This is a genomic window from Mameliella sp. LZ-28, from assembly GCF_012274245.1.
GTDB classification, from domain to species: Bacteria; Pseudomonadota; Alphaproteobacteria; order Rhodobacterales; family Rhodobacteraceae; genus Antarctobacter; species Antarctobacter albus.
The window spans coordinates 114088-226682 of sequence record NZ_JAANYX010000032.1; the positions used below are offsets into that span (position 1 = coordinate 114088).

Below are 112595 nucleotides of genomic sequence, written 5' to 3' on the forward strand. Positions count from 1 at the left end.
TTTCCCCGGCCAGCGCGTGCAGTTCCTTGGCCTGCTCCAGCGTCATGGCCAGGGGTTTTTCGGAATAGACATGGCGTCCCGCCTGAAGGCAGGCGCGCGAGGTGTCGAAATGGGCATGGGGATTGGTGAGGTTCAGGACCAGCGCCCCGGGCGCCCTGTCCAGAAGGTCCGCCAGGCTGGCGCGGGCTGGCAATCCCCAGAAATCACAGAAGGCGCGCAGGCGGTCGGCATCCTGGTCCCAGACCCCGGCGACGGTTATGCTCGGCATCGCGGCCAGCGAGCGCATGTAGAGATCGGCGACAAAGCCACAGCCCAGCAGAACGACCTGCCCGGCCTGCGCGCCCTGACCGGCGCCCGACTCTGCCCTGCTCGACTTCACTGTGCCACCCTTGGCCCGCCTGCGTTGGTGCGAAGATAAAACACCTAAACATGGCCATATTTCGACGTGCACCGGGAAATTGCGGCAGTGCGGCACCAGTGATGTCGAAAAAAGGGAATGTATTGTGGAAAGGTCACTGCGCCTGTCACGGGAACAGGCTATTGCTGCGGGCGGGGGAACAGGGTGCCGTTATGGAATTCCGATTTGGCGATGACACGGTTGTCGTGAACGTGCCGACATGGGCCGTGCTCGAGGCGCGGGTGCGTGAGCGGTTTGCCCGCCGCGCCGGTTTTGCGCTGGCCACGATCAACCTCGATCACATCGTCAAGTTGCGCGGTTCGGACAGTTTCCGCACCATCTACGCGGCACAGGATTTCGTCGTGGCCGACGGGTATCCGATCGTCTGGCTGTCGCGGCTGGCGGGGCGGCCCGTGTCGCTGATCCCCGGCTCCGAGGCGATTCTGCCGCTGGCCCAGATCGCGGCGGCGCAAGGGGTGACCGTGGCGCTGTTCGGGTCGTCCGAACCCGTGTTGGCGGCGGCGGCGGAATACCTCGAACGCGAGGTGCGCGACCTCGAGGTCGTATGCCGGATCGCGCCGCCGATGGGATTCGACCCGGCGGGCCCGGAGGCCGAGGAGATGTTGCACCGGATCGCTGAGTCCGGCGCGCGGCTGTGTTTCATCGCGCTGGGAGCGCCCAAACAGGAAAGCTTTGCCGCCACCGGGCGCCGGGTGGCGCCGGAGGTGGGCTTTGCCTCGATCGGGGCAGGGCTGGATTTCTTTGCCGGCACCCAGCAGCGGGCGCCGAAATGGGTGCGCCGGATCGCGATGGAATGGCTGTGGCGGATGATGCTCAGCCCCGGGCGGCTGGCCGGACGCTATGCGAAATGTGCCCTGGTGCTGCCGGGTCTGGCGGTGCGCGCCATGCTGCTGCGGTTCCGCGACCGCAAGGCATGACCGGGGGCGGTGGGTGCAAGCACCCACCCTACGGTGTCAGAGCCTGCGGGGCCGTGGGCGTCGCATCATCAGCGTGTCTTTCAATTTCGTCTTGAGTCCGCGCGGCGGCAGCAGTTCCATGTCTCGCTCAAACACGGCGCCGTTCAAGGCTTCATCCCGCATCAGTGCCAATTTCACCCCCCATTGCGCGGCTGTCTCCGGCGGTAGCCCATCGGGGATGCCCATGCCGGTGGCCAGCGCCCCGGGCAGCCAGTCGGTGAGGACGATACCGGGAAAGCGGTCGAACAGATCGGCGATCAGGGCGCGGGTCAGCACCCTTTGCGCGCCCTTCGACACGGAATAGGCCGCCGAGGCGGGCAGGGGCGCGATGTCGGCATAGCTGGCAACGTTCAGGATGCGCCCTGTCCCGCGCGGCGCCATGTCCTGCAAGGCGGCCCAGGAACAGGCGTAGACCCCGCCAAGATTGATCGCCAAGCTTTGCCAGAACAGCTCTGGTGTTTCGTCGAAAACATCGCGCTTGGGGTAGACGGCGGCGTTGTTGATCAGCAGGGCCAGCGCCCCGTGGCGGGCTGTGACCTCGGCAAAGCCCTGCCGAACCGCCGAAAAATCCGACACGTCCATCGGCAGCGCTGTGAACCGGCCTGCGCAGGTGGCGCCGGTTTCCTCCAGCGCCGCGGCCCGGCGCCCGGTGCCGACCACGGTAAAGCCCGTGTCGCAAAGCTGGCGGGCCAGGGCCCGGCCCAGACCGGACCCCGCGCCGGTGACAATGGCAAACCCGTCTGCCGGCGTGATCCGGGTCATCGCTGATCCTCCAGGATGTGGCTGGCCACGCGCAACGCGTTGGCGGCGATGGTCAGGCTGGGGTTCACCCCCATCGAGGTGGGCATGAAACCGGCATCCGCAACCCAGAGGTTTTGCAGGTCATGCGCACGGCCATCGGCGCGGGTGACGGAGCTTGCCGGGTCATGCCCGAAGCGCAGGGTGCCGCAGGGATGGCCCCAGTTCAGTTCCGGCGTCATCGACAGGAACAGGTGCCGGTGCCCGCGCAAGCCCCTGCGCAGCGCCTTGCGAAAGGCGCGGCGGCGGCTGCGCAACTCATCCGACAGGGTATAGGTCACAGCCAGTTTGTCGGGGTTCGCCGGATCGAAAAGCACCCGGTTATGGGCGTAGGGAAAATCCTCCATTAACCCGACAAAGAGATGCGCATGGCCCAGCATGGTCTTGGCGACGGCGGCCAGGGGACGCGACAGGGCGCGCAGGCGCGGCTGGCCGCGCAGGTCGAACATCCGGTTGAGGAAATGCACCATCTCGCCATAGGAGGCGCGGATGCCCATCGCCTGGACCGCGCCCAGCCGCATGTCCTCGCGGTGATAGAGGTCGCGGAACGAAATCGCCTTGGTCGCGCCGCTGTCCGGCACCCCGCGTTTCGGCCAGAGCGCAAAGCGTTCGTCGACATGCAGCATCAGGTTACACCCGACAAGACCCGAGGAATTGGCAAGGCCCCTTGGCGCGGCCTCAGAGGCCGAAGCCAGCAGCAGCCGGGGCGAATGCAGGGCGCCGGCGGCAAGGATATAGCGCCTGGCGCTGAGCGTCCGCGTCTCGCCGTCGATGTGGATCTCGGCGCCGGTGATCCTCGTGCCATCACTCATCAGGCGCGTGACCGCGACGCCGGACAACATGTGCGCATTCCCTGTCGCCAGTGCCGGTTCCACCCCGGCAGAGCGTCCGTCCATCTTGCACAGCTTCGGGCACTTTTTGCCCAGGCAGTTCTCACAGCCGTCGACCCGGGCGATGCCGGTATGGGTGCGGTAGGGGTGCAGTCCCGCGGCGCGCAGGCTGTCTGTCAAGGCGGCCTCTGCCGCGTGCAGGGGCGGCGGGGCGTCCAGCGGCATCGGCGTCTCGGGCGACAGCGGGTCGGGCGTACCGTGCACCCGGAATTGCCGCGCGGCGCGGTCATACCAGGGGGCCATTTCGTCAAAACCCACCGGCCAGCCGCCGGTGGGATGGGGCTGTCCCGGAAGGTCGTCCAGATCGTGCCGTTCAGGCCGTTCCAGCGTGGCTGCGTAAAAGACCGAGCTGCCGCCGGGACCGCTGCCCAGAGGGGCAAAGAACTGCGTTTCCACCCCGTCCAGCGAGACATGCAGCGGATCGGGCCAGAGACCGCGCGCGGCGCGGGCCTCGGGGACAAAGACCTCTGTCAGGCCGTTGCGCTCGCTGCGCAGGCCCTCCGCGCCCTTCTCGACGAACAGCACCTTTTGCCCGGCCTCTGCCAGGGCACGGCCCAGCGTGCCGCCGCCCATGCCCGCGCCGATGACGATGGCATCCCAGTCGGTCTCGAACAGAGAGGTCATCCGTCCGAGGCCCCTTGCATCGAGACCTCGGGGATCAGCGGCCGAAAGACCGGCTGCAGGACCGTGCGGATCCGGATCGCGGCGGAATTGGTCAGATGGTTGTTGTCGAAATACTGGCCCTGCCCGCCTTGCACGGCGGAACAGGTGCCATCCGTGCAGAACTGCGGCCAGGTGTCGAGGAAGGTAATCACCCCCTGCTCTGCCAGCGGCAGCCAAGGGGCATCGGACAGGGTGGCCCGCAGGACGATGGCCGCCGCCGGAACGCTGGCCTCTGTCCGCGCGGGCGCGGCCAGGGGCAGACCCGCATGGGCGGCCTCACGCGCCGCGAGACGGCTGTTGTAAAGCGGGATTTCCGGCGGCTGGCGCAGGACATGGACGCGGGACACATGGCGGCGCAGCTCTGCCACCGTGTCGCGCGCGGCCTCTGCCAGCAGCTGCGGCTGTGTCACCTTGGTAGATACGGGCCGGTCCGTGGGGTGCAGCGCGATCCTGTCATGCGCGTTCAGGCCGACGCCCTGTCCGGTGGCATAATAGGCCCACCGTCCGATGAGCAGGATGGAGTCAAGGCTGTCGAGGGCGGGCAGGGCCTGGCGGATCTGGGTGTTGGCCTGGGTGCAAGCCATGTCCTGCGCGGCGGTGGCGGCGCTTTCGACCTTGCGCAGCCCGAACAGGGGCGCGCAGCCGGCGCGCCAAACGAGGATACCGGGCACCTCTGCCTCATGCGCGGCGACGTCCAGCCCCTCTTTCATGGCGCGTACATGGCTGTCCCCCCAGACCAGCAGGCGTGGCGCGCCCTCTGGCCCGATCGGACAGACCTCCAGCCCGTCGAGCGGGCCGTCATCGGGTGTGGTGCAGCGGCTCCAGTCCTGGAGGAAGTCGCCCGAGGCGGCGATATGCACCCGTGCCTCTGGCCCGAACCGGGCAGGCAACCCGTCGCCTTTGAACAGCACGGCCCCCAGCGCCAGCGCGGCGGTGGAGGCCAGCGCAACGCCCCCGAAGACAGTGCGCCCGGACAGCGCGCGGGCATGGCGCACGGGCTGTTCGACAAAGCGCCAGGACAGCCAGGCGAGGCCGAAGGACAGCGCCATCCACGCCAGCGATTCCGGCAGGCCCATATCCCCCCGCAGCGACGTGGCCAGCGTGTAGACCGGCCAGTGCCAGAGGTAGAGCGAATAGGAAATCAGCCCGATCATCCGCATCCAGGGATGGGTCAGCAGTCGATTGACCGCACAGGCCCCGGTGCCTGACGACAAAAGCAGCACGGTTCCCAGCACCGGCGGAATTGCCAGCACGCCGGGAAACAGCGGCCCCGCCGGAATGAAGCAGATCGAGGCCAGCACCATGGCCAGCCCGACCGAGGACAGCGCCGGGTGCCCACGCCAAGTCGCGCGGGTTTCATGCCCCCAGATCGCCAGCAGGACGCCGGACAGCAGCTCCCAGGCGCGGAACGGGAAGAGGTAGAAGGTGGCCGTGTGCGACACCGGCGTGACCAGCACGCAGGCGGCCAGCGACACAGCCCAGCTGGCCACCAGCACGCCGATCACCCCCCAGCGCCAGCGCGCCAGAAGGAGGATGGTCAGCGGCAGGAAGATGTAGAACTGTTCCTCGACCGCGAGCGACCACGTATGCAGGAGCGGCTTGTCCTCTGACGCGGTGTCGAAATAGCCCGCCTGCCTGAAGAACAGGACATTCGACAGGTAGACCGTGGAGGCGATCACCGCCTTGCCGTATTCGCGGAACTCGAACGGCAGCAGCAGGATCCAGCCCAGCGCGGTGGTGACCAGCAGCATGGCGAAAAAGGCGGGGGCAAGGCGGCGGAAACGGCGGATGTAGAAATTCGGCAGGCTGATGCGGCCCGTGGAATCGTATTCGCGCCAGAGGATGCCGCCGATCAGAAAGCCCGAGATGACAAAGAAGATGTCGACGCCAACGAAGCCGCCCGAGAGCGGCAGGCCGAAGTGATACAGCACCACGGCCAGCACGGCGAGAGCGCGCAGCCCGTCAATGTCCCCCCGGTAGGGGAGAGGCATATGCGCAGGCGCGCTCATGGCTGCGGGTGTCCTCGGCCAAGGGGCGGGAGCGTCATTTTCGTCCTTCCGGATTCTCCGGGTTATGCGCACTCTGCGGTCAGAGTGTTGCCATACCCCTTAGGATACCGCATTTCAGGGCAGGAATATGGCGGATAGCGGGTGTTGGATACCGGAATGGCGGAAAATCTGATCTCGGCCCAGGTGCCGGACTGGTCGCGTGAGCGGATCGAGCGGTTCTGGGAACCGGGCAAGAAGATGATCCGCGCGGTCCGCCGTTACCAGGCCTGGCGCGGACGCGGCCCGCTGGGACGGGTGGTGGCGCGATACTGGGTGCTCAACCACTGGTTCTGGTCGCTGATGTGCCAGAGCGAACTGCACCTGACGACCGAGATCGGCGGCGGGCTGCGCCTGACCCATCCGACGGGGATCATCGTGCACCCGGAGGCGCGGATCGGCGTGAACTGCATGATCTTTCACCAGGTGACGCTGGCGGGGCCGGTGGTTCTGGGGGGTCACGTCGACGTGGGTGCGGGGGCCAAGCTGATCGGGCCTCTGACCGTGGGCGATCACGCGGTGATCGGTGCCAACGCGGTGGTAACACGGGATGTGCCCGCCGGGGCAACCGTGGCGGGGGTTCCGGCAAAGGTGATCTCCGGGCCGGATTGAGCGGACGAGGTCAGGGGGGCGAACGGCGAAAGCGCAGGGTGTCGGCGCTGGTCGTCTCGGGATCGGGCCGAAAGCCGGATTTTTCCAACACGCGGGCGGAGGCTGGGTTGGAACGGTCGACGCCGGCGAGAAGCGTGATCCGGGCGGTTCCGTCGAGATGTGCCGCGAGGCCCTGTACCAGTTCGGTTGCATAGCCTTTGCCCCAGGCCTCTTCGGCGAAGAGATAGCCGAGGTGCGCGCAGTCCTCGTCGCCTTCGGGATCGGAAAACAGCATGAGCAGGCCGATCAGGATCCCGTCGGTCTCGACCAACCAGACGTCCGACACGGCACGGCGCGCGGCGATCCAGTTGGCGATCCGCTTTTCTGTCTCGTCCAGTTGAACCGAAGGCGGCAAAGGCCGCAGGACGGGCCGTGTGAGGATCTGGGCGAGGCGTTTTTCAAGCGCCGGGCGGCTGGCCGGATCGTTGAGCGCCGCCTCCCAGGGCGTGACACGCAACCGCTCGGTGGCGAATCCGGTCAATAGCCCAGCCCGTCGAGCGGGCGCCCGTCGAGCAGGGCGCAGTAGACGTCGATGGTCTTTTTGCCCTTCTTCGCCCAGGGGAAATAGCCGTCGGCGTAGGATTTCGCGCGGGCTGCGGTGACGGCCATGTTGCCCGGCACCTCGGCGCAGGCTTCCATTTCCAGGCGGAATCCCTCGACCATGCGGTCGAAGCTGCCCATTTCGACTCGGGCGCCCCGGCCATGATCGGCCAGGTCGCCGGGGGCGCCGTAATTCGCCACGATCACCTGGCAGCCGCAGGCCATCGCCTCGATCACCACACCTGCACCCAGCTCTCGGATCGAGGGAAAGACGAAGGCGTCGGACTGGCGCATCATCTCGGCCACCTCTCCCTGGCTCTTGCGGCCATGCATCGTGATGCAGTCCTGCAGCCCGTGCTCGGCAATCAGCGCCTCCATCCTCGCGCGTTCCGGCCCGTCGCCGACCACATGCAAGTGATGGCGGCGCAGCGCTTCGGAGGCGGCAAAGGCGCGGATCGGCAGTTCGGGCAGCTTGTAGGGAACAAGGCGGCCCGCATAGAGAAAGTCCAGCCTCCCGTCGCCACGGCTGCCCGCAGGCGCGGCGCCATTGGCGTGAAAGATGGCAGGGTCAAAGCCGATCTCGGGGAAAGAGACGATGCGCGCATCCTCGACCCGGGGCAGGTCGGCACGGGTATGGGAAAAGGCGCAGAGCACGGCGGCGGCATCGTCGTAGGTGCTGCGCGCGTAGGGCAGGTACTTGTAGAAATTCCGCAGCTTGCGCAGGCCCTCCTTTTCGCGCGTCTGTTCGGCGGCGAAGGCGCGCGGCCAGTCGAGGTTGCCGTTCAGGGGCCCGATCACGAAAGGCTGTCGCACCTTGTGCGCCAGCCAGCTGGGCAGGGTGGGCGACATCGGCGTGATGCGGTGCACGATGTCGAAACGTCCGGCCTTCAGGTCATCGCGGAAGTGTTTCCAGACGCCCCGTTCGAAGGCGAGGTAAGGCAGGTAGTTGAAGATCATCGAGGTCGACCAGCCAACCTCTTCGCCGCCGCGGATCAGCCTGGCCAGCCGGTACATGGGCGAGGCGATCCACTCGTTGTCGATATAGACCACGGGCACGGGCGGCCCGTCCTTCTCGATGTTCTCGCGGTTGCGGACATGGGTGGCCACGGTTACATCCGCCAGCTTTCCGATTTCCAGCGCGTACTTGTAGCCGACGATGGGCAGAGAGGGCCATTCCGGGTTGCATTCGTCGGCGACCAGCAGGACGCGGGGTCTTTGGGGCATCTTGGACCTTTCTACATCGCCGTGCGGCGCCGCAGGGGGGCGGCGCTGGCGGCCTGGTGCCGCCTTGGGGTGGCTTCACGCAGGCGCTCGGCGTAGCCGGTTAGCGCGCCGGCGATCAGCCAGGTCAGCGGCGTGAGCGTTGCATTGGGGATCATGTCGGCCACGTTGATCGCCAGCATCAGCGAGAGCGGCCCGACAAAGGGGGATACGGCATCCGCACGCTGCCTGGACATCGCGCGCCAGATCAGCACCAGTGGCCAGAGCAACAGGCCGAATTGCGCCAGGAACCCGACCCAGCCATAGGTGCCGATCGAGACGATCCAGAACCCGTCGGTCACGGTCAGGATGGCGCCGCTGAATGGATCCAGGATGTGATTGCGCCCCCAGCTGCCCCAGCCGAAGACCGGCTTTATATAGGCGCGTTCCAGCAGCGTGTCCTCGTTCTGGAAACGGAAGCGCAGCGATCCGGCCCGGTCCGGGTCGATCTTTTCCGCCTGGGCCAGCATCTGTTCCTGCGGCACCAGGTCGGCGCCCTTCAGGATCGGGTAGGCCAGGGCGACCGCGCCGATCAGCAGCGCGATGCGCAGTTGCGTCCGGGGCGCCAGCAGGACCACAAGCGGCACCAGCAGAACCATGAAGATCAGTGCCCCCAGCGACTTGGCCATGACCAGGACCAGGGTCAGGTAGCCCGCAACGGCCAGCGCCTTGATCTTTCCCGCGCCCTCGTGCCAGCGCCACAGCGCCCAGGCCGAGACGACAGAGGTCATCAGGAAGAAGGCGACCCAGATGCCGTGGTAGAGGAACACGATGGGGCGATAGCCGCCAAAGCGGATGGTCTGGGCAAAGAAATGTTGGAAATAGCCATAGACCCAGTTGTTGAGCTGGGGCGAGACGCGCATTTCCAGCAGCATCAGCGGCGTGTAGATCAGACCGCCCACGACCAGCGCGCGCAAGAGTTCCCGCATCGCCCCGCCAGAGGCCAGGTGCTGGCGGCCCAGAAGGAAGGGCAGCACCATCAGGAATTGTTCCAGCACCAGTGCCGCCGCATCCTTGAGCCCCAGCGCGGGCAGGCCGATGATGCCGAAATAGACCGGCTCTCCGTTGTTGAGCACCGTCATCACGGGCGAGAAGACGAAGGTCAGCAAAAGCACCTTGCCAAGACCCGACCGCGGCAACAGGGGGCCGCCCGTGTCCTTGCGCCACAGGGTCAGGGCAAAAGCCATCAGCGCCGGGATATTGTGCTTGTCCAGGGGCGGCATCATCGGAAAGTCGAAGACCGCGGGCGGTTCCGGCAGGAAAAGGTAACACAGCATCAGCGACCAGATGATCGCACGATCGAGGCGCAGCCGTGACATCATCACGGCCACGAAGATCGGGCTTGCCGCCAGTGCAAGGAAGGCGATCTGGTTGGGCATGGTCGCTTTGCGTTTGGGCGCGGGATGCGCTGGGTCTCATTGTGACCTAGCGGTGGGCTGGGGCAAAGTCGCGGCTGCAATGCAGCAAAACAGTGAAATCCGACACAATTCGGGCCCTGTACCCAAATTGGCGCGGAACGGTCGTAAAAACGCCAGTTTCTTCTATCATTGTCTTGTCAACGCCCGCGCCAGGAAGGAGCTCATGGCCCGCGACACCCTCCGCATCGCCTACCTGTGCGATATGTCCCCATTGGACCGGAACCTGTATTCCGGCGGAAATGCGCGTATTTTCGATGCGTTGCGGACCCATGCGGGCGAGGTCACGGTGTTGCCGCAGACCTGGGCGGGGGCAGAACCCCTGCGCCGCCTGATCCATGCCATGCCGGAACGGGTGAACCTGCGCGCGCGCTGGCGCGCACATTATGCCTTGCGCCATGTGATCGCGCGCCCGATCGAGGCGGAGCTGCGTCGGGGGGGCTATGACGTGCTCTTCGGGGCCTATGCACTGCACGCGCTGGCGGGGGTGCGGGTGCCTTCGGACATGGTCGCGGCCTTCACCTCGGACGCGACGCAGACGGTCTACCGCGAATCCGAGGTCGGGCAGGCGCATGAACGGGTCTTCAAGCTGGGCCGCTTCCTGGATGACTGGGTCGAACGGCAGGAACGCGCGGCGCTGGCGCGGGCCGACCTTCTGCTGTGGCCGTCGGAATGGCTGCAGAAGGCAGTGGAAACCCGCTATGGCATCGCGCCGGACCGCAGCCGCCTGGTGCCCTGGGGCGGCAATATAGCCGACCCGCCGCCGCCCGCCCCGCGCAGCCTGCGCCGGGGAGAGCCCGTGCGCCTGCTGGTGATCGGGCGTGACTGGTGGGCCAAGGGTGGGCCGGTGGCCTTTGACACGATGATGGCGCTGCGGGATGCGGGTGTGGACGCGCAACTGACCGTGATTGGCTGCGTCCCGCCAGAGAACAATTTCAACCATTTCGTTACCGTGCACCCGCAGCTGAACAAGGCGGTGCCCGAGGAACAGGCGATCTTTGACCGCGCGCTGGCAGAGGCGCATTTCATGGTCATGCCGTCCTTTGAATCCTACGGGTTTGCCTTTTGCGAGGCCGCAGCCCACGGCCTGCCAGCCCTCTGCCTTCGGGTCGGGGGCGTGCCGGTTCGCGACGGGATCACCGGCCATGCCTTGCCGCCGGGGGCAGAGGCCGCGGATTTCGCCCGCAACATCCTGTCCTATCTGGATGCGCCCGACAGCTATGCCCGGCTCAGCCGCGCGGCGCGGGCCGAGTACGAGGCGCGGCTCAACTGGGATGCCTGGGGGCGTCGGACCGCGACGCTGTTGCACGAGGCGGTGGCACGCAAACGCGATGCCCGCGCGGCCCGGAGCGCTTGACACTATGGGCCGCCGCTGGTGCTGCGGTGCGGCATGTGCTACCTCACACCCCGAGTCTTTCCCAAAGCCCGATGCGGCCGGAGCACATCATGTCCCCCCTCACAGATCACGGCTTGGCCGTGCAATCCCGCCTCAGCCAGGCCTATGGGCTAAGTCCCGACGCCGTCCTGTCGATGATGGATGCGGTCAGCCGTGGCGGCGGGATGCAGGCGCAGTTCAACGTGCCGGAGCTGGGCGGCATGGGCCAATGGCAGTCCGGCGGCATGACGATGGTCGGTGACATGTTCAACACCGGGTTGCAGAACACGGTGAACAATCTCTGCGGCGAGATCGCCAATGCCTATTACCAGGGCGCCTTCTTCCAGCCCGCGCCGCAGCCGCAGGGCAGCTGGCAGGGCCAGCAGCAGGGCGGCGCCTCGATGACATTCTCGGGCGGCAGTTTCGGCTCCTGGTGGCCGTCGGATCTGGGCCAGCCCTCGTCGCAGGGCTCGCAGAACAACCTCAGCTACGCGATCTTTCCGCAGTCGCGGCGGCTGGCGGTGAACCTGAACGGGCAGGTGACGGTCTATGACACGGGCGATCATCTGATCGGCGGCGTCGGGCAGCAGCAGTCGGGCGATGCCAGCTGGACCTTCACCAGCCAGTACGGGACGGTCTACCTGAACCAGCTTCCGGTGGTTTCGGGGGCGGGATCGGCGCCCGCGCCGTCCTTTGTCCAGCCAGAGCCCTCGCCCATGCAGCCAGAGCCTGTCTACCAGCCAGAGCCTGTTTCCCAGCCCGATCCGGCCCCCGCGCCGGTTCAGCAGGGCGGCGATTCCGATCAGATCTTTGCCGCGCTGGAAAAGCTGGGCAGCCTGCGCGACATGGGCATCCTCAGCGAGGACGAATTTGCCGCGAAGAAAGCGGAGTTGCTGTCGCGGTTGTAAGGAAAGGTGCCGCGAAGTCCGTTTCGAGCCCAAAAATACCGAAGCTATTTGGCCAACTGATGCGCAAAGCTACTGACCTTCCATTTCGAAGGGTCTTTCGATGGGTGATATCTACCACGCGGCTCAAAGCCACCAAGACCAAGGCCAAGGAAAACAACAGCAACATCTGTGATCCTGTGTTTGTCCGGGCCAAACAGGCAGTACATTGAGCCCTTCGCGTTGCCATAGTCCCCAGAAAAGGTGACCTCAGGATAGATGGCTATCGTCCCGCTACTGGTATCCAAAACGTGACTGGAGCGGATGGCCAGGGTGCGTAAGCCTCTAAAATTTGGCGTGATATTCTGTTCGACTGCTTGGATGCAGGCCGTGTCTTTGCGTAAGGAGTGATCATCCGAATGCATGTATTCCTTGTCAATCTTCAAGCCATTGGCGGACGCGATTGAGCCAATCAACATCATTGCTATTTGATAGACGAATTGCCTCATTTCATTTATCCTCCAGCAATGTAAGTACTTGGTATTATTTTATAGTTTTTCGAAATCAGTGCAAGCACATAGCATTTGTCGCAAGTTCCTGTCAGGCGCTTCGTCCTGCAAGTCGGTTGTTGCCGGCACATGTATCACGGACCTCGTATCACCCCACACAGCCAACGCTGTTCTGGCCTTAACCCGCCCATCTAACTGGCCCTATCCGGCGCTCCATCCCGCCAGTAGATTGCCCCTCAACCGCCGGCGCCTTCTGCCGGCGCCTTTGCCTTGGGAGCGCGGCCTATGAAAATGACCACCGAAGAAGCCTTCGTGAAGGTGCTTCAGCGTCACGGGATCGAACATGCCTTCGGGATCATCGGCTCGGCCTTCATGCCGATCTCGGACCTGTTCCCCAGGGCGGGCATCATGTTCTGGGACTGCGCGCACGAAGGCTCGGGCGGGTTCATGGCCGACGGCTATACCCGCGCCTCGGGCAAGATGAGCATGATGATCGCCCAGAACGGGCCGGGCATCACCAATTTCGTCACCGCCGTGAAAACCGCCTACTGGAACCATACGCCGCTGTTGCTGGTCACGCCGCAGGCCGCGAACAAGACCATCGGGCAGGGCGGGTTCCAGGAAGTCGAACAGATGAAACTGTTCGAGGACATGGTCGCCTACCAGGAAGAGGTCCGGGACCCGTCCCGCATCGCCGAGGTGCTGACCCGCGTCATCGCCAAGGCCAAGCTGGCCAGCGCGCCTGCGCAGATCAACGTGCCGCGTGACTACTGGACGCAGGTCGTCGACATCGAGATCCCCGAGCCGATCCTTTTCGAGCGGTCCTCGGGGGGCGAAAACTCGGTCGCCGCCGCCGCCGCGTTGCTGTCGGAGGCAAAGAACCCGGTGATCCTGAACGGCGCCGGCGTGGTCCTGTCCGAGGGCGGGATCGCCGCCAGCATGGCGCTGGCCGAGCGGCTGGAGGCGCCGGTCTGCGTCGGCTACCAGCACAATGACGCTTTCCCGGGTGGGCACCCGCTGTTTGCCGGGCCACTGGGCTACAATGGCTCCAAGGCAGGGATGGAACTGATCAAGGAGGCGGACGTGGTGCTGGCGCTGGGCACCCGGCTGAACCCGTTCTCGACCCTGCCGGGCTATGGAATGGACTATTGGCCCAAAGACGCCAAGGTGATCCAGGTCGACATCAACCCCGACCGCATCGGCCTGACCAAGAAGGTCAGCGTGGGCATCATCGGCGACGCGGCCAAGGTGGCGCGCGGCATCCTCGACAAGCTGTCCGACACGGCAGGCGACGAGGGGCGCGAGGCGCGCCGGACCAGGATCGCCGAGACGAAATCGCGCTGGGCGCAACAACTGACCGAGATGACCCACGAGGACGACGATCCGGGCACCAGTTGGAACCAGCGCGCCCGCGACGACAAACCCGACTGGATGAGCCCCCGCATGGCCTGGCGCGCGATCCAGAGCGCGCTCCCGCGCGAGGCGATCATCTCGTCCGACATCGGCAACAACTGCGCTATCGGCAACGCTTACCCGTCCTTCGACGAGGGACGGAAGTACCTGGCGCCGGGCCTGTTCGGCCCCTGCGGCTATGGCCTGCCCTCGATCATCGGCGCCAAGATCGGCTGCCCGGACGTGCCTGTGGTGGGTTTTGCGGGCGATGGCGCCTTTGGCATCTCGGTCACCGAGTTGACGGCCATAGGGCGTGGCGAGTGGCCCGCGATCACGCAGGTCGTGTTCCGCAACTATCAGTGGGGCGCGGAAAAGCGGAACTCGACCCTGTGGTACGACGACAATTTCGTCGGCACCGAACTGGACGAGGGCGTCAGCTATGCCGGCATCGCCTCGGCCTGCGGTCTGAAGGGCGTCATCGCCCGCACGATGGACGAGCTGACCGCCGCGCTGAACCAGGCGATCACCGACCAGATGGAAAACGGTGTGACCACGCTGATCGAGGCGATGATCAACCAGGAACTGGGCGAGCCCTTCCGCCGCGACGCGATGAAGAAACCGGTGGTGGTGGCGGGGATCGACCCCGCCGACATGCGCCCGCAGACCCCGGCCAAAGCGGCGGAATGATGGGGGACCCGGCGGGCGGGGACGTCCTTGTCCTGAACGTCGGGTCCTCCTCGATCAAATGCGTGGTCTTCGACGCCGCATTGCACGAGGTGCTGCGCGGCGGTGTGGACGGGATCGGCCAGCAGGCGGTGCTGCGCATGGGGGTCCTGCGCCAGCCGGTGACGGCGCCGGATCACGGCGCCGCTTTGTCGGTGGTGCTGGACGCGCTGGAGGCGCAGGGCGTTGCGCTTACCTCTTTGCGGGTGACCGGGCACCGCGTCGTGCATGGCGGGCCGAACCTGGCCGACCCCCTGCTTGTGACTCCCGAGGTGCGCGCAGAGATTGACCGTTGCGCACCGCTGGCGCCCCTGCACAACCCGCATAACCTTGCGGCGATAGAGGCCCTGGCCGCGCAGGCGCCCGACCTGCCGCAGGTGGCCTGTTTCGACACCGGCTTTCACGCCAGCTGCCCCGAGGTCGCGCAGCGCTATGCGCTGCCGCCCGACTGTGCCGAGGCCGGTATCCGGCGCTACGGGTTCCACGGTCTCAGCTACGCGGGGATCGTCACGCGGCTGGAGGCGCTGGCCGGGGTCCTGCCGGAACATGTGCTGGCCTTTCACCTGGGCAACGGTGCCTCGGCCTGTGCGATCCTGCGCGGGCGCAGTGTGGCAACGACGATGGGCTATTCCCCCACCGACGGGCTGACGATGGGCACGCGGTCCGGCAGCATCGACCCGAACGCGGTCCTGCGGCTGGCCGGGGAACGCGGGGTGGAGGGCGCGCGCGACCTGCTGAACAACCGGGCCGGGTTGGCCGGCCTGTCGGGTGGGATCGCGGACATGCGCGCGCTGGAGGAAAGCGATGCCCCTGACGCCGCCTTTGCCATCGCGCATTTCACCTACTGGGCGCGGCGCCACGGGGGCAGCCTGATCGCGGCGATGCAGGGGCTGGACGCCGTCGTCTTTACCGGCGGCATCGGCGAGAATTCCGCACGGATCCGGGCCGAGATCCTCGACGGTCTGGGCTGGGCGGGGGTTTGCTATGAGGCGGACAAGAACGCGCGCAACGCCCCGCGCCTGCATGGCGATGGGTCCGCCGTCACCGCCTGGGTGCTGCCCGCCGAAGAGGAGCGGGTCATCGCCCGGGCCGCGCTGGACCTGGTGCAGGCATGAGGGGTCAGTCCAGCGCCAGCGTCACCGCCGTTGCCGCCACGATGTCCTCTGCCGTGGCGCCGCGCGACAGGTCGCAGACCGGTTTGCGAAAGCCCTGCAGGATCGGCCCCAGCGCCTGCGCGCCCGCCAGTTCCTGCACCAGCTTGTACCCGATGTTGCCAGAGTCGAGATCGGGAAAGACCAGCACGTTGGCATCCCCTGTCCCCATGCCCTTCTTCGTTGCGATCCGGGGGTTCAGCGCCGCATCCGCCTGCACCGGCCCCGCGAAACCCGTCATCTCTGCCGCCGCACGCACCTTGTCCACGCTGTCACCCGCGCCGCTGGCGCCGGTGGAAAAGGACAAGAGCGCCACCCGCGCCTCTCCCAGCAGCGCCTGTGCGGTGCGTTCGGACGCCCGTGCGATGGCGGCCAGCCCTTCGGCATCCGGCGACAGGTTCACCGCGCAATCGGCAAAGATCAGGGTACGCCCGTCCGGCATCAGCATGGCAAAGAAGGAAGACGGCAGGCTGACGCCCTCGGCCAGGCCGATGGCGATCGAGGCCGCCTCGATCACCCGTCGCGTCGGCGCATCGGCGCCAGCCACCATCGCCTCGGCCTCTCCGGCGGCGACCATCGCGGCGGCGCGGTACAGTGGGCGGTCCAGCATCCGGCGCGCCAGGCTTTCCTTCATGCCGCGCGCCTCGACCAGTGTGGCGATCATGGCGTCACTCGTCGGGATCAGGCCGATGGGGGTCGCCAGCCCCTCGGCGCGCAGCCTGTCACAGGCCGCTGCCACGCGCGGTTCCTCGAGCTCGGGAAAGACGACACGCGCCCGCCGCGCCCGCGCCCGGTCAAAGGCCCGTTCCAGGAATGTCATGCCGGTTGTCCTCCGCCCGTTTGCCTTGGTGAGTTTGGCGTGCGGCAAGGGCAAAGATCAACGCGTCTCGGAGGGAATGCAGGCCTTGTCAGGCGGCGGATTTCGGGAAAATCATCCGCTTAGGCGAGAAAATATAGAACCCGGTTGCGCATGCTTGCAGAGCGGCAGAATTGATATACGAATGATGCATCAACTTGCGCGCCCGTCAGACGGCGTCAGAGGGAGGGGACATGGCACAGCCTCGGGTTGAGACATCGCCGAGGGTCTCGGACGAAGTCCGCAAGACCACCTGCTACATGTGCGCCTGCCGCTGCGGCATCAACGTGCACATGAAGGACGGCAAGGTTGCCTATATCGAAGGCAACCGCGATCACCCGGTCAACAAGGGTGTGCTCTGTGCCAAGGGTAGCGCCGGGATCATGCAGCACAACGCGCCTTCCCGCCTGCGCGCGCCGCTGAAGCGCGTCGGCCCGCGTGGCTCGGGCCGGTTCGAGGAAATCAGCTGGGACGAGGCGCTGGACACCGCGGTCGGCTGGTTGAAACCCCTGCGCGAAACCGCGCCCGAAAAGCTGGCCTTCTTCACCGGGCGCGACCAGAGCCAGAGCTTTACCGGCTGGTGGGCGCAGGCCTATGGCACGCCCAATTTCGCCGCGCATGGCGGTTTCTGTTCCGTCAACATGGCGACGGCGGGCATCTACACGATGGGCGGCGCCTTTTGGGAGTTCGGCGCACCCGACTGGGAACACGCAAGGCTGTTCCTGCTGTTCGGCGTGGCCGAGGACCACGACAGCAACCCGATCAAGATGGGGATTGGCCGGCTCAAGGAACGCGGCGCCAAGGTCATCGGGGTGAACCCGATCCGCTCGGGCTACAACGCCGTCGCCGACGACTGGATCGGGATCACGCCCGGCACCGACGGGCTCTTGATCCTCTCACTGGTGCATTGCTTGCTCAAGGCCGGGCGGATCGACCTCGACTACCTGGCGCGGTTCACCAATGCGCCGGTCCTGCTGGAGTGCGATCCGAAGTCGCCCGATCACGGCCTGTTCCTGCGCGACGCGGACGGCAAGCCGCAAGTGATCGACCGCGCCACCGGAAAACAGGTGGCCTGGGACACGCCCGGCATCATGCCGGACCTGACCGGCCATGTCCGGCGCGCGGGGGTCACCCATACCTCGGTCATGCACCACATCGCGGAACACTACCTCGATCCGCAATATGCGCCCGAAGCGGTGGCCGAGCGCTGCGGCCTGACCCCCGAGCGTATCCGCGCGCTGGCCGCCGAACTGGCCCGCGCGGCCTTCGACGATCCGGTGGTGATCGACCGGCCCTGGACGGATTTCCGGGGCGCCAGGCATGACCGCATGGTGGGCCGCCCGGTGGCGATCCACGCCATGCGCGGCATCTCGGCCCATGCCAACGGCTTCCAGACCTGCCGCGCCCTGCACGTCCTGCAAATCCTTCTGGGCGCAGTGGAAACCCCCGGCGGGATGCGGTTCAAACCGCCCTACCCGAAACCGGCAGAGGCCCACCCGCGCCCGCACGCACGGGCCAGGCCCGGCCAGCCGCTGAACGGCCCCCACCTCGGCTACCCGCAGGGGCCGGAGGACCTGGCGCTGTCGGAGGACGGTTTGCCGCTCAGGATCGACAAGGCCTTTACCTGGGAAAACCCGCTGTCGGCGCATGGGCTGATGCACATGGTCATCTCCAACGCCCACGCAGGCGATCCCTACCGGATCGACACGCTGTTCCTCTACATGGCGAACATGGCGTGGAACTCCTCGATGAACACCGCCGGTGTCATGGAGATGCTGACCGACACGGATGAAAACGGCGACTACAAGATCCCGCACATCATCTACTCGGATGCATATTCATCCGAGATGGTCGCCTATGCCGACCTGATCCTGCCCGACACGACTTACCTGGAAAGGCATGACTGCATCTCGCTGCTCGACCGCCCGATCTCGGAACCGGAGGCCGCGGCGGATGCGATCCGCTGGCCGGTGGTGGAGCCGGACCGGGACGTGCGCGGCTTTCAATCGGTGCTCCTGGACCTCGGCGCGCGGCTGGGCTTGCCGGGCATGATCGACGAGGACGGCGCCCCGACATACGCCGACTACGCGGATTACATCCAGAACCACGAGCGGCGCCCGGGCGTCGGCCCGCTGGCGGGCTGGCGCATGTCCGACACCGGGCTGACCCACGGGCGCGGCAGCCCCAACGCCGCGCAGATCGACAGCTACATTGCCAACGGCGGCTTCTGTACGCTGCACATCCCCGAAGAGGCGCAGTATTTCAAACCCTGGAACCGCGCCTACCAGGACTGGGCGGTCACGACCGGACTCTGCGATACAGCCGCGCCCTACCTCTTCCAGCTCTACGTCGAACCCCTGCGCCGCTTCCAGCGCGCTGCCGAAGGCCACGGCGACCAGCAGCCGCCGGACCACCTGCGCGACCAGATCAAGGGCAAACTCACCCCCCTGCCGCTCTGGTACGCGCCCGACGCGGGCAGTCCCGACACATACCCGGTCCATGCCCTGACCCAGCGCCCGATGGCCATGTACCACAGCTGGGGCAGCCAGAACGCGTGGCTGCGGCAGGTGCACGGGCACAATCCGATGTACCTGCCCTCCCGGCTGATGCAGGAACACAGGCTGCAGGATGGCGACTGGGCGCGGATCACCTCGCCGCACGGGGAAATCACCGTTCCGGTGATGGAAATGGCCGCGCTCAACCCGAACACGATCTGGACCTGGAACGCCATCGGCAAGCGCAAGGGGGCCTGGGCGCTGAAACCCGGCGCCCCCGAGGCGACCAAAGGCTTTCTCCTCAACCACCTGATCCACGAGCTGCTGCCCCCCAAGGGCGACGGACTGCGCTGGTCCAACTCCGATCCGGTCACGGGCCAGGCCGCATGGTTCGACCTGCGCGTGCGGCTCGAAAAGGCCGAGGCTCCCCACGAAGAAAGCCGGCCCGCCTTCGACGCGGTCACCTCTCCTGTCGGCCAAGGGCCGGACCAACTGACCTGGCAGAGCAAGACCTGATGCTTCTTTGGTTTCAAAAATACCTCGGGGGAGTCGCGCGCAGCGCGACTGGGGGCAGAGCCCCCACGCAACAAACCTGTGCCGCGTCAGCGGCGCCGCTGGATCACGGGGGACACGGATGACTTGCCTCCCCGAAAAGACCACCCGCAACCTCGGGCTTGTCATCGACCTCGACACCTGCGTCGGCTGTCATGCCTGCGTGATCTCCTGCAAGGGTTGGAACACCGAGAACTACGGCGCGCCGCTCTCGGACCAGGACCCCTACGGCGCCGATCCCTCTGGCACCTTCCTCAACCGCGTGCACAGCTACGAGGTCCAGCCCGACAATGCCCCGGCGCAACTGGTGCATTTCCCCAAGTCCTGCCTGCACTGCCAGGACGCCCCCTGCGTCACGGTCTGCCCCACCGGCGCCAGTTACAAGCGCAGCGAGGACGGCATCGTGCTGGTCAACGAATCCGACTGTATCGGCTGCGGCCTCTGCGCCTGGGCCTGCCCCTATGGCGCCCGCGAACTGGACCTTGCCGCGGGCGTGATGAAGAAATGCACGCTCTGCATCGACCGCATCTACAATGAAAACCTCCCCGAGGAGGACCGCACCCCCGCCTGCGTGCGCACCTGCCCGGCGGGCGCGCGGCATTTCGGCGATCTCTCCGACCCGGAAAGCGACGTCTCGCGCCTGGTGGCCGAGCGCGGTGGAATGGACCTGATGCCGGAACAGGGCACCAGGCCCGTCAACAAGTACCTGCCGCCGCGCCCGCGCGACAGCTGGCAAGGTGAGGTCGACGTGTTGGCCCCCTTCCTCGAACCGGTGGCCGAGGAACCGCGCGGCCTTCTCGCCTGGATCGACAAGACGCTGGAGAAACTCTGAATGCACCCGGCGCCCTCGATCATCGCCTTCACGACCTTTTCCGGCCTCGGCCTCGGCCTGCTGTTCTGGCTGGGGGTCGATCCGGAGGCGCCGACCGGCTGGATCGGATTCGCCTTCTTCCTAATCGGCTACCTGCTGGCGGGGGGCGGGCTGATGGCCTCCACGCTGCACCTTGGTCGCCCGGAACGGGCGCTCAAGGCCTTCACGCAATGGCGGTCAAGCTGGCTCTCGCGTGAGGCATGGACGGCCTGCGCGGCGCTGATCGTCATGGGCCTATATGCGGCGCTGCTGGTATTCTTCGGGGTGCAAGTGCATGTGCTGGGCTGGCTGGGGGCGCTTCTGTGCCTTGGCACCGTCTTCACCACCTCGATGATCTATACCCAGCTCAGGACCGTGCCGCGCTGGCATCACTGGTCGACGCCGGTTCTGTTCCAGCTTTACGCCCTGGGCGGCGGCGCCCTGCTGTCAGGGCGGGTGATCACCGGCCTTGTGCTAGTCGGGCTGGCGGCTCTGGCGCAGGCGGGCTGGTGGCTTGCCGGGGACCAGAGGCTCGCCGCCTCGGGCACCACCATCGAAAGCGCGACCGGGTTGGGCCATATCGGCCGCGTCCGGGCCTTCGAGCCGCCGCACACCGGCAGCAACTACCTGCTGCGCGAGATGGTCTTTGTTGTCGGTCGCAAACACGCGCAAAAACTGCGCCTGATTGCGCTGGGGTTGATGGCGGTCCTGCCCGCGCTCCTGCTTCTGCTGCCCTTCGGGCATTGGCTGGCGGCTGTCGCGGTTCTAGCCCATGTGGCGGGGGTGCTGGTCTCGCGCTGGCTGTTCTTTGCCGAGGCGGAACACGTTGTCGGCCTCTACTACGGCAAACGCTGAGGCAGGCCTATTTTGACCGTCCGAAGAGGCCCTTTACCCGGTCGCCGCCTTCATCGAGCTTGTCACCCGCCGCGTCCAGAACCGGGTCCACCCGGTTGCGCCAGAACCGAAGCCAGCGCACGCGCAACGCCCAGTAGAGCGCGGCCAGCGTCACCAGGATGATGATGTTCAGCCAGGGAATGATGCGCACGTCGGGGCCTTCGACCTCGCGGATCGAGACGGCGTTGGGAAAGATCGAGATGAACTCGTTGCGCCAGCCGTAATGCCGGATCGCCACCCATGTCGGGTTCTCGGCGGTCGACCGCAGGTCCGCCGCCTCGGCCTGCAGGTTCGAGGTGTCGAACTTGAAATAGGGCGGCCAGCCCCAGCCGGTGTCCTCGTTGCGGTAGACCATGATGTCGTTGTTGGCCCGCCGCGTCTGGATGAAAAACACGTCGCGCGGCCCGCCCGGCGCGCTGCCGGTATTGGCCTGCGACCAGAACCAGGGGTTGTCGCTGGGGTTCTCGCGCTTTTCGTAGGTGTCGGTGATCCGCGCCACGTCATGCTGGGGCAGCGTGTAGTGCAGGAAACCCGCCACCAGCAGCCAGAACAGAACGATCAGGGTCCATTTCACATATTTCATGCGCGCGGCGCCTTTCAGTGGAAATTCGTCAGATACACGATCAGGGTCACGAGGCAAAGGGGCACGGCATAGACCAGGAGCACAAGGGTCCGATGGCGCCGGCGGTCGAATTCCTCCAGCGCGTCGCGCACGTAGTCCTCTTGCGATCGGGTCTCGCCCGGGTCGGCGGCCCAGTCGGTTTCCAGCAACTCGCGGCGCCGGGCGCGCAGATAGAACCACAGCGACCCGTAGACCACCGTGAGCACGACCGCCGCCATGATCAGGAACCGCGCCAGTGCGAACATACCCAACCTCCTGATGTTGAGGTGATACGGGTGGCGTTAAAAATCAACGGTGAATGCGGGCAAACGCGATGTCAGAGCAGGAAAAGACCCGGGCTGTCACCAGACCGCCGTTTTCCAGCGGCGCGGTGCGGTGCTGACGACAAGCAACAGGACGGGCCCCCAGATCAACACCGCGCTGGCGCCCAGCCGCAGGAAATACCCCAGCGACGCGCTGGGAGCCTGCCCCAGCAGGTCCCAGACCCGCGCGTCCTCGATGGTGTAGAGCAATGCAAATCCCGCCGAGGTCAGCAGCCAGACCAGCAAGGCCGAGATCACGGTTGTCGCGGCCAGGGCGCCCAGGCTCTCGGGTAGGATCGCCTCGACCCCGCGGGTGACCAGCACGGTGACAAGCATGAGGCCCAGAACGGGCAGGAGAAGTTGAAGGATCATGTGGACAAGGATGGGGGCGGAGCGCCGCGCATTCAACGGGCAGGTTATTCCCGACCTTGCCGGAATGCGCGTCGGGCGTCAGGGTGTGTCCAGGAATTGACAGGGAGTATTTCCGTGACCCGCACTTTTGCCGTTTTGATGCTGACCGCCTTTGCCCTGCCCGCGCAGGCCGACGATGTTTCGGACCTGATGGAATCGGCGCTCAAGGCCTACGAGGATGGCGACATTCAATATGCCCTCGACGAACTGGACATGGCGCGTGCCAAGCTGTTGGAAATGAAGACCGCCAGCCTGGGCAGTTTCCTGCCCGATGCGCCGGATGGCTGGACCCGCGAGGTCAATACCGAGATGAACCAGGGTCTGGCCATGATGGGCGGCGGCGTCGGCGCCGAGGCGACCTATACCGATCCCGGTGGCGAGCGGATCAAGATCACGCTGATGGCCGACAACCCGATGGTCATGAGCATGTCGGGCATGATTGCCAATGCCGCGATGATGGGCATGAAGACAGAGCGGATCCAGCGCCAGAAATTCGCCATCCAGGACCGGCAGATGATGGCGCTGATCGCCAATCGAATCCTTGTCCAGACTGACGGCGACCCGGACAAGACCCGCCCGCTGCTGGACATGATGGATTTCAACGAGATGGCGCAGTTCGGTTTGTGATCCGGCCTTTGATCCGGCCTGCGGTAAGGCGGGGCGACGCCCCGCCTCTCCCCTGATCTGTCGCGGGTTTCCGGCCCGGTGAGGTCCCGGGGCAAGCCCGGGACGGGGGCGCATGGCGGGCGGTTCAGCCCACCACGTTGAAGCCGGGTCCGTAGGGGTAGCCTGTGATGTTCTCGGCGCCGCCCTCGGTGACGACCAGGATGTCATGCTCGCGGTATCCGCCGGCGCCGGGCTGACCCTCGGGGATCGTCAGCATCGGTTCCATCGAGATCACCATGCCCGGTTCCAGCACCGTGTCGATGTCCTCGCGCAGTTCCAGACCCGCCTCGCGCCCATAGTAGTGCGACAGCACGCCGAAGGAGTGGCCGTAGCCGAAGGTCCGGTATTGCAGCAGGTCGCGCTCGGCGAAGAAGGCGTTGATCTTGCGGGTCACCTCGGCGCAGGAGACACCCGGCTTGAGCAGGCTCATGCCGTATTCATGCGCGCCGACATTGGCCTCCCAGACCTCGAGGCTGGCGGTGTCGACCTCGCCCACGAAAAGCGTGCGTTCCAGCGCGGTGTAATAGCCAGAGATCATCGGGAAAGTGTTGAGCGAGAGGATGTCGCCGCGTTCCAGCACCCGACCCGTGACCGGGTTGTGCGCCCCGTCGGTGTTGATCCCGGACTGGAACCAGACCCATGTATCGCGGTACTCGGCCTCGGGGAACCGTCTGGCGATCTCCAGCTCCATCGCGTCGCGGCCAGCCATTGCCACGTCGATCTCTCTTGTGCCCGGCCTGATCGCGTCCCGGATGGCGTAGCCGCCGACATCGGCCACCTGGGCACCGTGGCGGATCAGGGCGATCTCGGCCGGTGATTTGTGCATGCGCTGGCGCATGGTGGCGGGGGCGATGTCGCTGGTGCTGGCGGGGGCAAGGAAGCTGTCCATCAGCGCCTTTTGCGCCAGGGTCATGTGATCGCCTTCATAACCCAGCGCCTTGCCGGTGCCGGTGACCGAGGCGATGGCGCGCCAGTAGTTGTTCCTCTCCCAGTCGGTATAGGTGATGTTGTCGCCGTGGCAGCGCCGCCAAGGCTGGGCGGCGTCGATCCCGGCGCTGATCGTCACGCTTTCGGTTTGCGTCACGACAAGGCCGTAGGGGCGCCCGAAGCTGCAGTAGAGAAAGCTCGAGTAGTAGGCGATGTTGTGCATCGAGGTGAAGATGGCGGCATCGAGCCCGGCCTCGGCCAGTGCGGCGCGCAGACCGGCAAGCCGGGCCTCGTATTCCTCGGGCGCGAACGGCAGGCACTTCTGCCCCTGGTGAAAACGATAGTGTTGGGGACGTTCCATGAAACCCTCCTGAGGCGCGGCGGGGCCTTCCTCTACCGCGCTGGCAAAGCAAGGTCCCGGCGTTCAGGACGGTTGAGGGGCTGAAAAGTGGCGACGCCATCGCCTGCCCGTCGACAGGATGCTGCGTTGCGGCAGGATGTGCAAGTGTCTCGGCGACAAAAGCCATGTCGTTTCCGGATGAGAGGCCTCCGGCGATCTGGTTGCCGTGGGATGCGAGGGGCCAGCCCCTCGCGCTCCCCGGAGGTATTTGTGGCCCAAAGAAACACAGGCGGCCTGCCTCAAGGGCGTCAGACCTCTCCCCAGATCTCCTCGGCACAGCGCACCACCAGCTCCAGCTTGCGGCGCTGGTCGTCGGGGTTGATCGCGTTACCATGTTCGGTCGAGGCAAATCCGCATTGCGGCGCGATCCCCAGCTGGTCGATGTCGGCGTATTTCGAGGCTTCCTCGATCTTGGATTTCACCCAGTCCACCGTTTCCAGCTCGGCGGACTTGGTGGTGATGAACCCGGGCATGACGCGCTGCTTGCCCTTGGGCAGCAGGCGCAGCGGTTCCAGCCCGCCGGCGCGGTCGGTGTCGTATTCCATGAAGAAGATGTCGACGCCGGTGGAAAAGATCGCCTCGGCGGCGAGGTCATAGGCGCCCGTGGCGGCGTGGGTCGACTGGAAGTTGCCCCGGCACATGTGCATCCCGATCACCATGTCCGTGGGCCGGTCGGCGATCGCGTTGCGCATCATTTCGGCGTATTTCCCGATCAGCCAGTCCGGGTCCAGACCGGCCTGTTCCTTTTCGGCCCGGTGTTTCGGATCGCAGAGATAGGCGAAAAAGATGTCGTCCATCTGCAGGTAACGGCAACCGGCGGCGTGAAAGGCCGCGACCGCCTTCTGGTAGGTGCGGGTGATGTCGGCAAAGAGCACCTCGAGATCCTCGTAGGGTTTGTGCCGCACGCGCGCCGGGTCCAGCCGGAAATGCAGGCAGGACGGCCCGGGGATCGAGATCTTGGGGCAGACCGTGCTGTGCTCCGCGACAAAGCGGAAATGATCCAGCATCGGGTGATCCTCGGGGAAATCCAGCGGGCCGGTCACGGCCGGAAAGACACCGGGTGTCTTGACCCCTTGAAAGCTGAAGCCTTCGCCCTCGTCTTCCTCGATCTCGTAGTTGGTCAGCATTCCCATGAAATCATAGTGCCAGAAGGCGCGCCTCGCCTCGCCGTCGGTCACCGCCTTCAGGCCCACGTCTTCCTGCATGGTGATCAGAGCGGGAATCTCGGCGTCCTCGATGGCCTTCAGTTCGGCGCCGGTGATGCCCTTGGCGCGCGCCTCGGCCACCGCCTGCGGGCGCAGGAGGCTGCCGACGTGATCGGCGCGGAAGGGGGGTGTGGGTCTGTCGGTCATGCTCTGTCCTCCCGGAGTGTCCGGGCAAAGAGTGCCCGGAATCCGTCCCCTTGGGAACAGCGAAGGCGGGGGTCAGGTTCCGGCGGGTTTCAGCCAGAGCTTGTATTCCAGAACCGCGCCGGCATCGCGGGCCGCGCGCAGCTTGGCCCGCATCAGCGCATAGGCGCGCTGCGGGTCGCGGTGATCCTGCCAGTTCTCGCCGTCGGCATCGGCGCCGATGATTTCCCAGCCGACCTCGCGCACCGGTTCGCGGAACCGGGTCGCCACGGCCTCCATCATCTGCACGCCTTCGCCGAATTTCAGCGCGTAGCGGGCCAGCGCATCGGCGCGGGCGGCGTCCAGCCAGGGCGTGCCCTTGCCCGATTGCGCGGCCCGGCGCCATGTCTTCAGCTCTGCCTCCGAGGGGCCACCGGACGGAGAGAGGAAATCGGGGGCAAAGACCCTTGGATCACGCGGTCCGATCATTCGGGAAACAACTCGTAGAGGGTGGTGTGCAACAGCTGTGGGCGGGCGCCGAACCGGACCACCACGGTGTCCCGGGCCGGCAGGAGATAGACCACCTGGCCGCCGTGTCCGGCCATGTAGGAAAAGGGACCTTGCAGGGCCTCGTCGGGACGGTCCAGCACGTCGTGGCGCAGGTGTCCGCCATAGGCCCCGGCATGGCGCACAGCGGGGGCGAGGTCCGGCAGGATCCAGTCGCGCCACAAGGTGTCGGGCAGGAACGGGTGCGCCCCTGTGCCGTTCTGCAACAGGTAGTGTGCAACCTTCGCCCAGTCGCGCGGGGTAGCATAAAGACAGCAATAGGCAGAGACGCGCCCGCTGTTCGGGTTTTCGCGCCATTCTGCCGGGGCTGCGCCTGAGGGTTGCCAGATCTGGGTGCTGAGCACCTGCGGCAGCGGGGCATCATGGACCTTTTCGACCACCAATCCCAGCAGCGCGGTATTGGCGCTCTGGTAATGAAAGCTCCCGCGCAGGTCCGGGTCCGGGCTCAGTCGGAGCAAAAGCGTCTCGATTCCGAAGGCATGCAGCCGCGCAACTGGTCCGAAGGGCGAGAAATCGGCGTCGTCCAGCGGCGCCTCCTTGTCCAACTTGGGTGGCTCATACCCCAGCGACAAGCCAGAGGTCATGTCCAGAACCTCTCGCAGGGTGACGGCGGGCGCCTCCGGCCCGATCAACTCGGCCAGCGGGGTATCCAGGCTGTCGATCCGGCCTTCGGCATGGGCACGCAGCACCAGGGCGCCGACCAGCGACTTGACCAGGGAGTAGGAGTTCAGGCGGGTCTCGGGCCCGATGCCGGGGCCATAGACCTCGTGCACAAGCTGCCCGTCCCGCATCAGCAGCAAGGCCCGGCCTTCGCTGTCGGCGAAAAGCTGCGCCGCCGGTGCCGGCAGGGGTGCACCCTTGGGCAGGGGGGCGCCGGGGCCGTCCACCAGGGCAAAGGTGCCCTCGCCGGTCCAGACCGGCGGGGGAAATCCCTCTTGCCAGAGCGCGGGCACCTGCGGGGCAAAGAGCATCAGCCCCCCGCCCGCCAGCGCCAGTACCGTGACCGCGGCAAGCGCGATATGGACCGCGGGTCTCACACGCTCATGCAGATGTATTTCAGCTCAAGGTAATCCTCGATCCCGTGGTGGCTGCCCTCGCGGCCCAAGCCGGATTGCTTGACCCCGCCAAAGGGCGCGACCTCGGTCGAGATGATGCCCGTGTTGACGCCGACGATGCCGTATTCCAGCGCCTCGGCCACCTTGTAAACGCGGCTGAGATCCTTGGCGTAGAAATAGGAGGCGAGGCCAAAGATCGTATCATTGGCCATCCCGATCACCTCGTCCTCGTCCCTGAACCGGAACAGCGGTGCCATCGGACCGAATGTTTCCTCCTGCGCGACCTTCATGTCCTGGGTGACGCCGGTCAGGATCGCCGGGGTGATGAAAGTGCCGTCCTGTACCTCGCCGCCCTGCAACAGGGTGCCGCCGTTGCTGGTGACATCGGCGATATGTTCGCGCACCTTGTCGACGGCGGCCTGGTTGATCAGCGGGCCAAGGTCGGTGCCCTCCTCTAGACCGTCGCCGACCTTCAGTTTGGCAACCGCTGCCGCCAGCTTCTCGGCAAAGGCGTCATAGACCCCGTCCTGAACGTAGATCCGGTTGGCGCAGACGCAGGTCTGGCCGTTGTTGCGGAACTTGCAGAGGATCGCGCCCTCGACCGCCGCGTCCAGGTCGGCATCGTCGAAGACGATGAAGGGCGCGTTGCCGCCAAGCTCCATCGAGCATTTCAGAACCTGGTCGGCGGCCTGTTTCATCAGGATGCGCCCCACCTCGGTCGACCCGGTAAAGGTCAGTTTGCGGACCCGAGGGTTCGCGCAGAACTCCTTGCCCACCTCGGACGACCGCGAAGAGGTGACGATGTTGAACACGCCCGCCGGGATGCCCGCACGATCCGCCAGCACCGCCAGCGCAGTGGCCGACAGCGGCGTTTCGGCGGCGGGCCGCCCGACAAAGGCACAGCCGGCGGCCAGGGCGGGCGCGGCCTTGCGGGTGATCATCGCGTTGGGGAAATTCCACGGCGTGATCGAAGCGGCGACGCCGATGGGCTGTTTCAGGACGGTGATGCGCTTGTCGCGCTGGTGGCCCGGGATGGTCTCGCCGTAGATGCGCTTGGCCTCTTCGCCAAAAAACTCGATGAACCCGGCGCCATAGGCGATCTCTCCCTTGGCCTCGGCCAGGGGCTTGCCCTGTTCGGCGGTCATGATCAGGCCAAGGTCGTGCTGGTTTTCCATGAGCAGGTCGAACCACTTGCGCAGTACGGCGGCGCGTTCCTTGCCGGTCCATTTCGCCCAGTCCTTCTGCGCGGCATGAGCGGCCTCGATAGCCTCGCGTACCTGCGCACGGCTCAGGTCGGCGACCTCGGCGATCACGTCGCCGCGCGCCGGGTTGGTGACGTCGAAAGTGGCATCTCCTTCGATCCAGCTGCCGTTCACATAGGCGCGGGCCTCCAGAAGGCCGGGATCGGACAGAAGGCTCTTCAGATTGGTGGCATCGTCGCGCATTCTCAGTATCCTCCGTTCAGGTCTGGCACAGGCTGACCACCCTGTGCGCGGGAAGTATAGGCCCAAAATGGAGAAAGACATGGACCTCGACGACGCATATGCCAACGCCGCTCACATCCCGGGGGCAGAGGCTTATCCGCCGCGCTGGGCTGCCGAGGCCGAGACCTATCGCAAGCGGCTGGCGGTTGCGGGCAAGGCGCGGCTGGGGCTGATGTACGGGCATGGGCCGCGCCAGGCGCTGGACCTCTTCCTGCCGGATCGGCCGCCTGAAGGCCTGGTGGTCTTTGTCCACGGCGGCTACTGGCTGCGCTTCGACCGCTCCAGCTGGTCGCATCTCGCCGAAGGCGCGCGGACGCGCGGCTGGGCGGTCGCCATGCCCTCCTACGATCTCTGTCCCAGGGTGCGGATTTCCGACATCACCCGCCAGGTGGCACAGGCGATTGCCGTGGCCGCCGCCGAAGTTCCGGGGCCGATCCGGCTGACGGGGCATTCCGCGGGCGGGCACCTGGTGGCGCGCATGGGGGCGGTGCTGGCGCCCGAGCTGCTGGCGCGGGTGGCGCATGTCATGCCGATCTCGCCGCTTTCGGACCTGCGTCCGCTGATGCGGACCTCGATGAACGCGGATCTCAAGATCGACGACGCCGAAGCCCGCGCCGAAAGTCCGATCTACGCCCCGCCGCCGCCCATGCCGGTAACCGTCTGGGTGGGGGGAGACGAACGGCCCGCCTTTCTCGACCAGGCACGGAAACTGTCGCAGGTCTGGGACTGCGGCCTGGTGATCGACGAGGGCAGGCATCATTTCGACGTGATCGACGCGCTGGCTGATCCCGAGAGCGGAATGGTGGTCCGGCTGCTCGACCTGTAGCGCCAGTTGACATGCGGGTTTTGGGGTATTTGGACCAAGAAGAAGCGCTTAGGACTCGCCTGTGTTTCTTCTTGGTCCAAATACCTCCGGGGGTGAGCCTGAAAGGCGAGGGGGCAGCGCCCCCTTGTCTGGATCCCCGCAGGGTGCGACGCCAAAAAAATTTGGGTAAGGTATCCAAGGATTGCGCCGCGTCCTGCGTCTCACTCATGTGATGCGCATGGATGTCAGCGACGAATCCCTTGCCCGAGCGGCGGCAGATGGTGACCGGCAGGCCTTTGCGCTGCTGGTCGAACGGGTCTACGACCGGGTCTATGGCTACGCGGTGAAACTCACCGGCAGCCGGACCGAGGCCGAGGACCTGGCGCAGGATCTCTGCGCGGCCCTGCCCACCAAGCTGCAGAGCTTTCGGGGCGAGGCGAAGCTGACGACCTGGCTTTATCGCATCACGGTGAACGCCGCCCGGGACAGGTTCCGACGCGCTGCCACACGCGCCCGGGCCGCCGATGGCTGGGGCGACTGGGAACTGGCGCGCCAGGCCGAGATGGCCGAGACGGCAGAGCGCGTGGATTGGCTGATGCAGGCCATGTCGGGCCTTGCGGTCGATCTGCGCGAAACCCTTGCGCTGGTCCTGGACGGGGTGACCCACAAGGAAGCAGCGCAGATCCTCGAGGTTTCCGAGGGCACCGTCAGCTGGCGGATCTCGGAGGCCAAGAAGAAACTGAAGGCGATGCAGGAGGCCGAGGCATGAGCGACGATCTGGACGATCTGAAACGCGCATTCGACGCGGCCCTGCCCAGGGCCGACCCCGACACGCGTGCCGAGGCCATCGCGCTGGCGATGAAAAACTTCGACCGCGCCCAAGAAAGCGATGCGCTGGCGCGTCAGACCTCTGAACCCACCCGAGAGGGGGGCGTTTTCAGAGGAGCCAGACAGATGCTTGCCAATATTTCGAACCGTGGATTTCTGACCGCCACCACCGCCATTGCCGCCGTCGCGATGGTGGCCCTGATCCCCGTCCTGCGCGACAGCCAGCCTCCTGAACCGGATATCTTCATTCCGGGCGAAGGTGCGCGGACCGTGCTCGAGAGCGCCCCCGTGGCCGATCCGGCCCCTGTGGTCGAGGAGGTTCCGGAAGCCGCGGATGTCTTGTCCCGAGATGCGCCGGTCGTCTCGACCAGCCGAAAGTTTGATCCCTCGGTGCGTCAGTCCGGTCCGGTCAACCAAGGCCGCCCGATGGCAGACCCGTCGCCGCAACCTCCGGCGCCACCCGCAGGCGCCGCGCGAAACCGGACCATCGCCCCTGCCTCGCCCGGGGCGGGGGGTGGGATCAGCCTGGAAACCGGGGTGCTCAACCTCAAGCACAGCGCGCCCGCGCCGCTGCCGGACCCGGTGATCGTACAGCCCGAGCCGAACACCGAGGCCTTCCCCGAGGCCGATGACAACCCGATCAAGGTCACGGCGGAATCGCCGGTCTCGACCTTCTCGATCGACGTCGATACGGCCTCTTGGGCCTTCATTCGAAACGCGCTGAACCGGGGTCAGCTGCCGCCGAAGGACGCGGTGCGGATCGAGGAGATGGTCAACTATTTCTCCTACGATTACCCGGCCCCCGAAGGGGATGCGCCCTTTGCGACCCATGTGGGTGTCAGCGACAGTCCCTGGGTCGAAGGTACACAGATAGTCCACATCGGCTTGCAAGGCATCCTGCCCGAGGCGCGGCCGCCGATGAACCTGGTGTTCCTGGTGGACACCTCCGGTTCGATGAACAGTGCCGACAAGCTGCCGCTGCTCAAGCAGAGCTTTCGCCTGATGCTGGGCCAGTTGGGCGAGAATGACACCATCGCCATCGTCACCTACGCGGGCAGTGCCGGCCTTGCGCTGGAACCCACCAAGGCGACAGAGCGCGAGACGATCCTGGCCGCGCTGGACACGCTGCACGCGGGCGGCAGCACCGCCGGGCAGGCGGGGCTGCAACAGGCCTATGCCACCGCCGCGCAGATGGCACGTGATGGCGATGAGGATGCGATCAGCCGGGTGATCCTGGCCACGGATGGCGATTTCAACGTCGGCATCAGCGACCCCGATGAGCTCAAGGACTTCATCGCCGACAAGCGCGACGAGGGCACCTACCTGTCGGTGCTGGGCTTTGGCCGCGGCAACCTGGACGATGCGACGATGCAGGCGCTGGCGCAGACTGGCAACGGCATCGCCTCCTATATCGATACGTTGGCCGAGGCGCAGAAAGTGCTGGTGGACCAGCTGACCGGCGCGCTGGTGCCGATCGCCGATGACGTCAAGATCCAGGTCGAATGGAACCCGGCGCTGGTCGCCGAGTATCGCCTGATCGGCTACGAGACCCGTGCACTGAAGCGCGAAGATTTCAACAACGACAAGGTGGACGCGGGCGAGATCGGCGCCGGCCACCAGGTGACGGCGCTTTATGCGATCACTCCGGTCGGGTCGCCGGCACGCATGACCGATCCGCTGCGCTACACGGCGGGGGATGCGGCGCCTGTCGCGGATGATACGGGCGAATTGGGCTTCTTGCGTCTGCGCTACAAGGCGCCCGGCGAGGACACCAGCAAGCTGATCGAGACGCCGATCATGGCCGATGCCGCGCCCCTGGCAGAGGCGGACTGGGCGCTTGCCATCGCCGGGTTCGGCCAGATCCTCCGCGGATCCGACCTGATCGGTGACTGGAGCATGGGCGACGCCATCGCGCTGGCGCAGGGCGCGCGTGGCGAGGATGCCTTTGGCTACCGGCAAGGGGCGATCACGCTGATGCGCCTGGCGCAAAGCTTGCAACAGTGAAACCCGTCCCGGCCCTGCGCCGGGACCTCCGTGCCCCCGTGCCTGTCGCGGGGGTATCCCTGCTCCGGTGACATATGATCTTTCCGTCACCAAACCGTCACGCACCTGTTACCTCTTGGCGCCTATGCCCCCGGTACCAATCAACAGGGGGACTCCATGCATTTCCGCGCCCTTTGCCTGACGAGCGTTCTGGCCCTTGCCGCCAGCGCCGCCACGGCAGACATGAATTTCAACCGCATCGCCTCGTTCGGCACCTACCTGAACATGGCCGACGGCGAAGACCTTGCCCGCACGTCTTCGGCAGAGATCATCGCCGCCACCGCAGATGGCATGACGCTGGTCTACACCGACAGCCCGCTGGGCGTGATCGGCCGCGTCGATATCACCGATCCCGCCAACCCGGCTCCGCTGGGCAACGTGGCGCTGGACGGTGAGCCGACCGCCGTCGGCGTCGTGGGCAGCACGGCCTTCGTCGGCGTGAACACCTCGGCCAGCTTCACCGATCCCTCGGGTCACCTGGCGATCATCGACGTCCTGTCCGGGGACATTACCGCCACCTGCGACCTCGGCGGCCAGCCGGATTCCGTGGCCGTGTCCAAGGATGGCACCCGCATCTCCATCGCGATCGAGAACGAGCGGGACGAGGACCTGGGCGATGGCCGCGTCGGCCAGCTGCCTGCCGGTTTCCTGGTGATTGGCGAGATCAAGGGCGGTGCACTCTCCTGTGATGACCTGGTCAGGGTCGAGATGACGGGCCTTGCCGACATTGCCCCCGAAGACCCCGAGCCCGAGTTTGTCGACATCAATGACCTCGGCGAGACCATCGTCACGCTGCAGGAAAACAACTATCTCGTGATCGTGGGCGCCGATGGGTCCATCATCAACTATTTCTCCGCCGGTGCCGTCGATCTGGACAGGATCGACACGCTGGACGAGCGCGGCTCGCTCGACTTCGACAAGTCGCAGAAGGGCCGCAAGCGTGAGCCCGACGCCGTCAAGTGGATCGACAGCGATCATTTCGCCATCGCCAACGAAGGCGACATGGACGGCGGATCGCGTGGCTGGACCATCTTCTCGAAAACCGGCGACGTGGTCTATGAGTCCGGCGTGTCCTTTGAACACGCGCTGATCCAGATCGGCCACTACCCGGACAAGCGGTCCGACGCCAAGGGTGTCGAGCCCGAGTCGATCGAAACCGCCGTTTTCGACGGCACGCCGATGGTCTTTGTCGGTTCCGAGCGCGGCTCTGCCGTGGGTGTCTACGACGTCACCGACCTCGCCAACCCGGTTCTGAAACAGATCCTGCCTTCGGGCATCGGCCCGGAGGGCTATGTTGCCATCCCGTCCCGCAACCTGCTGATCTCGGCCAACGAGGAAGACCTGGTCGAAGACGGCGGCGTGCGTGCGCATGTCATGATCTTCCAGTACCAGGACGCCGACGCGATGTACCCGACGCTGACTTCCGAAGGCGCAGAGCAGCTGATCGGCTGGGGCGCGATCTCGGGCATGGTGGCGGATGCGGACGGCATCGTCTGGGCCGTGAACGACAGTTTCTACGGCTTCCAGCCCTCGATCTTCAAGATCGACACCACGCAGACCCCGGCGCGCATCGTTGACGTGATCCGCGTGCATCGCGCCAATGGCGACGCCGCGCAAAAGCTGGACCTTGAAGGTATCACGCTGGATGGCAATGGCGGTTTCTGGGTTGCCTCCGAAGGCCGGACCGAACGCGGCATCCCGCACGCGATCTACCACGTCACCGCCGACGGCCTGATCAAGACCAACTCGGCCGAGATCATGATCCCCGCCGCGCTGACCGCCGTCGAAAAGCGCTTTGGCTTCGAGGGCATCACCCGCGTCGGCGACACGCTCTGGATGGCGGTTCAGCGTGAATGGAAGGACGACCCCAAGAACCACGTCAAACTGGTCTCCTACAACATCGAGACCCAGGAATGGGGCGCCGTGCTCTACCCCAAGGCCGAGCCGGCCAAGGGCTGGGTCGGCCTGTCCGAGATCGTGGCGCATGGCGACTTCATGTATGTCATCGAACGTGACAACCAGATCGGTGCCAATGCCGTCACGAAAAAGGTCTACCGCATCCCGATGGCCGACATGCAACCCGCCGCGCTGGGCGGCGACTTGCCCGTCGTGACCAAGGAAGAAGTCCGCGACCTGATCCCCGATCTCGCCAGCTACGGCGGCTATATCGTGGACAAGGTCGAGGGGCTGGCGATTTTCCCGGACGGCACGGTCTGGGTCTCGACGGACAACGACGGCGTGGACGACAGCTCGGGCGAAACCTTCTTCTGGATGTTCAAGCTCTGAGGGCACCGGCTTTCCGGAACACGAACGCCCTGCGGGAGACCGCGGGGCGTTTTCACATGCGTAGGGCGGGGTTTCCCTGCCGGTCTTCCAGTTCGAAACTCCGTGCAGAATTTTGGCGCATATGGGTTCAGAGAAGCCTTGGCTTTTGCCACCTCTCCCGCAAACCCAAGGGCAATGACGCAAGATAATGCATCTGAGCGCCGGAAACCGGCATCTTCGGGAGGGAAGCACATGTTCCATAGGGGTCCAACCCGGTCGCAGCGGGTAACATCTTGAACGCGCTCGAAGCCACGCTCTATCGTGGCCGGATCGGCCGCCGCCGTTTCATGCAACTGGCCCTTGCCACCGGGGCCTCGCTGAGCGCGGTGTGCGCGATGGCGCAAGAGGGCGGCGATGCCGCGATCACCCAGCTTTACAACGCGCAGAACCTGCGAGACAGCTATGCCTACATCGTCGTCGGTTCCGGTTCCGGCGGCGCCACCGTCGCGGGCCGGCGGGTGAATATCCCGCAAAGCTATCTCTACCCGGTGCTGAAACAGGGCAATGTCACGCTGCTGACCGGGACCGAGGCGACGACATTGATCATGGAGGGCACGACCTGCAAGGGTGTGAACTTCGTCCAGGACGTACAGATGAAATCGGCCCGCGCGCCCCGCGTGATCCTTGCTGCGGGTGCGATCAACACGCCCAAGATGCTGGTGCTTTCGGGCATCGGCCCCAAGGCAGAACTCGACCGGATCGGCGTGCCGGTCACGGTCGACCTGCCCGGCGTCGGCCAAAACTTCCAGGATCACGTCCTGCTGGCGGGCTGCATTTGGGAATACAACGAGCCGCTGCCGCCCCGGAACTCTCTGGCCGGGGCCACCTTCTTCTGGAAGAGCGACAGCGCGCTCGACAGCCCGGACATGCAGCCCTTCCAGATCGTGGTGCCCTACGCCACCGAGGTCACAGGCCCGTCCTATGCCCCCCGCCGGGGCATGGACCCTGTCGCCCGGCCTTGTCCGCCCCAAAAGCCGGGGCCGCGTCTACCTCACGTCGAACGACCCGATGGCCCAGGCCAGGGAGGACGCGCAGTTCCTGTCGCATCCCGACGATCTCACGGCGGTGGTCCGCTGCATCGAGTTCTGCCGCGAGATCGGCAATTCCGGTGCGATGAGGGAGTTTGTCAAACGCGAGGTCATGCCCGGCGCGCTTTCACCCGCCGAGATGCAGGATTTCGCGAAAAATGCCGCCGGCACCTATTTCCACGAAAGCTGCACCTGCAAGATGGGCGCCGACGAGATGTCCTTGGTCGACGCCAACCTGTCTGTCTACGGGGTCGAGGGGCTGAGCATCGCCGATGCCTCGATCATGCCACACGTTACCACCGGCAACACCATGGCGCCCACGGTCATCATCGGCGAACGCGCCGCCGACATCCTGCTGGCCTGAGCGCCGGGGCAACCCACCCCGCCCCTGTTTCTTCTTGGCAAAAATACCCCTGGGGGGAGGACCCAAGGGACGGGGGGCAACGCCCCCTCACTCCGGATGGGACAGCAACTCCGGCAGGGCCTCTGCCAGTAGGTCCCAGACGATGCGCACGCGCGGGCTGGTCCGCAACTCGCGGTGCGCGACCAGCCAGATCGGAAAGCGAAAGGTCACGTCAGGCAGGACGCGACGCATCTCGGGCGCGGCGTCGCCCAACCCGCAGGGGACGGTGCCCAGCCCCACGCCCATGCGGGCCATTTCCCAATGCACCGTGTGCGAAGAGGTCAGGACCGGGAACTGTGCCGGTGTCACCGGGATGCCGCGTTTCTGCAGCGCTTCCATGAACTGGGTGTTGTCGGCAAAGCCGATGAACTCCGCGCGGGCGAGGTCGGCGGGATCGGTGATCGGGCCCAGCCGCTCCAGGTAGTCGATGGAACCGTAGAACGTGCCCTCGTCCTCGCCCACCCGCTTGGCGATCAGGTCCGGCTCCTCGGGGCGGGCGTTGCGGATGGCGATATCGGCCTCGCGGCGGCGCAGGTCGCGGATCTCGTTCGAGGCGACAACCTCCAGCGTGATCCCCGGCGCCACGTCGCGCAACCGCCGCGCGATGCGCGGCATCAGCCAACTGGAGTAGACCTCTGACGCGGTGACGGCCACATGACCCGAAGCCGCCTGCGCCTGGCCAGAGGCGGCCAGCGACACGCCGACCGCCGCCTCGCCCATCGCGCGGACGTGGCCCATCAGCTGCGTGCCTGCCTGGGTCAGCACAAGGCCGCGCCCGACCCGTTCGAACAGCACCAGCCCCAGCTCTTCCTCCAGCGCCGTCACCTGCCGGCCCAGCGTCGGCTGGGTCATCCCCAGCGCCCGTGCGGCAGCAGAAAGCGAGCCCTCCTCGGCGGTGACGAGAAAGGCCCGTGCGCGGTTCCAGTCGAAGGTGACAGAGCGCCAATCCATGCAAGAATGCATGGCGATGGCGGCCCGCTTGTCAATAGCGCAGTGATCCCGCAGAAAAACGCCCCGGACGAATTGTCCGGGGCGCGCACTACTCACACGAGGGTCTTGGGATCAGTTGACGGCTTCTGCGTCAACGACGTCCTTCTCTACCATTTGGGCGTCCGGCCGGGCGATTGCAATGCGCCGCGGTTTCAGGGCCTCGGGAATCTCGCGTTTCAGGTCGATGTGCAGCATGCCGTTTTCATGCGTCGCACCCTGGACCCGGACGTGATCAGCCAGGTGGAACCGGCGTTCAAAGGCACGGGTCGCGATGCCGCGATGCAGGTAGGACTTGCCTTCATCGTTGTCGGCCTTGCGGGCCGAGACCACCAGCGCCTGTTCCTTCACCTCGACCGACAGGTCCTCGTCGGCGAAACCGGCCACGGCAATCGAGATGCGGTAAGCGTCATCGGCGGTCTTTTCGATGTTGTAGGGGGGATAGCCCGGCTGCGCGGTGTCGCTGGCCAGAACGCGGTCCATCAGGTCGGCAATCTGGTCGAACCCGACAGTGGCACGGTAGAGCGGGGCAAAATCGAAATGTCGCATGGAATCCTCCGTTTGAGCGATACCTGTCTGTGGTGCGCCTTCCCTCATGGGACAGGCGTCGAAAGCACCGGAACCCTGTCATAGGCGTCCCGGTGACATTGAAATTGGGGAGCGTTCGGAGCGGTTTCAAGACCCTCAGGGCCGGACGAACCGCGCCCCAGTTTCTCGCCGGTCTCCGGCTGCCAGACGGTCCAGCCCCGCGCCGGGGTCGCGGTTGGCGGCCAGCGCGCTCTTCAGCGCGTCCAGCGGCGCGCCCAGCCCGCTGGCCAGGGCCACGGGTTTGCCGTTGGCCTGCGCCTTGGACGAGACCACGGAAACGATCTGCGCCATCCCGTCCTGCAACCGGAAGACCGGAGAACCGGAGGCCCCGAAATCCACCACGCAGGAGAGCACCAGCATCCCGTCCTGCCGCGCCAGAACCTCGCAGGTTTCCTGCAAGGACGGCGCCTCGGACCGGTCGCGGGCATAGGAAACGACGCCCACCTCTTCGCCCTTGGACGGGCCGGGGCCGACGGCAAAGGGCGTGATCGTGGTGTTGCGGATCGGGTGCTGCAACTCGATCAGCGCAAGGTCGTGGCGAACACGGTCCGTGCTGGCCTGTGCGCCATAGACGAAATCCGGATGCGGCACCGCCTTGCGCACCAGCCGGTAGGCCGCCGCGCGCCCGTTGCGCCATCCGGCCAGGAACTGCATATCCTCGACCGAGACGCGGTTGCCGGTATCGGGATCATAAAGGCAATGCGCCGCCGTCAGCACCAGCCGGGGCGCAATCAACGCACCTGTGCAAAAGGCGCTGCCGGCGATCTCGATCCGTCCGACCGCCTCCCATCCGCGGCCGTCCTCGGCCGTTTCCATGCTGAAAAGACCCTGGGCCCCCGCAGAGGTGCCCAGCAGCCAGAGAGAGAAAACCAAAAAGAGCCGCACTGAACCGTCCTATACTTTTGGACATAAATTTGCACGGCATCTGGGCAAAATTGAGGCAAAGACGCCGCAATTACAGACTGTTCTTGTCAGGTCAACGATCGCGGTTTCGGCCCCCCGGTCGCCCAGTCCAGCAGTTCGACAGTATGCACCACGGGCACCTCGGTGCCGCTGCCGATCTGCATCATGCAGCCGATGTTCCCGGCGGCGATGACCTCCGGCTTCTTGGCCTCCAGCGTGCGCACCTTGCGGTCTTTCAGCTTGGCCGAGATTTCGGGCTGCATCAGGTTGTAGGTGCCCGCGCTGCCACAGCACAGGTGGCTGTCGGCCGGTTCCACCACCTCGAAACCCGCGCGTTTCAGCAGGTCCTTGGGCGCTGTCTTGACCTTTTGCCCATGCTGCAGGGAACAGGCGGCGTGATAGGCCACCCGCAGGCCCTTTGTCTCACCCTCGGGGATTTCCAGCCGGGTCAGCAGTTCGCTGATGTCCAGGGCGATCCCCGCCACCCGCGCCGCGTCATCGGCCAGCGCATCCTGCGCGAACATGTGGCCGTAGTCCTTGACCGTTGTGCCGCAGCCAGAGGTGTTGATGACGATGGCGTCCAGCCCCTCTCCGTCCATCTCGTCCGTCCAGGCGCGGATGTTCTTCGCCGCCGTCGCGTGGCTTTCGCCGGTCTTTCCCATGTGATGCGTCAACGCCCCGCAACAGCCGGCACCTTTCGCCACTACCACCTCGCAGCCCAGCCGGGTCAGTAGGCGGATTGTGGCATCGTTGATGTCCGTGTTCAGCGCCTTCTGGGCGCAGCCGGTCATCAGCGCCACGCGCATCCGCCTTTCCGCCTTGGGCGCGAAACTCTGCGGATCATCGTTGCGGCTGACTGGCGGGATCCTGTCGGGCGCCATGTCCAGCATGGCGCGCAGCCGCGCGTCAGGCACCATCCCGCGCAGGGGCTTGCCGATCTTCGCCGCCAGCAGCGCCAGCCGGAACCGGCCCGGGTAGGGCAGGATGCGCGCCAGCAGCCAGCGCAGCGCCTTGTCGTGCCAGGGCCGGTCATAGTGCTTCTCGATATAATCGCGCGCGTGGTCGACCAGGTGCATGTAATGCACACCCGACGGGCAGGTCGTCATGCAGGCCAGACAGGACAGGCAGCGGTCGATGTGCTTGACGGTCTTCTCGTCCGGGACGCGCTCGTTTTCCAGCATGTCCTTGATCAGGTAGATGCGGCCACGCGGGCTGTCCAACTCGTCGCCCAGCACCTGGTAGGTGGGACAAGTCGCGGTGCAGAACCCGCAATGCACGCAGCTGCGCAGGATCTGGTTGGCGCGCGCGGTGCCCGCGTCCTTCAGTTGCTCTTCGGTGAAATTCGTCTGCATGTCAGTCCATCATCTGGGCCAGGGCAAGGCCAAACCAGGGGAGCGCGCAGGCCAGCAGCGCGCCGCGTTTCGTCCATCGGCTGTTCGCCGCACCGGGCAGCCGTCGCCTCAGGGCCTGCGCCACCATGACCACCGCCAGCACCCAGCCGGTCCAGAGCGCGGCCAGCGAGGCCAGGGCCGACCTTTCCTGCAGGTACAGCGCCAGTGCCGAGGCTATGAAGACCGCCAGCGCCAGCCCGATCAGCGCGCCCAGGGTGTTGGGCAGTTGAAACAGCACCGCGCCCAGCAAGGGCGCCGCGACAAATCCCATGACAAAGAGGATCAGGGCCGGATTGGCCATCAGGCCATGATCCCCGGGTTCAGCATGCCGCGCGGATCGAACCGGGCACGGATGCCCGCGCTCAGCGCCGCCACGGCGGTCGGTTCCGGCTGGAACACCGGCAGCTCCAGCCGCGTCTGTTCCGAGGCGCGGATCAGCGTCGCATGCCCTTGAAGTCCCTTGGGCCGCAGGTCGGTGCCGGGTGCGCTTTCCACCCAGATCAACCCGCCACCCCAGTCGTACAGCACGCGTTCGACCGGATGCGACGCCCGCAAGCGGGCCACCAGCCCCGGCGCCTCGCTGGGCCGGACGGAGAACTTCCAGACATCGCCGCCGGTGCCCTGCATGATCTCCACGTCCCGCACCCAGCGCCAGAGCGCGGCAACCCGCTCCGGGTCCGTCTCGACCCGGACGGAAAACTCCGTGAGCATCTCCTGCAACCGCCCGGTGCGATAGGCGACCGACCCGGCAAATCCCTCCAACCGCAACAGGGTCAAAGGCTGCTCGCCCGGCCCGCCCGGCGCATGGGCCGCGCCCGTCACCTCGTAAGGCGAGGTCAGTGCCCGGCTCATCACCTCCTGCGCGCCCGCCTCGTCCAGCCCGTCGATCATAAGGCAGGCGGCGGTTTCCGGCACCGGCAGCACCTTGAGGCTGACCTCGGTCAGCACTCCAAGGGTGCCCCAGCTGCCGCACATCAATTTGACCAGGTCATAGCCGGTGACATTCTTCATCACCCGGCCGCCGTTCTTGACCACCTGCCCGGCGCCATCGACGAACCGCACACCCAGCAGGAAATCCCGCGCAGCACCCGTCTGCACCCGGCGTGGACCGCTGACATTGGCCGCCACCACGCCGCCAATCGTCGGCTCGCCGGACGTCCCCAGCAGCCCGCGATGATCCATCGGCTCAAAGGCCAGGCGCTGTCCCTCCGCCGCCAGCGCGCCTTCGATCTCGGCCAGCGGCGTGCCTGCGCGCGCCACCAGCGTCAGCGCGCCCGGCTCGTAAAGCGAGACACCCGACAGGCCACCCGTCTCCAGAACCGCCGCCGCGCTGGTCACGCCCACGGCCCGCGTTCCGCCGCCGCGAATGTGAAAGGGGTCGCTGGCGCTTCCGATCACCTCGGCCAGGTCTGCTTCGCTCTCTGGTCTCATGCGCCACGCTCCTGGCTTCTTCTTGGTAAAAATACTCCGGGGTGTGGGGCTGGCCCCACTCCCTCACTCCGCCGCCAGCGCGACGTTCCGCCGACCTTCCGACGCGGCCAGCGGAAACACCTTGGCCGGGTTCAACAGCCAGGCTGGGTCAAAGACGTCCTTGACCGCCATCTGCGCTTCCAAGTCGATCGGATCGTACTGGTCCACCATCAGGTCGCGCTTCTCGATGCCCACGCCATGTTCGCCGGTCAGGCAGCCGCCGACCTCGACACACAGTTTCAGGATCTCCGCCCCGAAGGCCTCGCAGGTCTCCAGCTGCCCCGGCTCATTGGCGTTGAACAGGATCAGCGGGTGCATGTTGCCGTCGCCGGCGTGAAACACGTTGGCGACGTCCAGGCCGAATTCCCTGGACATCTCGCCGATGCGGCGAAGGACGTAGGGCAGTTCATTGACCGGAATCGTGCCGTCGAGGCACATGTAGTCGTTGATGTTGCCCATCGCGCCAAAGGCGGATTTCCGGCCCAGCCAGATCCGGGCCGCCTCGTCGGCGCTCTGCGCCTCGCGCAATTCCACCGGGTTGTGGCGCCGGGCGATCTGCAGGATCAGGCCAAGCTGCTCGTCGATCTCTGCCGCGCTGCCCTCGACCTCGACGATCAGCAGCGCCTCGCAGTCGGGATAACCCGCCTTGGCGAAATCCTCGGTTGCACGGATGCAGGGGCGGTCCATGAACTCGATCGCCACGGGCAGGACGCCCGCCTTGATGATGTCACTGACGCATTCGCCCGCCACTTCGTTCGAGTCGAATCCCATCAGCACCGGCCGCGCGCCCTCGGGCTTGCGCAGGATGCGCAGCGTCGCCTCGGTCACGACGCCAAGCTGCCCCTCGCTGCCGCAGATCAGCCCCAGCAGGTCCAGCCCGCCCGCATCCAGATGCGCCCCGCCGATCTCGACCACCGTGCCGTCCATCTGCACCAGGGTCACGCCCAGCAGGTTGTTCGTCGTCACGCCGTATTTCAGGCAATGCGCCCCGCCCGAGTTCATGGCGATATTCCCGGCTATCGCGCAGGCCAACTGCGACGAGGGGTCGGGGGCGTAAAAGAAATCCTCTTCCTCCACCGCGCCGGTCACGCTCAGGTTGGTGCGCCCGGTCTGCACGCGGATGATGCGGTCGGCGTAGTCCGTCTCCAGCACCTCGTTCATGCGCGCCACGCCCAGGATCACCGAATCCGCCGTCGGCAACGCGCCCCCCGCCAGCGAGGTGCCCGACCCCCGCGGCACCACGGGCACGGCTTCCTCGTGGCAGATCTTCAGCACGGCGGCGACCTCTTCGGTCGAGGAAGGGAGCACAGCGGCCAGCGGCGGACAGCGGTAGGCGGTCAGCGCGTCGCATTCATAGGCGCGCGTCTCCATCTCGTCCTCGATCACCGCGTCGGCGGGCAATACGCTGCGCAACCGCTCGACGATCCGCGCCTTCTTGGCCAGGATGGCGGGGTTCGGCTCTGGCATCTGCATTTCGGGTCTCCTCGGGCACAGCGGCATCGGGGCAATTGGTAAGAAGATATAACCAAAAACCCCTGCGCGCCACCGGGAATCGCGTTGCGGCGGCGCGGCATCTTGCCATTTTTCCGGCTACAGGGTCAGGTGCGTGCATGAGTTGGGTCAAGATCATTCATCTACTTTGCGTCATGGGCTGGATGACCTCCATCTTTGCCGTGCCGCGCGCGATCATCTACTGGAAGCGTGAGCACGCGCGGCTGGGCGAAAACGGACCGCTGGGCGACCTGACGTTCCGGCTCTATCGGTTTTCCTTTGGCCTGGGCGTGATCGCCATCATCACCGGCGTCTGGTACGGGACCTGGCTGGGCTGGCCCGCCTGGCTGCACCTCAAGGCCACGCTGGTCGTGCTGCTGGCGGCGCATTACCTCTGGACCGGGCGGCTGGTGCGTCGGGCACAGCGGGGCATCTTCACCGAAAGCGACATGTACCTGCGCATCTTCAACGAGGTCAGCGTGATCGGCACCATCGCGATCCTCTGGGTCGTCGTGGCGCAGCCCTTCTGATGACCTGGGAGACGTTGCGCGCCGGGTTCACCCTCTGGGATGCTGGCGCGCTGGCGCTGCTGGTCCTCGCCTGGGCCGGCGCGACCTGGTTCATCGAGCATCCGCCACGGGGGCGGCCCTCCACCTCTGTCCTGATGGCAGGCTATCGCCGGGCCTGGATGGAGGTCTTTGTCACCCGCGATCCGCGCATCTTCGATTCGCAGATCGTCGGCAGCCTGCGTCAGGGCACGGCGTTTTTCGCCTCGGCAAGCATGATCGCCATCGGTGGCGGGTTCGCCCTGATCGGCAATGCCGACCGGCTGCGCGGGGTGGCGCAGGACCTGGCGCCCTCGGTCGATCCGGTGGTGGTGCTGGAAATCAAGCTGATGCTGATGATGTTCTTTGCCGCCAATGCCTTTCTGAAATTCGTCTGGTCACACCGGCTGTTCGGCTATGCCTCGATCCTCATGGCGGCGGTCCCGAACGAGGCCGATCATCCGGCGGCCTATCCACGCGCCCGCAAGGCGGGGGAAATCAATGTCACCGGCGCGCGCAGCTACAATCGCGGGCTGCGCTCGGTCTATTTCGGGATTGCCTCGGCGGCCTGGCTGATCGGGGCGGCTGCCCTGATCCTGGCCACGCTGATCACGCTTGCGGTCATCCTGCGGCGCGAGTTTGCCTCCGGCTCGCGCGAGGTCCTGCTGGCAGACAGCGACAAGATGGAATGACCAGGCCCCGGCCCCGATCCGAGACCGCCCTCCGCGCTTCGTGATCCACAGCGTGGTGCAGGGCTGCTAGGCTGAACGCATGAGACACCTCGCTGCTTTCCTTTTCTTCGCCGCCCCCGCGCTTGCCGACCCGCCGCAGATTGACCGCGTCGAAGCAGGGCGCAGCGGCGACAGTTGGCAGTTTTCCGTCACGCTCTCCCACCCGGACACCGGCTGGGATCATTATGCCGACGGCTGGCGCGTGGAACTGCCGGACGGCACGGCCCTGGGGACCCGGGAGTTGTTGCATCCGCATGTGAACGAACAGCCCTTTACGCGCTCGCAGTCCGGCATCGTTCTCCCCGAAGGCACGGCCCGGGTCATGATCCGGGTCATGATCCGGGCGAAATGTTCGGTCGACGGCTGGTCTGCCGAAGCCGTGCCCTTTTCGCTGCCGTAGGGCGGGGGTCACCCCGCCGCCCTGCCAGCGGTCTCAGCTCCGCCCTTCGCGCATCCAGGCGCCGACGATCAGCCCGGCAGCCAGAAGCAGAACCAGCCACTCCGGCGCCAGCGGGGTCTGGCGGACATCCAGCGTCTCGTAGGCCTCGCGCGGGGTCAGCCCGATCCAGCCGCGTCCTGCGGCAGGCCGCCCGGCACGCACCTCGCGGATCGAGGGCAGCCCCTCTTCCAGCCGCATGACGCCGCCGCGCATCTCGTCGATGATCGGCGCCAGCGCCGCGCCGGATGCAATGGTCTGGACAAACTCGCGTGGCGCCGAGGGGCCAAGCCCCACCACCGCCGACAGCGCGTTTTCCTCCAGCCGGTAAAGACCGATCTGGGGCCCGTCGTAGATCGCCTCGTAACGGCCCGGGCTGACCTCTTCCAGCGGCACCTGCACCTCGTCGCCATCGGGCGTTGTCACGGTCACGTCGCCCACGAACTCGTTAAGGGTGCGGCGCACGATGCGCATGCTTTGCCCGGCAGGTTCGGCCCAGAGCGCCTCTTCCTCCAGTTCGGGTTCCTTCATCATCCAGTGCGCCAGCCGCCGCAGCAGGTCCAGCTGCGGCCCGCCGCCCTCGTAGCCCCGGCTCCACAGCCAGGCCTGGTCCGAGGCCAGCAGCGCCACGCGCCCCTCGCCCACGCGGTCCAGCACCAGCAGGGGGCGGTCGTCCACGCCGGACATGACCACGTCGCCCTTGATCGGCTGCACCTCGATCTGGCGCAGCCAGCGGCCCCAGTCATCCGCGCCGGACAGGCCCGATGTCACCGGGTGACGCTGGCCAAGGTCGGTCACGGCGGGCTTGTAGCCCTGGTCGACCACCCGCGCGGTCGGTTCCGCCGGCAGGATGTCCGCCAGCGGCGAGCGGTAGATCGAATCCGCCGAGGCGAAATCCGGCCCCGCGGCGACCAGCACGGCGCCGCCCTTTTCGACGTAGTTGCGCACGTTGTCGAGGTAGATGGCGGGCAGGATGCCGCGCCTCTTGTAGCGGTCGAAGATGATCAGGTCGAAATCGTCGATCTTGTCGAGGAACAGCTCTCGTGTCGGGAAGGCGATCAGCGAAAGTTCGTTGACCGGCACACCGTCCTGTTTTTCCGGCGGCCGAAGGATGGTGAAATGCACCAGGTCGACGGAGGAGTCCGATTTCAGCAGGTTGCGCCAGGTGCGCCCGCCCGCGTGCGGTTCGCCCGAAACCAGCAGCACGCGCAGCCGGTCGCGCACTCCGTTGATCTGGATCAGCGCCTTGTTGTTGCGGTCGGTCAGCTCTCCATCCGCCTCGGGCACTGTGAACTCGATCACGTTCAACCCGCCGTGGGGCAGGGTGATTGGCAGGGTCAGGTCCTCGCCGATGGGCACGGTAAAGCGGTCCGCCTCGTCGCCGTCGACCGAGATCAGGATATCGGTGCGGGTGTCGCCGGGCGCGGCGCCGTTGTCCTCGATCCGCAAGGTCAGTTCGACCTCCTCGCCCAGGATAGCAAAGGACGGTGCGTTGCGCACGACCAGGCGCCGGTCCCAGTCGTTTTCCTTGCCGGTCATCAGCAGGTGCATGGGCGCAGGCAGGTCAGGCGCGCGTTCAAGGTCATGCAGGCGGCCATCCGATAGCAGCAGGATACCGGCGATGCGCCCGCGCGGTTCCTCGGCCAGCGCATTGGACAGGGCCGTCATCAACAGTGTGCCGGTGTCGCCTTCGCCATCCGGGACGGGAATGCGGCGCACCTCGGTGTTGGGGCGCGCGTCAAGCTGGGCCTCCAGCCGCGCGGCGGCCTCGGTGGTGATGTCGGTACGCTCTGCCAGCTGCTGGGAGGCGGTCTCGTCCACCAGCATCAGCACGATGTCCGAGAGTGGCGCGCGGTCCTCGACCTGGTAGGAGGGTTGCGCCAGTGCGCCCACGAGGATCACACCGGCAAGGAAACGCAGCGCCCAGCCCGACAGACCGCGCCACAGCGCCAGGCCCGTGCCCAGCAGCGCCAGCGCCGCCAGTATGGCAATCGCCGCCCAGGGGAGCAGCGGGTCGAATACAATCTGTCCGTTCATCTCTGCTCTCGCTTATTGGCCCAGGCGGTCCAGCAGGGCGGGGACATGGACCTGGTCGGATTTGTAGTTGCCGGTCAGGACGTGCATCACGAGGTTCACGCCGAACCGATATGCGATCTCGCGCTGGCGTTCCCCGGTAAAGCCGCTGCCGATGGGCACCAGCGGATTGCCGTTGCCATCCATCGCCCAGGCGGCGGCCCAGTCGTTGCCGCCGATGACCACCGGGGTCACGTTGTCGTTGAGGTCGCGAAAGGGCATGCCCTCGATCAGTTCCGCGTCCGGCGGCGCGGCCTCGACCCAGACCTCGCGGCCGGCGTAACGCCCGGGGAAGTCCTGCAGCAGGTAGAATGTTCGGGTCAGGACATGGTCCTCGGGCACCGGCTCCAGTGGCGGGATATCCAGCGGCGCGGCCAGTTGCTGCAGCTTGCGGCCCTGCGGAGTTGCGGCGCCGAAGCCGGCGATATCCGCGTCGCGGGTGTCAAAGACGATCATGCCGCCGGTGCGCAGGTAGGTGTTCAGCTTGGCATAGGCCTCACGCGAGGGGGTCGGCTGATCGGCGGTGATCGGCCAGTAGAGCATCGGGTAAAAGGCCAGTTCGTCCGACTCCAGGTCGACGCCCACCGGCGGGTTCGGTTCGACCGAGGTGCGAAAGTACAGCGTGTCGGACAATCCGCGCAGCCCGGCCTCTGACAGGTCGTCGATGCGGCTGTCGCCGGTCAGGACATAGGCCAGAACGACTTCCGTTGCGGCGGCGATGGCCGCGCGATCTTCTGCCGTCTGGGCCTGCCCGTGCTGCGGCGTCAGCACCAGCGCGCCCAGTACGATCCCGGCGGACACCGCGCCCCGCAGCCGCCCCGAAAGCGCCAGAGAGGCGATCACATCCGCCAGCAGCAGCGCGATGGCGGCGGCCAGCAGCCAGCCCGCCAGCGGTTTCTCCTGCGGCTGAACGATGCCCTCGACCGGGATGCGTTCGGGCCAGATCATCGGGGTCAGCTCCATGTCGATGGTGACGACGTTGCGCGCCAGGCTGCGATCCTCGCCCTGGTAGACGCCGGGGCGCAGGTCCGGCCCCAGGGGCGCGGCGACCAGGTCCGGGCCATCGACGCCGGGCAGGGTGCTTGCCTCGCGCGGGCGGCCAAAGGCATCCAGCACGCGGATCGGCTGCCAGACGGTGCCTTCCATGTCCTCGATCTCGGGCTGGGCAGCGGCAGAGGACACGGCCAGCCGTTCCAGCATCTGCACGAAGAGACCGGACAAGGGCAGCGAGGACCATTCGGCATTGGCGGTGACATGGAACAGCACCACCTGGCCCTGTCCCACGGATTTGCGCGTCACCAGCGGCGTGCCATCGGACAGCTGCGCGACCACGCGCGCCGCCAGCGTCGGATCTGGCTGCGCCATGACCTGGCTGTTCACGGTCACATCGTCGGGGATCTCGAGGCCGAAAAACGGGCTTTCCTCGGTGAAGGGCGCCAGCGCCTTGGGTTCGCCCCAGCTCATCGCGCCGCCCACGGTACGGCCCCCGGCGCGCAGGCGCACGGGCATCAGGGGATCTTCAAGGTCGCGGCTGATGTCCGAGGCCGCAAGCTTTGGCCCGGCAAAGCGCAGCAGCATCCCGCCCTTCTCCAGCCACTCCAGCACGGCCTCTTCCTCGGCGGGCGACAGGGTGGCCACGTCGGCCAGGATGATGACGTCCGGGTTGGCGGGCAGGATGTCCAGCAGGGCGCCGTCCAGCAGGTCGGCGGTCGGCTCCAGCGCCTTTTCCAGGTAGTGCAGCGGCGACAGCAGCTCCAGCCCCTCGCGGTCGGTCGCGCCCGCGATCAGGGCGACCTCGCGGCGGCGCAGGCTGTCGTCCGGCAAGGTGACGGCCCCGGCGCTGCGGGCGCCCTCGATCTCGAACCGTTCGATGCGGGCGCGCAACTCGGCGGGGAGGGCGATCTCGGTGATCGTTTCCATCATCCCGGCCTCGAAGGTCAGCGTGTTGCGCGTCAGCACCGCCGGATTGCCCGCCGGGTCCTTGCCATGCCCGGCCAGCGTCACCTCGGCCTCGGGGCCTTCGCGCAGGCGGCGCGCGGTGATCAGCAGGTTGCCCTCGGAGATTTGCGCGGGTTCCAGCGCATACAGCGTGCGGGGCGCCTCGAAGACGGTCACGCGGCCACGCGCTTCCAGCGAGGCCAGCAGATCCTCGCGGCCTTCGCGGGCCAGGGCATCGGACATCCAGTAGGTGTCGAAGCCGTCCTCGGGCAGCAGCTCGATGGCGCGGGCGATGTTGTCACCGCTGGGCTGCCAGGGTTCGGGCAGGATGCCGGACAGCCGCGTGCGCAGCACGTCGGCGCTGAGGAATTGGACCTGTTCGGGATCGGTCAGGCGCATCACCGCCACGGGCCGCGCATCGCGCCCCGCCTCGGCCAGCAAGCCGTCCAGCGCGATCATCCGCCCGCGCCAGTCGGCGGCAGAGGCCCAGCTGGCATCCATCACCACCAGCAAGGGCCCGTCGCCCGCTGCCTCGGTGTCATTGTCGGGGTTCAGCACCGGCCCGGACAGTCCCACGATCACCGCCGCCACCGCCAGCATCCGCAGCAGCAACAGCCACCAGGGGGTGCGGTCTGTTACCTGTTCCTCGTCCTTGAGGCCCAGGAGCAGGACAACACCCGGGAACATCCGCCGGATCGGCGCAGGCGGCACCGCCCGCAGGATGATCCAGAGGATGGGCAGTGCAAGCAGCCCCAGCAAGAGCCAGGGCGTCGTGAAACCGATCAGGCCGAAAAGCGTCATCCGTGGCTCCCGTCCAGCGCGCGATAGACCCAGAGAAGGGCCGATTGCGCGGTCTGGTCCGTGTGATGGGTAAAGTGCTGCCAGCCGGTCAGCCGACAGATCGCGTCCAGCCGCGCCTTGCGCTCGGCCAGCCGCTGCAGATAGGTCTCGCGCAGGTCGCCGGCCTTGAGCGTTTCATGCCGCATGGTCTGGTTCATGCTTTCAAAGATCGTGCGGCCGTCAAAGGGAAAGGCCTCTTCCGTCGGGTCCAGCACCTGCAACAGGACACCGCGCACGCCGCGGTCCGCGGCCTTGGTCAGCGCCGCCTCGACCGGTTCGACGTCGCCCAGGAAATCCGACACGAACAGCGCCTTGGCATTCGGCAACATGCCGCGTGCCTCTGGTTCGGCGTAGTCGTCCTCGCCGTCCTCGGAAAACATCTCGGCCAGACGCAGGGTCTGCATGTCGCCCCGACGCGGCGGCAGGCGCCAGCCGGTCAGGCCGACGCGTTCACCGCCCCGGATCAGCAGGATAGAGGCGGCCAGTGCCACCAGTCGTGCGCGATCTGCCTTGGTCGGCAGGTTCTTGTGGCTGGAAAAGCGCATCGAGGCGCCGGGATCGACCCAGACCTGCACGCTTTGCGCGATCTGCCATTCGCGCTCGCGCACGAATTGCTCGTCCCCGCGCGCCGACCGGCGCCAGTCGATGGACCGATAGCTGTCCCCGGGTTGAAGCGTGCGATATTGCCAGAAATCATCGCCAAGCCCGGCGCGCCGCCGGCCGTGGTCGCCCAGCAAGACGGTGCCGGCAAGATGTTCGGCGCGCGCCAGCAGGGCCGGGAAACGCCCGGCCTCTTCCTGGGCGCGGGTGCGCAGATGGGCAACGGTGGCTGTCACGCCGCGGCCTCGGTCCGGCGCAACCCTGCGGCGACTTCGTCGATCAACGCGCCAAGGTCCTCACCGCGCGCACGCGCCGAGAAGGTTAGCGCCATGCGGTGCACCAGAACCGGCTTGGCCATGTCCAGCACATCCTCGGGCGAAGGCGCCAGGCGGCCCTGCAGCAGGGCACGGGCGCGCACCGTCAGCATCAGCGCCTGCGCGGCACGCGGGCCGGGGCCCCAGGCGACGATGTCCCTGACCCGCTCGGGCGAGGAGGGATCAGAGGGGCGGAAGGCGCGCACGAGGTCCAGGATCATTTCGACCACCGCATCGCCCACGGGCATCCGGCGCAGAAGTGTCTGTGCGGCGATCAGCTCCTCGCCGGTGAAGACCTGGTGCGACTGTGCCTCTTCGGTGCCGGTTGTCGCCAGCAGGATGTCCTTTTCCGTTCCGCGATCCGGGTAGGCCACGTCGATCTGGACAAGGAACCGGTCAAGCTGCGCCTCGGGCAGTGGATAGGTGCCTTCCTGTTCGATTGGGTTCTGCGTGGCGAGAACGTGGAACGGTGCCTCGAGCGAGCGCGTCTGCCCGGCGACCGTCACCTGCTTTTCCTGCATCGCCTGCAACAGCGCCGACTGCGTCCGGGGTGAGGCGCGGTTGATCTCGTCGGCCATCAGCAGCTGGCAGAAGATCGGGCCTTCGATGAACTTGAAGGTCCGCTCGCCGTTGGCGCCGGTCTCCAGCACTTCGGAGCCGAGGATGTCGGCGGGCATCAGGTCGGGCGTGAACTGCACGCGGTTGCCATTGAGCCCCATGACCGTCGACAGGGTTTCCACCAGCCGGGTCTTGCCAAGGCCCGGCAGGCCGATCAGCAGCGCATGCCCCCCGCACAGGAGCGACGACAGGGTCAGGTCGACGACCCGTTCCTGCCCGATGAAGCGCGCCGTGATCGACCGCTTGGCCTCGGCCAGCTTGTCTTCGAGCGCCTCGATCTCGGCGACCAGATCCTCGGCCGCGCCTGCGTGATCGGACATGTCATCTCTCCATTGCATACTATCTCTTTGGGTAAGTATGTATCGACTGGGAAGGGAATGGCAAAAACTATGAGCGGACAAAATCTCGTGACCCCGTCTGCCGACGGCCTTGCCGCCTCGGCCAGAGAGGCCCGAAAAGGCAAGGGCCTGCCGCCCGTGCACAAGTGGAATCCGCCCTTTTGCGGCGATCTCGACATGCGTATCGCGCGGGACGGGACCTGGTTCTACCTTGGCACGCCCATCGGCAGATTCGAGCTGGTGCGCCTGTTTTCCTCGATCCTGCGCAAGGATGGGGATGATTATTTTCTGGTCACTCCGGTCGAAAAGGTCGGGATCACCGTCGATGACGCGCCTTTCGTGGCCGTCGATTTCGAGGCGGAGGGTGAGGGCGAGTCGCAGGTCCTGACCTTCGAAACCCATGTGGGCGATCATGCCGCCGCCGGTCCGGATCACCCGATCCGGGTGGAACGCGATCCCGAGACGGGCGAGCCATCGCCCTACGTCCTGGTCCGGGCCAACCTCGAGGCGCTGATCGACCGCAAGAGCTTTTACCGGCTGGTGGACCTGGGCGCGCATCACGACGGCTGGTTCGGGGTCTGGTCCTCTGGTCAATTCTTTCCGATCATTCCATCCGAGGACCTGGGCTGAGACCGGCGTCTTTCGGCGGGACAGCGGGCGAGGGCCATGCTAGAGGCAGCCGCGAACCCAGGATATTCCCCGGAAACGGAACACAGACGCCATGACCGACACCAAACGCATCGTCCTTTCCAGCGACCACGCCGCCATCGACCTGCGGCAGGCCATCGCCCGGCACATCGAGGCGAAGGGCTGGGAGGCGGTGGACATCGGCCCGACAACGCCCGAAAGCACCCACTATCCCGAACATGGTGCCGCCGCGGCGCGCAAGGTGGCCTCGGGCGACTGCGCCCTGGGCATCATCCTGTGCGGGACCGGGCAGGGCATCATGATGGCCGCGAACAAGGTGCCGGGCATCCGTTGCGGCGTCTGCGCCGATCCGTTTTCCGCCCGCATGATCCGTGCCCACAACGACGCGCAGATCCTGTCGCTGGGCGCCCGCGTCGTGGGTGAAGGGCTGGCGCTTGAGATCGTCGACGCCTTCCTCGAAACGGAATTCGAGGGCGGCCGCCACGGCACCCGCGTCGACATGATCAAGGCGTTGGAAACCTGAACCGCTCTGCCGGGCCGGGCGCTCAGTCGCCCAGCTTGGCGTGCACCTCGTCCAGGTCGATTTCGCCAATGGGCATCTTGTTGCCCGGGTTGTCGAAATCGTATTTGAACAGGTCGAAGTCCCGGCCATAGATCTCCTTGACCAGGTGCATCGACAGATCGTCGAAGTAGTCCTCGACCGGATGCGCGCGTTTCGGGCCGTGGCCTTCGGATTCGTTGAATCGGGGGATCGCGGTCAGGTCGACCGTGTGGGGCGTCCGGATATGGTCCAGCACGTCCTGCATCCCCTCGTTGAACTTTTCCGTCCAGATGATGCGGTCATAGCGCCCGCCGTTCACGATGAAGGTGCCGACATGGCCTGACATGGCCGACCAGTGAATGTCCGGTTCCATCGGGCGGCGCCAGCGGATCGTGTCGCGCGCGAACAGCAGGAAACGGCGGAAACTGCGCACCTGGTCGAAGTCGAACCCGTTTTCCGGGTCGCCCACCTCGACCCCGTATTTCTGCATCAACAGCGGGACCATGTTGCCGCGATAGCGCTTGCCGTTGCGCTGGATGCCGCAGATCTTGTCGAAAAAGCTGGACAGGACGCGGGTATAGGGGTTCCGCACGCAGGTGAAAGCGTAGGAATTGCGCGTCTTCACGTTGGCACTGATGATCGGCTGGCTGTGGTCCTGCGCCCATTTGTGCAGACCCTGCTTGGCGTCGTGGATGTCACCGTCGAAGAATGTGCCGTGGTCCGAAAAGTAGAGGATCTGCCCGATCGTCGAGCAGGCGCACTTGGGCACGACGCGGTACAGGACGCTTTCGCTCTCGGTCATCCAGGTGCCGGGAAACCCCATCAGTCTTGTCCCTTTGTCGCCTGCGGTGGCGGTCGGCTGCGGAAAATCCGCGCAAAGCAGGTTTATTCAACAGAAATTCACCTCTATCAACATAAACAATCGGGCGAAATTGGGGCGATTGGTTCTCTGGATGGCGAAAATTGCCTTCATCCTTTTGTGTCACAAGGATCCTGACGCCATCATCAAGCAGGCGCAGAGCCTGACCGCCGTGGGCGATTACATTTCCATCCATTTCGATGCCCGCGCCGGGGCGCAGGACTTTGCCCGCATCAAGACCGCGCTCAAGGACAACCCCAACGTGACCTTCGCCCGGCGGATCAAATGCGGCTGGGGGGAATGGAGCCTGGTGCGCGCCACGCTGAACGCGGTCGAAGCGGCGGTGGACGCCTTTCCGCGCGCGACGCATTTCTACATGGTCTCGGGCGATTGCTTGGCGATCAAGTCCGCCGAATACGCACATGCCTTTCTGGACCGCCGCGAATGCGACTACATCGAGAGCTTCGACTACTTCCAGTCGGACTGGATCAAGACCGGCTGGAAGGAAGAGCGCCTGATCTACCGCCACTGGTTCAACGAACGCACTCAGAAACGCCGGTTCTACGCGATGTTCGAGGCGCAGAAGCGATTGGGCCTGACGCGAAAGATCCCGGACGACATCGAGGTCATGATCGGCAGCCAGTGGTGGTGCCTGCGCCGCCGCACGATCGAATGGATCCTTGATTTCGTGAAGACGCGCCGCGACGTGGTGCGCTTTTTCGCCAGCACCTGGATCCCGGATGAAACCTTCTTTCAGACCCTCGTGCGCCATCTCGTGCCAGAGCAGGAGATCGAGAGCCGCACCCTGACCTTCCTGCTGTTCACCGACTACGGGATGCCGGTGAATTTCTACAACGATCACTATGACCTCCTGCTGAGCCAGGACTACCTGTTCGCGCGCAAGATCAGCCCCGAGGCGACAGAGCTGCGCCGCCGACTGGGCGTGCTCTATGCCGCCGAAACGGCGCGGTTCCAGGTCTCGAACGAGGGGCGGTCGCTGTACCGCTTCCTGACCGAACGGGGCCGGACGGGACGTCGGTTCGCGCCCCGTTTCTGGGAAACCGAAAGCAGCCTGGGGCGCGAACGCGAACTGCTGATCGTGATCTGCAAGAAATGGCACGTCGCCAAGCGGCTGACCGACCGTATCCGGCAGATGACGAATATTCCCTGCATCGAGTACCTGTTCAACGAAGACAGCTGCCCCTTGCCGGACCTCGGCGGCATCCAGTCCACCATGTCCAAGCGCCACCGCCACCGCCGGGCCCTGATGCGGATGCTGTACGACTACTACGAGACCGACCGGCTGGTGATCTGCATGGACCCGGCCAACCTGGACCTGCTGGAGGATTTCGGTCGCGATCGGGCGCAGACCCGCATGCTGGAGATCGAGTGCCACTTCTCGGACGATTACCTGGCTGGCCATGCCATGCGCTCGGGGCTGGCCGGGGAACGCACCCCGCCCGAGACGCTGGCGCGGCTGTTGCCCACCGTGCGCAACGACCTGCTGCACGAAAGCGACCGCATCCGTGACGCCAAGTTCGACAATCACCTGCGCCTGCGCGAGATCGACCCGCGAGAGGCCCATGCCCAGGCCCTGGCCGGCTTCCTTTCGGTGCCTGCAAGTGTCGCGCAGGAGATCGTGGCGCTGGATCAACTTTTCGCGGATTGAGCCGCCCGCGTGCCAAGAAAGCGGTGGCGTTCCCAGCCGCAGCGGCTATGCCAAGGGCAAGGTCCGCGCCCCGGAAACCGGGGCCGGACATCCACCAGACACAGCCCCAGCAGCAACAGGACTCGCGGCATGGCCTATACCTACGATCCGAAAAACATCTTCGCCAAGATCCTGACCGGCGAGATCCCCAACAAGACGGTGCTGGAGACAGAGCACACGCTGGCCTTTCGCGACATCTACCCGCAGGCGCCGGTGCATGTGCTGGTGATCCCCAAGGGCGCCTACGTCTGCTACGACCATTTCGCGCAAGAGGCATCGGACGCCGAGATCCTGGACTTCAACCGGGTGATCGGCGAGGTCTGCCGGATGGAGGGACTGGAGGCCGGAGGCTACCGGGTGATTTCCAACGCGGGCCGGGACGGCGTGCAGGAAGTGCCGCATCTGCACGTTCACATCCTGGCCGGCCGCCCGCTGGGCCGGATGCTGGCCAAGGACTGATCCAGAGGCGCGCCCTGCGGGCGCACAGGGTGTCTCGCCCTGCGGCCTTTGGCCTGCGGGCTCGGGGTGTGTGGGGAGTGAACGCCCCTGCCCGGCGGAGCCTCGCCTGACCCGGCGGGGCGGGGGTATTTTTGCCAAGAAGAAGCCCGGGTGTGGGCGGGTTCAGGCCGCGGTGCTGCTGGTCAGGGCGAGGAAGACATCCTCGAGGTCCGGTTCCTCGGTCCTCAGCTCGCGGATGCGAATGCCGGCGGATTGCACCGCGGCCAGCACCTCTTCGGCGCGGGTCTGGGTCGAACGGTAGGTGAGGGCGAGGCTGCCATCGGGGCGGGTCTCTGCCTCGATCCCCTCGGCCTGCGGCAGTTGCTTTGGCGTTTCTTCGGGCTGGATCACCATCGTGCGCGCGTCAAGCCGCCCCAGCAGGTTCGAGGTGCTGTCCTGTGCCACCAGCTGGCCGTGGTTGATGATGGCGATTTCATCGCACATCTCCTCGGCTTCTTCGAGGTAGTGGGTTGTCAGGATGATGGTCATGCCGCGCTCGCGGTTGAGCTTGCGGACGTTGTTCCAGAGCATCTGCCGCAGCTCGATGTCGACGCCGGCCGTGGGTTCGTCCAGCACCAGCACCTGCGGCGAATGCACCAGTGCCTTGGCCAACAGCAGGCGACGGCGCATGCCACCGCTGAGCGTGCGTGCATAGGCCTCTGCCTTGTCGCTCAGGCCGACCATTTCCAGGATCTCGTCGGTGCGGCGCTGCGATTTCGGCACGCCGTAAAGCCCCGCCTGCACCTCCAGCGCGCCGCGCGGGGTAAAGAACGGGTCGAGGTTGAGTTCCTGCGGCATGACGCCGATGGCGGCACGGCTCTGGCGCGGGTTGCGGTCCTGGTCCCAGCCCCAGATCTGCACCTGGCCCGCGGTCTTGATGACCAGCCCGGCGAGGATGTTGATCAGCGTCGATTTGCCCGCGCCGTTCGGCCCTAGCAGGCCAAAGACCGAGCCTGCAGGCACCGCAAGATCGACGCTCTTCAGCGCCTGTTTGCCGCCCGCATAGGTCTTGGTCAGGCCCTCGATGCGGATTGCGGCGTCATTCTGCCCCTTGTCCAACGGCTTGCTCCCCTTCTCCGCTTTGGTCATAAGGCAAATAGGCCAGAGCATCGCGAAAGGGAACCAGATGACGACCCAAGCGCCCGAGACCAAGATTGTCGAGAGCTATCGCATCGCCTGTGACGGCGGCGAAGGGGCCCTGGGCCATCCCCGGGTCTGGTTGCAGATCCCGGTCGAGACCGGCTTTGTCGAATGCCCCTATTGCGACGCGAAATACGTCCACAAGGATTTCGAGGGCAAGGCCTGAGCCATTCTGTGATCCGCGTCACAGGATCTGTGCGCGGGTGGTGATTGGGGCGTCGCGTTGCGCGCCCTATGTTGTGGCAAACCCATGAGGAGTTTGCCATGACTTTCCGACCTGTCACCTCTCAATCCGCCGCGCAGCCCACGCTGGAGGGCGCCGGCGTGCACCTCCACCGCGTCTTCGGCTTTGGCGATACCACCGAGAGCGATCCCTTCCTGTTGCTGGACGATTTCCGCAACGAGGACCCGGCGCATTACCTGAAAGGCTTTCCCTGGCACCCGCACCGGGGGATCGAAACCATCACCTATGTCCTCGAGGGCGAGGTGACGCATGGCGATTCGCTGGGCAACGAGGGCGTGCTTGGCGCCGGGTCGGTGCAGTGGATGACCGCCGGGTCGGGCATCCTGCACCAGGAGATGCCGCGCGGGAATGCCAAGGGGCAGATGCATGGCTTTCAGCTCTGGGCGAACCTGCCGTCCTCGCTGAAGATGACGGCGCCGCGTTACCAGGACATCCAGGGCGCCGACATCCCCGAGATCATCGACGATGACGGCACCCGGGTGAAGGTCGTCACCGGCGCCTTCTGGGGCAAGCGTGGGCCGGTTGACGGGATCGCCGCCGATCCGCTGTACCTCGATGTCTCGGTGCCGCCGAACGTGACAAAGGTTTTGCCCATCGACACTCGGGCCAATGCCTTTGCCTATGTCTTTGCCGGGGCCGGGCGTTTTGCCGATGCCGCCGATCCCGTCGGCGTGCGCGTCGAGAAAGAGTTTGGCGGGCAGGAGGTGAACATCCGCGACATGTCGGGCAACCGCACGCTGGTGCGCTTTGGCAACGGCGATGAGGTCAAGGTCAGCGCGGGGCCCGAGGGGGTGCGTTTCCTGCTGGTCGCGGGCAAACCGATCCAGGAACCGGTGGCCTGGCATGGGCCCATCGTGATGAACACGCAAGGCGAGTTGCGCAAGGCCATGCAGGACCTGCACAACGGAACCTTCATCAAGCCCGCGCATTGATCGAACCCCGGGTGAGGGCCAGGCAGCCCTCACCCGGGGTCACGAGTTGCTTACCCTTTCGTGCCAGGGTGTTTGCATTCAACCTTCGTACGGATACCCTGACCCCATGACGGCAAACCGGGACATTCCCATCGCCCTGCCCGACCGGGAAGAGCGGGCTTACAGCCGGGCGGAACTCGCCAGCGACATGGCCGTGCACCTGGCGGCGCTGGTCATGGCCCTGGCGGCGGTGCCGGTGCTGATCACCCTGACGGTGGTCTGGCGGGGCGACGCGGCGGGAATTGTCGGCGTGTCGATCTATGGCGGGACGCTGATCGTCATGTTGACCGCCTCCCTGCTGTACAATCACGTCGGGCGCCCGCACATGACGGAGCTGTTCCGGCGTCTGGACATGTCGGCCATCCACCTGAAAATCGCGGGCACCTACACGCCTTTCGCGCTGCTTTCGGGGACCGGGTCCGGCCTCCTCGCCGCGATCTGGAGCGCGGCGGCCGGGGCGGCGGCGGTGATCCTGTTCAAGCGGCGCCTGCCCGCCGGGCTGGCGGTTATCATGTGCCTCGGCACCGGCTGGGCCGTGGTGATCGGCGGCTGGGACATGCTGGCGGCGCTTCCGCTGTCGGTCTGCGTGCTGATGGTGGTGGGCGGTGTGCTGTATTCCGTCGGGACGCCCTTCCTGATGGCCTCGCGCCTGCGGTTCCACAACACGATATGGCATGGCATGGTGGTCGCCGCCTCCATCGTCTTTTTCGTGGCGGTCTTCCTGGCTGCCGCCGTGCCGCATCCTGTGGTGGCGGCGCGCTGACGCTGAAATCCGCTGCTGGCACCCCGCCGCGGTTCATGGCACATCATGCGTGACATGACCTGAGCGGGAGACGAGACATGGCCAGCACTTTCGGCAAGGGATGCCACCTGCATCTGATCGACGGTTCGGCCTATATCTTTCGGGCCTTCCACGCCCTGCCGCCCCTGACCCGCAAGAGTGACGGGTTGCCCATCGGCGCGGTCAGCGGGTTCTGCAACATGCTGCACCGCTACGTCGAGGGGAACACCGGTCCCGATGCGCCGACCCACGTGGCCGTCATCTTTGACAAGGGCAGCCACACCTTCCGCAACGACCTTTACGACCAGTACAAGGCCAACCGCGAGGCCATGCCAGAGGATCTGCGCCCGCAGATCCCGCTGACCCGGCAGGCGACCGAGGCCTTCAACATCGCCTGCAAGGAGATCGAGGGTTTCGAGGCCGACGACATCATGGCGACGCTGGCCTGCCGCGCGCGCGAGGCGGGCGGGCGGGTCACGATCCTGTCGTCGGACAAGGACCTGATGCAACTGGTCGGCGACGGAGTCGAAATGCTGGACCCGATGAAGAACAAGCTCATCGACCGCGAAGGCGTGATGGAAAAATTCGGTGTTCCGCCCGAACGGGTCGTGGACGTGCAGGCGCTGGCCGGGGATTCCGTCGATAATGTGCCGGGCGCGCCGGGCATCGGGATCAAGACGGCGGCCCTGCTGATCAACGAATACGGCAGCCTTGAAGAACTGCTGGACCGGGCCGAGGAGATCAAGCAACCCAAGCGGCGCCAAACCCTGATCGAAAAGCGCGAGCAGATCGAGCTGTCAAAGAAGCTGGTACAGCTGGACGAGGGCATGGAGCTGCCCTTCACGCTGGATGATCTCGAGGTACGCGACCCGGACCCCGAAGTGCTGCTGGGCTTTCTCACCCAGATGGAATTCCGCACCCTGACCAAGCGTATCGCCGACGGCCTTGGTGTCGAGGCGCCGGTGATCCCCGACACCACCCCCGAGGGCGCCAACCCCAGGGACGAGGACCCGGACTGGCCCGCCATCGACCCCGAGCGCTATGAGACCGTGGCCGACATGGAGGCGCTGCAAAAATGGATCGATCGCGCGAATGAGCGCGGCACGGTTGCCTTTGACACGGAAACCACCGGCCTGAACGAGATGACCTGCGACCTTGTCGGCATCTCGCTTTGCGTCGATCCCGGCCACGCCTGCTACATCCCGCTGACCCATCGCGGCGAAAGCGGTGAAGGGCTGTTCGAGTCGAAGGAGCTGACAGAGGGGCAGATCCCGCTGGAACAGGCGCTGGAGGCGCTCAAGCCGATGCTGGAGGACCCGGCGGTGATGAAGATCGGCCAGAACATGAAATACGACGCCAAGGTCATGGCGCGCTATGGCGTGCAGATCGCGCCCATCGACGACACGATGCTGATGTCCTACGCGATGAACGCGGGCCTGCACACGCATGGCATGGACGCGCTGGCCGAGCGCTACCTGTCGCACACCCCGATCCCGATCAAGGAGATCATCGGCAGCGGCAAGAGCCAGATCACATTCGACCAGGTGCCGATCGACAAGGCCACGCGCTATGCCGCCGAGGACGCGGACATCACCCTGCGCCTCGCCCGGACCTTCAAGCCGCAGTTGCACCGCGCCAAGGTCACCCGCGTCTACGAGGGGCTGGAACGGCCGATGGTGCCGGTGCTGGCGCAGATGGAAATGACCGGCATCAAGGTCGACCGCGAGGTGCTGCGCAACATGTCCAGCGCCTTTGCCCAGAAGATGGCGCAGCTGGAAGAAGAGATTCACGAACTGGCGGGCGAGAAGTTCAACGTCGGCTCACCCGCGCAACTGGGCGAGATCCTCTTCGACAAGATGGGGCTGGAGGGCGGCAAGCGCGGCAAGACCGGTAAGTATTCCACCGGGGCTGACATCCTCGAAGACCTGGCAACGGAACATGAACTTCCCCGCCGGGTGCTGGACTGGCGGCAGGTCAGCAAGCTGAAATCGACCTATACCGACGCGTTGCAGGAACACATCAACGCCGATACGGGCCGGGTGCACACCTCTTATTCCATTGCGGGCGCCAACACCGGGCGGCTGGCGTCCAACGATCCGAACCTGCAGAACATCCCCGTGAGGTCAGAGGAAGGGCGGCGTATCCGCACCGCCTTCATCGCGCCCGAGGGGCAGGTGCTGGTCAGCCTCGACTATTCCCAGATCGAGCTGCGCATTCTGGCCCACATGGCCGGGATCGAGGCGCTGAAACAGGCCTTCCGCGAGGGCAAGGACATTCACGCCATGACCGCGTCCGAGATGTTCAACGTGCCACTGGACGAGATGACACCGGACATTCGCCGGCAGGCCAAGGCGATCAACTTTGGCGTGATCTACGGCATTTCGGGCTTTGGCCTGGCGCGGAACCTGCGGATTCCGAGATCCGAGGCGCAGGGGTTTATCGACCGCTACTTTGAACGGTTCCCCGGCATCAAGACCTACATGGACGACACGGTGGAATTCGCCAGGGAACACAAGCGGGTCGAGACGCTGTTCGGACGCCAGATCCACACGCCCGAGATCGGCGCCAAGGGGCCGCGCGCGGGCTTTGCCAAGCGCGCCGCGATCAACGCGCCGATCCAGGGCACAGCCGCCGACATCATCCGGCGCGCGATGGTGCGGATGCCGGATGCTATCGCGGGCCTGCCCGCGCGGATGCTGTTGCAGGTACACGACGAACTGCTGTTTGAGGTCGAGAAGGGCGCGGTAGACGAGTTGATCGGCGTGGCCAAGGGCGTCATGGAAGGCGCCTGCGACCCGGTTGTGAAACTGGACGTGCCGCTGGTGGTGGATGCCGGACAGGGGGCAAACTGGGCCGAGGCGCACTGAGGCCCGCGCGTTACTTCTGCGCGATCCAGCGCCCCTCCACGCTGCGCACGATCCCCTGCGCATCCACTGTCAGGGCGGAGGTGGCGCCGCTCTCTGGTGCGACGGTTTCGTACCTGTCCTTCGCCGTCCGCCGCAGGACAAGACGCAGAGGGGTCAGGCGCAGCTGGTCCAGGTCGAGACTGGCAAGATCGACCGTGGCTTCCTCCCCGATGCCAAGCACGAGACGCCGGATTGGCAGGGTCAGCGCGGCGGGGGTAAAGCCAAGATGGATATCCTTGGCGCCCGCGACCTCCGGGGCAGGTGTCCCGTTCAGCAGCCAGTCACCCTCTGCATTGCGCTGGATGAAGATGCGGGACCGGGCACCGATCCGGACACGGCGCGTCGTCCCGTCGCCGCGCGCCCGAATACGGTACCGCAACGCGGTCCAGTCCGCATCTGTTGACGACCCGTCGATCAGAAAGCCGCCTTCGGCCTCTGCGAAACGGCATGCGTCATTTCCCGGTCCGTCCTGACGGACCCACAAGACGGCGAAAGCGCCTGCGATCATGGCTGTGCCTCCTCTTTCGGCGACAGTCTAGCACGTTACCGATGCCGTGGCGCCAATCAGTCCAGCGAGCCCTCGGGGGCCTGGATCAGCCCCCTGCCGCAGTCGATGTAAGAGGCCTCGGGACACAGCGGTTCATAAGTGGCAGAGCGGATCAGGCGGGTGGCCAGCATCGGCGCCGTCACCCTCTCTTTCTCGGCGCGCATCTTCTCGACCCAGAGCGCCGCGATCCCCACCGCATGCGCCAGCGCCATCGAGGTGCCGTTGAGCGGACGCAGCCCTTCGCCCGGACCCGCCGAGATGATGCCCACGCCCGGCGCAACCACCGCCGCGCCGGCGTTGGTAAAGGGCGCGGGGCAGAACCCCTCTTCGCCCGGTCCGCAGGCACCCACCGCCAGCACACCCGCCGCCGCCGCCGGGGCGACGGGGCCGGTTTCGAACTCGGGCGCGATGGTCCGCAGAGAGTCGTTGCCGACGGCGCCCAGCATCAGCGGCACCTGTCCGCCGCCGATCATCATCAGCAGCATTTCGCAGATGCGCAGGTTGCCGCGATAGGCATGGACCGCCGCCGCGGTTGCCAGCGGCGCGGGATAGCCCTCTTCGACCAGGGTTTCGATCTGGGCCGAGGTATCGAAGGCCAGGGCAAAGCCGACGATCTGAGCTTTTTCCTGCAAGGTCCAGAGCAGCGCGTTCAGGAAATCCTCGGACCGGCCGCGCCCGTTATCGGCCAGCACCTTGCCCACCAGCAAGTCGGTGATCCCGCGCGCCACGCCGATCCGTGTGCCGCCCTGATCGCGGCCAAGCACGGTGCCGGCCACATGGGTGCCGTGGCCGTTGGCATCCGCGATACCGGTTCCGGCGAAATCCCGTGCCGTCACCTCGACCCCGGCAAAGCAGGGATGCCCGGCGTCGATCCCCGTGTCCAACAGCGCCACCCGCACGCCGGCGCCCGACATCGGGGTCCAGTCCGCCCCGGTGGCCCGCAAACCCCAGCCGGGGACCATGTCGCAGGCGCGCAGTTCGTCCATCGGTTCGGGGGTCAGCAGGCGGGTCGGCATGGCGGGTTGGATGGTCAGCAGGTCTCGGTCGCCGGCGGTCTCGCGCAGGTCGTCCGGGGTCAGCTCGGCCACCTCGATCTGCGGGTCGGCGGGGGCATCGGCATCCTCCGGCGCAATGCCGGCACCAAGCGGCACGCGCGGCCTGCGCCAGTTTCGGGTTCTGTCCCGCAAAAGGATGTATCGCGTCATTCACCGCGTCCCGGACAACTCAACCCCTGTGGAAAAGGCTAGCGGTCCGGGATGCGCGGCGGAACGGCACTTGCGTGAATGCCGCGTGAAATCACCATGAAATCAGACGGGCGCCAGCCGTAATCGACCCGGCAGGCGCCCGAAGGGTCAGATCAGGCCCTGTTGGCGGAAAAGGTCCAGCAGGCTGGTTTCCGGGCGCGGCCCCATGTGGCTGATGACCTCGCGCGCGGCAACGCTGCCCATGCGGGCCGCTTTTTCCATGTCCGCGCCGGTGGCCAGGCCGAACAGGAAACCGGCGGCGAACTGGTCGCCCGCGCCGGTTGCGTCCACGGGCACGATCTTTTCAACGCTCACGTCGGTGCGGGTGCCCTCGTGCAGGATCGAGACGCCGTCGCCCGACCGGGTGCAGACCACCAGCGGACAGATCGCGCCCACGGCGCGCAGGTCGGCGTCGAGGTCGTCGTTCTGGTACAGCGAGCGGATCTCGTCCTCGTTGCCGATGACGAAGTCCATGTCGTGTTCAATCAGCTTCAGGAAGTCCGCGCGGTGGCGTTCGACGCAGAAGGGGTCGGAAATCGCGATACCCGGCTTGCCGCCCGCCGCCTTGCAGGCGCGCGCGGCCTTCAGGAAGGCCTCCTTCCCCTTGTCCTTGTCGAAAAGGTAGCCCTCCAGGAACAGGATCTCGGCCTCGCCCGCCACGTCCTCGGACACGTCGTCGGGGCCCAGTTCGGCGGAGATCCCGAGGTAGGTGTTCATCGAGCGTTCGCCATCGGGCGAGACAAAGATCATCGACCGGGATGAGGGCAGTTCGCCGCCCTTGACTGGCTCGTTGACGAAGCCGATGCCCTCGTTCTTCATCGCCGAGGCATAGAATTCGCCAAGATCGTCATCCGCGACGCGTCCGATGAAGGCGGTGCGCGCATCCAGGTTTCCCAGGCCGGCGATCGTGTTGGCCACCGATCCGCCCGGCGTCTGCACCCGGTTGCCCATCGCCTCGTAAAGCTGTTCGGCGCGGTCACGCTCGATCAACTGCATGATGCCCTTCTCGATACCCATGTCGGCCAGAAAGGCGTCGTCGGTGCGGGCGATCACGTCGACGACGGCGTTGCCGATGCCGACGACCTGGTATTTCTTCATGTCGTCTTTTCCTCGAATGGACAGAGGTCGTTGATGAGGCAGGCCTTGCACTTGGGCTTGCGCGCGACGCAGATGTACCGCCCGTGCAGGATCAGCCAGTGATGGGCGTGTTGCTGAAAATCGACCGGGATGTTGTCCTCGATCGCACGTTCCACGGCGACCACGTCCTTGCCCGGACAGATGCCCGTCCGGTTGCCGACGCGAAAGATATGCGTGTCCACCGCCTGCGCCGGGTAGTGCCACCACATGTTCAGCACCACGTTGGCGGTCTTGCGGCCGACGCCCGGCAGGCTTTCCAGCGCGGCGCGGCTGTTGGGCACCTCGCCGCCATAGTCCTCGACCAGGATCTTCGCCATCTTGATGACGTTCTTGGCCTTGTTGCGATACAGGCCGATGGTCTTGATGTGCTCGGTCACACCCTCTTCGCCGAGGGCCAGCATCTTTTCCGGCGTATCGGCGATCTGGAACAGCTTTTCCGTGGCCTTGTTGACGCCCGCGTCTGTCGCCTGTGCCGACAACGCCACCGCCACCACCAGCGTATAGGCGTTGACGTGGTTCAGCTCACCCTTGGGTTCGGGTTCCGAGGCCTGGAACCGGGTAAAGATCTCGCGGATCGTGTGGTAATCAAGCTGCTTGGCCATGCGTTCCCCTATGCCCGCAACGCCATTGCGCCGCAAGACCCGGGGTCCTGCCGCACCGGGCGCCTGCCGCCTTTCACGGAAAACGGCCCGGAATTCTTGCAGAACTCCGGGCCGTTCAGGATGCTTGTCATCTGTCCGGCGTCCGCCGTGGCGCCTCAGGCCGCGTCGCGCAGGCCCAGGCGTGTGCGCAGGGCGGCGGGCAACATCCGGGCCGAGGAAATGCGCGGCATGTCCATCTCGGGAATGATGTGCTCGGCGCCGCAGGCGGCCAGGTACTCGGCGTGGTTGTCCAGCTTGTGGCGCCCGGCATAGTCGCAAAAGCTTTCCGACCCCGCGCCTTCGGCCAGCAGCACCTCGTGGCGGGCGGTTTCGACGTGGTAGACGGTGGTCCGGGCCGCCATCTGGGCAACGGGAACAAAGGTGATCGTCTCACCGTTGACCAGGGCGCTGGCGTTCACCAGGCTGCCGTCCAGCACCATCGCGTGATCGCCGGTCAGCACCAGGTCACGTTTCGGCAGGCCATCGCCCAGGGCGCCGGCGTTGATCCGGACCAGCGCGAAACCGGCGTTGAAATGACGGTCGATGGTCTGACGACCGACCCAGCGGACCGGCTCCAGCCGTCCGTCGGCAGTGCGCACCAGGTCACCGGGGGCCAGGTCCTGCACCTCGGTCTCGCCCGCTTCGGTGGCGATGCGGGTGCCTGCTGCGAAACAGTAGGAGTAGGTTTCCTCGACCACGTCCGGGTTGAAATCGAAAGAGGCCGGAAAGGCGGAGGGTTCCGGCAGGTAGTCCGGCACCAGGATGAACACGTTGCTGCCGTCCGCGATGGGGTAATCCCCCGCGGCTGTCATCACCGGGTACAGGTTGCCCTCGATCTCGATGTCGCCGATGTAGATGGTCCCGGAACCCGAGATGTCCTCGCCGACCGTGAACTGGCTATCGTCGACGCCTTCGCCGCCGAACGGCCCCAGGGCGCCAAGATCGGTCGCCGTCCCGGGGCTGGGCTGAAAGTTGAAGTTGCCCGGGCCACCGTCAAAAACGTCATACTCGATACCTTTGGTGATGCTGAAAGGCATGAGCCTCGCCCCCGTCATTGTTTTGTCAATCACTATCGGAGTAAGGAATTCCGCCCCGCAGTCAATTTTTTCGGGCCGCGCCGCTGCCGCCGCTGCCCAAGGTGTTGCCGGATTGCCTTTGCGCAATATTCGGATCGTGCGTTTTGCGCGGGCGCGGTAAAACCGGGGCCAAGGAGACAGCCGATGCCCAAGGACGACGACCAGAGCTATCACTACAACGTCATGCGACGCGCCATCGAGGCGGTCGACCGGCTGGGCCCGCAGGCCACGCTGGACCAGATCGCGCGCGAGGTCGGCATGAGCCCGGCGCATTTCCAGCGGTTGTTCAGCCAATGGGCCGGTGTCTCGCCAAAGCGCTACCAGCAATACCTGACGCTGGGCCATGCCAAGGCACTGCTGGCGGATCGCTTTACCACGCTGGAGACGGCCCATGCCACCGGGCTGTCGGGGGGCGGGCGCCTGCACGATCTGTTCCTGCGGTGGGAGGCGATGAGCCCGGGCGATTTCGCGCGCGCGGGCGCGGGGCTGACAATCTACTGGGGCTGGTTCGAAAGCCCCTTTGGCCCGGCACTGGTCATGGGCACCGACAAGGGCATCTGCGGTATCGCCTTTTCCGCCGAGACGACAGAGGCCGAGGCGATGGAGGACATGCTGGCGCGCTGGCCGCGGGCAGACTTCGTCGAGGACCCGATGCGCCTGCGCCCCTGGGCGCTGGCGGCTTTCGGCGTCAAGGCGGACGGGCCGGTGCCCTTGTACCTGATCGGCGCGCCGTTCCAGATCAAGGTCTGGGAGGCGCTGCTGCAGATCCCCTCGGGTCATGTCACGACCTATTCCGAAATCGCCGAGGCCATCGAGCATCCGAAAGCGGTGCGCGCGGTCGGCACGGCGGTGGGGCGCAACCCGATCAGCTACCTGATCCCCTGCCACCGCGCCCTGCGCAAATCTGGGGGTCTGGGCGGTTATCATTGGGGGCTGCCGGTCAAGCGGGCCATCCTTGCCTGGGAGGCGGCAAGATTGGAGGCTTGAGGTCTTAACGACCTGTAAAGAAAAGATGTTTCGCGCGCGAAACACGCGTGCCTCTGGATCATGCGCGGAGCCTTGCCGATTTTCCCGGTGACAGGGCTGGGGTTTTGCCGGATGTTATTGCATATCGGCAGTGAAAGACCCCATTCCAGCGGGGCAAACCTGAAAAGAGGCTACACATGATCCGGGCGAAATCCGCGATTCTCATCTCCGCCGTGGCTGTCATCGGCCTGTCGGCCTGTACCACGGGCAACCCGAACGATCCCAACCGCCAGACCAAGCAGGGTGCCCTCGTGGGCGCCGGCGTGGGTGCGGTTGCAGGCCGCCTTCTGGGCGGCGGCGACAGGGGCGAGCGTAACCGGGCGACCGTCGCGGGCGCCCTGGTGGGGGCCGCTGCGGGGGCCGCCATCGGCAACCAGCTGGACAAGCAGGAAGCAGAACTGCGTCAGCAGATGGGCGACAACGTCACCATCCGCAACACCGGCGACCGGCTGATCGTGACCATGCCGCAGGACATCCTGTTCCCGACCGACAGCGCCAACCTGCGCCCGACCCTGGTGTCGGACCTGCGCGACGTGGGCCAGTCGCTGCTGGCCTACCCGAACACCACCGCCCAGGTGATTGGCCACACCGACAGCGACGGCGACGCCGCCTATAACCTGGACCTGTCCCAGCGCCGCGCGCGCTCGGTCGCCAATGTGCTGATCTCCGAGGGTGTGCCCTCGTCGCGGATCTCGGTCATCGGCCGGGGTGAGGATCAGCCGGTGGCGTCGAACCTGACGCCCGAGGGCAAGGCCCAGAACCGCCGGGTCGAGATCGTGATCCTGCCCAACGGCTAAGGCCGGGCGATCCTGACAGGGGGCTGTGCCCCGGTTTATCCGACAGATCAAAGCGCCGCGCCTTGCCGCGGCGCTTTTTCCATGTAGGTCAGGACGAAACAGACAGGAGATCACAATGCCGGACCCCACCCTCGTCGGCCTTTGCGGCGCCCTGCGCGCCGACAGCAGTAACCGCAAACTGATGTTCGAGGCCGCCCGTCTCTTTGCCCCCGACAGGTTCAGCGAACTCGACCTGCGTTTCCCGCTGTTCGACGAGGACATCCAGAACGGCGACGGCATTCCCGCCGCCGTGCAGGCCGCCGCAGATGCCATCGCGGGTGCGGATGCGGTTCTGGTGGTGACGCCGGAATACAACAAGGGCCTTTCCGGGGTGCTCAAGAACGCGCTGGACTGGATCAGCCGGACCGAGGGTGCGCCCTGGCGGGACAAGCCTGTGGCGCTGATGTCGGCGGCGGCGGGCCGCGCCGGGGGCGAGCGGGCGCAGAACATGGCGCGGCTTTGCCTCAACCCTTTTCGTCCACGCCTGCTGACCGGTCCGGAAGTCATGCTGGCACAAAGCCGCAAGCAGTTCGACGAGGACGGGCGCCTGACCGACGAACGCGCGCTGAAGCTGCTGGGCGACCAGATGCAGGAACTGCGCCGCGAGGTGGAACGGATGCGCGGCTGAAGCCCTCAGGCCGGGTTGGAAATCTCGATCAGGTTGCCGTCCGGATCGCGGATATAGATCGACCGGATCGGGCCGGTTGCGCCGGTGCGCGGCAGCGGTCCCTCCTCGATCGTCACGCCTTGGGCGGCCATATGCGCCTGCCACTCCGCCAGGGGCGTTTCGCTGAGAAAGCACAGGTCTGCCGTTCCGGGGCCGGGCCTGCGTGCCTTGGGGTCGAACTCCTGCCCGGCGGTGTGCAGGTTGATCTTTTGCCGCCCGAATTTCAGCGCCCATCGGGTGCTGCCATCGGCGGGGGTGAACCGCTCTGCCTGCATCCCCAGGACGGTTTCGTAGAATTGCCGCGTGGCGGCGGGATCGGTGACGGTCAGCACCAGGTGATCGAGCGACTGGACGGCAGGTGGCATGGCTGGAATAACCCGGCAAAAATCAAGGAGCGTGACCCATGCAGACTGGCCCAGCCGCCGAGCGCCGTCAAACCGACGTGATGGATCCGGACCGCGCCCGCGCCCTGCAGGCGGCGCTGGACCTGCCCGTGACCATCGACGCGGGCACGCCCCTGCCGGTCTTCTTTCACCAGATCTATTTCTGGGACGCGCAGCCGCCCGGCGTGCTGGGGCGCGACGGGCATCCGCGCGTCGGCACCGGCCTGATCCCCGACCTGGGGCTGCCGCGCCGGATGTGGGCGGGCGGCGCGTTGCAGTTCCACGCGGCACTGCGAGCGGGGCAGATGGCGGAAAAGGTCTCTCGGGTGGTGGACGTGACCCGCAAGGAGGGGCGCAGCGGACCACTGGGTTTCGTCACGCTGGCGCATGAGATCTGGCAGGGCGGCCAGCTGTGCGTGACAGAGCGGCAGGACCTCGTCTATCGCCAAGACCCGGACCCGTCCGCGCCGCGCCCGGTGCCGCCAGAGGCCCCGACAGGCGAAGAGGCCAGCCGCGAGATGGGTTTTTCCGAGACGCTGCTGTTCCGCTACTCTGCGCTGACCTTCAACGGCCACCGCATCCACTATGACGTGGAATACGCGCGGGCGGTCGAGGGCTATGGCGGGCTGGTGGTGCACGGCCCACTGCTGGCGCAGGGGCTTTTGCTGTTCGCGCAGGACAAGGCGCCGGTGCGCGGTTTCAGTTTTCGGGCGACGGCGCCCCTGATGCATGACGAGCGCGCCACCCTGTGCCGAAACGGCAACGACCTCTGGGTGCGCGGCCCGGACGGGCGCCAGTGCATGCAGGCGACGGTGGAATACTGATGTGTGGCGCCGGGGCGTCGCCCCGGCCGAATGTGCTCAGCAGCCGGTGCCGTGCACGACCACGCGCACCGTCTTGACCAGCACCCGCAGGTCATTGGCCAGCGACAATTGCGCCAGGTAGGCGGTGTCGAAACCGGCGCGCTGGGCAAAGGAGCTTTCGTTGCGCACCGAGACCTGCCAGTAACCGGTGATCCCCGGGCGCAGCGCGTAATAGGCGGCGCCGGGATAGATCTCCTGCTGGCAGGGCATCATCGGGCGCGGACCGACCAGCGACATGTCCCCGCGCAGCACGTTGAACAGCTGCGGCAGTTCGTCGATCGAGGTCTTGCGGATCAGCGACCCGATGGTCGTGACGCGCGGATCGTGGCGCAGTTTCTGCGTGCGGTCCCATTCCGCGCGCGCGGCGGGGTTCTGATCGAGATAGTCGCTCAGCCGGGCGTCGGCATCGGGCACCATGCTGCGCAGCTTCCAGATATTGAATATCCGTCCATTCCGGCCGATCCGTTTCTGCGAGTAGAAGGGCGAGTGACCGTCGCGTGCGACGAGCAGCGCAAAGATGCCGACGATCATCAGGATCGGAAGGGCACCGAGCAGGACGAGCGTCACGTCGAGCCCCCGTTTAAAGACGTCGCGGTAAAGGGCGGGACCGGTTTCGGCGCGCAGCGCCTCGTCGATCAGCTTCTCAATTCTGGCCGTTGGCAGCGGCTGGCGCAGTTGTAGTGTCAAGATGACCTCCTGAGTCATGCGTTGACGAGAGCACGGGAAATTGATCCGAGTTTATCGCTGTTTCAGGCATAGCTCCGCCATGACACGCAAATGCGTGTCCCCCCGGACGTCAGGACAAATTGCCCTGGCCATGTCTTCGAATGGCGATGCGCGAAAGGCGCAGCAGACCTACCGAGATACTCCCATTGTGGAAGCACCAACCCCCAAGTGCAGTTTATTTAAATTGCGACGAAAGTTTGTCCCAATCGTTCGACAGATTTCTTATGGCTTCACGCCGCCGTTCCGTCAATCTGCACCGGAGGGCGCAACCAAAAGGTGAAAAGTGCGCTTGTGGAGGCGATTGAAATACGGGGGAAATTTCGGTTGAACGCTCAATAATGACGCGAAATTTGGGGGTGTTTTCAGCGTCCCCAGGCAGCTTTGTTTCCCGTTGGTTAATCGAGGGCTTTGAAACAATTTCGAGGATTTTGGCGGGCAGATGTTTCCAGATCGGGAACAGTCTCTGGAAATAAGGGAAACAGGGCTGGGGCGCTGAGGCAATGGTCTCTTGGAAATCTTGCGGGTGCCTGTAAATTCATCCCGGCGGAAACAATGGCGGCGACGTGCCGTAACGGAATGCGTCGCTCGGTGGATTCTGATGCGGCTTTAGGAGCGACGGATATATTCGACAATTATAGGGGGAGTTGCCAAGCTCACGGATTGTTACAAATATAAGAAAATCGAGAGGGCTCGGCCTTGATCCTGCCCGAATCACACCTTGGCGCCGCCATTGATTCGCCCGGATCTGCCACAAACTTGCCGGATTTTCGCCTCTTGCGGGAGAAATTTGGCGCGACAACACATTTGGCGAGAGCCGCGGCAGGGAGGCCAGTGTTGAAAGCCCGCATGGGCGCGGATATGTCGAGCCGGCAAGCGGATCGGGACGAAAGGGCGCACTGTGACCAACCATCTCTACAAGGGCGATCTGCCGGATGATCTGGACCTTGGCCCGGTCGTGGCCATCGACTGCGAGACGATGGGACTGAACCCGCACCGCGACCGGTTGTGTGTCGTGCAGTTGTCGGGCGGCGACGGGAATGCCCACCTCGTTCAGATCGCCAAGGGGCAGACAGAGGCGCCCAACCTTGCGCGCCTGCTGACCGCTCCGCAGGTTCTGAAGCTGTTTCACTATGGTCGGTTCGACATCGCAGCGATGTACAATGCCTTTGGCGCGCTGGCAGCGCCCGTCTATTGCACCAAGATCGCCAGCCGGCTTGTGCGCACCTATACTGACCGCCACGGCCTCAAGGCCCTGACCCAGGAACTGCTGTCCGTCGACATCTCGAAGCAGCAGCAATCCAGTGACTGGGGCGCCGCGGAGCTGACCGAGGCACAAAAGGACTATGCCGCATCGGACGTGCTGCACCTGCACCGGCTGCGCGACGCGCTGAACGAGATGCTGGACCGCGAAGGGCGCACGGAGATTGCCCAGTCCTGTTTCGATTTCCTGCCGACCCGGGCGATCCTTGACCTGGAAGGCTGGCCGGACACCGATATCTTTGCCCATGCGTAAGAGGGGATGAACATGCGCCGGGGAGACGGGCTTTACTCGCGGGTGATCGCCTGGCTGAAGATCCTTCTTCCCCTGGTGGCACTGGCCATGCTGTCGACGTTGTTCTTCCTGTCGCGCTCGACCGAGCCGTTGCAGGACGTGCCCTTTGTCGAGGCTTTGCAAAGGAATGTCGCGCGCGAGCAGGTGAGCGCGCCGTACTATGCGGGAACCACCACCAAGGGCGACGTGTTGACCATGACCGCGCGCAGCGTGCGGCCCGAGGGGGACGGCCAGATCATCGCCGATGAGCTGGAGGCACGGATGCGCCTGACCGACGGCAGCGAACTGCGGCTGGACGCCGTCGAGGCGACGCTGCGCGACAGGAACCAGTTGGCGCACCTGCAGGGCGGCGTGCGCATCGAAAGCTCGCAGGGCTATGTTCTGCGCACAGAGGGGCTGATGTCACGGCTGGACGAGATCGCGGCAGAAAGCATCGGTCCGGTCAGCGGCGAGGGTCCGGTGGGCCGTTTCGAGGCCGGCCATCTCAAGATCGCGCCCAGCGGAGAAGAGGGGGCGGTGCAAATGGTGTTTTCCGGCGGCGTGAAACTGGTATATCAACCGCCGAAAGAAGAAAGTGCTGCCGAATGATCCGTCACCTGCTTGCCGTCATGCTTTTCCTCGCGCCTCTGGGCGCGGCTGCGCAAGGGGCCCAGGTGGCCTTTGGCGGAATGCAGCAGGACACCCGCGCCCCGGTCGAGGTGACGGCCGACACGCTGCAGGTGAACCAGGCCGACGGAACCGCCCTTTATACCGGCAACGTGGTGATCGCGCAGGGGCAGATGCGGCTTGCGGCACCTCGGGTGCTGGTCGTCTACTCGAACGAGGCCGGGCGGATCCGGCGGATGGAGGCCACGCGCGGCGTGACCCTGGTCAGCGGCTCCGAGGCGGCAGAGGCGCAGCGCGCGGATTACGACATCGAGGCCGGGCAGGTCGTCATGACCGGCAACGTCCTGCTGACCCAGGGCCCAAGTGCGCTGACCGCCGAACGCATGGTCGTCAACCTCAGCGACGGCACCGCGCAGCTGTCGGGCCGGGTGCGCACCGTGTTGCAGCAGGCCCCCGACGGCGAGGGGCAGCCCTGAGATGGCCCGCCCGGACCTGAGCGTGACCGAAGGCGACAGTGGTCTTCGCGTCGAACACCTGCGCAAGAGCTATCGCAAACGCGTCGTCATCCGCGACGTCAGCCTGCGGGTGGACCGGGGAGAGGTTGCGGCGCTGCTGGGGCCGAACGGGTCGGGCAAGACGACGTCGTTCTATGCCATCGCCGGGCTGGTGAATCCCGAGGGCGGGCAGGTTCTGATCGACGGGTATGACGCGACCTTTCTGCCGATGTACCGCCGCGCGCGGCTGGGCATCGGCTATCTGCCGCAGGAAATGTCGATCTTTCGCGGCATGAGCGTCGAGGACAACATCGGCGCGGTGCTGGACATCGCCGAACGCAACGCCCACCGCCGCCGCGAGCGGCTGGAGGAACTGCTGGGCGAGTTTTCGATCGAACACCTGCGCCGCGCCCCCGCTCTGGCCCTGTCGGGTGGTGAACGGCGGCGGGTGGAAATCGCGCGCTGCCTCGCGGCGAATCCCAAGTACCTGCTGCTGGACGAACCCTTTGCCGGGGTTGACCCGATCAGCGTCGGCGACATCCGCCACCTTGTCGCGGATCTCAAGACCCGGGGCATCGGCGTGCTGATCACCGACCACAACGTGCGCGAGACCCTAGAGATCGTGGACCGTGCCTATATCCTGCATGACGGCAAGGTCCTGATGTCGGGAACGCCGCAGGAAGTGGTGCAGAACGAAAATGTCAGGCGTGTCTACCTGGGCGAGAACTTTCGCTTTGGTTGAAAATCGGGCCCTGCGCCCTTGACACTCTCCGGGGACACATTGTCGCTGGATCGCGCGTGATCCGCATTCGGTTTCCATTGACAGACCTGCCGGTTTCCTCATCAAATATGAGTATGGTGCTATCGATCACGGCATTGCGTGTTGGCGGGCTCCTCGGTTCCGAGGTTGTCCGCGTGCATTCCGCGATCCGGTACTACCTTCCCTGAACCTTGTGACGCCGCGACGGGGGCTTGTCCTCCGTGTGGCGTACGGGTGCATAAGAAAAGGACAAATCATGCGCTATCAGATCACGGGAAAACACATCGATATCGGCGATGCGCTCCAGGTTCATGTCACGAACGAGCTGGGCGGTGTGCTGGACAAGTACGGCCAGCGTCCGACCGACGCGACCGTGGTTTTCTCAAAGGCGGCCCATGAATATGTCTGCGAAGCGATCGTTCATCTGTCGAGCGGGCTGAACGCTGCCGCCAAGGGACATGCGACGGAAATCTATGCAGCCTTCGAGGCCTGCGCGGAAAAAATGGACAAACAGCTCCGTCGCTACAAGCGCCGGTTGAAAGACCATCACAAGGACCGGTCCGAACCTGTTGAACATTTCGGGGCAGCCTCGTATATCCTCGCCACCGAAGCGGATTCGGGGGAGGAAGAACCCGAAACGCTGCAGCCGATCATCGTGGCGGAGATGCAAACCAAGATCCCGTCTCTGTCGGTTGGGGAGGCCGTGATGCAGATGGAACTGGCCGGAGCGCCTGTTCTGGTGTTTCGCAACGAAAAGAAGGATGGCGTGAACGTCGTGTATCGCCGGGATGATGGCAACATCGGCTGGATCGATCCGTAAGGGTCCGTCCCCCGCCACCAGACCGGACCCGTGCAGTGTTCGCACCCTAGTTACAGGCAGGGCTCATGAAGTTTGTCGATCTCATCTCGCCGACTGCTGTCAAAGTCGTTTCCTCGACCTCCAGCAAAAAGCGACTGATGCATGACATCTCGGACCTCGCGGAGGGCGCTTATGGCGTCAACGCGCCTCGCATCCTCGAGGCGCTGATGGAACGCGAAGCCCTGGGGCCGACGGGTGTCGGCCACGGGGTCGCGCTGCCCCATGCGCGGATTCCCGGCATCGACGAGGTGGCGGGCGCCTTTATCCTGCTGGAAAAACCCGTCGACTTCGACGCGGTCGACCGCCAGCCCGTGGACATCGTCTTTGCGATCTTCGCCCCCGAAGAGGCCGGGGTCGAACATCTCAAGGCGCTGGCGCTGGTTTCGCGCAGCCTGCGGGACCAGGGGCTTTGCGCCAAGCTGCGCGCCAACCCGGTGCCGACCACGCTTTACACCATCCTGACAGAGACCGAGGCCTCCAAGGCCGCCTGAGGCATTTGCGCGACAAAGGTGCGAGGTCAGGAATTCCCCCGTTGGCGTTGATGCGCCGGCGGGGTATCTCAGTTGCATTCATCACCCCGACAACAGAGGAGGGCCGCACATGACCGGATCTATCGTCACCGCTTCCTCCCTGGATCGTTCGGGCCGCTGATTTTCCGCGCCTGCGGGCGCGCCCCATCCCCCCCTGGACGATCCGCCTTTGCGGCCTTTTCCGGGCCGCCTCTCATGATTTGAGAAAGACGGACCTATGGGCAATTCCCCCATCGCGGCACTTGTGCGTGTCTGCGAATTCTACTCTGACGGCGCCTGGATCGAAGGACGCGCCGTCGATCAACTGAACGAGGTTGCCGGCTGGCCCGGCATGGGCGCCGTTGCCGGGTTTCCCGACCTGCACCCGGGCCTTCATGGCCCGGTCGGGGGCGCCTTCCTGGCCGACCGCATCTATCCGCAACTGATCGGTCCGGACATCGGCTGTGGCATGGCGCTGTACCGGCTCGACCTGCCGCGCCGCAAGCTGAAGCTGGACAAGGCCGCGCGGCGGCTGGAGGTGCTGGAGGACGGGATGGCGGCCGAGGAGGCGCGCGCGGCGCTGGCGGGCACCGAGGCCGAAGTGCTGGGGCCCCAGGGGCTGGGCACCCTCGGCGGCGGCAACCATTTCTGCGAGCTTCAGGTGGTCCAGGAGGTGGCCGATACGGTGCCGGGCCTTGCGCCAGGTGATCTGTGCCTGCTGGTGCACACCGGCTCTCGCGGGCATGGTGCCGGGGTTTTCACCGGGATCGAGGACAGCTGGAAGGCCGGCTTCCTGCCCGGCAGCGAGGCGGCGGACAGCTATGTCTCCCTGCATGGCGCCGCGCAGGCCTGGGCGCGGATCAACCGCGCGCTGCTGGCGCAGGCGGCCTCAGAGGCCCTGCGCTGTTCAGCAGAGCTGATCTGCGATGCGCCGCACAACCACCTCGAGGCGCGACCCGACGGTTGGCTGCATCGCAAGGGCGCCGCCGCCCCGGATCGCGGGTTGGCGCCCCTGGCCGGGTCGCGCGAGAGCCTGAGTTACCTCATGGCGGTGCCCGAGGGGCCGGCAGAGGCGCTGGGGTCTGTCTCGCACGGGGCGGGGCGGCGCTATGACCGTGCCGCCATGCACGGGCGTATCCGCCGGGTGAAATCGGAACTGGAGGCGATGCGCCAGACCCGGTTCGGCGGGCGCGTTATCTGTGCCGACCGTGACCTGCTGATCGAGGAGGCGGGCAGCGCCTACAAGGACGCGGGCGCGGTTCTGCGTGATCTCGAAGGTTTCGGACTGGCGCGGGAGGCGGCGTCGCTGGCCCCGCTCATCACCTTCAAGACCAGCAAGGGAGGCCGCTGATGGTGACCCTCTTAATTTCCAGCGGCAACGGGCCATGCGAATGTCAGCAGGCGGTGGGTCATGTGCTGACCCGCCTGGCGGAAGAGGCCGAGGCGCAGGGCGTCACGCTGGACCTGGCCGAACGTGCGGGGCGCACTGGCCCGGTTTCGGCCATTGCCGTGCTCAGCGGGCCGGGGGCCCAGGCGCTGGCGGCGCGCTGGGAGGGTGTATTGCTCTGGCGCTGTCCCAGCACCCTGCGCCCGCGTCACAAGCGCAAGAACTGGTTCGTGCAGGTCTTTCGTCTGCCCAGAACGGCGCGCGGGGCGCATATCGACCCGCGCGAGGTGGAGATGACCGCGATCCGTGCCGGTGGTCCCGGTGGCCAGCACCAGAACAAGACCTCCAGCGCGATCCGCGCGCGCTGGGGCGCATATGCGGTCGTAGTGCGTGATCAACGCTCGCAGCATCAAAACCGGCGGTTGGCGCTGGAGCGACTGCAGGCGCTGGCCGATGCGGATGCCGCCGAGGCACGGGCGGCGCGGGAGGGGCAGGCGCATTGGCTGCACCATCAGTTGCAGCGCGGCGATCCCGCCCGCACGTTCGAAGGGCCGCAGTTCCGCGAACGGTGACGCAAGGCCCCCCCTTCTTTGGTTTTCCAAATACCTCGAGGGTGAGGCCGAAGGCCGAGGGGGCAGCGCCCCCTTCACGCCCAGTCGTCGAAGCCGAACATGGTATAGTCGCGCTGGTAAGCCTCGCGGCCCAGTGCCTCGATCTGATCATCGTAGATCTGGGCCAGGGAAAAGGGCGCGCGGTTGGGTAATTGCTGCGGGTCGGGCGGGTTGTCGTGGCCCACCTGCAGGGCAAGCGCGGGCAGGTAGGCCTGCATCTCGTCCTCGCGCACGATCATGTCGGGCAGGGTGAACTCGGCCATGCCCTGCAGGCATTGCGCCTGCGTGGCCCAATGGCCGTCCACCCGCACTGCCGTCTGGCCGTTGAGGTTGGCCTTGACCCAGGCCAGCCAGGCGGTGAAGGCCTCGCGGTGGGCGTCCACGTCATAGTCCAGCCCCGGCTCCCCCTCGGGGATGGGAAAGTTATGCGCCCGGCGCAGCACCTTGCGGATGCCCTGAAAGCCGCCTTTTTCCGTGGTCAGGATCCTGGAGCAAAAGGCGTCATGCGCGCGTGCCAGCGGATGCCGGATCACTGTAAAGCTGCGGTGGCCCGGGCGGTCTCGTTTCCAGGCCCGCAAGGAGCCCTGGTTGAATTTTTCCACCAGTTTGCCCGTGCCGACACCGTCCAGCGTCGCCAGCCAGTCCTTGACCGCGCGTTCCGGACCGGAGCGGATCGGCATGTACAGCAGCGGCGTCTCGGCGGCGGCGACATAGCTGGGGACGACCGGCCCGCGCCGTGGTTCGAAATTGGGGGTCCGGGCCAGGTTGAAACGGTCGAGCCGGGCCAGGCTGTCGGCCATCTCCTCGTAGTTCTGGACCTTCTCGGCGGTGGGTTGCGGGTTCTGCCGTTTCAGCGCGGTGTTGAGGCTGTCCAGTCGCGCCGCCACCCCCAGCCATTGCGCCAGCCCGTTCATGACGGCGACGTCCTGCAGATCCTCGTAGGCGACATAGAAGGCCGTCTGCCCGGTGGTCTGCAGAACATTCAGCAGCTTGACCTGGAAATCCTGCAACTCGGCCAGGTGGGCCTCGAACTCCTCGGCGTCGAAATGCGCCAGGGCATCCTTGCGTTTCTTGACGTTGGTCAGTTTCCATTGGCCGGTGGCCTGGGCGATCTTCTTGGAGATGTAGCTGTCGGCGGGGTTGCGCGTCAGCACGATCTTGGCCACGCGCGGATCGGTCAGCAGCGGCTCCAGCACGCGGGGGTCGTGATCGTGGAAATAGCGAAAGCCGCCCAGTCCGTCGCTGCCGGTGCGGATACGGTCGACCAGGCCAAGGGGATCGCGGTCGCGGTCCTCTTGCGTGATGTCCAGGATGTCCTGCGCATTCGGATAGCCGATGAAATGCGGGTTGAAGGCCTCTCCGTGGCAAGTCAGCTCGTCAAAGGCATTCAGGTTCGCCTCTAGGAAATTCGACCCTGTCCGCATCTCGGCGAAGATCACGAAACAGTCGAAACGCTGGGACATTGGGCACTATTTCCGGACGAGATAGGGTTTGCGGGCCTTGCCGGGATGCGCGCGGGGCAGCGGATCAACCGGAAAATCGCCCATGAGATAGGGGTGCATCCCCTGGTTCTTGAGGTCTTGCAGGAACTGGCCAAAGCCATTGAGTTCGACCAGGCGGGGGGCCTCGGCCAGGCGGCGGTTGTTCTTTTGCCCGATCTCGTCGATCAGCGTCTGCAGCGGCTCCATCGGGGCCTCGATGAAATCGGCCATCGTCCATGTGCGGATGCGGGCCTTGACGTCCGGCTGGCGCAACTGGTCCAGCATCTTTGCCTCGATCCTTTGCAGGCGCGCGGCCTCGGCCCGGATTTCGGCGAAATCGCCGCCGGACTGGAACAGCGGCACCGCCCAGGCGCCCGAGATGACGCTGATCTGGGCATTAGGGTCACGCGCCATGTGCCAGAGGACCTTGGAGGTGTCGCGCGGCCCGTACTGAAAACACTGGCGTTCGCCGCGCGTGTTCCACAGCAGGTTGGTTAGAAAGGCCTTGGGGTTGGCATCCCGCAGTTTCGCATTGTCCGACAGGGCCCCGGCGATGACGGTTTCCCCGCCGGCGAATTCCGCCCGTTCCGGCGCGAAAAGATGGCCGTGCACCTGCGCGCCGGTGGCCTTGGTCAACCAGGTCTCGAACCCTTGGAACAGGTCCGAAAATCCCTGGAAGACCGAGTATTTCCCGGCAGTCACGCCGTTCTCCCAGCCCCGGTTCGGGAACCGGCTTTGCATGTAGAGCCCGGGGCGGCCCCGGGTCCGCCGATCGACCGCCTTGGCAAAGATGCGGTCGATTTTGCCCGGGTTCGGTTCCTGCCGCTGCTGGTCGCTGTTCGGGTGGGTCAGGAACGCTTGGTACAGGCGGTCCGCGTGGGGCCAGATCTTGCGCGCGACGAAACAGTCCGACCGCCGCAATAGCTGCAGGTGGTCGTCGTAGAAGATGTGCGGCTTGCCCTGGAAATCGAACTTGGACAGGGTCAGCGAGCGGCTTTCGATCTGGGTGGAATAGAGCCGTGCCAGCGTCTGGAAATAGCTTTCGTCCGGAATCCAGACGCGGCGGAAATAGCGGTCATGACGGGGGCGCTGCGGGTCCTGCAGGATGGCGGTCAGGGTCTGGCGGGTCAGGCACCACCACTGGCTGCCCATATGCGGCACCAGCCCCTCTGGGATGCGGCGGGCATAGCCCGTGGCCCGCTGCAGATCGACGAACTTGTCAAAGAGATAGCGGTTGTTGCGCCAGGAAAACGGGAATTGCAGGGTAAAACGCTCTTGGTCCAACCCGCCGACCGTCCAGGGCACATCCGCGGTTGTGGCGCTCTCGATGAAATCGGTGCGCGGGCGGTCGGCCAGGTAGGCCTGCAATTCCGCCACCGGACGCAGCGGCAGGCAGGACCCGGACGAGAGGTAGACGTGCCGGACCTCGGGAAAGCTGTCCAGCATCAGCTGGGCGGCGTCCTGGCTGGCGGCGACAAGGCCCCAGGTGCCCCATTCACAGCGGTGGCGTTTGCAGAACCGCACGTCGGGCCGATCGGCCAGCGCCTTGCGGAATGCCTCGAACACCTGTTTGTCGACCTTGGCATCGACGTGGATCACCACCGGGCAGCCGCCCGCCGCCCAGTGCCGCGCCACCTGCTCGGCCCGGTCAAAGGCGGTGTGGACCAGCATGGCGACACCGACGCTCATGCCCAGTTGCCCTTGGACATGAGGCCGAGGATCTCAAGCTGGCGCCAGTTGATGTAGCGTTCCGACCACTTGCACCAGAGGTCCGGATTGTCCCGCACCCCTTCGGCATAGGCGATGTACTCGCGGCTGGCGCCGTAATGCTGGCCGCGTGTCAGCTCCTCTTCGGCCTTGGCGCCGAAGGTGGACAGGAATTTGGTGTGCAGCAGGATGCCACTGGCCTTTTCCCCGCCCCATTCGTCGTAGACCTGGTTCAACCCGCGCGGCAACAGGTTGTGGGTGGATGAGACATAGGCATAGCGCCGGTCCCATTTCACCAGCGGGATCTTGTTCAGCGCGGGCGCCAGCGCGGGTTTGTCGGCAAAGAACATCCGCGCCCGGGGCCCACCCTGGATCCAGAGATTGCCGAATTTCGGGTTCTTGCTGATCGCGTAGTTGCCGGCATCGAACCAGTTGGCGATTTCCATCGGGTCCTGCCCGGACTGGTAGGGCTGCAGGTCGATGCGCCCCTTGGGGTACATGTCCAGCAACATGGCCGAGAACGACTTGATCGAAGAGGCATCCAGCCAGTCGGTCAGCGCGCGTAAGGGGCGCGTGTCGCAGAACGGGTAGAGAAAGAACTCATCCGGGTCGACAGTCAGCGCCCAGTGTCCGTGCGCGTGTTTGAGCAGAAGCCAGTTGAGCCAGTCCATGCCGAAACGGGCGCGCTTGTAGCTGGCCCGCGTGGTCCAGACAGAGACATCGGGCTGTTCGGCAAGGTAATCCGCCGATCCATCGGTCGAGTCGTTGTCGACGAAAAAGAAATGACCCACCCCCATTTCGCGGTAGTAGCGCAGGAAATAGGGCAGGCGGATACCCTCGTTCCGCTGGGTCGAGAACAGCAGGATGTCCGAGGGCCGGATCTGGTCGGTACGATTGGAAACTGGGCGCAGTTCACGGCGCTTGCGGAAGGCGCGGATACGCCAGCGTTTCCGCTGTAGCCTCAGCCGGTATGCCTGCAATGCGCTCAAAATGCGTGCCTCTTCAACCGCGCCGGACAGGCGCCCTGTCTTGGGCTGCTATCAGGTCAGGGTTAAGACCGTTTTGAAATGCGCCTCCCAGGTCGGGGGCGCAAAGCGCGGTGCCTGTTCCGCGCGGGTCCGTCCTGCCCGATGATCCGCTGCCATCCGGCTTATCTCTTTGCGCCAAAGATACGTGTCCGCAACATCTGCGTAAACGGGAATGTCGCCCAGAACCTCCCTGTAGATCGGGAGGTTGTTCAGCAGCAACGGTACGCCTAGCGCCGCCGCCTCGACCGGGGGCAGACCATAGCCTTCGGCAAAGCTGGGAAAGAGCATCCCGGCGCTGCCTGCCAGCAGCGCGGCCACCTGCCCGTCATCCAGCCCGGGTAGTTCGTGCACAAGGGGCGGATGTGCGTCGAGGCGTTCAAAAACCTCGTGGTTTTCCCAACCCCGGCTGCCGCAGATCAGCAGGTGGGCGTCGGGGATGTCGTCCCAGAGGTCCAGCAGCAGGGCGTGGTTCTTGCGCGGCTCGATGGTGCCGAGGGTGACGAAATAGGGCGCGGTCCAGGGACCATCAGGTGCCTGCGCCGGCTCCGTCAGATCCAGCCCCAGCGGGGCCGAGACCGTCTGCGGCAGGCGTTGCGCGGCGAGGTGCCGGGCCAAGTCACGCTCTGTCTGGCGCGAGTTGCAGACCAGCAGATCGGCCCGCGCGGCGCGGTTCAGGAAATGGCGAAAGCGGCCGACCGTGCCGGGGCGCTGGTACTGCGGCACGTCCAGCGGGATGGTGTCATGGATGAACACGGTCACCCGGGCGTCGACGCCCCGTAGCGCCGACAGGACGCGATCCGTCAGGTTGGTGTGGCCGGTGTTCACATAGGTGAGGCCGCGCGGCAGGTGGCGGCGCAGCATGGCGGACAGGCGCAAGGGCAGGCAGCGTGCCACGCAGATCCGGCGCAGGTCCGATTCCGCCCGCGCGCGCATCGGGGCCAGCCCGCGCTTGATCCGTGACAGGCGGTCGGCCTCGCCCCAGTTGCCCGCCGCGATCCGGTCGCGCAGGGCGGCACAGCCTGTGGCATCCAGCAGAACATAGCCCAGCGATGAGCGCACCAGACCCCAGAGGCGGCCATGCTGCAACAGGTGAGTGAGATAGGCGAATTCGACTCGGTCTACGCCGGTCATGGGGCGGCCTGCCCGGCTGACCAGCCGGGTCAGGTCCAGCAGGCGGTCACGCGGAGTAATGGCCATCTTTGTGCCAGCGCCAGGCGTCGGCGATCATCTGCGGCATGGTCGAACGGTACGGCTCCCATCCCAGGTCCTCGCTGGCGCGGGTCGAGCCCGAGACCAGTTTTGTGGCATCGCCCGCGCGGCGTGGGCCGTCGGTGCAGGGCACGGGCAGGTTCGTCACCTGACCCGCCGCCTCGATCACCTCGCGCACGGAAAAGCCGCGCCCAGTGCCAAGGTTGAAGATGCGGCTGCCTTTGCCGTCGCGCAGCCAGCGCAGGCCCAGCACATGCGCCTCGACCAGGTCCATGACGTGGACGTAGTCGCGGATGCAAGTGCCGTCCGGCGTGTCGTAGTCCGTGCCATGCACGGTCAGGCCGGGGCGCTTGCCGTCCACCGCCTCCAGCATGACCGGGATCAGGTGTGTCTCTGGGCGGTGATGCTCGCCCACCTCGCCTTCGGGGTCGGCGCCGGCCACGTTGAAATAGCGGAAGATCACAGATTTCAGCCCGTGCGACGCCTCGAAATCCCGCAGGATGTTTTCCACCGCGCGTTTCGACGCGCCATAGGCGTTCAGCGGCTCTTGCGGGGTGTTTTCGTCCAGAACGACATTGTCATGCTCGCCGTAGGTGGCGCAGGTCGAGGAAAAGACGAAATCCAGGCAGCCCGCGGCGCAGGCGGCCTCGATCAGGGTCAGCGAGCCTTCGACGTTGTTGCGCCAGTAAAGGCCGGGCTTGGCCATCGCTTCGCCGACCTGGCTCAGGGCGGCGAAATGCATGACGGCGATGGGCTGCCACTTGGCGAAAACCTCGTCCAGGCGGGCGCGGTCGGACAGGCTGCCCTTTTCGAAGGGGCCGAATTTCACCGCATCCTTCCAGCCGGTCACGAGGTTGTCGTAGGTGACGGGCGTGTAACCCGCCGCTCTCAATGCCTTGCAGGCGTGGCTGCCGATATAGCCCGCCCCGCCTGTCACCAGTACCTGCGTCACGGGGTTATTCCGCTGCCTTGCGGGTCACCGCCAGTTCGTCGAGATAGGCGCCCAGGTCATCCTTGAGATCGTCGCGCGCCAGGCCAAAGGCCACGGTCGCCTGCAGGAAGCCGGCCTTCGAGCCGCAGTCGAAGCGTTGACCGTTGAAGCGGTAACCGTAGACGCCGCTGGCGTCGATTTCCTTGGCGATGGCATCGGTCAGCTGGATCTCTCCGCCGGCGCCGGTTTCCGGGTTTTCCAGGTGCTTGAACACGTCGGGGGACAGGATGTAGCGCCCGATCACAGCCAGGTTCGACGGCGCGTCTTCGGCCTTGGGTTTCTCGACCATGCCCCGCACCTTGACCATGTGGCCCATATCCTCGGAACAGTCGAGCACGCCGTAGGCGCTGACCTTGTCGCGCGGCACTTCCATCGCGGCGACCATGCAGCCGCCGGTGTCCTGGTAGGCCTCGACCATCTGCTGCAGGCAGGGCTTGTCGGCGGCGATCACGTCGTCGGGCAGCATGACGGCAAAGGGCTCGTTCCCGACCAGCCGGCGGGCGCACCAGATGGCATGGCCCAGGCCAAGCGCCTTGTGCTGGCGGATATAGGCGATCTCGCCCGAGTCCATGTTGGTCGACAGCAGTATGTCCAGCAGCGCGTCCTTGCCCTTGCGACGCAGCTCTTCTTCCAGCTGCGGGGCGACGTCGAAATAATCCTCGAGCGCGCCTTTGCCGCGCGAGGTGACAAAAATGAATTCCTCGATCCCGGCGGCGCGCGCCTCGTCGATGGCGTATTGGACCAGGGGCCGGTCCACCAGTGTCATGATTTCCTTCGGAACGGATTTGGTGGCCGGGAGGAAACGGGTGCCAAGCCCTGCCACGGGAAAGATCGCCTTGGTGACTTTCGTGTTCATTACAGTCTCCATATGTCCTTGCCTTCGGGCCGGTAGGGGCCTGGCCTTGCGGCCTGAATATCCTAAGGCAGGGCAAAAACCTTGGTAAAGTTGTGTTCCCAATATGTCATGAAGGGCCGTTCGGACCCACGATGGCGTATTAACCTCGCAGTTTCTGCACTCGCACAATCTCGGACGAGAGGCGAGAAGAAAAGAGCCACGGACGGATCGCGCGCCCCTCTCTCAGGCTTTGCCCGAATAGGCCGCCGGACTGCAGCCAGACGCCGTCGGGGGCAAAGCGGACGCGGTGGCGCCGGGCTGTCGGAGAAAAGAGAAACAGGCTGACGATGGCGCCGCTTTCCACCGCTTTCGCCGCCTCGGAGCGCAGGCGGCTGGCCTGCCAGGGACGACCGGACAGGTGGATGCGTGGCGCGTCCGGGCGGCCGGGAAAGGGCAGGAAGGGCTGATCCGCCGGGGGCAGCGGCGGGGTGTCGCCAAAGCCGCGGGTCTCACCCGCCTTGCCGCCGTTGCGCAGCCCCCGCATCAGCCGCATCACGTCTGCCGGGTCCAGCGGCCCGCGCTGCATGAAACGCAAAAGCCGCTGGCGCTGGGCGCGAACAAAGGCTCTCCAGGCCGGTATGCGTGCCTTTTGCGGGCAGTGCTTGCGCAGAAAGACCATCTGCGAGGCGCCGATCTGGCTCAGGTCTCGCGGGCTGCGGTCGCGGGCGCGGCGGCTGCTTTCCGCAAAGCCGTGATGCACCTGCGCCAGTGGCACCAGCGCGGTCAGATGCCCCAGGGCGGCAAGGCGCAGGTTCAGGTCGGTTTCGTCCAGGTAGAACCGAAAGGTGGGGTCAAAGCCGCCCATCTCGGCCAGCACCGACCGGCGCACCGCCATGTTGGTGCCCTCGGTCTTGATGACCTGGCCTTCGGGTGGGGTAGGGACCACGGGGGCGTCGCCGGGCAGATCCAGGTCATGGGCGGTGCCGGTCACATCGACCGTGCGGGCCTGCCACTGGAACGAGATGCCGTTGCGCCCGATCACATAGCCGCCGGCGCAGGCCACGCGGGGGTCCGAAAAGGGCGCCACCAGGTGCCGCAGCCAGAGCGGTTCGGGCACTGCGTCATCATCGACAAAGGCGACAATTTCACCGCTCGCGGCGCCGATGCCCAGATTCCGGGCAGCGGAAATATTCGCCGCGTCGTAGGAGATCAGTTTGATCTGAGGTGCATCGGGGCGGCTGGTCACCACTTTTGCCCCGGCAGGGCAGGTGACCACGATCACCTCAAACGGGGCGTAGTCCAGTTGCGCCACGCCGGTCAGGCAGCGCGCCAAGGCCGCCGGGCGGTCCCGGCTGACGATGACGATGCTGACCGGCGGGGTCACCTTGGCTCAGGCCTCTTTCAGATCCACCCCCGGAGCGTAGGCGATGAAGAAGGGGTTGGCGAAACCTTCCTTGCCATAGGCCAGCGGAGTGTGATCGTCGAACCGCACCACGCGGCCGCCCGCGCCGTGCAGGACGGCATGACCGGCGGCAGTGTCCCATTCCATCGTGCGGCCCAGGCGCGGGTAGAGATCGGCCTCGCCGGTGGCGACAAGGCAGAATTTCAGCGAGGAGCCTGCGCTGGTCATGTCCTTGACGTCATACTTGGCGATGTAGTCGTCGGTGGCCTGGTCGCGGTGCGATTTCGACGCCACCACCATCAGCTTGGAATTGTCGGGGTCGGTGACGCTGATCGGCGTTGTTTCCCCGGTGGTGTCCAGGTCGAAGGGGCCTGTCTCCTCGACCGATTTGCCGACGCTGTCGGTGAAGAACATGCGGCCCTTGGCGGGGGCATAGACGACGCCGCGCGTCGGCACGCCATCCTCGACCAGCGCAATGTTCACGGTGAAATCGCCGCGCCTCTTGATGAATTCCTTGGTGCCGTCCAGCGGATCGACGATCAGGAAGGTCATGGCCGAAATGTCGTGGCTGTCGGCCTGTTCCTCGGTCACCAGCGCCACGTTCGGGAAGGCCGCGCGCAGGCCCTCGGAGATCAACGCGTCGGCGGCTTCGTCCGCGACAGTGACGGGGCTGTTGTCGGACTTCACCATGACCTCGAAATCGTCGGAGTTGTAGATCTCCATGATCTTTTCGCCTGCCTGCAGGGCCAGTCGGCGCATCACGGTGGTCAGTTCTGAATAGTTCATGACAAGGCTCCAGACCGCGCGGGACCCACGCGGATTTATTGATTTGAAAGCTCGCGGGCCTTATGCTGCCCGCAATCAAAAACGGCAAGTGTGCGGTCGATGGCAAGGGCGCACCCGGAGCAGGCAAGATGTTTCAGGCTTCAAGACCCCGCTCCCGGCTGGGTTCCATCATCTACATCCTTGAATTGATCTACCACAATTCCGTGCGCGCGGTGCGCAAGACGCATGGCAATGCCTTCATCGCGATCTTCATGAACATGCTGCAGACGATCATCTTCGTCCTGGCGTTCTATTTCATGTTCCAGATCCTCGGGATGCGCAGCGCGGCGCTGCGCGGCGATTTCCTTGTCTACATCATGACCGGTGTCTTTCTCTTCATGACGCATACCAAGACGCTGGGTGCCGTCGCCGGGTCCGAAGGGCCGGCCAGCCCGATGATGCAGCACGCGCCGATGAACACGGCCATCGCCATCGTTTCGGCGATGATCTCGACGCTCTACATCCAGATCCTGTCGCTGATGGTGATTCTCTTCGTCTACGACGTGGCCTTCAACCCCGAGGTCATGCAGGAGATCCACGATCCGATCGGTTGCCTGGCGATGATCCTGCTGTCCTGGTTCTCGGGCGGGGCGATCGGGCTGGTCTTCCTGGCGGCGAAACCCTGGTTCCCGACCCCGGTCAGCATCATCTCGACCGTGTACCAGCGAGCCAACATGATCGCGAGCGGCAAGATGTTCGTGGCCAATACGCTGCCCAGCTACATGTTGGTGATGTTCGACTGGAATCCCCTGTTTCACACCATCGACCAGTCGCGTGGATACGCTTTCGTGGATTACAACCCCCGGAATTCCGACTGGGAATATGCTTTGTACCTGAGTATCATCCTCGTAATGATTGGTCTCATGGGTGAGTTCTACACCCGCAAACACGCCTCGGCCTCGTGGAGCGCGCGCCGCTGACGGTCTCGCTCTTCCGGGCCTGGGCGCGGACATAAGGACGAGAGAGTAATGAATAGATTTGCAGCCATTTTCATCTGCCTCGCAGGGGCAGCTTCGGCGCAGGATTTCCCCGCGCTTTACAACGTCACCGGGCTGGATGACGGCGACGTGCTGAACATGCGCACCCGCCCGACGGAGAACGGCACCGTGATCGGCGCGCTGGATCATGACGCGCGGCTGGTCGAGGTGATCGAGGAAGACGATGGTTGGGGCCGCGTCAACGTCGAGGGACTGTCCGGCTGGGTTCCGCTGGAATCGATGGAGCGTCTCGAGGGCACCGAGCTGCCCGCCGGCTACCAGTTCAAGTGTTTCGGCACCGAACCGTTCTGGAGCGCGACCGTGGTGCAGGACGACAAGCTGACCTTCACCCGCCCCGACGACGACGACAAGGTGTTCAGCGCTTCGGGCCTGACGACCGCCGCCAGCCGCGACCATCCCTTTGCCCTGCTGGGCGCCAAGATGGGCGAACATGTGACCCTGGTCATGACCCATGAGATCTGCACCGACGGCATGTCCGACTACAAGTTCGGCTATTCCGGTGCGGTGGTGATCGGCGGCTATGAAACGCAGGTCTACACCGGCTGCTGTTCGCTGGACATGAACTGAGGCAGGGGGCGGCGATGCTGAGGATTCTGCTTGCACTGCTGGTCCTCGGTGGCGCCGCCGCGGCCCAGGACACCTATCCGCGCCTGCATGACGTCGTGGGCGTGGCCCCGGATGATGTGCTGAACCTGCGTGCCGGGCCGGGGGCCGGGCACGACAAGGTCGGCGAACTGGCCTTCGACGCCCGGGGCATCGAGGTGGTCCGGGCCGAGGGCAACTGGGGCCTCGTGAATGCCGGAGAAAGGCCCGGATGGGCCTCTCTGCGGTATCTGTCCCCGCGTGCCGACGGCGATCTGCCCAATGTCCGCCGCGTGACCTGCGGCGGCACGGAACCCTTCTGGGATGTCGAGGTCTTTGCCGGGCAGGACGCCACGATCCGGACACCAATGACCTACGAGACCGGCGACAGGTTTTCCGTCGGGCTGTTCCAGAGGGCTTACAACCCGCTGGAAAAATACGTCCTGCAAGGGACGGACGGCAGCCGCGATCTGGCGCTTGTCGTGGCCGGGGCCTATTGCGACAACGGCATGTCCGACAATGAATTCGGGCTGGACGCGACGCTGATCGTCACCGGGCCCGATGGCTACGTCTATTCCGGCTGTTGCGAACTGTCGGACTAGGGCCGCGCCGCATAGGCTCAGGTCACCACCCGCAGGGTCAGGTTGATCCGCCCGCCCTTCGGCAACAGTGTGGATGAACCAAAGCGGATCCGGTCGACCCCGTGGAAAGCCAGCCGCGCGTCGCCGCCCATCACCACCACGTCCCCGGATTTCAGCCAGATCGACGAGGTCTTGCCACCGCGGTCCACGTTGCCCATGCGGAACAGCCCGTCGTCCCCCAATGAGACGGAAACCACCGGGCAGGAGAAATCCGCCTCGTCCTCGTCCCGGTGCAGGCCCATGCGCGCGCCTTCGCCGTACCAGTTGATCAGGCAGCATTCTGGCAATCGCGCACAGCCCGAGACGCCGCGCCAGATCGCAAGCACCTCTTCGGGGATCGGCGGCCAGTCGATGCCGTCCGGGTGGCGCCGTTCATAGCGATAACCCCTGCTGTCGCTGTACCAGCCAAATGCGCCCGCCGCGCTCATCCGCACCGACATCGGCCCGCGGCGCGTGCGCGGCGTGAAGAGTGGCGCCACCGCCAAAACCTCGCGCAGCCGGGCCACCAGGGCCTCCTGCGCCGGGCGGTCGAGAAAGCCGGGATGGATGACAAAGCCTTTTTGCGTGATCGCGTCAGTCATAAGGGGGTTGTCAAGGAATGCAGGCTAGATGCCAACCGATGTTAGCGAGAAAGCCGTGAAATGCTGTCATCAGGATGCTTGCAGGCCCTCATACCCCTCCTTATATGTCCTCCGAACGCCGGGCACGCCCCTTACAGCGTGCCCAGCGACCACCATACGGGGCTGGATGCCGTAACGGGTCCGTCGCCTCGTGACATCGCCTTGAGAATGAAAGGGATCGAAACATGGGTAAAGTGATCGGTATCGACCTCGGCACCACCAACTCCTGCGTGGCCATCATGGATGGTTCGCAGGCACGCGTGATCGAAAACGCCGAAGGTGCACGCACCACCCCCTCCATCGTCGCCTTCACCGACGACGAACGCCTTGTTGGTCAGGCCGCCAAGCGCCAAGCCGTGACCAACCCGGAAAACACCGTCTTCGCCGTCAAGCGCCTGATCGGCCGCCGCGTCACGGATCCGGAAGTGACCAAAGACAAGGACATCGTTCCGTACAAGATCGTGGACGGCGGCAACGGCGACGCTTGGGTCGATATCCGTGGCGAAAAGTTCTCGCCCTCGCAGATCTCGGCCTTCACCCTTCAGAAGATGAAGGAAACCGCCGAGTCCTACCTGGGCGAGGAAGTGACCCAGGCGGTCATCACCGTCCCGGCCTACTTCAACGACGCCCAGCGTCAGGCCACCAAGGACGCCGGCAAGATCGCCGGACTCGAAGTGCTGCGCATCATCAACGAGCCGACGGCCGCCGCACTGGCCTACGGTCTCGACAAGAAGGATTCGAAAACCATCGCGGTCTACGACCTTGGCGGCGGTACCTTCGACGTGACCATCCTGGAAATCGACGACGGCCTGTTCGAGGTCAAGTCGACCAACGGTGACACCTTCCTGGGTGGCGAAGACTTCGACATGCGGATCGTCAACTACCTGGCGGACGAGTTCAAGAAAGAGCACCAGGTCGACCTGACCAAGGACAAGATGGCCCTGCAGCGCCTGAAAGAGGCGGCGGAAAAGGCCAAGATCGAACTGTCCTCGGCCACCCAGACCGAGATCAACCAGCCGTTCATCTCGATGGGTTCCAACGGTCAGCCGTTGCACATGGTGATGAAGCTGACCCGCGCCAAGCTGGAAAGCCTTGTCGGTGACCTGATCAAGAACTCGATCAAGCCTTGCCAGGCCGCGCTCAAGGATGCCGGTATCTCCAAGGACGAGATCGACGAGGTCGTTCTGGTCGGCGGTCAGACCCGGATGCCCAAGGTGTTCGAGGAAGTGACCAAGTTCTTCGGCAAGGAGCCGCACAAGGGCGTGAACCCGGACGAGGTCGTCGCGATGGGCGCCGCCATCCAGGCCGGCGTTCTGCAGGGTGACGTCAAGGACGTCGTGCTGCTGGACGTGACCCCGCTGTCGCTCGGCATCGAGACGCTGGGCGGTGTCTTTACCCGCCTGATCGACCGCAACACCACGATCCCGACCAAGAAGTCGCAGATCTTCTCCACCGCCGAGGACAACCAGTCGGCCGTGACGATCCGCGTCTTCCAGGGGGAGCGTGAAATGGCCGCGGACAACAAGATGCTGGGCCAGTTCAACCTCGAGGAAATCCCGCCGGCGCCGCGTGGGATGCCGCAGATCGAGGTGACCTTCGACATCGATGCCAACGGCATCGTCTCCGTCGGTGCCAAGGACAAGGGCACCAACAAGGAGCAGAAGATCACCATCCAGGCATCTGGCGGTCTGTCGGATGACGACATCGAGCGCATGGTCAAGGAAGCGGAAGAGAACGCCGACGCCGACAAGGCCCGCAAGGAACTGGTCGAGGCGCGCAACCAGGCTGAAAGCCTCATCCATTCGACCGAGAAGTCGATCGAGGAGCATGGCGACAAGGTCGATCCCTCGACCGTCGAGGCGATCGAACTGGCCGTGGCCGCGCTCAAGGACGATCTCGAAAAGGACGACGTCACCGCGGACAAGCTGAAAGGCGGCATCCAGAACGTCACCGAAGCCGCGATGAAGCTGGGCGAGGCGATCTACAAGGCGCAGGCCGATGAGGGCGGCGATGCCCCCGAGGCCGCCGATGACGCCGCGGGTCCGGGCGACGACGACATCGTCGACGCGGACTTCGAGGATCTCGACGACAACAAGCGGGCCTGAGGCCAGCGCCCTCGGAACCAATCTGGGGCCGGTCCGGACACCGGGCCGGCCCCATGACGTTCCGCAACGAGGAGGACGACCATGTCCAAACGAGACTATTACGACGTACTCGGCCTCGAGCGCGGTGCCTCGGCAGACGAGATCAAGAAAGCCTACCGCAAGAAGGCCAAGGAGCTGCACCCGGACCGCAACGCCGATAACCCGGAGGCCGAGTCGCAGTTCAAGGAGGCCAACGAGGCCTATGACGTCCTGAAGGATGCCGACAAGAAGGCGGCCTATGACCGCTTTGGCCACGCGGCCTTCGAAGGCGGGATGGGCGGCGGCCCGCGTCCTGGCGGCGGCATGGGCGGCGGCAACGCCGATTTCGCCAGCGCCTTTTCCGACGTCTTCGACGATCTTTTCGGCGATTTCATGGGCGGCCGCCAGGGGGGGCGCCAGCGCGCGGCGCGCGGGGCCGACCTGCGCTACAACCTGCGCGTGACGCTGGAAGAGGCCTATAACGGGCTGCAGAAGACCATCAAGGTGCCGACTTCGATCCAGTGTGACGAATGCCACGGATCGGGCGCCGAAGGCGGGGCCGAACCGACCACCTGTCCGACCTGTTCGGGCCTGGGCAAGGTCCGCGCGACGCAAGGGTTCTTTACCGTGGAACGGACCTGTCCGACCTGTTCGGGCCTGGGCCAGATCATCAAGAACCCCTGCAACAACTGCGGCGGCGCGGGCCGGGTGCAGAAGGAACGTGCCCTGTCGGTGAACATCCCCGCGGGTGTGGAAACCGGCACGCGCATTCGCCTTGCGGGCGAAGGCGAGGCCGGGATGCGCGGTGGCCCTCCGGGCGATCTCTACATCTTTATCGAGGTCGAGCCGCACAAGATCTTTGAACGTGACGGCGCCGAACTGCACTGCCGCGTGCCGGTGGCGATGACCGTTGCGGCGCTGGGCGGCGACATCGAGGTGCCGACGATCGACGGCGGCCGCTCGCGCGTCAAGATCCCCTCGGGCAGCCAGTCCGGCCGCCAGATGCGCCTGCGTGGCAAGGGCATGCCAGCCCTACGCGGCGGCGCCTCGGGCGACATGTTCATCGAGTTGGCGGTGGAAACCCCGGTGAACCTGACCTCGAAACAGAAGGAGCTCCTGCGCGAGTTCGAATCCCTGGCCGAGGACAACAACCCGGAATCACACAGTTTCTTCACTTCGGTGAAAAACTTCTGGGACTCGATGAAGGGGTGATCTGACGCATCGCGCATTGCGCGGCGAAGCCTCCAGCGGAGGGTTCGGTCAGATCACAGGGCCTTCCCGCCACGACAGGCGCCACGCAACAGCCCTTGCGTGGCGCCTTTGCGTTCGCAGATTGTTCAGGTCCGTTAACCAACTGTTCACCTCGGTGCGCCACCATCGCCGGCATGACCCGAGGCCCGCATTTCTCCGACTCACAGGCTGCCCTCTTCGATCATGATGAGGCACCCGCCCGGCCCGGTCCGGGGGCCCAGAAACTGCCGTCCTACATCCGCGATCACCGCGCGCGCCTGCGCGAAAGATTCCTGATCGGCGGGGCAGAAGCACTGCCGGACTACGAACTGATGGAACTGGTCCTGTTCCGGGCCATTCCCAGGCGGGACGTCAAGCCGTTGGCGCGCCTACTGCTGGAAACCTTCGGGGATTTCAACGGTGTCGTCTCGGCGCCCCTGCATCGCCTGAAAGAGGTCAATGGCGTCGGAGAGGCCGTCGTGACGGAACTCAAGATCGTCGAGGCGGCGGCGCACCGTCTGGCGCGGTCGCGGGTCCTGCGCAAACAGGTGGTCAGCAGCTGGGATGCGCTGATCGACTATTGCCAGACCACCATGTCCCACCGTGACACCGAACAGTTCCGCATCCTGTTTCTCGACCGAAAGAACGTGCTGATCGCCGATGAGCCGCAGGCGCGCGGCACGGTCGATCATGTGCCCGTCTATCCGCGTGAGGTGGTGAAACGGGCGCTCGAACTCAACGCCTCGGCGCTGATCCTGGTGCACAATCACCCGTCGGGCGACCCCACGCCCAGCCAGGCGGATATCGACATGACGGCGCTGATACAGGTGGCCGCCGATGCCTTGGGCATCACGCTGCACGATCACCTGGTGATCGGGAAATCGCGTGAACTCAGTTTCCGCAGCGAAGGGTTGCTCTGACGCTGCGCGGGATCACCGAACCCAGACCTCGACCCGCCGGTTCACCTGCCGCCCCCAGGCGCTGTCGTCGCAGGCCATCGGCAGGGCCTCGCCAAAGGCGCGCGCGCTGATCTGCACCCGGTCCAGGTCGGCCGTTTCCGCCGCATCCTCGACCGCGCGGCGCACGGCCTCGGCCCGGCGTCGCGCGATGTCCAGATTGGCCGCAGCGGGCCCGACCCCGTCCGAGAACCCGACAAAGACCAGCTCTCGTCCATCATACCCTCCTGCCTCCAGCGCGCGGGCAAGCGCCAGGACGTTCGAGCGGGACTGCGCGTCCAGCTTGGTCGACCCGGTCTCGAAACGGAAGGTAGTCGTCAGCCGCCGCATCGGCCCAAGCGCGGTCACCATGTTCTGCAAGGCCGCCAACCCCTCTTCGCCCTCGGCCACGGCGACGGCATTGGCCAGGCGGTCTCCCTGCAGGTCCAGGGCCACTTCTTCGGGAGCCTGGTCGATGTAACCGGCGTCGCGGATCGTGATCTGGGCCGATGACCCATGCGCATAAGCCAGGAAATCGCGGGCCAGCTTGGGCAGGCGCCGCGCCGGGATATACAGGAACATCGGCGCGGTCAGCGGATAGTCCTCGGTCTTGATGCTGCGCCGCGCCGCCCGCAGGGTAAAGCCGCAGGCCCCGGCCAGAACCAGCGGCCGGGTCACGCCCGTTTCGGCATAACTGGCCAGCCCCAGCCCGAAAGGATCGACCGCCACGGCCCGGACAAGCGCGGTATTGCTGTCGTGGCGTCTGGCGCCATCGACCAGGTCAAGGCGGGCAGGGCGCAACAGCCGGTCCTGCAAGCCCTGCACCATGCCAGAGCCTTCGCCCCGAAGGTGCAGCGTGATCGGCGCATCCGGGCCGCCCAGATCGGTCCAGTTGGTGATCCGACCGGAAAGAACATCGACCAGTTGCGCGATCGACAGTCGGTCGACCGGATTGCGCGGCGAGACGATCGGCACCGCCGCATCCAGCGCCAGCACGCGAGAGCGGTTCGGCGCCGTCAGGTCCCCCAGTCCCGCCGCGCGGGCGCGGGCGGCCTCTTCGGGACGGATTTCGCGCAGGGCCATGACGATATCGGCCTCGTCCGCCAGCAGGTCGGCAAAACCGCTGTCGGTGTCCGTGACGCGAAAGGTAAACCGTCCAAGGACACGCCCGCCCGGTTTGCGCAGGGCATAGACCGCCCCGGTGGCTGTTCCGATGCGTTCCGCCTGCAACCCGCTGCGGGCGGCAAAGCCCTCGACAAGGGCAGGCATCAACCCGTGACCGACACTGGCGGAGCCGGAAATCGTCACCTCTGCGACATAGTCGATCAGCGACGGGCAGCCGACGCCGGTGCAGGTCACGCCCGAGCCATCGACGGTCAATTCGCCAAAGCGGGTCTCGATCCGGTAGAACTCGCCGTCGAACCCCAGAAGGGTGCCCGACAAGGCGATGCTGCCATCCCGCGATTTCAGCGTGATGTCCTGCGCCAGGGCGAAACCGGCCTGCATGAAAAGGAAAAGTGCGGCGAATACCGCCGCACGACTGATCGACATGAAGTCCCCGTCACCCGCCTGTCATCTGGCGGCGATAGTCATGTCTTCGACAAGGTTTTTCAACACCAGAAAGTCGCCCAGAACCTCGCAAGAGGGCATCTGCAGCGTCAGGTCGCGGGTGCGCAGATCGCCGCCGTCACGGATTTCCAGCGTCTGTGCCTCGACCTGGGTTTCGCAGTTGCCTGCCGTCACCTCGGCCTCGACCGACAGCAGGATCTCACCGCCGCGCTTGGCCGTGCCGGCGGGGAAGGAATAGACCTCGGCGGCCAGCGCCTCGGGCGTGTCGGCGCGGCCCATGCGGGTCAGGAACCCACCTTCGCCCTTGGCGGCGGCGGTCAGGTTGCCGGCATGGGCGGCCCAGATGTGGCCATCGGTGAAATAGCCCGCATCGAATTCGCGGGCATGCAGTTGCAGCCCGGCCTCGCCCTTCCACTGCACGACGACGCGGTCATAGAATGGCAGCGAGCTGACATCCGTGCTGGCCAGCGTGCCTTCGCCGCTGGCAAAGCTGGCGATGAAGACGGCCTGTTCGGCAAGTGCGGGGACCGTGACGGAGAGCGAGCCGTCCGGCTGGATCACCTCGGTGAACATCATGCCCTGGTGGTGGATCGTCACCCGTTCGCTGGCGCGGCAGGGGGCAATCAGTTCCACGTCGACAAGCGCACCTGCCGTTGGCGTCGCGGTCATTGTCATGTCGCAGGAAAACCCGGTTTCGGCGGGCGCCTCCTCGGGCAGGTCGGCCTGGGGCAGGTCGACCTCTGCGGCGGCCTTGACCACCACGGGGGCTTCCGGCAGCTGCGCCTCGGGCGGGCGGTCGACGGGGATCATCGGCAGGACAACGGCTGACGAGGTCTGCTTGATCTCGGAAATTTCCAGCCGGGGTTCAGGTGCCTTGCCGCCCTGCTGGGGCAGGGCAAAACCGTATTGCATCACGTAACCGGTCCCAAGCGCGCAAACCAGCGTCGCGCCGCCGAGAAAATAGCTGGTAAGCCGGGCCATGATGAAGACTCCTGTCCTTTGTTCTCATCTTGCAGGATGAAAGGTAAACATGGCGCGCATAGGGCACGCAGGCGGAGTCATTGAGGCCTAAATCGGGCGGGCGGCCCGCCAGGGGCCGCCGCGCGGGGTCAGCTGAGCCGACCGTGGCAATGCTTGAACTTCTTGCCCGACCCGCAGGGGCAGGCGTCGTTGCGGCCGGGATTGCCCCAGGTTTCGGGGTCGTTCTCGTCGAACCCTGCGGCCACGGCCTCGGGCGAGGGCGCATCGCCTGCGGGGGCGGCGGCAGAGGGGGCCGGGGCGGCCGCGGCCGCGGCGCGGTCCATCTGGCGCTGCATCTCTTCCTGCTGGCGGCGCATCTCGGCGATCATCGCCTGTTGCTCCTCTTCGGACATCGGGCGCACCCTGCTCAGCTGCTCGGTCACCGTCTCGCGCAGGCCGTCCAGCATGTTCTGGAACAGCTGGAAGGATTCGTTCTTGTATTCGTTCAGCGGGTCACGCTGCGCATAGCCACGGAAGCCCACGACCGAGCGCAGGTGTTCCAGCGTCAGCAGGTGTTCGCGCCACTTGCCGTCGATGGTCTGCAAGAGAACCTGCTTTTCGATCTGACGCATGGTGTCCGGGCCAAAGGCCTCGGTCTTCTCGGCCATCATCTCGTCGCTGGCTTCTTCCAGCCGCTCGCGGATCACTTCCTGGTCGACGCCGTCCTCGTCGGCCCAGCCGATGATCGGCAGGTCCATGCCCAGCTTTTCCAGCACGGCGGCATAGAGACCCGGCATGTCCCACTGGTCGGCATAGGCCTTGGGCGGCGCATAGGCATCCACCAACTCCTCGATCACCTCGTGGCGCATGTCGGTGGTGATCTCGCTGACGTCCTGCGATTCCATGATCTCGCGCCGCTGGCTGAAGATCACCTTCCGCTGGTCGTTCATCACGTCGTCGAATTTCAACAGCTGCTTGCGGATGTCGAAGTTGCGCCCCTCGACCTTGGCCTGCGCGCGTTCCAGAGATTTGTTCACCCAGGGGTGAACGATGGCCTCGCCTTCCTTCATGCCCAGGCCCGACAGCACCTTTTCCAGCCGTTCCGAACCGAAGATGCGCATCAGGTCGTCTTCGAGGCTCAGGAAGAAGGACGACCGCCCCGGGTCGCCCTGGCGGCCCGAACGACCGCGCAACTGGTTGTCGATGCGGCGCGATTCGTGGCGTTCGGTGGCCAGGACGAACAGGCCGCCCGCCTCCTTGACCGCCTGTTCGTCAGCCTCGTGCTGCGCCGCGATCTCGGCGCGGATCTCGTCGGGGTGACGATCGGGATTGGCGGCGATGGCTTCCATGATCTGGAATTCCACGTTGCCGCCCAGCTTGATGTCGGTGCCGCGGCCCGCCATGTTCGTGGCAATCGTGATCGCGCCCAGCTTGCCGGCGTCGGCGACGATCTGCGCCTCCTGCTCGTGCTGGCGCGCGTTCAGGACGTTGTGCTTCAGCCCCGCCTGCGTCAGCATCTGGCTCAGCATCTCGGACTTCTCGATCGAAGTCGTGCCGACAAGGACCGGCTGGCCCTTTTCATGCGCCTTGCGGATTTCCTCGACGATAGCGGCGTATTTTTCGGTTCCGGTGCGATAGACGGCGTCGTCCTCGTCGATCCGCGCAATGGGCAGGTTGGTCGGAACCTCGACCACGCCCAGGCCGTAGATCTGGCCGAATTCCTCGGCCTCTGTGGAGGCCGTCCCGGTCATGCCGGACAGTTTCTCGTAGAGGCGGAAGTAGTTCTGGAAGGTCACGCTGGCCAGCGTCACGTTCTCGGGCTGGATGTCACAGCCTTCCTTGGCCTCGATCGCCTGGTGCAGACCGTCCGACAGGCGCCGCCCGGCCATCATCCGGCCGGTGAACTCGTCGATCAGCACAACCTCGCCGTCGCGGACGATGTAATCCTTGTCCTTGGTGAACAGCTTGTGCGCCCGGATCGCCTGGTTGACGTGGTGCACGACGGTGGTGCTCTCCGGGTCGTAGAGGCTCCGGCCTTCTTCCAGCAGCTCATGCGCCTGCAGCATCTGCTCGAGGTACTCGTTGCCCTCGTCGGTAAAGGTGACGTTCCGGGTCTTTTCATCGACGGTATAGTGATCCTCGGCCAGTTCCGGGATCAGCTTGTCAATGGCCTGGTACAGTTCGGACCGGTCGTCGGAGGGCCCCGAGATGATCAGCGGCGTCCGTGCCTCATCGATCAGGATCGAGTCGACCTCGTCGACGACGGCAAAGTAGTGGTCGCGCTGGAACATCTGATCCAGCTCGGACTTCATGTTATCGCGCAGATAGTCGAAGCCCAGCTCGTTGTTGGTGGCGTAGGTGATGTCGCAGGCATAGGCCTGCTTCTTTTCCTCGTCGGGCTGGCGCGGGTAGACGACGCCGGTCGACAGGCCAAGCGCGCCGTAGACGTTGCTCATCCACTCGGCGTCCCGCTTGGCGAGATAGTCGTTGACGGTGACGATATGCACGCCCCGACCGGTCAGCGCGTTCAGGTAGGCGGGGAAGGTCGCGACCAGTGTCTTGCCCTCACCGGTCTTCATCTCGGCGATATTGCCCTGGTGCAGGAAAATCCCGCCCATCAGCTGAACGTCGAAGGCACGCAGGCCAAGGGCCCGCTTGGCGGCTTCGCGGCAGTTGGCAAAGGCCTCGGGCAGCAGCGAGTCGAGGCTCTCGCCCTTTTCGATGCGCTCCTTGAACTCCTGGCTCTTGGCGATCAGACCGGCATCGTCGAGTTTCTCGAACTCCGGCTCCAGCGCGTTGATCTTTTCCACCAGCGGGCGTGTGGCCTTGATCTTACGGTCATTCGGCGTGCCGAATACCTTGCGCGCGATTTTTCCAAGCATGGTCTGATGTACCTGTTTCCAGCGTCAAGTGCGGCATCTGCTTGCCCGCCTCGCACATGAGCCATATGACGGAACGAAAAGACCGGCCTCGCAGAGCCTTTCGGGCATGTAAGGGGACGGCTGTAGAGTGTCAACGCCGCCCAGGGACGCGGCACCGAATCAAGAGGAAGAACCGATGTCGAAAACCCTCATGAAACTCTCGGCTGCGGCGGTCGCGCTGACCCTGGCTTTGCCGGCCCTGGCGCAGGACGCCGACGCCGACAAGCCGGCCGAGATCACGATCGACACCGTTGTCGCCACCGTCAATGGCACGGACATCACCTTTGGCCACATGCTGATGGCGCGCGCCTCGCTGCCCGAACGGTTCCAGCAGGCGCCAACCGACGATCTCTGGCAAGGGCTGCTGGAACGGCTGATCCAGTACGAGACGCTGGCACAGTCCGACAAGGGCGAGGAAACCCACCGTGTCCAGCTGGCGCTGGACAATGAAAAGCGTGAACTGCTGGCCGCCGAGGCGATGCAGGCCGTGGCCGACGGTGCCGTGACCGAAGAGGCGGTCGAGGCCGCCTACAAGGCCGACTATGTCGATGCCGACCTGGGCGTCGAATACAACGCCTCGCACATCCTGGTCGAGACCGAGGAAAAGGCCAAGGAACTGATCCAGGAACTGGCCGATGGCGCCGATTTCGCGGAACTGGCACGCGCCAATTCCACCGGTCCGACCGGCCCCAACGGCGGTTCGCTGGGCTGGTTCGGCAAGGGCCGTATGCTCAAGGCCTTCGAAGACGCGGTCGCCGCGATGGAGCCGGGCGCCGTCTCCGCCCCGGTGCAGACGCGCTATGGCTGGCACGTGATCACCCTGAACGAGACCCGGACGATGGATGCCCCGCCGCTGGAACAGGTCCGCCCCGCGATCGAGCAGAAGCTCAAGCAGGACGCTGTTCAGGCCTATATCGCGGAACAGGCCGAGGCAGGTGAGGTGACGCGGCTCGATTTCACCGAAATCGACACGTCGATCCTGAACAACCTCGGCCTGCTGGCGGAGTAAGAGCACATGCCTCCCCGGTCTCCGCTTGCCCCCGCAGACTTTCCCGCGCTCCCGGTCATCGGGGGCGCAAGGTTCGCCATCGCCGAGGCCGGGGTGCGCTACAAGGGCCGCCCCGACGTGATGCTGGCGCTGCTCGATCCGGGCAGCGTGGTGGCCGGGGTCTTTACCCGGTCGGCCACGCGCTCGGCCAATGTGCTGGACTGCCAGTCCAAGATCGGCACGGACAGCGCTGAAGGCGCCGCCATCATCGTCAACTCGGGCAATTCCAACGCCTTCACCGGCAAGGCCGGTGAGGGCTCTGTCGCGGCCATCTGTCAGGCCGTGGCGGCGCAGACAGGCCTGCCCGCGTCCCGCGTCTTCACCTCCTCGACCGGGGTGATCGGCGAGCGCCTGCCGCATGACCGCATCACCGCCAAGCTCGACGAGCTGCACGGCGCCCTGTCGCCCGACGGCATGGCCGAGGCCGCCCGCGCCATCATGACCACCGACACCTTCCCCAAGGCGGCGACGGCGGAAATCGACGTCGATGGCAAACCGGTGCGCATCGCCGGCATCGCCAAGGGGTCTGGCATGATCGCGCCCGACATGGCGACGATGCTGGTCTACATCTTCACCGACGCGCGCATCCCGCGCGCCGAGCTGCAGGCGCTGGTGTCGGAACTCAACGCCAAGACCTTCAACAACATCACCGTGGACAGCGACACCTCGACCTCGGACACGCTGCTGATGGCGGCGACCGGTGCGTCGGGTGTGGACGTGACCTGGAATGCCGACTTCACCCAGGCGCTCTACAACGTGATGCTGAACCTGGCGCACCAGGTGGTCCGCGACGGCGAGGGGGCGACGAAATTCGTCACCGTGCATGTCTCCGGCGCGGCCTCTGATGCCGATGCCCGCACCCATGCGCTGGCCATCGCGAATTCGCCGCTGGTCAAGACCGCGCTCGCCGGTGAGGATCCGAACTGGGGCCGCATCGTCATGGCCGTGGGCAAAAGCGGCGCCGCCGCCGACCGGGACAAGCTGTCGATCCGCTTCGGCGAGACCCTTGTCGCCAGCGAAGGCTGGGTCGCAGAAAGCTATCGCGAAGAGGATGGCGCGACCTATTTCAAGGGGCAGGAAATCGACATCAACGTCGATATCGGACTTGGCGCAGGGCAGGCGACCGTCTGGACCTGCGACCTGACCCACGGTTACATCCAGATCAACGCGGATTACCGGTCCTGACCTTTCCGTCACGGCCCTAGGTTTCTTTGGGCTGAAAATACCTCCGGGGAGCGCGAGGGGCTGGCCCCTCGCTCCCGCCTTCTCCAGCCTGTGCAGGACCCGCCATGAAGATCATCCTCGTCTCCGCCGTTGCCCTGATCGATGCCGATGGCCGCGTCCTTCTTGCCCAGCGTCCTGAGGGCAAGAGCATGGCGGGCCTCTGGGAATTTCCGGGCGGCAAGGTCGAACCGGGAGAGACACCCGAAGCGGCACTGATTCGTGAATTGCACGAGGAACTTGGGATCGAGACCTGGTCGAGCTGCCTGGCACCGCTGACCTTTGCCTCTCATGGTTACGAAGATTTCCACCTGCTGATGCCGCTCTTTGCCTGCCGCAAATGGGGCGGCATTCCGCAGTCGCAAGAGGGGCAGGCCCTGAAATGGGTGCGCAAGCAAGAGCTGCGCGACTACCCGATGCCGCCGGCCGATGTGCCCCTGATCCCGATTCTTCGGGACTGGCTATAGGCAAGCCCTGCTGACCTGTTATCCGGCTTTGCGGGACGGGTATCGGCCCTTTGCCTGTGCTTTCAGCGCACTTGCCGGTAATTTGGGCGCTCCCTCGTGGAAGATAGACCAAGGGCTTATGGTATTGTTAACGCTCCCGGTGTAATTTTGGCAAAATTGTGACAACCGGAGGAGTGTCATGCTCAAGACAATCGTTATCGGCAGTTGTGTGTCGGTGCAGGGTCTGCTGGAAAAGACCTTTCCCGACGGGCGGATCTCGGTCCGTGTCGGCCAGCGCATCTATATCGGCCGCCCCGCCTGACATTGCCACCGGGGCCAGACCGAAACCCCGCCCCGGTTTTCGTCCAGTTGAAATGAAAAAGACCCCCGATTCGGGGGTCTTTTCGTGTCTCTCGATTGGCCTTGTCGACCGGATCAGTCCAGCGACCGTTCGATCTCCTGGCGTTCGAAGATCTCGATCACGTCGCCGGGGCGGATGTCGTCGTAGTTCTCGAAGGCCATGCCGCATTCCTGGCCGGACTGCACTTCGGCAACCTCGTCCTTGAAGCGCTTGAGCGTCTTCAGCGTGCCTTCGTGGATCACCACGTCGTCGCGCAGCAGGCGCACACCGGCGGACCGGCGGGCAACGCCCTCGGTGACCAGGCAGCCAGCCACCTTGCCCACGTTCGAGACCTTGAAGACCTCCTTGATCTGCGCGTAACCGATGAAGTTCTCGCGGATCTCGTTCGACAGCAGGCCCGAGGCCGCCGCCTTCACGTCGTCCACGAGGTCGTAGATCACCGAGTAGTAGCGGATCTCGACGCCCTTCTGGTTGGCGGCATTCCGCGCCGGTGCATTGGCCCGCACGTTAAAGCCGATCACCGGACAGCCGGACGCCTCTGCAAGGCCAACGTCGGTCTCCGTGATGGCACCCACGCCATAGTGGATGACCCGCACGCGGACCTCGTCGTTGCCGACCTTCTCCAGCGCCTGCACGATGGCCTCGGACGAACCTTGCACGTCGGCCTTGACGATGACCGGCAGCTCGCTGACGTTCTCGTCTTCCTTGGCCTTCTGCAGCAGCTGGTCCAGCGTGGTGGCGGCACCGGCCGCAGCCCGCTTTTCCTTGGCCAGGTTGGCACGGTACTCGGCGATTTCACGCGCCTGCGCCTCGGTCTCGGTGACGTTCAGAACGTCGCCGGCCTCGGGTGTGCCGTTCAGGCCCAGCACCTCGACGGGCACCGAGGGGCCAGCTTCCTTGACGCGCTCGCCCTTGTCGTTGATCAGCGCGCGGACCTTGCCGTACTGCTCGCCGACGACAAAGACGTCGCCCTGGCGCAGGGTGCCGCGCTGAACCAGAACGGTGGCCACGGGGCCACGGCCCACGTCCAGCTGAGCCTCGATCACGGCGCCTTCGGCGGCCCGGTTCGGGTTCGCCTTCAGTTCCAGGATCTCGGCCTGCAGCGCGATGGCTTCCAGAAGTTCATCCAGGCCCTGGCCGGTATGGGCCGAGACCTCGACGTCCTGCACGTCACCGGACAGTTCCTCGACGATCACCTCGTGCTGCAGCAGGTCGGTGCGCACCTTGGTCGGGTTGGCCGACGGCTTGTCGATCTTGTTGATCGCCACGATCATCGGAACCTTCGCCGCCTTGGCATGGTTGATGGCCTCGACGGTCTGCGGCATCACCGCGTCGTCGGCGGCAACCACCAGGACGACGATATCCGTCACCTGGGCCCCGCGCGAACGCATCGAGGTAAAGGCCGCGTGGCCCGGCGTGTCGAGGAAGCTCAGCACCGCGCCGCTCTCGGTCTTCACCTGGTAGGCGCCGATGTGCTGCGTGATCCCGCCCGCTTCGCCGGCTGTCACCTTGGCATCGCGGATCGCGTCCAGAAGCGAGGTCTTGCCGTGGTCGACGTGGCCCATGATCGTGATGACCGGAGGACGCGGCTGCAGGTCTTCGGCCTTGTCCTCGACCTCCTTGATGACGTCCTCGACATCGGCATCGGACACCCGCTGCACGCGGTGGCCGAATTCCTCGATGATCAGTTCCGCGGTATCGGCGTCGATCGACTGGTTCTGAGTCGCCATGATGCCGTTGTTCATCAGCGCCTTGACGACGTCGCCCACGCGTTCGGCCATGCGGTTGGCCAGTTCGGCCACCGTGATCGCCTCGGGCAGTTTGACGTCGCGCGTCACCTTCTCGCGGGACTGCTGGCCGCCCATCGCCTTCTGGCGTGCGCGCTCCTGCTTCCGCTTCATCGCGGCCAGGGATTTCTGCCGGCCGCCTTCGCCGCCGGACAGGGCCTGGTTCAGGGTCAGCTTGCCGGAACGGCGTCCGCCGTCGCCACGGCCACGTCCGCCGCGACCGCTCTTCTGGTCGTCCCGGTCGGGGGTGCGGCGCGGGGCCTCTTCCTTCTTGGGCTTGGCGCGGGCCTGGTCGTCGGCCTTGGGCGCAGGCTGGGCGGCGGCAGCAGCGGCGGCCTTGGCCGCGTCTTCTGCCTCGCGCTTCTTGCGCTCTTCTTCCTCGGCCTTGCGCTTCAGCGCTTCCTCGGCTTCGCGCTGCTCGCGCTCTTTCTGTTCCTTTTCGGCGCGGAGGCGCTCACGCTCTTCGGCGCGGGCCTTTTCCTCGGCCTCGCGCTTGGCGGTTTCCTCTGCCTCGCGTGCCTTGGCGGCTTGCAGCGCCTTCAGGCGGCGCTCCATCTCGGCATCCGAGATGCCGGCCGGGCGCTTGCCGCCCGATCCGCCAACCTGGCCGCCCTTGCCGCCACCCGCACCGCTACCGGCGCCGGGCTTCGGGACGACGACCCGCTTACGCTTGGTCTCCACCACGACGTTCTTTGTGCGTCCGTGGCTGAAGCTCTGCTTCACACTGCCCGAACGGGCTCCGCCGCCACGCACGCCCAATGTCTTTTTGCCGTCGTTATCGCTCATAAAGCTTCTTCATCCTTTCCGGTGGCCCCTGCCACCGCGATCCGCGTCTGACGTGACGCGTACACCCTTCAAGCGCTGGGCTTCCTCTACAATACGCGGCACGAGTCCGCCAGAGCCAAGCGCGGCATGTATCACAGTTTGTCGGCCAAAGGCCATGCCCAGTTCGTCTGCCGTGAGCCAGCCGATATAATCACCGCCATACGGCGTCGAGAGTTTCGACTTGCCCCGACCCGAGCCGTCCTCCGCCTGGATCAGCACCGAGGCCTCTTCCATCTGCAACCAGGACTTGACCTTCTCGTAGCCCGAGATGGCCTGTCCCGACTTCCGCGCCAGCGAGATCAGGTCGATGACCCGCTTCGCCAGCATCTGCTCGATCAGATCGGACAGCCCGTCGGGGAGTTTCACCGGCTGTTTCATCGCCCGTGAGAAAAGCCCCTTTGCGGCTGCCTTGTCGATCGCCGCCCGGTTGGCCGATACATATAGGCCGCGTCCCGGCAATTTACCAGCCAGATCCGGCACGATCCGTCCGTCCGGGCCCAGGACGAACCGGATCAGCCCGTCGCGGGGCTGCACATCGCCGGTGGCGATGCACTTCCGCTCAGGTCCGTCGTCGTGGGTCTTGGCCCGTCCGCCCCTGGTCATGCCGGTTTTACGCCTCCTGCTCTTCGGTTTCGCCGTCGTCGTCGGCCAGGTCTTCGTCACCTTCCTCGGCCGCGGCTTCCAGCTCGGTCGGATCGACCCAGCCCAGAAGGACGCGCGCGGTCATGACCATGTTCTGCGCCTCTTCGAGATCGACCTCGAATTTCTCCAGCAAACCGTCGTCCTTGACGCGCTGCCCGTCGACAGTGGTCCAGCCGCCGGCCAGTTCCCAGTCGGCGCAGGTGGCGAAGTCTTCCAGCGTCTTGATGCCGTCCTCGGCCAGGGCCTCGACCATCTGCGGGGTCAGCCCCTCGAAGTTCACGAGGCTGTCGTCCACACCCAGCTCGCGGGCGTGTTCCAGCGCCTTGCGGGCCTGCTCTTCCAGCACGTCGCGGGCACGGGCCTGCAACTCGTTGGCGGTGTCCTCGTCGACGCCGTCGATCACCAGCAGCTCGTCGATCTCGACATAGGCCACCTCTTCGAGGTTGGTGAACCCTTCGGAGACCAGAAGCTGGGCAAAGAACTCGTCCAGGTCCAGCGTGTCCATGAACAGCTTGGTGCGTTCCTCGAACTCGGCCTGGCGGCGCTTCGATTCTTCCTCTTCGGTCATGATGTCGATGTCGAGCGCGGTCAGCTGCGAGGCAAGACGCACATTCTGACCGCGACGGCCGATCGCCAGCGACAGCTGCTCGTCCGGCACCACGACCTCGATGCGCTCGGCCTCTTCGTCGAGGACCACCTTGGATACCTCGGCGGGCTGCAGCGCGTTGACGAGGAAGGTCGGCACGTCCTCGTTCCACGGGATGATGTCGATCTTTTCGCCCTGAAGCTCGTTCACGACGGCCTGCACGCGGCTGCCGCGCATGCCGACGCAGGCGCCGACCGGGTCGATGCCGCTGTCATAGGAAATCACGGCGATCTTGGCGCGCGAGCCGGGATCGCGGGCGACGGCCTTGATCTCGATGATGCCGTCGTAGATTTCCGGCACTTCCATCTTGAACAGCTCGGCCATGAACTGCGGGTCGGTGCGGCTGAGGAAGATCTGCGGCCCGCGCGTCTCGCGGCGCACGTCCTTGATGTAGCAGCGGATGCGGTCGCCGGGGCGATAGCTTTCGCGGCCGATCTTCTCGTTCCGGCGCAGGATCGCCTCGCCACGGCCCACGTCGACGATGACGTTGCCATATTCCTCGCGCTTGACGACACCGTTGATGATGGTGCCGGCGCGGTCCTTGAATTCGTCGTACTGGCGGTCGCGCTCGGCTTCGCGGACCTTCTGCAGGATCACCTGCTTGGCCGACTGCGCCGCGATCCGGCCCAGTTCCACCGGCGGCACCTCTTCGGAATAGACGTCACCCACCTGCGGGTCGGCCATGTACTGCTTGGCCTGCTCGACGGTCAACTCTGCCTGGTAGTTCTCCAGCTCCTCGTCCTCGACGACGGTGCGGACGCGGGTAAAGGTCGCCTTGCCGGTGCGGCGGTCGATCGACACGCGGATGTCCATCTCGGCGCCGTAACGGGACTTGGCCGCCCGGGCGAGGCTTTCTTCCATCGCTTCGACGACCAGACCGGGGTCGATCATCTTCTCGCGCGCCACCGCCTCGGCGGTCTGCAGGAGTTCCAGCTGGTTTGCAGAGGTGATTGCCATTGTTATTGCTCCTCGTCCCGAGACTGTTCGGTCTCGATCTCGTCAAACTTGGTCTCGTCCAGTGTATCGCCCGCGCCCTGGGCATCCGCTTTCTTGCGGGCCTTCAGCATGAGGCGGATCAGTTCGTCCGTCATCACCAGCTTGGCGTCGGTCAGCCAGTCGAACTGCAGCCCGATGGTGCCCTCGTCCAGGTTGATCAGGACCTCGCCGTCCTCGACCCCGGCCAGCACGCCGCGGAATCGCTTGCGGCCCTCGATCATCTCCGAGGTCTCAAGCCGGGCTTCGTACCCCTCGTAGGTATCGAAATCCTTGAGCCGGGTCAGCGGGCGGTCGATGCCGGGGCTGGACACCTCAAGCGTGTAGGTGTCGATGATCGGGTCCTCGACGTCCAGCACGGCGCTGACGGCGGTCGAGATCTCGGCGCATTCATCTACCTCGATCCCGCCCTGGGGGCGTTCGGCCATGATCTGCAGCGTCGGCACCTGTCCGCCCATCAGGCGGATGCGGACCAGCTCGAATCCCATGTCCTCGATCACGGGCTGCACGATCTCCGCAAGACGCTTGTCCATGCCGGTCTTTGCGATCAGGTCGGTCATTGGTCACTTGCCTTTCGGGCACAAAAAAACGGGCCAGCGGCCCGTTTGCGAAAGAACGATGGGCGCCGGGGCTGAACCTCGGCGCGCCGCTGTTGAGGCGCATATAGGCGAGCATGGGGGCGGACGCAAGCAGATTCGGCAGGGTCAAGGCTGACCACGATCCGCACACTCTAACACCACGAGGAATTGGGATGTCGCCAGGGCGGTCGTGCCAGAGTTGGGCGTCCTGAATGCCCAAGGTCACCAGACGGGCGATAGTCCACAGAAATAGTTACGTGTCAAGGTTGTAACGGCCATACGCGGAAAGCACAATTTGTTGGTAATTATCCGGATTAGGAGCCGCCAAGATGTTTCATCTCCGCTATCTGTTTCTTGCCTGTTTCATGTGTCTTGCAGCAACCATGTCGCAGGCCTGCGATGAATGGTTCCTCGAAAAAAAGGCCGTCGCGGGCGGCAGCGGCGGAAATCCGCATTTCGACGTGATGTGCGACGGTAGCCGCGTTTCGGAAATTCAACTGTGGCTGCGTCACGGGTACGTGACGGGTTTGAAAGTCAGGTGGTCAAAGCAGGACGCCGACGGCGTTTTCAATACAACACAAGAAAAGTCTTACGGCTCGACAAACGGCTTTGCGACACAGCAGATCCTGTTCGATCCGAATGAATTGATCACGGGGCTGACAGTCTATCCAAATCAGAACCCGCGTCGCGTTAAGCAGATCGTGTTCCAGACCAGTATGGACAGGAAGGTAAGTCTCGGGGTGACCGCGGGGATCGCGGATGGCAAGGCCGACGCCAATGTGGGCACTGGCTATCCCGTGGGCGTCTGGGTGCGTTCCGGGACCGAGATCGACAGTTTCGGCTTGGCATTCATCCGCGAACCGGAAAGGATCAACTTGAACGTCGACACCTATCCCACACTCAAAGACGCGCGACCCAAACTGAAGAACATGACGCCGGTCTGTGTGCCGGTGCGCCGGAACGAGGAAACCACGGTAAAGCTTTCAGAAACGCGAAAGCATGTTGATATCTCAAAGTGGGATTGGCGGGTTGGCCTCAAGTTGGGCTTCAAGTACTCGGGCAAGGCTGGCGTGCCGTCCGTAGGCGAAACCGGATTCGAAGTATCTGCCGAAGCGAGCTTCGGGCTGGGCCATGAATGGCAAGACAATAACGAAAGAACCCTGGTCGCCGAGATGACGAAAAAGATCCCGGCCTCGACCTATGAAGATTTCAAGGCAGCAGGCCGTCTCGATTCCTTCACCGAAGTGGATGAGAACGGTGAGCCGCTTTTGAACGTGCTGGTTGTCCCAAGCTACTACGAGGCCAATCTGGACTTGCCTTACAAGGGTACGATGGAACTGGTCTACAGAGATCAAAAGAAACTGTCGTGGCCCGTGTCCGGAACCTATACCGGGGTGCTGGCATCGACGGTGAATATCACGGAACGCTACGTCAACGTCTGCCCAACGAACGTGCAGAATTGAACTAGGGTTCTCAGCGGACCCGGCCGCGGCACCGCGCCCTGCGCATCTCATGCGCAGGGCCTTGCATGGAGTGTGCAAGCCCGGTTTGGGCGGGTCAGGTCATGACATCCGGTGCCTCGCGCCCGGTCCGTTCGGAGAGGCCCGTCAGGGCATTCACGGCGGCCGCCAGGTCGCGCAGCGCGGCCTGGGTCTCGACGTTCAGATCGCCCCCGGCAGGTTCATAGCGTTCCAGGTAGACGCGGATCGTCGCGCCCTCTGTTCCGGTGCCCGACAGGCGGATCACCGCCCGGCTGTCGTCCGCGAAAAAGATCCGCAAGCCCTGGTTCCTGCTGACCGATCCGTCCACCGGATCGGTATAGGCAAACTGGTCGGCGCGGGCGATCACCTTGGGCGGATTGCCCACTTCGGTCCCCGGCAGATCGTCCAGACGGGCATTCATATCGGCCATCAACCCTTCGGCGGCGGCAGAGTCCACCGCCTCGTAGTCGTGCCGCGAATAGTAGTCGCGCCCATAGCTGCGCCAGTGGTCCTGCAGGATCTCCGCCACGGAAATCTTGCGTGCGGCCAATATGTTGAGCCACAAGAGCACCGCCCACAGCCCGTCCTTTTCGCGGACGTGGTCGCTCCCGGTGCCGGCGCTTTCCTCGCCGCAGAGCGTGGTGCGGCCCGCGTCCAGCAGGTTGCCGAAGAACTTCCAGCCCGTCGGCGTCTCGAAACTCTCGATGCCCAGCTTCTCTGCGACCCGGTCGGCGGCGCGGCTGGTCGGCATCGACCGCGCCACGCCTGCCAGCCCGCGCGCGTACCCCGGTGCCAGATGGGCGTTCGCGGCCAGCACCGCCAGGCTGTCCGAGGGCGTGACATAGATGCCCTTGCCCAGAATCATGTTGCGGTCGCCGTCGCCGTCCGAGGCGGCGGCAAAATCCGGCCCGTCGTCGCGCATCACCATGTCGACCAGCGGCTTGGCCCAGATCGGGTTCGGGTCCGGATGTCCCTTGCCGAAATCGACCGAGGGCACGCCGTTCAGCACGGTACCCTTTGGCGCGCCCAGCATTCCTTCAAGGATCGCAGTGGCATAGGGGCCTGTCACCGCATGCATCGCGTCGAATTTCAGGCTGAGTCCCCCGGCGATCAGCGCCCGGATGGCGTCGAAATCGAACAACTCCTGCATCAGCGCGGCGTAGTCGGCCACCGGATCCAGGATCTCGACCGTCATCTTGCCCAGCGCGGTTTCGCCCAGGAGGCCCAGGTCCACGTCCGGCGTTTCCAGCGTGACGTATTCGGAAATGCCCTGCGTCTGTTCATGGATCGCCGCGGTCACGCTTTCCGGCGCCGGGCCACCGTTGGCGATGTTGTATTTCAGCCCGAAATCCGCGTCGATCCCGCCCGGGTTGTGACTGGCCGACAGGACCAGCCCGCCGTCCGCGCCGCGCTTGCGGATCAGGTGCGAGGCGGCGGGTGTCGACAACAGGCCCTCCCGCCCGACGATGCAGCGCGCCGCGCCCTGCGCGGCGGCCATGCGCAGGATGGTCTGGATCGCCTCGGCATTGAAATAACGCCCGTCCCCGCCGACGACGAAGGTCTTGCCCGAGACACCGCCGATGGCGTTGAAGATGGATTGGACAAAGGCCTCGACATAACCGTCCTGCATGAAGACCCGAGTCTTCTTGCGCAGGCCCGAGGTGCCGGGTTTCTGGCCGTCGAAGGGCGTCAGGGGGCGGGTGATGGGCGTCATGAAAAGGGTCCTTTCGAAGCGGTCCCGCTGCGGTCCACGGGCATGAAAGCGCGAATGCGGCTGGCGGGCAATGCTGGCTTGAGGCCATCGACCGCCACGGGCAGGCGGCGGCGCCAGTTGGGATGCTCGGTGACGGTGCCGGGCAGGTTCTGGGCCTCGAGACAGCCCAGCAGGTCGTCCAGTTGCAGCGCCACCAGCGCCGACGGCGCCGTGCAAAGCCGGGCCTGCACCGCTTCGGCGATCCGGTCGGGACCGGCCTCTGGCGGCAGGTGGCACATGTCGCGCAGGCCCGCGCGCTGGCGGGCGCGCTCGTCGTGGCGGGCGCGGGTCTGGCCGCTGTTCAGCCAGCCCATGCGCTGCCACCAGTCGATGTCCTGCCCATACCAGAACCCGCGCAGCGTCGGCGTGTCATGGGTGCCGAAACAGGCCAGCGAGAAGGCGCGCAGGTCCTTGGGATCACAGAGTGTTCCGTCCGCTGCCGTTTCGTATTGCCAGACAGCATAGCTCAGCAACCCGGCGCCGTTCAGGGTTTCGCGAAAGCCGTCAGGCACCAGTCCCAGGTCCTCCCCCACCACAAGACAGTGCGCCCGCGCCGCCTCGATGGCGATCACCGCCAGCAGGCTTTCGAAAGGCTGCGAGACATAGCCGCCAGGGCTGCCGTCACCGGGAATCCAGAAGCTGCGCAACAGCCCCAGCGCGTGATCCACCCGCAGGATGCCCGCCTTGGCCATCAGCTTGCGCAACATCGCGCGCAGCGGGCGATACTGCGCGGCGCGTAGGCGTGCGGGCGCATGGGCGGCCA

At 65.5% G+C, this 112595-nt stretch carries 104 protein-coding genes and 1 pseudogene (2 of these 105 only partly in view); 50 read left to right on the forward strand and 55 right to left on the reverse strand.

The features are described from left to right. Positions 1–379, reverse strand: partial view of a Gfo/Idh/MocA family protein gene (locus tag G9Q80_RS15775; protein ID WP_269799297.1) — the beginning only. It extends 788 nt beyond the left edge of the window; only the first 379 of its 1167 coding nucleotides appear in the window; it begins with the start codon at positions 377–379; its stop codon lies off the left edge, out of view. Positions 380–570: 191 nt separating this feature from the next. Between G9Q80_RS15775 and G9Q80_RS15780 the strand changes: the two genes are divergently transcribed. Continuing rightward, on the forward strand, positions 571–1335 hold the full coding sequence (locus tag G9Q80_RS15780) for a WecB/TagA/CpsF family glycosyltransferase (protein ID WP_069210463.1): 765 nt from the start codon (positions 571–573) through the stop codon (positions 1333–1335). Between the two features lie 36 nt (positions 1336–1371). Here the strand turns inward: G9Q80_RS15780 and G9Q80_RS15785 are convergent, their stop codons facing one another. Genes G9Q80_RS15785 through G9Q80_RS15795 form a run of 3 tightly spaced genes read right to left on the reverse strand, consistent with a single transcriptional unit; the run spans position 1372 to position 5734 of the window. After that, the gene (locus G9Q80_RS15785) at positions 1372–2136 is read right to left on the reverse strand and encodes an SDR family oxidoreductase (RefSeq protein WP_088714607.1); all 765 of its coding nucleotides are present in this window, start codon (positions 2134–2136) and stop codon (positions 1372–1374) included. Continuing rightward, positions 2133–3686 carry a GMC oxidoreductase gene (locus G9Q80_RS15790; RefSeq protein WP_088714608.1) on the reverse strand — a complete coding sequence of 518 codons (1554 nt, stop codon included), beginning with the start codon at positions 3684–3686 and terminating at the stop codon, positions 2133–2135. Before G9Q80_RS15790 ends, G9Q80_RS15785 begins: the two co-directional genes overlap by 4 nt. Further along, on the reverse strand, positions 3683–5734 hold the full coding sequence (locus tag G9Q80_RS15795; RefSeq protein WP_088714609.1) for an acyltransferase family protein: 2052 nt from the start codon (positions 5732–5734) through the stop codon (positions 3683–3685). The genes G9Q80_RS15790 and G9Q80_RS15795 overlap by 4 nt, the downstream gene beginning before the upstream one ends. Before the next feature lie 156 nt (positions 5735–5890). Here G9Q80_RS15795 and G9Q80_RS15800 point away from each other — a divergent pair, with 156 nt between their 5' ends. Then, positions 5891–6382 (forward strand): serine O-acetyltransferase, encoded by a 492-nt coding sequence (locus G9Q80_RS15800; protein ID WP_074621989.1) that lies wholly within the window; start codon positions 5891–5893, stop codon positions 6380–6382. Positions 6383–6392: 10 nt separating this feature from the next. On the opposite strand, the gene G9Q80_RS15805 is transcribed toward G9Q80_RS15800, so the two are convergent. Genes G9Q80_RS15805 through G9Q80_RS15815 form a run of 3 tightly spaced genes read right to left on the reverse strand, consistent with a single transcriptional unit; the run spans position 6393 to position 9600 of the window. Continuing rightward, on the reverse strand, positions 6393–6902 hold the full coding sequence (locus G9Q80_RS15805) for a GNAT family N-acetyltransferase (protein WP_157903802.1): 510 nt from the start codon (positions 6900–6902) through the stop codon (positions 6393–6395). After that, positions 6899–8185, reverse strand: a complete 1287-nt coding sequence (locus G9Q80_RS15810; protein WP_088714611.1) for a glycosyltransferase — start codon at positions 8183–8185, stop codon at positions 6899–6901. The genes G9Q80_RS15805 and G9Q80_RS15810 overlap by 4 nt, the downstream gene beginning before the upstream one ends. 11 nt (positions 8186–8196) lie before the next feature. Further along, a complete protein-coding gene (locus G9Q80_RS15815) occupies positions 8197–9600 on the reverse strand; it encodes a hypothetical protein (RefSeq protein WP_088714612.1) in 1404 nt (467 codons plus the stop codon). Positions 9601–9802: 202 nt separating this feature from the next. Here G9Q80_RS15815 and G9Q80_RS15820 point away from each other — a divergent pair, with 202 nt between their 5' ends. Both G9Q80_RS15820 and G9Q80_RS15825 read left to right on the forward strand, forming a co-directional pair. Next, on the forward strand, positions 9803–10993 hold the full coding sequence (locus tag G9Q80_RS15820; protein ID WP_088714613.1) for a glycosyltransferase family 4 protein: 1191 nt from the start codon (positions 9803–9805) through the stop codon (positions 10991–10993). Positions 10994–11082: 89 nt separating this feature from the next. Continuing rightward, positions 11083–11919, forward strand: a complete 837-nt coding sequence (locus tag G9Q80_RS15825) for an SHOCT domain-containing protein (RefSeq protein WP_088714614.1) — start codon at positions 11083–11085, stop codon at positions 11917–11919. Between the two features lie 44 nt (positions 11920–11963). On the opposite strand, the gene G9Q80_RS15830 is transcribed toward G9Q80_RS15825, so the two are convergent. Next, positions 11964–12404, reverse strand: a complete 441-nt coding sequence (locus G9Q80_RS15830; RefSeq protein WP_088714615.1) for a hypothetical protein — start codon at positions 12402–12404, stop codon at positions 11964–11966. Between the two features lie 285 nt (positions 12405–12689). Here G9Q80_RS15830 and xsc point away from each other — a divergent pair, with 285 nt between their 5' ends. Together xsc and G9Q80_RS15840 are read left to right on the forward strand one after the other, a co-directional pair. Continuing rightward, the gene (gene xsc / locus G9Q80_RS15835; RefSeq protein WP_088714616.1) at positions 12690–14483 is read left to right on the forward strand and encodes a sulfoacetaldehyde acetyltransferase; all 1794 of its coding nucleotides are present in this window, start codon (positions 12690–12692) and stop codon (positions 14481–14483) included. Next, the gene (locus tag G9Q80_RS15840) at positions 14480–15634 is read left to right on the forward strand and encodes an acetate/propionate family kinase (protein WP_332835989.1); all 1155 of its coding nucleotides are present in this window, start codon (positions 14480–14482) and stop codon (positions 15632–15634) included. Before xsc ends, G9Q80_RS15840 begins: the two co-directional genes overlap by 4 nt. 4 nt (positions 15635–15638) lie before the next feature. Here G9Q80_RS15840 and G9Q80_RS15845 read toward each other — a convergent pair whose 3' ends face one another. Continuing rightward, the gene (locus tag G9Q80_RS15845) at positions 15639–16490 is read right to left on the reverse strand and encodes a phosphate acyltransferase (RefSeq protein WP_088670643.1); all 852 of its coding nucleotides are present in this window, start codon (positions 16488–16490) and stop codon (positions 15639–15641) included. Positions 16491–16720: 230 nt separating this feature from the next. On the opposite strand from G9Q80_RS15845, the gene G9Q80_RS15850 reads away from it, so the two are divergent. From G9Q80_RS15850 to G9Q80_RS15860, 3 genes are all read left to right on the forward strand, one after another. Continuing rightward, positions 16721–19537, forward strand: coding sequence for a molybdopterin oxidoreductase family protein (locus tag G9Q80_RS15850; protein ID WP_088714618.1), 2817 nt, complete (start codon positions 16721–16723; stop codon positions 19535–19537). Between the two features lie 118 nt (positions 19538–19655). Then, positions 19656–20405 carry a 4Fe-4S dicluster domain-containing protein gene (locus G9Q80_RS15855; protein WP_088714619.1) on the forward strand — a complete coding sequence of 250 codons (750 nt, stop codon included), beginning with the start codon at positions 19656–19658 and terminating at the stop codon, positions 20403–20405. After that, positions 20406–21278, forward strand: a complete 873-nt coding sequence (locus tag G9Q80_RS15860; protein WP_088714620.1) for a dimethyl sulfoxide reductase anchor subunit family protein — start codon at positions 20406–20408, stop codon at positions 21276–21278. Positions 21279–21285: 7 nt separating this feature from the next. On the opposite strand, the gene G9Q80_RS15865 is transcribed toward G9Q80_RS15860, so the two are convergent. The 3 genes from G9Q80_RS15865 to G9Q80_RS15875 form a co-directional block, all read right to left on the reverse strand. Next, entirely contained in the window at positions 21286–21900 is a 615-nt protein-coding gene (locus G9Q80_RS15865; protein WP_069210479.1) for a DUF1523 family protein, read from the reverse strand. Between the two features lie 14 nt (positions 21901–21914). Then, positions 21915–22184, reverse strand: a complete 270-nt coding sequence (locus tag G9Q80_RS15870; protein ID WP_088714621.1) for a hypothetical protein — start codon at positions 22182–22184, stop codon at positions 21915–21917. 96 nt (positions 22185–22280) lie between these two features. Beyond that, a complete protein-coding gene (locus G9Q80_RS15875; RefSeq protein ID WP_133065696.1) occupies positions 22281–22613 on the reverse strand; it encodes a hypothetical protein in 333 nt (110 codons plus the stop codon). Between the two features lie 114 nt (positions 22614–22727). Between G9Q80_RS15875 and G9Q80_RS15880 the strand changes: the two genes are divergently transcribed. Continuing rightward, positions 22728–23279, forward strand: a complete 552-nt coding sequence (locus G9Q80_RS15880; protein ID WP_043140367.1) for a hypothetical protein — start codon at positions 22728–22730, stop codon at positions 23277–23279. A gap of 124 nt (positions 23280–23403) precedes the next feature. On the opposite strand, the gene G9Q80_RS15885 is transcribed toward G9Q80_RS15880, so the two are convergent. From G9Q80_RS15885 to G9Q80_RS15905, 5 genes are all read right to left on the reverse strand, one after another. Continuing rightward, positions 23404–24606: an aminopeptidase P family protein gene (locus tag G9Q80_RS15885; protein ID WP_088714622.1), complete on the reverse strand. Its 1203-nt coding sequence runs from the start codon at positions 24604–24606 to the stop codon at positions 23404–23406. Between the two features lie 287 nt (positions 24607–24893). Next, positions 24894–25997: a 5-methyltetrahydropteroyltriglutamate--homocysteine S-methyltransferase gene (locus tag G9Q80_RS15890; RefSeq protein WP_088714623.1), complete on the reverse strand. Its 1104-nt coding sequence runs from the start codon at positions 25995–25997 to the stop codon at positions 24894–24896. A 72-nt stretch (positions 25998–26069) separates the two neighbouring features. After that, positions 26070–26462, reverse strand: coding sequence for a hypothetical protein (locus G9Q80_RS15895; RefSeq protein WP_069210484.1), 393 nt, complete (start codon positions 26460–26462; stop codon positions 26070–26072). Then, a complete protein-coding gene (locus G9Q80_RS15900; RefSeq protein WP_232788171.1) occupies positions 26459–27577 on the reverse strand; it encodes a serine hydrolase domain-containing protein in 1119 nt (372 codons plus the stop codon). The genes G9Q80_RS15895 and G9Q80_RS15900 overlap by 4 nt, the downstream gene beginning before the upstream one ends. Next, positions 27574–29040, reverse strand: a complete 1467-nt coding sequence (locus G9Q80_RS15905; RefSeq protein ID WP_088714624.1) for an NAD-dependent succinate-semialdehyde dehydrogenase — start codon at positions 29038–29040, stop codon at positions 27574–27576. The genes G9Q80_RS15900 and G9Q80_RS15905 overlap by 4 nt, the downstream gene beginning before the upstream one ends. A 79-nt stretch (positions 29041–29119) precedes the next feature. On the opposite strand from G9Q80_RS15905, the gene G9Q80_RS15910 reads away from it, so the two are divergent. The 6 genes and pseudogenes from G9Q80_RS15910 to G9Q80_RS27905 all read left to right on the forward strand — a co-directional run bounded on the left by G9Q80_RS15910 (position 29120) and on the right by G9Q80_RS27905 (position 36472). Then, positions 29120–29905: a hormone-sensitive lipase gene (locus tag G9Q80_RS15910; protein ID WP_088714625.1), complete on the forward strand. Its 786-nt coding sequence runs from the start codon at positions 29120–29122 to the stop codon at positions 29903–29905. A gap of 217 nt (positions 29906–30122) precedes the next feature. Continuing rightward, positions 30123–30653 (forward strand): RNA polymerase sigma factor, encoded by a 531-nt coding sequence (locus tag G9Q80_RS15915; RefSeq protein WP_043140697.1) that lies wholly within the window; start codon positions 30123–30125, stop codon positions 30651–30653. Further along, positions 30650–32716: a vWA domain-containing protein gene (locus G9Q80_RS15920; RefSeq protein WP_088714626.1), complete on the forward strand. Its 2067-nt coding sequence runs from the start codon at positions 30650–30652 to the stop codon at positions 32714–32716. Before G9Q80_RS15915 ends, G9Q80_RS15920 begins: the two co-directional genes overlap by 4 nt. Before the next feature lie 156 nt (positions 32717–32872). Beyond that, positions 32873–35041, forward strand: coding sequence for an esterase-like activity of phytase family protein (locus G9Q80_RS15925; protein WP_088714627.1), 2169 nt, complete (start codon positions 32873–32875; stop codon positions 35039–35041). A gap of 374 nt (positions 35042–35415) precedes the next feature. Next, positions 35416–35778 (forward strand): annotated as a pseudogene (locus G9Q80_RS28765) (GMC family oxidoreductase N-terminal domain-containing protein); the annotation flags it as partial. 223 nt (positions 35779–36001) lie between these two features. Next, positions 36002–36472, forward strand: a complete 471-nt coding sequence (locus tag G9Q80_RS27905; protein WP_198549970.1) for a GMC oxidoreductase — start codon at positions 36002–36004, stop codon at positions 36470–36472. 87 nt (positions 36473–36559) lie between these two features. On the opposite strand, the gene G9Q80_RS15935 is transcribed toward G9Q80_RS27905, so the two are convergent. From G9Q80_RS15935 to G9Q80_RS15965, 7 genes are all read right to left on the reverse strand, one after another. Further along, a complete protein-coding gene (locus G9Q80_RS15935) occupies positions 36560–37462 on the reverse strand; it encodes a LysR family transcriptional regulator (protein WP_172431223.1) in 903 nt (300 codons plus the stop codon). Between the two features lie 111 nt (positions 37463–37573). After that, on the reverse strand, positions 37574–38047 hold the full coding sequence (locus G9Q80_RS15940) for an Hsp20 family protein (RefSeq protein ID WP_043140388.1): 474 nt from the start codon (positions 38045–38047) through the stop codon (positions 37574–37576). A gap of 135 nt (positions 38048–38182) precedes the next feature. Beyond that, positions 38183–38971 carry a trypsin-like serine peptidase gene (locus G9Q80_RS15945; protein WP_416045622.1) on the reverse strand — a complete coding sequence of 263 codons (789 nt, stop codon included), beginning with the start codon at positions 38969–38971 and terminating at the stop codon, positions 38183–38185. 86 nt (positions 38972–39057) lie between these two features. Next, a complete protein-coding gene (gene glcF, locus G9Q80_RS15950; RefSeq protein ID WP_088670631.1) occupies positions 39058–40341 on the reverse strand; it encodes a glycolate oxidase subunit GlcF in 1284 nt (427 codons plus the stop codon). A 1-nt stretch (position 40342) separates the two neighbouring features. Next, entirely contained in the window at positions 40343–40681 is a 339-nt protein-coding gene (locus G9Q80_RS15955) for a hypothetical protein (protein ID WP_088714628.1), read from the reverse strand. Beyond that, complete coding sequence (locus G9Q80_RS15960) at positions 40681–41811, reverse strand: FAD-binding protein (RefSeq protein WP_088670629.1); 1131 nt, start codon at positions 41809–41811, stop codon at positions 40681–40683. The genes G9Q80_RS15955 and G9Q80_RS15960 overlap by 1 nt, the downstream gene beginning before the upstream one ends. A 63-nt stretch (positions 41812–41874) precedes the next feature. Then, positions 41875–43323, reverse strand: a complete 1449-nt coding sequence (locus tag G9Q80_RS15965) for an FAD-linked oxidase C-terminal domain-containing protein (RefSeq protein ID WP_088714629.1) — start codon at positions 43321–43323, stop codon at positions 41875–41877. 137 nt (positions 43324–43460) lie between these two features. On the opposite strand from G9Q80_RS15965, the gene G9Q80_RS15970 reads away from it, so the two are divergent. The 3 genes from G9Q80_RS15970 to G9Q80_RS15980 all read left to right on the forward strand — a co-directional run bounded on the left by G9Q80_RS15970 (position 43461) and on the right by G9Q80_RS15980 (position 45017). Further along, on the forward strand, positions 43461–43871 hold the full coding sequence (locus G9Q80_RS15970) for a CopD family protein (RefSeq protein ID WP_088714630.1): 411 nt from the start codon (positions 43461–43463) through the stop codon (positions 43869–43871). Continuing rightward, entirely contained in the window at positions 43871–44578 is a 708-nt protein-coding gene (locus tag G9Q80_RS15975) for a DUF599 domain-containing protein (protein ID WP_088714631.1), read from the forward strand. Before G9Q80_RS15970 ends, G9Q80_RS15975 begins: the two co-directional genes overlap by 1 nt. A 79-nt stretch (positions 44579–44657) precedes the next feature. Beyond that, complete coding sequence (locus G9Q80_RS15980; RefSeq protein WP_088714632.1) at positions 44658–45017, forward strand: hypothetical protein; 360 nt, start codon at positions 44658–44660, stop codon at positions 45015–45017. A 33-nt stretch (positions 45018–45050) separates the two neighbouring features. Here the strand turns inward: G9Q80_RS15980 and G9Q80_RS15985 are convergent, their stop codons facing one another. The 4 genes from G9Q80_RS15985 to G9Q80_RS16000 are packed head-to-tail and all read right to left on the reverse strand — an operon-like array spanning position 45051 to position 51756. After that, positions 45051–47090 carry a glutamine amidotransferase gene (locus G9Q80_RS15985; RefSeq protein ID WP_088714633.1) on the reverse strand — a complete coding sequence of 680 codons (2040 nt, stop codon included), beginning with the start codon at positions 47088–47090 and terminating at the stop codon, positions 45051–45053. Between the two features lie 12 nt (positions 47091–47102). Next, complete coding sequence (locus G9Q80_RS15990; protein WP_088714634.1) at positions 47103–49865, reverse strand: DUF4159 domain-containing protein; 2763 nt, start codon at positions 49863–49865, stop codon at positions 47103–47105. Continuing rightward, positions 49862–50740 (reverse strand): DUF58 domain-containing protein, encoded by an 879-nt coding sequence (locus G9Q80_RS15995; RefSeq protein ID WP_069210500.1) that lies wholly within the window; start codon positions 50738–50740, stop codon positions 49862–49864. The genes G9Q80_RS15990 and G9Q80_RS15995 overlap by 4 nt, the downstream gene beginning before the upstream one ends. Next, positions 50737–51756, reverse strand: coding sequence for an AAA family ATPase (locus G9Q80_RS16000; protein ID WP_069210501.1), 1020 nt, complete (start codon positions 51754–51756; stop codon positions 50737–50739). The genes G9Q80_RS15995 and G9Q80_RS16000 overlap by 4 nt, the downstream gene beginning before the upstream one ends. Before the next feature lie 69 nt (positions 51757–51825). Here G9Q80_RS16000 and G9Q80_RS16005 point away from each other — a divergent pair, with 69 nt between their 5' ends. Both G9Q80_RS16005 and rpiB read left to right on the forward strand, forming a co-directional pair. Beyond that, positions 51826–52404 (forward strand): DUF1285 domain-containing protein, encoded by a 579-nt coding sequence (locus G9Q80_RS16005; protein ID WP_088714635.1) that lies wholly within the window; start codon positions 51826–51828, stop codon positions 52402–52404. Positions 52405–52495: 91 nt separating this feature from the next. Further along, entirely contained in the window at positions 52496–52945 is a 450-nt protein-coding gene (gene rpiB / locus G9Q80_RS16010; protein WP_088714636.1) for a ribose 5-phosphate isomerase B, read from the forward strand. A 22-nt stretch (positions 52946–52967) separates the two neighbouring features. On the opposite strand, the gene G9Q80_RS16015 is transcribed toward rpiB, so the two are convergent. Continuing rightward, positions 52968–53786, reverse strand: a complete 819-nt coding sequence (locus G9Q80_RS16015) for a sulfotransferase family protein (protein WP_088714637.1) — start codon at positions 53784–53786, stop codon at positions 52968–52970. 130 nt (positions 53787–53916) lie between these two features. Between G9Q80_RS16015 and G9Q80_RS16020 the strand changes: the two genes are divergently transcribed. Beyond that, positions 53917–55491: a DUF5928 domain-containing protein gene (locus G9Q80_RS16020; protein ID WP_043140422.1), complete on the forward strand. Its 1575-nt coding sequence runs from the start codon at positions 53917–53919 to the stop codon at positions 55489–55491. A gap of 129 nt (positions 55492–55620) precedes the next feature. Further along, on the forward strand, positions 55621–55989 hold the full coding sequence (locus G9Q80_RS16025) for a histidine triad nucleotide-binding protein (RefSeq protein ID WP_069210506.1): 369 nt from the start codon (positions 55621–55623) through the stop codon (positions 55987–55989). A 162-nt stretch (positions 55990–56151) separates the two neighbouring features. Here G9Q80_RS16025 and G9Q80_RS16030 read toward each other — a convergent pair whose 3' ends face one another. After that, on the reverse strand, positions 56152–57117 hold the full coding sequence (locus G9Q80_RS16030) for an ABC transporter ATP-binding protein (protein WP_088714638.1): 966 nt from the start codon (positions 57115–57117) through the stop codon (positions 56152–56154). Between the two features lie 37 nt (positions 57118–57154). Here G9Q80_RS16030 and G9Q80_RS16035 point away from each other — a divergent pair, with 37 nt between their 5' ends. From G9Q80_RS16035 to polA, 4 genes are all read left to right on the forward strand, one after another. After that, on the forward strand, positions 57155–57334 hold the full coding sequence (locus G9Q80_RS16035; protein ID WP_069210508.1) for a zinc-finger domain-containing protein: 180 nt from the start codon (positions 57155–57157) through the stop codon (positions 57332–57334). Positions 57335–57432: 98 nt separating this feature from the next. Then, the gene (locus G9Q80_RS16040) at positions 57433–58344 is read left to right on the forward strand and encodes a pirin family protein (RefSeq protein ID WP_074621960.1); all 912 of its coding nucleotides are present in this window, start codon (positions 57433–57435) and stop codon (positions 58342–58344) included. Between the two features lie 106 nt (positions 58345–58450). Next, positions 58451–59146: a PAQR family membrane homeostasis protein TrhA gene (gene trhA / locus G9Q80_RS16045; RefSeq protein ID WP_088714639.1), complete on the forward strand. Its 696-nt coding sequence runs from the start codon at positions 58451–58453 to the stop codon at positions 59144–59146. Positions 59147–59223: 77 nt separating this feature from the next. Then, a complete protein-coding gene (gene polA, locus G9Q80_RS16050) occupies positions 59224–62031 on the forward strand; it encodes a DNA polymerase I (RefSeq protein ID WP_088714640.1) in 2808 nt (935 codons plus the stop codon). A gap of 10 nt (positions 62032–62041) precedes the next feature. Here the strand turns inward: polA and G9Q80_RS16055 are convergent, their stop codons facing one another. The 5 genes from G9Q80_RS16055 to G9Q80_RS16075 all read right to left on the reverse strand — a co-directional run bounded on the left by G9Q80_RS16055 (position 62042) and on the right by G9Q80_RS16075 (position 66676). Next, a complete protein-coding gene (locus tag G9Q80_RS16055) occupies positions 62042–62578 on the reverse strand; it encodes a putative glycolipid-binding domain-containing protein (RefSeq protein ID WP_088714641.1) in 537 nt (178 codons plus the stop codon). Between the two features lie 56 nt (positions 62579–62634). Then, on the reverse strand, positions 62635–63822 hold the full coding sequence (locus tag G9Q80_RS16060; RefSeq protein WP_088714642.1) for a S8 family serine peptidase: 1188 nt from the start codon (positions 63820–63822) through the stop codon (positions 62635–62637). A gap of 147 nt (positions 63823–63969) precedes the next feature. Beyond that, complete coding sequence (locus G9Q80_RS16065) at positions 63970–64959, reverse strand: adenosine kinase (protein WP_043140439.1); 990 nt, start codon at positions 64957–64959, stop codon at positions 63970–63972. Further along, positions 64956–65600 (reverse strand): endonuclease III, encoded by a 645-nt coding sequence (gene nth / locus G9Q80_RS16070; protein ID WP_069210601.1) that lies wholly within the window; start codon positions 65598–65600, stop codon positions 64956–64958. Before nth ends, G9Q80_RS16065 begins: the two co-directional genes overlap by 4 nt. Positions 65601–65755: 155 nt before the next feature. Next, a complete protein-coding gene (locus G9Q80_RS16075; RefSeq protein ID WP_157903803.1) occupies positions 65756–66676 on the reverse strand; it encodes a Hint domain-containing protein in 921 nt (306 codons plus the stop codon). Between the two features lie 183 nt (positions 66677–66859). On the opposite strand from G9Q80_RS16075, the gene G9Q80_RS16080 reads away from it, so the two are divergent. The 3 genes from G9Q80_RS16080 (at position 66860) to G9Q80_RS16090 (ending at position 69205) form a co-directional block, all read left to right on the forward strand. Then, positions 66860–67702: a methylated-DNA--[protein]-cysteine S-methyltransferase gene (locus tag G9Q80_RS16080; protein WP_043140441.1), complete on the forward strand. Its 843-nt coding sequence runs from the start codon at positions 66860–66862 to the stop codon at positions 67700–67702. A gap of 176 nt (positions 67703–67878) precedes the next feature. Continuing rightward, on the forward strand, positions 67879–68538 hold the full coding sequence (locus G9Q80_RS16085) for a YiaD family glycine zipper/OmpA-like lipoprotein (RefSeq protein WP_043140442.1): 660 nt from the start codon (positions 67879–67881) through the stop codon (positions 68536–68538). A gap of 115 nt (positions 68539–68653) precedes the next feature. Continuing rightward, a complete protein-coding gene (locus G9Q80_RS16090) occupies positions 68654–69205 on the forward strand; it encodes an NADPH-dependent FMN reductase (RefSeq protein WP_088672450.1) in 552 nt (183 codons plus the stop codon). A gap of 5 nt (positions 69206–69210) precedes the next feature. Here G9Q80_RS16090 and G9Q80_RS16095 read toward each other — a convergent pair whose 3' ends face one another. Next, positions 69211–69609 carry a VOC family protein gene (locus tag G9Q80_RS16095; RefSeq protein ID WP_088714644.1) on the reverse strand — a complete coding sequence of 133 codons (399 nt, stop codon included), beginning with the start codon at positions 69607–69609 and terminating at the stop codon, positions 69211–69213. Positions 69610–69647: 38 nt separating this feature from the next. Between G9Q80_RS16095 and G9Q80_RS16100 the strand changes: the two genes are divergently transcribed. Continuing rightward, entirely contained in the window at positions 69648–70451 is an 804-nt protein-coding gene (locus G9Q80_RS16100; protein WP_088714645.1) for an HTD2 family dehydratase, read from the forward strand. A gap of 36 nt (positions 70452–70487) precedes the next feature. Here G9Q80_RS16100 and G9Q80_RS16105 read toward each other — a convergent pair whose 3' ends face one another. Next, positions 70488–71177, reverse strand: coding sequence for a sugar transferase (locus G9Q80_RS16105; RefSeq protein WP_232788174.1), 690 nt, complete (start codon positions 71175–71177; stop codon positions 70488–70490). Positions 71178–72114: 937 nt separating this feature from the next. On the opposite strand from G9Q80_RS16105, the gene G9Q80_RS16110 reads away from it, so the two are divergent. The 8 genes from G9Q80_RS16110 to prfH all read left to right on the forward strand — a co-directional run bounded on the left by G9Q80_RS16110 (position 72115) and on the right by prfH (position 77955). Then, positions 72115–72729: a ribonuclease D gene (locus G9Q80_RS16110; RefSeq protein ID WP_088714647.1), complete on the forward strand. Its 615-nt coding sequence runs from the start codon at positions 72115–72117 to the stop codon at positions 72727–72729. A gap of 12 nt (positions 72730–72741) precedes the next feature. Next, entirely contained in the window at positions 72742–73356 is a 615-nt protein-coding gene (locus G9Q80_RS16115; RefSeq protein WP_043140708.1) for a hypothetical protein, read from the forward strand. Continuing rightward, on the forward strand, positions 73353–73850 hold the full coding sequence (locus tag G9Q80_RS16120; protein ID WP_074621950.1) for an LptA/OstA family protein: 498 nt from the start codon (positions 73353–73355) through the stop codon (positions 73848–73850). Before G9Q80_RS16115 ends, G9Q80_RS16120 begins: the two co-directional genes overlap by 4 nt. 1 nt (position 73851) lies before the next feature. Continuing rightward, positions 73852–74610: an LPS export ABC transporter ATP-binding protein gene (gene lptB / locus G9Q80_RS16125; protein WP_088714648.1), complete on the forward strand. Its 759-nt coding sequence runs from the start codon at positions 73852–73854 to the stop codon at positions 74608–74610. 274 nt (positions 74611–74884) lie between these two features. Beyond that, positions 74885–75448 carry a ribosome hibernation-promoting factor, HPF/YfiA family gene (gene hpf / locus G9Q80_RS16130; RefSeq protein WP_043140463.1) on the forward strand — a complete coding sequence of 188 codons (564 nt, stop codon included), beginning with the start codon at positions 74885–74887 and terminating at the stop codon, positions 75446–75448. A 65-nt stretch (positions 75449–75513) separates the two neighbouring features. After that, positions 75514–75978, forward strand: coding sequence for a PTS sugar transporter subunit IIA (locus tag G9Q80_RS16135; protein ID WP_043140466.1), 465 nt, complete (start codon positions 75514–75516; stop codon positions 75976–75978). 256 nt (positions 75979–76234) lie between these two features. Next, positions 76235–77347, forward strand: a complete 1113-nt coding sequence (locus G9Q80_RS16140) for an RNA ligase RtcB family protein (protein ID WP_088714649.1) — start codon at positions 76235–76237, stop codon at positions 77345–77347. Continuing rightward, positions 77347–77955: a peptide chain release factor H gene (gene prfH, locus G9Q80_RS16145; RefSeq protein WP_088714650.1), complete on the forward strand. Its 609-nt coding sequence runs from the start codon at positions 77347–77349 to the stop codon at positions 77953–77955. Before G9Q80_RS16140 ends, prfH begins: the two co-directional genes overlap by 1 nt. A gap of 74 nt (positions 77956–78029) precedes the next feature. On the opposite strand, the gene G9Q80_RS16150 is transcribed toward prfH, so the two are convergent. From G9Q80_RS16150 to cysQ, 8 genes are all read right to left on the reverse strand, one after another. Next, complete coding sequence (locus G9Q80_RS16150; protein WP_088714651.1) at positions 78030–79457, reverse strand: nodulation protein NodH; 1428 nt, start codon at positions 79455–79457, stop codon at positions 78030–78032. A 6-nt stretch (positions 79458–79463) separates the two neighbouring features. Next, complete coding sequence (locus tag G9Q80_RS16155; RefSeq protein ID WP_088714652.1) at positions 79464–81164, reverse strand: DUF5927 domain-containing protein; 1701 nt, start codon at positions 81162–81164, stop codon at positions 79464–79466. Further along, positions 81161–82147 (reverse strand): glycosyltransferase family 2 protein, encoded by a 987-nt coding sequence (locus G9Q80_RS16160; RefSeq protein ID WP_184757144.1) that lies wholly within the window; start codon positions 82145–82147, stop codon positions 81161–81163. The genes G9Q80_RS16155 and G9Q80_RS16160 overlap by 4 nt, the downstream gene beginning before the upstream one ends. A 75-nt stretch (positions 82148–82222) precedes the next feature. Continuing rightward, complete coding sequence (locus tag G9Q80_RS16165) at positions 82223–83407, reverse strand: glycosyltransferase family 4 protein (RefSeq protein ID WP_088714654.1); 1185 nt, start codon at positions 83405–83407, stop codon at positions 82223–82225. Further along, positions 83388–84371, reverse strand: a complete 984-nt coding sequence (gene galE / locus G9Q80_RS16170) for a UDP-glucose 4-epimerase GalE (protein ID WP_069210524.1) — start codon at positions 84369–84371, stop codon at positions 83388–83390. Before galE ends, G9Q80_RS16165 begins: the two co-directional genes overlap by 20 nt. Before the next feature lie 4 nt (positions 84372–84375). Continuing rightward, entirely contained in the window at positions 84376–85266 is an 891-nt protein-coding gene (gene galU / locus G9Q80_RS16175) for a UTP--glucose-1-phosphate uridylyltransferase GalU (RefSeq protein ID WP_043140486.1), read from the reverse strand. A gap of 139 nt (positions 85267–85405) precedes the next feature. Further along, positions 85406–86629: a glycosyltransferase family 2 protein gene (locus G9Q80_RS16180; protein WP_088714655.1), complete on the reverse strand. Its 1224-nt coding sequence runs from the start codon at positions 86627–86629 to the stop codon at positions 85406–85408. A 6-nt stretch (positions 86630–86635) separates the two neighbouring features. Further along, the gene (gene cysQ, locus G9Q80_RS16185; protein WP_088714656.1) at positions 86636–87433 is read right to left on the reverse strand and encodes a 3'(2'),5'-bisphosphate nucleotidase CysQ; all 798 of its coding nucleotides are present in this window, start codon (positions 87431–87433) and stop codon (positions 86636–86638) included. 128 nt (positions 87434–87561) lie between these two features. On the opposite strand from cysQ, the gene G9Q80_RS16190 reads away from it, so the two are divergent. From G9Q80_RS16190 to G9Q80_RS16200, 3 genes are read left to right on the forward strand one after another with little or no spacing between them, the layout of a single operon-like run. Further along, positions 87562–88392: an ABC transporter permease gene (locus G9Q80_RS16190; RefSeq protein ID WP_069210602.1), complete on the forward strand. Its 831-nt coding sequence runs from the start codon at positions 87562–87564 to the stop codon at positions 88390–88392. A gap of 48 nt (positions 88393–88440) precedes the next feature. Then, the gene (locus tag G9Q80_RS16195; protein ID WP_043140491.1) at positions 88441–89037 is read left to right on the forward strand and encodes a COG3650 family protein; all 597 of its coding nucleotides are present in this window, start codon (positions 88441–88443) and stop codon (positions 89035–89037) included. Between the two features lie 14 nt (positions 89038–89051). Further along, positions 89052–89654, forward strand: a complete 603-nt coding sequence (locus G9Q80_RS16200) for a peptide-binding protein (protein ID WP_088714657.1) — start codon at positions 89052–89054, stop codon at positions 89652–89654. Between the two features lie 17 nt (positions 89655–89671). Here the strand turns inward: G9Q80_RS16200 and G9Q80_RS16205 are convergent, their stop codons facing one another. Further along, positions 89672–90274, reverse strand: a complete 603-nt coding sequence (locus G9Q80_RS16205) for an alpha-ketoglutarate-dependent dioxygenase AlkB family protein (protein WP_088714658.1) — start codon at positions 90272–90274, stop codon at positions 89672–89674. A 224-nt stretch (positions 90275–90498) separates the two neighbouring features. Here G9Q80_RS16205 and dnaK point away from each other — a divergent pair, with 224 nt between their 5' ends. From dnaK to radC, 3 genes are all read left to right on the forward strand, one after another. Continuing rightward, the gene (dnaK, locus tag G9Q80_RS16210) at positions 90499–92418 is read left to right on the forward strand and encodes a molecular chaperone DnaK (protein ID WP_088714659.1); all 1920 of its coding nucleotides are present in this window, start codon (positions 90499–90501) and stop codon (positions 92416–92418) included. A gap of 81 nt (positions 92419–92499) precedes the next feature. After that, the gene (gene dnaJ / locus G9Q80_RS16215) at positions 92500–93648 is read left to right on the forward strand and encodes a molecular chaperone DnaJ (RefSeq protein ID WP_043140501.1); all 1149 of its coding nucleotides are present in this window, start codon (positions 92500–92502) and stop codon (positions 93646–93648) included. A gap of 173 nt (positions 93649–93821) precedes the next feature. Beyond that, the gene (radC, locus tag G9Q80_RS16220; protein WP_088714660.1) at positions 93822–94586 is read left to right on the forward strand and encodes a RadC family protein; all 765 of its coding nucleotides are present in this window, start codon (positions 93822–93824) and stop codon (positions 94584–94586) included. Positions 94587–94598: 12 nt separating this feature from the next. Here radC and G9Q80_RS16225 read toward each other — a convergent pair whose 3' ends face one another. The 3 genes from G9Q80_RS16225 to secA form a co-directional block, all read right to left on the reverse strand. After that, entirely contained in the window at positions 94599–96152 is a 1554-nt protein-coding gene (locus G9Q80_RS16225) for a substrate-binding domain-containing protein (protein WP_088714661.1), read from the reverse strand. A 21-nt stretch (positions 96153–96173) separates the two neighbouring features. Then, positions 96174–97151 (reverse strand): translocase, encoded by a 978-nt coding sequence (locus G9Q80_RS16230; RefSeq protein WP_088714662.1) that lies wholly within the window; start codon positions 97149–97151, stop codon positions 96174–96176. 128 nt (positions 97152–97279) lie between these two features. Next, positions 97280–100012 (reverse strand): preprotein translocase subunit SecA, encoded by a 2733-nt coding sequence (secA, locus tag G9Q80_RS16235; RefSeq protein ID WP_074621933.1) that lies wholly within the window; start codon positions 100010–100012, stop codon positions 97280–97282. A 175-nt stretch (positions 100013–100187) separates the two neighbouring features. Between secA and G9Q80_RS16240 the strand changes: the two genes are divergently transcribed. The 4 genes from G9Q80_RS16240 (at position 100188) to G9Q80_RS28460 (ending at position 103088) form a co-directional block, all read left to right on the forward strand. After that, positions 100188–101060 carry a peptidylprolyl isomerase gene (locus tag G9Q80_RS16240; RefSeq protein WP_043140514.1) on the forward strand — a complete coding sequence of 291 codons (873 nt, stop codon included), beginning with the start codon at positions 100188–100190 and terminating at the stop codon, positions 101058–101060. Positions 101061–101066: 6 nt separating this feature from the next. Then, the gene (gene argJ / locus G9Q80_RS16245; RefSeq protein ID WP_088714663.1) at positions 101067–102284 is read left to right on the forward strand and encodes a bifunctional glutamate N-acetyltransferase/amino-acid acetyltransferase ArgJ; all 1218 of its coding nucleotides are present in this window, start codon (positions 101067–101069) and stop codon (positions 102282–102284) included. A 104-nt stretch (positions 102285–102388) separates the two neighbouring features. Beyond that, positions 102389–102787 (forward strand): 8-oxo-dGTP diphosphatase MutT, encoded by a 399-nt coding sequence (gene mutT / locus G9Q80_RS16250; protein ID WP_088714664.1) that lies wholly within the window; start codon positions 102389–102391, stop codon positions 102785–102787. A gap of 178 nt (positions 102788–102965) precedes the next feature. Further along, entirely contained in the window at positions 102966–103088 is a 123-nt protein-coding gene (locus G9Q80_RS28460) for a hypothetical protein (RefSeq protein ID WP_088714665.1), read from the forward strand. A 113-nt stretch (positions 103089–103201) separates the two neighbouring features. Here the strand turns inward: G9Q80_RS28460 and infB are convergent, their stop codons facing one another. Genes infB through rimP form a run of 4 tightly spaced genes read right to left on the reverse strand, consistent with a single transcriptional unit; the run spans position 103202 to position 108580 of the window. Continuing rightward, the gene (gene infB, locus G9Q80_RS16255; protein WP_043140525.1) at positions 103202–105700 is read right to left on the reverse strand and encodes a translation initiation factor IF-2; all 2499 of its coding nucleotides are present in this window, start codon (positions 105698–105700) and stop codon (positions 103202–103204) included. A 9-nt stretch (positions 105701–105709) separates the two neighbouring features. Then, positions 105710–106342: an RNA-binding protein gene (locus G9Q80_RS16260; protein ID WP_069210535.1), complete on the reverse strand. Its 633-nt coding sequence runs from the start codon at positions 106340–106342 to the stop codon at positions 105710–105712. A 7-nt stretch (positions 106343–106349) separates the two neighbouring features. Then, positions 106350–107984, reverse strand: a complete 1635-nt coding sequence (nusA, locus tag G9Q80_RS16265; protein WP_043140532.1) for a transcription termination factor NusA — start codon at positions 107982–107984, stop codon at positions 106350–106352. A gap of 2 nt (positions 107985–107986) precedes the next feature. Then, positions 107987–108580, reverse strand: a complete 594-nt coding sequence (gene rimP / locus G9Q80_RS16270) for a ribosome maturation factor RimP (RefSeq protein WP_043140534.1) — start codon at positions 108578–108580, stop codon at positions 107987–107989. A gap of 347 nt (positions 108581–108927) precedes the next feature. Here rimP and G9Q80_RS16275 point away from each other — a divergent pair, with 347 nt between their 5' ends. Further along, positions 108928–110061 carry a jacalin-like lectin gene (locus G9Q80_RS16275; RefSeq protein WP_088714666.1) on the forward strand — a complete coding sequence of 378 codons (1134 nt, stop codon included), beginning with the start codon at positions 108928–108930 and terminating at the stop codon, positions 110059–110061. Between the two features lie 94 nt (positions 110062–110155). Here G9Q80_RS16275 and G9Q80_RS16280 read toward each other — a convergent pair whose 3' ends face one another. Further along, the gene (locus G9Q80_RS16280) at positions 110156–111793 is read right to left on the reverse strand and encodes an alpha-D-glucose phosphate-specific phosphoglucomutase (RefSeq protein WP_088714667.1); all 1638 of its coding nucleotides are present in this window, start codon (positions 111791–111793) and stop codon (positions 110156–110158) included. After that, positions 111790–112595, reverse strand: partial view of a 4-alpha-glucanotransferase gene (malQ, locus tag G9Q80_RS16285; protein ID WP_157903804.1) — the 3' end only. Its footprint extends 1183 nt past the window's final position; only the last 806 of its 1989 coding nucleotides appear in the window; the start codon falls outside the window, past its right edge; it ends in the stop codon at positions 111790–111792. Before malQ ends, G9Q80_RS16280 begins: the two co-directional genes overlap by 4 nt.

What these genes read in the sequence shown, in the direction of transcription:
- G9Q80_RS15780 (WP_069210463.1), top strand. Translation starts at nt 571, where the DNA reads ATGGAATTCCGATTTGGCGATGACACGGTTGTCGTGAACGTGCCGACA.
- G9Q80_RS15785 (WP_088714607.1), bottom strand. Translation starts at nt 2,136, where the DNA reads ATGACCCGGATCACGCCGGCAGACGGGTTTGCCATTGTCACCGGCGCG.
- G9Q80_RS15790 (WP_088714608.1), bottom strand. Translation starts at nt 3,686, where the DNA reads ATGACCTCTCTGTTCGAGACCGACTGGGATGCCATCGTCATCGGCGCG.
- G9Q80_RS15795 (WP_088714609.1), bottom strand. Translation starts at nt 5,734, where the DNA reads ATGAGCGCGCCTGCGCATATGCCTCTCCCCTACCGGGGGGACATTGAC.
- G9Q80_RS15800 (WP_074621989.1), top strand. Translation starts at nt 5,891, where the DNA reads ATGGCGGAAAATCTGATCTCGGCCCAGGTGCCGGACTGGTCGCGTGAG.
- G9Q80_RS15810 (WP_088714611.1), bottom strand. Translation starts at nt 8,185, where the DNA reads ATGCCCCAAAGACCCCGCGTCCTGCTGGTCGCCGACGAATGCAACCCG.
- G9Q80_RS15815 (WP_088714612.1), bottom strand. Translation starts at nt 9,600, where the DNA reads ATGCCCAACCAGATCGCCTTCCTTGCACTGGCGGCAAGCCCGATCTTC.
- G9Q80_RS15820 (WP_088714613.1), top strand. Translation starts at nt 9,803, where the DNA reads ATGGCCCGCGACACCCTCCGCATCGCCTACCTGTGCGATATGTCCCCA.
- G9Q80_RS15825 (WP_088714614.1), top strand. Translation starts at nt 11,083, where the DNA reads ATGTCCCCCCTCACAGATCACGGCTTGGCCGTGCAATCCCGCCTCAGC.
- G9Q80_RS15830 (WP_088714615.1), bottom strand. Translation starts at nt 12,404, where the DNA reads ATGAGGCAATTCGTCTATCAAATAGCAATGATGTTGATTGGCTCAATC.
- xsc (WP_088714616.1), top strand. Translation starts at nt 12,690, where the DNA reads ATGAAAATGACCACCGAAGAAGCCTTCGTGAAGGTGCTTCAGCGTCAC.
- G9Q80_RS15840 (WP_332835989.1), top strand. Translation starts at nt 14,480, where the DNA reads ATGATGGGGGACCCGGCGGGCGGGGACGTCCTTGTCCTGAACGTCGGG.
- G9Q80_RS15845 (WP_088670643.1), bottom strand. Translation starts at nt 16,490, where the DNA reads ATGACATTCCTGGAACGGGCCTTTGACCGGGCGCGGGCGCGGCGGGCG.
- G9Q80_RS15850 (WP_088714618.1), top strand. Translation starts at nt 16,721, where the DNA reads ATGGCACAGCCTCGGGTTGAGACATCGCCGAGGGTCTCGGACGAAGTC.
- G9Q80_RS15855 (WP_088714619.1), top strand. Translation starts at nt 19,656, where the DNA reads ATGACTTGCCTCCCCGAAAAGACCACCCGCAACCTCGGGCTTGTCATC.
- G9Q80_RS15860 (WP_088714620.1), top strand. Translation starts at nt 20,406, where the DNA reads ATGCACCCGGCGCCCTCGATCATCGCCTTCACGACCTTTTCCGGCCTC.
- G9Q80_RS15865 (WP_069210479.1), bottom strand. Translation starts at nt 21,900, where the DNA reads ATGAAATATGTGAAATGGACCCTGATCGTTCTGTTCTGGCTGCTGGTG.
- G9Q80_RS15870 (WP_088714621.1), bottom strand. Translation starts at nt 22,184, where the DNA reads ATGTTCGCACTGGCGCGGTTCCTGATCATGGCGGCGGTCGTGCTCACG.
- G9Q80_RS15875 (WP_133065696.1), bottom strand. Translation starts at nt 22,613, where the DNA reads ATGATCCTTCAACTTCTCCTGCCCGTTCTGGGCCTCATGCTTGTCACC.
- G9Q80_RS15885 (WP_088714622.1), bottom strand. Translation starts at nt 24,606, where the DNA reads ATGGAACGTCCCCAACACTATCGTTTTCACCAGGGGCAGAAGTGCCTG.
- G9Q80_RS15890 (WP_088714623.1), bottom strand. Translation starts at nt 25,997, where the DNA reads ATGACCGACAGACCCACACCCCCCTTCCGCGCCGATCACGTCGGCAGC.
- G9Q80_RS15895 (WP_069210484.1), bottom strand. Translation starts at nt 26,462, where the DNA reads ATGATCGGACCGCGTGATCCAAGGGTCTTTGCCCCCGATTTCCTCTCT.
- G9Q80_RS15905 (WP_088714624.1), bottom strand. Translation starts at nt 29,040, where the DNA reads ATGCGCGACGATGCCACCAATCTGAAGAGCCTTCTGTCCGATCCCGGC.
- G9Q80_RS15910 (WP_088714625.1), top strand. Translation starts at nt 29,120, where the DNA reads ATGGACCTCGACGACGCATATGCCAACGCCGCTCACATCCCGGGGGCA.
- G9Q80_RS15915 (WP_043140697.1), top strand. Translation starts at nt 30,123, where the DNA reads ATGGATGTCAGCGACGAATCCCTTGCCCGAGCGGCGGCAGATGGTGAC.
- G9Q80_RS15920 (WP_088714626.1), top strand. Translation starts at nt 30,650, where the DNA reads ATGAGCGACGATCTGGACGATCTGAAACGCGCATTCGACGCGGCCCTG.
- G9Q80_RS15925 (WP_088714627.1), top strand. Translation starts at nt 32,873, where the DNA reads ATGCATTTCCGCGCCCTTTGCCTGACGAGCGTTCTGGCCCTTGCCGCC.
- G9Q80_RS27905 (WP_198549970.1), top strand. Translation starts at nt 36,002, where the DNA reads ATGCCCCCCGCCGGGGCATGGACCCTGTCGCCCGGCCTTGTCCGCCCC.
- G9Q80_RS15935 (WP_172431223.1), bottom strand. Translation starts at nt 37,462, where the DNA reads ATGGATTGGCGCTCTGTCACCTTCGACTGGAACCGCGCACGGGCCTTT.
- G9Q80_RS15940 (WP_043140388.1), bottom strand. Translation starts at nt 38,047, where the DNA reads ATGCGACATTTCGATTTTGCCCCGCTCTACCGTGCCACTGTCGGGTTC.
- glcF (WP_088670631.1), bottom strand. Translation starts at nt 40,341, where the DNA reads ATGCAGACGAATTTCACCGAAGAGCAACTGAAGGACGCGGGCACCGCG.
- G9Q80_RS15955 (WP_088714628.1), bottom strand. Translation starts at nt 40,681, where the DNA reads ATGGCCAATCCGGCCCTGATCCTCTTTGTCATGGGATTTGTCGCGGCG.
- G9Q80_RS15960 (WP_088670629.1), bottom strand. Translation starts at nt 41,811, where the DNA reads ATGAGACCAGAGAGCGAAGCAGACCTGGCCGAGGTGATCGGAAGCGCC.
- G9Q80_RS15965 (WP_088714629.1), bottom strand. Translation starts at nt 43,323, where the DNA reads ATGCAGATGCCAGAGCCGAACCCCGCCATCCTGGCCAAGAAGGCGCGG.
- G9Q80_RS15970 (WP_088714630.1), top strand. Translation starts at nt 43,461, where the DNA reads ATGAGTTGGGTCAAGATCATTCATCTACTTTGCGTCATGGGCTGGATG.
- G9Q80_RS15975 (WP_088714631.1), top strand. Translation starts at nt 43,871, where the DNA reads ATGACCTGGGAGACGTTGCGCGCCGGGTTCACCCTCTGGGATGCTGGC.
- G9Q80_RS15980 (WP_088714632.1), top strand. Translation starts at nt 44,658, where the DNA reads ATGAGACACCTCGCTGCTTTCCTTTTCTTCGCCGCCCCCGCGCTTGCC.
- G9Q80_RS15985 (WP_088714633.1), bottom strand. Translation starts at nt 47,090, where the DNA reads ATGAACGGACAGATTGTATTCGACCCGCTGCTCCCCTGGGCGGCGATT.
- G9Q80_RS15990 (WP_088714634.1), bottom strand. Translation starts at nt 49,865, where the DNA reads ATGACGCTTTTCGGCCTGATCGGTTTCACGACGCCCTGGCTCTTGCTG.
- G9Q80_RS16000 (WP_069210501.1), bottom strand. Translation starts at nt 51,756, where the DNA reads ATGTCCGATCACGCAGGCGCGGCCGAGGATCTGGTCGCCGAGATCGAG.
- G9Q80_RS16005 (WP_088714635.1), top strand. Translation starts at nt 51,826, where the DNA reads ATGAGCGGACAAAATCTCGTGACCCCGTCTGCCGACGGCCTTGCCGCC.
- rpiB (WP_088714636.1), top strand. Translation starts at nt 52,496, where the DNA reads ATGACCGACACCAAACGCATCGTCCTTTCCAGCGACCACGCCGCCATC.
- G9Q80_RS16015 (WP_088714637.1), bottom strand. Translation starts at nt 53,786, where the DNA reads ATGGGGTTTCCCGGCACCTGGATGACCGAGAGCGAAAGCGTCCTGTAC.
- G9Q80_RS16020 (WP_043140422.1), top strand. Translation starts at nt 53,917, where the DNA reads ATGGCGAAAATTGCCTTCATCCTTTTGTGTCACAAGGATCCTGACGCC.
- G9Q80_RS16025 (WP_069210506.1), top strand. Translation starts at nt 55,621, where the DNA reads ATGGCCTATACCTACGATCCGAAAAACATCTTCGCCAAGATCCTGACC.
- G9Q80_RS16030 (WP_088714638.1), bottom strand. Translation starts at nt 57,117, where the DNA reads ATGACCAAAGCGGAGAAGGGGAGCAAGCCGTTGGACAAGGGGCAGAAT.
- G9Q80_RS16035 (WP_069210508.1), top strand. Translation starts at nt 57,155, where the DNA reads ATGACGACCCAAGCGCCCGAGACCAAGATTGTCGAGAGCTATCGCATC.
- G9Q80_RS16040 (WP_074621960.1), top strand. Translation starts at nt 57,433, where the DNA reads ATGACTTTCCGACCTGTCACCTCTCAATCCGCCGCGCAGCCCACGCTG.
- trhA (WP_088714639.1), top strand. Translation starts at nt 58,451, where the DNA reads ATGACGGCAAACCGGGACATTCCCATCGCCCTGCCCGACCGGGAAGAG.
- polA (WP_088714640.1), top strand. Translation starts at nt 59,224, where the DNA reads ATGGCCAGCACTTTCGGCAAGGGATGCCACCTGCATCTGATCGACGGT.
- G9Q80_RS16055 (WP_088714641.1), bottom strand. Translation starts at nt 62,578, where the DNA reads ATGATCGCAGGCGCTTTCGCCGTCTTGTGGGTCCGTCAGGACGGACCG.
- G9Q80_RS16060 (WP_088714642.1), bottom strand. Translation starts at nt 63,822, where the DNA reads ATGACGCGATACATCCTTTTGCGGGACAGAACCCGAAACTGGCGCAGG.
- G9Q80_RS16065 (WP_043140439.1), bottom strand. Translation starts at nt 64,959, where the DNA reads ATGAAGAAATACCAGGTCGTCGGCATCGGCAACGCCGTCGTCGACGTG.
- nth (WP_069210601.1), bottom strand. Translation starts at nt 65,600, where the DNA reads ATGGCCAAGCAGCTTGATTACCACACGATCCGCGAGATCTTTACCCGG.
- G9Q80_RS16075 (WP_157903803.1), bottom strand. Translation starts at nt 66,676, where the DNA reads ATGCCTTTCAGCATCACCAAAGGTATCGAGTATGACGTTTTTGACGGT.
- G9Q80_RS16080 (WP_043140441.1), top strand. Translation starts at nt 66,860, where the DNA reads ATGCCCAAGGACGACGACCAGAGCTATCACTACAACGTCATGCGACGC.
- G9Q80_RS16085 (WP_043140442.1), top strand. Translation starts at nt 67,879, where the DNA reads ATGATCCGGGCGAAATCCGCGATTCTCATCTCCGCCGTGGCTGTCATC.
- G9Q80_RS16090 (WP_088672450.1), top strand. Translation starts at nt 68,654, where the DNA reads ATGCCGGACCCCACCCTCGTCGGCCTTTGCGGCGCCCTGCGCGCCGAC.
- G9Q80_RS16095 (WP_088714644.1), bottom strand. Translation starts at nt 69,609, where the DNA reads ATGCCACCTGCCGTCCAGTCGCTCGATCACCTGGTGCTGACCGTCACC.
- G9Q80_RS16100 (WP_088714645.1), top strand. Translation starts at nt 69,648, where the DNA reads ATGCAGACTGGCCCAGCCGCCGAGCGCCGTCAAACCGACGTGATGGAT.
- G9Q80_RS16115 (WP_043140708.1), top strand. Translation starts at nt 72,742, where the DNA reads ATGCGCCGGGGAGACGGGCTTTACTCGCGGGTGATCGCCTGGCTGAAG.
- G9Q80_RS16120 (WP_074621950.1), top strand. Translation starts at nt 73,353, where the DNA reads ATGATCCGTCACCTGCTTGCCGTCATGCTTTTCCTCGCGCCTCTGGGC.
- lptB (WP_088714648.1), top strand. Translation starts at nt 73,852, where the DNA reads ATGGCCCGCCCGGACCTGAGCGTGACCGAAGGCGACAGTGGTCTTCGC.
- hpf (WP_043140463.1), top strand. Translation starts at nt 74,885, where the DNA reads ATGCGCTATCAGATCACGGGAAAACACATCGATATCGGCGATGCGCTC.
- G9Q80_RS16135 (WP_043140466.1), top strand. Translation starts at nt 75,514, where the DNA reads ATGAAGTTTGTCGATCTCATCTCGCCGACTGCTGTCAAAGTCGTTTCC.
- G9Q80_RS16140 (WP_088714649.1), top strand. Translation starts at nt 76,235, where the DNA reads ATGGGCAATTCCCCCATCGCGGCACTTGTGCGTGTCTGCGAATTCTAC.
- prfH (WP_088714650.1), top strand. Translation starts at nt 77,347, where the DNA reads ATGGTGACCCTCTTAATTTCCAGCGGCAACGGGCCATGCGAATGTCAG.
- G9Q80_RS16150 (WP_088714651.1), bottom strand. Translation starts at nt 79,457, where the DNA reads ATGTCCCAGCGTTTCGACTGTTTCGTGATCTTCGCCGAGATGCGGACA.
- G9Q80_RS16155 (WP_088714652.1), bottom strand. Translation starts at nt 81,164, where the DNA reads ATGAGCGTCGGTGTCGCCATGCTGGTCCACACCGCCTTTGACCGGGCC.
- G9Q80_RS16165 (WP_088714654.1), bottom strand. Translation starts at nt 83,407, where the DNA reads ATGGCCATTACTCCGCGTGACCGCCTGCTGGACCTGACCCGGCTGGTC.
- galU (WP_043140486.1), bottom strand. Translation starts at nt 85,266, where the DNA reads ATGAACACGAAAGTCACCAAGGCGATCTTTCCCGTGGCAGGGCTTGGC.
- cysQ (WP_088714656.1), bottom strand. Translation starts at nt 87,433, where the DNA reads ATGAACTATTCAGAACTGACCACCGTGATGCGCCGACTGGCCCTGCAG.
- G9Q80_RS16190 (WP_069210602.1), top strand. Translation starts at nt 87,562, where the DNA reads ATGTTTCAGGCTTCAAGACCCCGCTCCCGGCTGGGTTCCATCATCTAC.
- G9Q80_RS16195 (WP_043140491.1), top strand. Translation starts at nt 88,441, where the DNA reads ATGAATAGATTTGCAGCCATTTTCATCTGCCTCGCAGGGGCAGCTTCG.
- G9Q80_RS16200 (WP_088714657.1), top strand. Translation starts at nt 89,052, where the DNA reads ATGCTGAGGATTCTGCTTGCACTGCTGGTCCTCGGTGGCGCCGCCGCG.
- G9Q80_RS16205 (WP_088714658.1), bottom strand. Translation starts at nt 90,274, where the DNA reads ATGACTGACGCGATCACGCAAAAAGGCTTTGTCATCCATCCCGGCTTT.
- dnaK (WP_088714659.1), top strand. Translation starts at nt 90,499, where the DNA reads ATGGGTAAAGTGATCGGTATCGACCTCGGCACCACCAACTCCTGCGTG.
- dnaJ (WP_043140501.1), top strand. Translation starts at nt 92,500, where the DNA reads ATGTCCAAACGAGACTATTACGACGTACTCGGCCTCGAGCGCGGTGCC.
- radC (WP_088714660.1), top strand. Translation starts at nt 93,822, where the DNA reads ATGACCCGAGGCCCGCATTTCTCCGACTCACAGGCTGCCCTCTTCGAT.
- G9Q80_RS16225 (WP_088714661.1), bottom strand. Translation starts at nt 96,152, where the DNA reads ATGTCGATCAGTCGTGCGGCGGTATTCGCCGCACTTTTCCTTTTCATG.
- G9Q80_RS16230 (WP_088714662.1), bottom strand. Translation starts at nt 97,151, where the DNA reads ATGGCCCGGCTTACCAGCTATTTTCTCGGCGGCGCGACGCTGGTTTGC.
- secA (WP_074621933.1), bottom strand. Translation starts at nt 100,012, where the DNA reads ATGCTTGGAAAAATCGCGCGCAAGGTATTCGGCACGCCGAATGACCGT.
- G9Q80_RS16240 (WP_043140514.1), top strand. Translation starts at nt 100,188, where the DNA reads ATGTCGAAAACCCTCATGAAACTCTCGGCTGCGGCGGTCGCGCTGACC.
- argJ (WP_088714663.1), top strand. Translation starts at nt 101,067, where the DNA reads ATGCCTCCCCGGTCTCCGCTTGCCCCCGCAGACTTTCCCGCGCTCCCG.
- mutT (WP_088714664.1), top strand. Translation starts at nt 102,389, where the DNA reads ATGAAGATCATCCTCGTCTCCGCCGTTGCCCTGATCGATGCCGATGGC.
- G9Q80_RS28460 (WP_088714665.1), top strand. Translation starts at nt 102,966, where the DNA reads ATGCTCAAGACAATCGTTATCGGCAGTTGTGTGTCGGTGCAGGGTCTG.
- infB (WP_043140525.1), bottom strand. Translation starts at nt 105,700, where the DNA reads ATGAGCGATAACGACGGCAAAAAGACATTGGGCGTGCGTGGCGGCGGA.
- G9Q80_RS16260 (WP_069210535.1), bottom strand. Translation starts at nt 106,342, where the DNA reads ATGACCAGGGGCGGACGGGCCAAGACCCACGACGACGGACCTGAGCGG.
- nusA (WP_043140532.1), bottom strand. Translation starts at nt 107,984, where the DNA reads ATGGCAATCACCTCTGCAAACCAGCTGGAACTCCTGCAGACCGCCGAG.
- rimP (WP_043140534.1), bottom strand. Translation starts at nt 108,580, where the DNA reads ATGACCGACCTGATCGCAAAGACCGGCATGGACAAGCGTCTTGCGGAG.
- G9Q80_RS16275 (WP_088714666.1), top strand. Translation starts at nt 108,928, where the DNA reads ATGTTTCATCTCCGCTATCTGTTTCTTGCCTGTTTCATGTGTCTTGCA.
- G9Q80_RS16280 (WP_088714667.1), bottom strand. Translation starts at nt 111,793, where the DNA reads ATGACGCCCATCACCCGCCCCCTGACGCCCTTCGACGGCCAGAAACCC.